This window comes from Variovorax sp. Root318D1 (genome assembly GCF_001424835.1).
Classification (GTDB): domain Bacteria; phylum Pseudomonadota; class Gammaproteobacteria; order Burkholderiales; family Burkholderiaceae_C; genus Variovorax.
Window position 1 is genome coordinate 54,114 of the sequence record NZ_LMCQ01000025.1, and the last position, 100,887, is coordinate 155,000.

Consider the following 100,887-nt stretch of genomic DNA (forward strand, 5'->3'; position numbering starts at 1 on the left):
GCGCTGCAGGTGTTCTCGCAAGCCCGGAAGGAAACCGCGCGGCCCGCGTCCCCGCCGCTCACCGTGCTGTGGCTCACCCCCATGCGCGCGCTCGCGGCTGACACGCTGCGCGCGATCAAGCAGCCGCTCGAAGCTCTGGGAGACGAAGTGCACCCTTGGAGCGCCGGAGCGCGCAGCGGCGACACCTCGTCGGCCGAGCGCGCCGCGCAGAACGAGCGCCTGCCGACTGTGCTCGTCACCACGCCCGAGAGCCTTTCGCTGCTGCTCGCGCGCGCCGATGCAAGCCAGGTGCTGGGGCACGTGAAGATGGTGGTGGTCGACGAGTGGCATGAGCTGCTCGGCAACAAGCGCGGCGTGCAGGTGCAGCTGGCGCTCGCGCGGCTCAGGCGTTGGAACCCGGGACTCGCCGTCTGGGGCATGTCGGCCACGTTGGGCAACCTGCACGAGGCCATGCACGCCTTGCTCGGCGATGAAGAGGGCGTGCTGGTGCAGGGCCAGGTGCCCAAGAAATTGGTCGTCGATTCGCTGCTGCCCGGCCGCGCCGAACGCTTTCCGTGGGGCGGCCACCTGGGCCTTACGATGCTGCCGCAGGTGCTCGACGAGATTGCCGCCAGCAGCACCACGCTGGTGTTCACCAACACGCGTTCGCAGTCGGAGATCTGGTACCAGGCGATGCTCGAGGCGCGTCCCGAATGGGCCGGAATCATTGCGCTGCACCACGGCTCGCTGGACCGCGCGGTGCGCGAGTGGGTCGAGCTGGGCCTGAAGAACGGCGAGCTCAAGGCGGTGGTCTGCACGTCGAGCCTGGACCTGGGCGTGGACTTCCTGCCGGTCGAACGCGTGCTGCAGATCGGCTCGCCCAAGGGCGTGGCGCGGCTGCTGCAGCGCGCGGGGCGCTCGGGCCATGCGCCGGGACGGCCGTCGCGCGTCACGCTGGTGCCTACGCACAGCATCGAGATGGTCGAAGGCGCCGCGGCGCGCGCGGCCATCGCGGCCGGGCACATCGAAGCGCGCCACACGCCGGCGCAGCCGCTCGACGTGCTGGTGCAGCATCTGGTGACGGTGGCGCTGGGTGGCGGCTTCATACCCGACGACCTGTATGCGGAAGTGCGCGGCACCGCTGCCTATGCCAACCTGTCGCAGGAGAGTTGGGAATGGTGCCTGTCCTTCGTCTCGCAGGGCGGACCTTCGCTGGCCGCCTATCCGGACTATCGCCGTGCCGTGCCTGATGCCGAAGGCGTCTGGCGCGTGCCGGATGCGCGGCTCGCGCGGCGCCACCGCATGAATATCGGCACCATCGTGAGCGACGCCAGCATGGCCGTGCAGTACATGGGCGGCACAAAGATCGGCAGCGTCGAAGAAGGCTTTGTGGCGCGCATGAAGCCCGGCGACTGCTTCCTCTTCGGTGGCAGGTTGCTCGAGCTCGTGCGCATCCACGACATGACGGCCTGGGTGCGGCGCGCCACCGGCAAGCGCGCCGCGGTACCGCGATGGAATGGCGGGCGCATGCCGCTGTCGACCACGCTGGCCGATGCGGTGGTGCAGCAGCTCGCACTCGCCGGCGAAGGGCGCTACGAATCGCCCGAGCTGCAGTGCGTGCGGCCCTTGCTCGAAATCCAGCAGCAATGGTCAGCCCTGCCCACGCCGCAGACCCTGCTGGCCGAAACGCTCGTCACGCGCGAAGGTTCGCACCTGTTCCTCTATCCCTTTGCTGGGCGCCACGTGCACATGGGGCTCGCGAGCCTCCTGGCCTGGCGCGTGGCGCAGCACGATGCGCGAACCTTCTCTATCGCGGTGAACGACTACGGCTTCGAACTGCTGAGTGCCCTGCCGGTCGACTGGCCTGTGCTGCTGCCGCAGGTGCTGCGCCTGCCCGAAGGCGAGGATGCGCACGCCCAGCTGCTGCACGAAGTGCTGGCCTCGCTCAACGCGGGCGAACTCGCCCAGCGCCGCTTCCGCGAGATTGCGCGCGTCTCCGGCCTGATCTTCCAGGGCTACCCTGGCGAGAAGCGCAGCAGCAGGCAGCTGCAAGCCTCGTCGTCGCTGTTCTGGGAGGTGTTCCGCAAGTACGACCCATCGAACAAGCTGCTGCTGCAGGCCGAGCAGGAGCTGCTCGCGCAAGAGCTTGAAATCGGCCGCCTGCGCGCCAGCCTTGAGCGCATGGCGACTCAGCAGTTGGTGTTGAGGATGCTCGAACGGCCCACGCCGTTTTCGTTTCCGCTCATGGTCGAGCTGTTCCGCGAAAAGCTGTCGAACGAGAACGTGGCCGACCGCATTGCGCGCATGGTCGAGCAGCTCGAAAAAGCCGCGGGCGGCGTGGTCACCGCGGGAGGAGTCGAGCGCGTGAAGAGCACGCTGGCGTTCGGCCAGGAAGGGCCGGGCAAACCGCCGGCCGGGCCGCGCCAGGGGCGCAGGCCACCGTCGCGCCGGTCACGGCCGTTGCCGCCGCTGTGAGCCGCCGGGCTCAGCCCGCGCCGTGCGACTTGACCCAGCGCACGATGTCCGCTGCGCCCATGGCACCGGCCTGCCGCGCGACTTCGCGGCCGCCACGAAACAGCGCCAGCGTCGGAATGCTGCGGATGTTGAAGCGCGCGCCCAGGTTGGGTACGGCTTCGGTGTCGACCTTGGCCAGCCGCACCCGCGGTTCGAGCTGGGCGGCGGCCTGTTCGTAGGCCGGCGCCATCTGGCGGCACGGGCCGCACCAGGGAGCCCAGAAGTCCACCAGCACCGGGATCTCGTTGCGCGCGATGTGGCGGTCGAAGGTCTTTTCGTCTGGCAGCGCGGTCGAATGGCCGGTGAACAGCGGCCGGTGGCAGCTGCCGCAGTCGGGCGCGCTGCCCAGCTGCGCCGCGCGCACGCGGTTGGTGGTGTGGCAGTGCGGGCAGACGATGTGCAGCGGAGGCGTTTCGGTCATACCGAAAAACTGGGGCTTGCGGGGTGAATTGCAAGTCGGCCGCCGTTCCCTCCATCTTTTGCGACACTCGTTGCCCGTGACCGCCTCTGACATTCGTCTTTCCGCGTCGGCGCTCCAGGTCCAGTGGACCGGCGAGCTGCTGCATCTGCTGCCGGAGCGCGCCCTCTGGTGGCCTGCCGGACGCGCGCTCTTCATTGCCGACCTGCACATCGGCAAGGCAGCGACCTACCGCGCGCTGGGCCAGCCGGTGCCGGGCGGCACCACGCAGCAGAACCTGGCCCGGCTCGATGCGCTGATCGAGGAGCACGCGCCGGAGCGCCTCGTGTTTCTCGGCGACTTCCTGCATGCCGTGCAGGCTCGCACGCCCCAGGTGCTTGCGGCGCTGGCCGTCTGGCGCGCCGCGCATGCGGCCACCGCCATGACGCTGGTGCGGGGCAACCACGACAGCCGCGCGGGCGATCCGCCCGCCGCTCTCGGCATCGAGGTCGTCGACGAGCCCTATCTGCTCGGGCCTTTTGCCTGCTGCCACCATCCGCAAACGCATGCCACGCATTTCGTGCTGGCCGGGCACCTGCATCCGGTGTGCCGGCTGCACGGACCGGGGCGCGACAGCGTGCGGCTGCCGTGCTTCGCGAGCTATGCGCACCAGGCCGTGCTGCCGGCTTTTGGCGAGTTCACCGGAGGATGGTTGATGGAGCGGGCGCCGGGGACGCGCTTCTATGCGGTGGGCGGCCAGACCGTGTGGGCGCTGCCCGCATCGGACTGAGGGATTTGCTCCTTCCCCTGTTGGGGGAAGGCTGGGATGGGGGCAGGCAGAGCGTGCCCAATGGCAATGCCGCTTGCCCCCACCCCAACCCTCCCCCGGGAGGGGAGAAAAGAAAGCAAGGTCAAAGAACGACGGGCGCGTCCGGCAGTTCGTTGGTGTCCGGCTGGTTGTCCGTCAGCGGAAAGTGCGTCACCAGCAAGGCCGACATTTCTTCCAGCGCCTGCGTGAGCCCATCCTCGAAGCGGCCTTCGCGGAATGACGCGCCCATGCGTTGTGTCATCGCGGCCCATTCGGCATCGTCCACGTGCGCGTCGATCCCGCGGTCGGCCACGATCTCGATCGCGTGCTCGGCCAGCAGCAAGTAGATGAGCACGCCGTTGTTGTGCTGGGTGTCCCATACGCGGAGCTTGCCGAACAGCGTCACGGCACGCTCGCGCGCTGAGGCGTTCCGCCGCAGGTAGGACAGGGGCAAGCCCGCCTCCACGCAGATGCGGATTTCGCCGCTATGGCGCCGCTCGCTCGCGCCGACGCGCGCCGCCAGGCGCTCCATGGCGGCATCGGGCAGCACGCGCCGCACATCGGCCTCGTCCATCCACTGGTGGCGCCAGATGCGGCCGAGCTTCGAGAAGAGCGATGCCATGCCTACCAATCCCCCGAGGCGCCGCCGCCCCCGAAATCGCCGCCGCCGCCGGAGCTGAAGCCACCGCCTCCGGTGCTGCCGCCACTGCTCCAGCCGCCACCGCCACCGCCGCCACCCCAGCCTCCGAAGCCGCCACCACCACCGCCGCGGCGCCCGGCACCCGCCGTGGCCGCGGCCGAGAACAGCGACACCATGAGGGCGACAAAGCCCGCCAGCACCGCGATGACCACGCTGGTCGTGAGGAAGAAGGCCACCGCGCCGATGCCGCCGCCCATGACCACCGATCCCAGCTTCTTGCCGACGATCGAGCGCACGATGGGCGCCGCGATGAAGACGCCGACGAACAGGAAGATCGCAAGGTTCTCCCAGTCGATTCCGTCACTGGCGTCTTGGTTCTTGCCGCTGGCAGGCGCCGGTAGCGCCTCGCCATCGACCAGCCCGATGAGCCGGGCCACCGCCGCGTTCAGCCCACCCGCAAAGTCGTTGTTGCGGAAGCGCGGCTTCATCTCCTCGTCGATGATGCGGATAGCCGCCAGATCAGGCACCGCGCCTTCGAGCGTCTTGGCCACTTCGATGCGCATCTTGCGGTCGTTCTTGGCCACGATCACCAGGATGCCGTCGCCGACCTCCTTGCGCCCGATCTTCCAGGCATTGCCAACGCGGTTGGCATAGCTCGCAATGTCTTCGGGCTGCGTGGTGGCCACCATCAGCACCACGATCTGCGAACCCTTGCGCTGCTCGAAAGCGGCCAGCTTGGCTTCGAGATCGGCGCGCTCCGATTCGGCCAACGTCTGGGTCTGGTCGATCACCCGCGACGTGAGCGTGGGCACCGGCAGCAGGTCCTGCGCCCAGGCGGTTGTCGCAAGGCCCGCCCACGCCATCGCCGCCAGCAGCACGGCGGCCAGCGCACGGCGGATCAGGGCAAGTGCCATCGGGCGGGGGTCTTACTTCTTGGGTGTACTGAAGTCGACCGTGGGAGGCGTCGAGATCTGCGCTTCGTTCTGCACCGAGAAGTTGGGCTTGGGGTCGTAGCTGAAGATCTTGGCGGTGATGTTGGTCGGGAAGCTGCGCGCCAGCACGTTGTACTTCTGCACGGTCTCGATGTAGCGGTTGCGCGCCACGGTGATGCGGTTCTCGGTCCCCTCGAGCGTCACGCGCAAGTCACGGAAAGCCTGGTTGGCCTTCAGCTCCGGATAGCGCTCCGCCACCACCATGAGCCGCGACAGCGCGGAGGAAAGCTCGCCCTGCGCCTGCTGGAACTTGTTGAAGGCTTCCGGGTTGTTGAGCGTCTCGGGCGTCACCTGGATCGAGGTGGCCTTGGCGCGCGCCTCGATCACCTTGGTGAGGGTGTCCTGCTCGAAGCTGGCTTCGCCCTTCACGGTGGCCACGATGTTCGGCACCAGGTCGGCGCGCCGCTGGTACTGGTTGAGCACCTCGCTCCAGGCCGACTTGCTGGCCTCGTCGAGCGACTGGAAATCGTTGTAGCCGCATCCGCTCAGGGACAGGGCCGCAGCAAGAATCAGGAACCAGCGTTTCACGATCGACATTTGCATTACCTCCGCAGAATTGCCGGAAGGTAGCATAGATGTCTCCATGGCCATCGATCCACTTCAAGCGCTGCAGGCTGCCAACCGCTCGGGCGTATCCGTGGCCGCCGCCAACTCCGCCAACGCCGGCACCCTGCTGATTGCCGGCGCGACCGGCGCCTTGGGGCAGGAGCTGCTGCGCCGGCTCGCGGGCAGTCATCGTTTCGCCCATGTGCGCGTGCTGTCGCGCGAACCCATTCGCGACGGAATGCGCGGCGTCGAAAGCTGCCTGAGCCCGGACCTCCCGATCGCGCAATGGCCGCTCACCTCGGCCGACACCGCGGTGATCGCCTTCGACCCGCCGCGGATGTACCACGACCGCGAGCGCGCGCTCTGGATGCCGCAGCCTTCGGACCTGCCCGAACTCTCGCGTTGGCTGCGCGCCTGCGGCGTGCGGACGCTGGCCATCGTGCAGCCGCACGACCAGGGCAAGCTGCCCGAGGCGCTCAAGCGCGGCCTTGCGAGCCTCGACGAGCAGGCCGTGGTCGCCAACGGCTTCGATCGCGTGATCCTCGTGCGCTCGGCGCGCAAGCCGCTGAACGCGAAGTTCGCCAACCCCGCGGAAAGGCTTGCTGCCTGGATGCTGTCCATCGTGCGCTTCATGGTGCCGAGCAGCGAGCAACCGGTGCGCGCTGCCAAGGTGGCCGAGCTGGTCGACCTGTCGCTGCGCATCGCGCCGCCCGGCGTGCACGTGGCGGCGCCCGAGGTCGTGTGGGAGTCCGCGCAAGGCGACATGCACGCCGTCGCCCGGCGCTGGCTGGGTCTGGCCGGCTGAGCTGTCAGCCGCGCCAGCGGCGCACCAGTTCGGCCGAATCCATCACGAGGCCGAGGTGCAGCGACACCATCGCGAGTGCCGCGCTCTCCAGGTGCGCATCGGTGCCGCGCACCAAGTCCCGCATCACGATCACGCGGTAGTTGTGGTTGTTGGCGTCGAAGGCCGTGTTGAGTACGCAGCAGTCGGTGAAGCCGCCGTTCAGCACCACCGTCTCGATGCGCTGGTTGCGCAGCAGAAAGTCGAGGTCGGTCGGATAGAAGGCTGACAGCCGGCGCTTGGTCTCCACGCGCATGTCCCCGGGCTCGACGCGCGTCACCCACTCGGTCCAGCGCGAGCCTTCGATGGCATGCGCATCGGCGTTCGGAATCGCGCCCACGTGCAGCGGAAAGGTGCGGCGCCAGGCCGACGGAATGCCTTGGACGTCGTCCACGCCGCCAGGCCGCAGCACCGACTTGACGTGCACGATGCGAACGCCCAGCGCGCGCGCCGAATCATGAAAGCTGTCGATGGGCGCCACCACGTCGCGCGCCCGCGGCGCGGGGCACGGGCAGTCGGGGCTGTCGTCCAGATGGCCGCGGTGCATGTCGATGGACACGACCGCGGTGGTGGCCGGGTTCAGGTAATCGGCGAACTGCGCCGCGTCGAGCTCGCGCTCTTCGTCGTAGACCCAGGCCTTCATCGCCGTTCCTCCCGCACATAGGGCTGGCCGAGCGCGCCGGGTTCATCGTCGCCGCCGCGCCGGGCCAGTGCCACCCAGACCATCACGCCCAGCGTCACGGCATACGGCGTCATCATCACGAAGTACTGCGGCAGCTGCACGCCAGCCGCCGCAAGCTGCGGAATCAGCGCCTCGATGCAGCCGAACAACAGGGCGCCCACCAGCGCCTTCCATGGCGACCAGCGCGCGAAGATCACCAGCCCCACGGCGATCCAGCCGCGCCCGCCGGTCATGCCCGCGATCCAGAGCTTGGTGCTGACCACCGAGATGTACGCGCCGGCCAGGCCCACCAGCGCCGCGCCCGCGAGCACCGCCGCCAGCCGCCACAGGGCGACGCGGAGGCCGGCCGCATCGGCCGCCTGCGGGTTCTCGCCCACCGCCCGCAACCGCAGCCCGGTCGAGGTGCGCGAGAAGAACCAGGCCACCGCAACGAAGATCGGCAGCGTGAGCCACACCATGGCGTTCTGTTCGAACAGCCGGCCCACGCCGGGCAGCAGCGACAGCGGCCACAGCGCCATGCCGCCGATGCCTTCGGTGGCGTGGTTGGTCCATTCGGCCAGCGAGCCGACGAGCGCCGTGAGGCCCTGGCAGAAGAACACCAGCGCGAGCCCCGCGATCACCTGGTTCACGCGCAGCCAGATCACCATCACCGCGAACAGCAGCGAGACCGCGCTGGCCGCGAGCATGGCCAGCACCAGCGACACGGCCGGTTGCCCGAGCGCCAGCTGCGCGCCGATGCCGGCCAGCGCGCCGACCAGCATCAGCCCTTCGGCGCCGAGCGAGAGCACGCCCGCGCGCTCGCTGATGATGAGCCCCAGCGCTGCGAGTGCGTACGGCACCGCAAAGTCCGGCGTGCTTGCGAGCCAGTTGAGAACAACGCTTCCGCTCATCGCGCCGCCTCCCCGCCCACGCGGCGCAGCCGGTGGCGAATGAAGAAATCGCTCGACGCTACGCACACCACGACGATGGCCTGGATCAGCTGCACCATCGAGAACGGCACCTGGTAGAACACCTGCAGGCTGCGGCCGGTGACGAACAAGGCCGCCACCAGCAGCGCCACCACGGTGGCCGACAGCGGGTTGTTGCGCGCGAGAAAGGCAATCAGGATGCCCGAGAAGCCGTAGCCCTGGTAGAAGGCCTGCGTGAGCCGCCCTTCCTGGCCCGAGGCCACAGCAAAGCCCGCGAGCCCGGCCATCGCACCCGACAGCAGCACGGCGCCATAGATGGTGCGGCGCACCGGCACGCCGTTGGCATGCGCCACGCGCGGATTGGCATCGACGAAGCGCAGGTACAGCCCGGCGCGGCTCACGCTCACCAGCCACCACGCGAAGAGCGCCACCACGGCCGCCAGCACGATCGCGCTGCTCACGCCGGCGCCCAGTTCGGGCAGCCGCTCGAAGAGGCGGAACTGCGGCGAATAGGGAAAGTTGTCCTTCGGGTCCTTCCAGCTGCCATAGACGAGGTGAAGCAGGAAGTTGGCCGCCATGTAGTTGAGCATCAGCGTGGAGATGATCTCGTTCACGCCGAGCCTGATCTTGAGCCACGCCGGCCCCAGCACCCAGAGCAGTCCGCAGCCGATGGCAGCCGCGAACATCAGCGGCAGGCGCAGCGGTTCGGGCCCGATCTGCCACACCGAAACGGCCGTGGCGCCAACGGCGCCCCAGATCATCTGGCCCTCGAGCCCCAGGTTCCAGAAGCGCGCGCGAAACGCCAGCGAGCCGGCCAGGCCCACGAGGATCATGGGCGCGGCCTGGAACAGCACGGCGCGAAAGTTCTGGCCGTCAAAGAAAGTCTGCATCACGAACTCGTTGGCGAGCTCGTCCGCGGGAACACCGGCAGCCACAAGAATGGCGGCGGAAATCGCCAGCCCGACCAGGAGCGCTGCCGCAAGGATCAGCGCCTGCCGCCGCCATCCCATGTGCTGGCGAATCTCGAGCGCATAGCGCCGGCGCGCCAGCGGCTGGCGCCGCGCGCGCTGCGCCGCGTCCGAATCGGTTTGCGCTGGCTGCGCGATGGCGGCGAGTGACGCGTCAGCCATGGTCCACCATCGCCTGTCCAATGGCCTGCCGGTCGGCGGGCTGCGCGAACTCGCCGGCAATGCGGCCGCGCGCCATCACGCCCACGCGGTCGGCGAGTTGCAGCACCTCGTCGAGGTCTTCGCTGATCAGCAGCACCGCGGCACCGCCGTCACGCGCGGCGCGCAGGCGCGCATGCACCTCGGCGCTCGCGCGCACGTCGAGCCCGCGGCTCGGGCTGTGCGCCAGCACCAGCGAGGGCGACTTGCCGAACTCGCGCGCGAGCACCAGTTTTTGCGCATTGCCGCCGGAGAGCAGCGCGGCCTTCTGCGCCACCGAGCGCACCCCCAGCACGTCGAAGGCGCGCACCGCTTCCTGCGTGTCTTCCTGGATGCGGCCGCGCCGCAGATGCCATGCCGGACCGTAGCGCCCCGTGTGCACGCGGCCGATGGCGTAGTTCTCGGCCACCGACAGGCTGCCCGCGAGCGCCAGCCCGTAGCGGTCGGCCGGAATCGCGGCAATGCCCACGTTGCGGCGCTCCGGCGCGTCCATGGCCTTGAGATCGCCATGGCCTTCGAGATGGATCTCGCCCTCGAGCGCGCTGCCGGCATCGGGCAGGCCCATGATGGCGCCGGCCAATTCACCCTGGCCGTTGCCGCCGACGCCGGCCAGCCCGTAGATTTCGCCTGCATGCAATTGGAGGTCGACACCGTCGAGCACGCGGCGGCCCTGCGCCGACGCGGCCGAGCGCAGGCCGCGCACCGTGAGCCGCACCGGACCGCGCGGCGACTTCGCCGCCTGAAAGCCCTGCGTCGCGATGGATTCGCCGACAGTGAGCTTCACGAGCTCGGCCACCGGCGTGGCGCCCGGCTCCAGCGTGGCCACCGTGCGGCCGCCGCGCATCACCGTCACGCGTTCGGCGTACGTCTTCACGTCGGCCATCTTGTGCGTGACCAGCACCACGGCAGAGCCGCCGCGCGCGAGGCTCCGCACCGTCTGCAGCAGGCGCGCGGCTTCCTGGTCGGTGAGCACCGCGGTGGGCTCGTCGAGAATCAGGATGCGCGCACCCGCGAGCAGCACCTTGAGAATCTCGACGCGCTGCTGCTCGGCGATGGAGAGCGCGTCGATGCGCCGGGCGGGATCGATCTCGAAGCCCAGCTCCGAGGCCTTGTTGCGAATGTCGCGCGAGATCTCGCGCAGCCGTTCGCCGTGGCTTTGAAACTCCGCAGGCGCCGGCGCGGTGAGCAAGATGTTCTCTGCCACCGTGAAAGGCCGCACCAGCTTGAAATGCTGGTGGACCATGCCGATGCGGTGCCTGGCCGCATCGGCCGGTCCGGCAAAGCGCACCACGTTGTCGTCGACCAGCATCTGGCCGGCCTCGGGTGCGTAGAGCCCCGCCGCGATGTTCATCAGCGAAGACTTGCCCGCGCCGTTTTCGCCGAGCAGCGCATGCACTTCGCCCCAGCGCGCTTCGAAGTGCGCGTCGGTCAGCGCCGCAAAGCCGTCGAAGGACTTGCGGATGCCGGTGAGCTCGAGCGCGTTGGGCATTGGCGTCGCCTTCTTACTTCTGCGTGACCACGCCCTTGACGAACCAGTCCATCTTCCAGAGGTCGGCGTCCGACAGCACCGCGCCCTTGGCCACGCGCTCCTTGCCGTCGCGGTCGGCGAGCGGGCCGGCATAGACCTGCTTGCCCTTCATGATGGCGTCGCGCTCGGCGGTGATCTGCGCGGCCTTGTCCTTGGGCACCGCCGGGCCGAAGCCCGCAATGTCGGTGCCGCCGTCCTTCATCTCGATGAAGGCGCCGTAAGGCGCGGGCTTCCAGTTGCCGGCCATGATCTTCTTGAGCTCGGGCGTCAGGAAGCGGTCCCACACCCACACCGACGAGCACAGCGTTGCCTTGGGCGCGAACTGGCGCAGGTCGCGGTGGTGGCCAGTGCCGTACACGCCGCGTTCCTGCGCCACGATCTGCGGCGTGGGCGAATCGACGTGCTGGCCGATCACGTCGGCGCCCTGGTCGATCAGCGCGGCGGCGGCGGCGCGTTCTTTCACCGGGTCGTTCCAGGCGCCGGTGTAGATGACGTTGACGGTGGCGTTGGGGTTCATCTTCTGCGCACCGAGCGCGAAGGCATTGATGGTCCAGTTCACCACGCCGAAAGGGTTGGCTGCAACGAAGCCGAGCTTGCCGGTCTTGGAGGCCGCGCCCGCGGCCATGCCGCAGAGATACTGGCTCTCGTAGGTGCGGCCATAGAAGGATTCGAGGTTGCTGCCGTTGGTGGTGCCCGAGCCGTTCAGGAACGCTACGCCCGGGTACTTGGCGGCCAGATCCTTGAAGCTGTCCGAATAGCCGAAGGCGGTGCCGATCACGATGTTGGCGCCGCGCTGAATGAACTTCTCGGCCGCCGGCTTGATAGCCGATGCGTCTTCGGGCACGTTCTCGACAAACTGGATCTTCTGGCCGATTTCCTTCTCGATCTTCACGCGGGCTTCGTCGAAGGCTTGCGTCCAACCGCCGTCGTTCTTCGGGCCGAAGTAGAGCATCGCGATCTTCGGCTTGTCCTTGAGCGTGAAGCCGTCGGCCGCCGTTGCGGGCAGCGCGAACGTCGCGCCGCCAGCTGCGAGCGACAGTGCAAGGCCGGAGGTGAAGCCGTGAGTGGGAATGCGCAGCATGGAGCGACCTTTCGTGGAGATCAAGTCAAGGAAAAGAGCGAGAAGGGATCGAGGCCATGCGTCACATCATGAAGTTGATGCGGAACACGTTGCCCTCGGGATCGAGCAGCACCGACTGGTACCAGTTGTAGTAGGTGACGTAGGGCGGCTTCACCAGCGTGGCGCCGGCCTCGAGCGCAACGGGCACCATGCGGTCCACGTCGTCCTTGCTGTCGACATCGATGTTCAGCAAAAACTTCGCGCCGCGCGTGTCGGAAAATTCGGCCAGGTGCAGCAGCTCGTAGGCATCGAGCGCATTGAAGCCCAGGCTCGATTTGCCGGTGTCCAGCCCGCGGAAGATCGGCGATCGGATCGCCTCGATTTCCGGGAAGCCGAACACGCGCTGATAGAAGCCGCTGAGCGCGACCACGTCTTTCGCAAAGACGTTGACGTAAGACAGATGCGCCATGCTCAGGCCACGGCCTTGGTGCCGCCGAAGGTGGTCTGCTTCACGAACTTCGACGTGAGGTGGTCGCCCGATGAAATGGGCGCGTACTTCGGCTCTTCGCCCGGCGCGAGGCAGCTCGGCAGGCACTCGACCATCGCGTCGTAGTTGGGCTGGTGAAAGAACACCAGCGACTGGCGGCGGTTGGTGCTTGCCACCTCGAAAGGCGGGTTGACCACGCGGTGCAGCGTGGACACCCACTGGTCGTTGGTCCACTGCATCATCAGGTCGGCAATGTTGACGACCAGGCCACCTTCCACCTGCGGCACGTCGACCCACTGCCCCGCCTTGTTGAACACCTGCAGGCCCTTGTCGTCGGGCAGCACGATGGTGAGGCTGCCGTAGTCGCTGTGCGCGCCAGCGCGCAGTTGGCCCGGCAGCGGCGCTTCACGCTGCGGCGGATAGCTCAGCACGCGGAACATGCTGATGTGCTTGTCGATCTTGTCGTCGAAGAACGGCTCGTCGAGCGAAAGGCCGAGCGCGAAGATGCGCATCAGCGAGCGCGAGAGATCGCTCATGGCTTCGAAGTAGCTCTCGTACGCTTCGCGGAATCCGTCGATGGGCGGCCAGCTGTTGGGCTCGAAGTGCGGGCCGGCGGCGGGGCCGCGGTGGTAGTCGTCGTTGGGCACGTTCGAAGGGCCGATCGAGAACGATTCCTTCAAGTCGCCGGGCGCGGCTTCTTCGAGGCTGTAGGAAAGGCCTTCCTCGCCAACCGCGCTGTAGCCGCGCACGGCATCCTGGCGTGGACGATCGACCTTGCGTTTCTCGGTCAGCGGCATGTCGAAGAACTGCCGCGAGAGCTGCGACACACGCGCGATCAGTTCGGCCGGAATGCCGTGGTTCATGATGACGAGAAAGCCGATGCTGCGGCAAGCCTCGTCGACCTGCTTTGCGATCTCGGCCTTGCCTTCGGCTGTGCCGCCGAAGTAGGGCGCGAGATCGATGATGGGTACGGACAGGAGCGTCATGTGTCGGTCGTCCTTCGTGCTTGGCATGCCTTTCGCCATGCAACGTCTGTGCCAGTTGGACCAAATGGACAAAACGCATTTGCCGCGTCAGCATGGTGCGCGCCGCGCGTGCCGGAAGGTCCGTGTCGCGCGACGCGATGCACCGCGGCCTTACAGTGGTGCGCGTTGAAAGAAGAGTCCGTAATCGAGAAGCGAGGGAAGATGCCGAAGACCAAGGCGCTGGCCGCAGCCAGCAGCACAAAAAGCCCGGCGCGCAAGCGCGCGAAACCGGCAGTGCGCAGCGCGTCCGCGGTGAGCCGCAGGCTGCGCCAGATCGAGGACAAGCGCAGCGCCATCCTCGGCGCTGCGTTGGGCTTGTTCTCGCGCTTCGGATTGCACGGCACGTCGATCGACCAGGTGGCAGCGCGCGCCGACGTGTCCAAGAGCAACCTGCTCTATTACTTCGCGAACAAGGAGGAGCTGTACGTCAGCGTGCTGCGCGACCTGCTCGAACTGTGGCTCGAGCCGCTGCGCGGATTCAGCGCCGAGCAAGACCCGCGCGAAGCCATCGGCAGCTACATCCGCCGCAAGCTCGTGATCTCGCGCGACCGGCCGGATGCGTCGCGCCTGTTCTGCCTCGAAATGATCCAGGGCGCGCCGCTCCTGCGCGACGAGCTCGATCGGGAATTGCGCACGCTGGTGGAGCGCAAGTCGGAGGTCATCCGTTCATGGATCGAGGCCGGCAAGCTCGCGCCGGTCGATCCGCACCATTTGATCTTCGCGCTCTGGGCCGTCACGCAGCACTACGCGGATTTCGGCGTGCAGGTGCAGGCGCTGACTGGGCATACGCTGGAGGATGCGGCGTTCTTCGAGCAGACGGTGGAGAACGTGCAGCGGATCGTGCTGCAGGGGATTGCGCCGCGATAGGGAGCTATCAAGCCGAGACCATGGGTATTGCTCCCTCTGGCTCTGGGTGAGGGCTGGGGTGAGGGCCAGCGGCGTTGGAAGATGTGGTGCGCTTGCTGAGGCCGCTGCCCTCACCCTGACCCTCTCCCAGAGGGAGAGGGGAGAAGACGAAGGAGAGGGTAGACAAGACCAGCTCAGTGCGGCGGCGTTGCTATCTCGTGATAGCGCCGATCGAAATAAATCAAACTCTGCGCCGCCCCGCCAATCGCAATCGCCAGCGCTTCGCAGAACAGCACGTCGTGCGTGCCCGCGCTGGTGGCGTGCACCACGCGGCAGTCGAACGAGGCTGCGGCGTCGTCTAGCACCGGCGAGCCGGTGGCCTTGCGACTCCACCGTGCAGCGGCAAAGCGCTCGTCCATCGGCGTCTTGCCGCCGAACAGGCCAGAGAGCGCCTGGTGCCCCGCAGCCAGCACGTTCACGCAGAGCACCCCGTTGGCCGTGAACGCGGGGTACACCGAGGCGGAACGGTTCAGGCAAACCAGCAGCATCGGCGGTTCGTCGGTCACGCTGCACACGGCCGAAGCCGTGAAGCCAGCGCGGCCGGCCGGACCGTCGGTGGTGATGATGTTGACGGCGGCACCCAGCCGCGCCATCGCATTGCGGTAGTCGGCCTTGGGCAGCGCGTGCGGCGCGCCGGCCGGCGCGACGTTGTTGGAAGCCATTGCGTTCAGCAGCATGAGCAGAAACTCCCGTGGGCGTCAGGCGAGGAGGCAGGCTTCGTCGAAGGCCAGCCGCGGCAGGCGGCCGAACACCTTGGCCGCATCGCCGTGCCCGAGGTTGATCAGGAAGTTGGTGGTCCAGTCGGTGCCCTCGAAGAACGCGGCGTCGACCTTGGCCTTGTCGAAGCCTGACATCGGCCCCGCATCGAGCCCCGCGGCGCGCGCGGCGAGCAGCAGGTAGCCTGCCTGCAGGCTGGCATTGCGAAAGGCGGTTTCGTGCGCGGCCTCGGGGCTGCCTGTGAACCAGCTGCGCGCATCGGCATGCGGAAACAGCGTGGGAAGCTTGTCGTAGAACTTGCGGTCCCACGCGGCAATCACGGTGACGGGCGCCGTCATGGTCTTGTCGAGGTTGCCCTTGGAAAGCGCGGGCGCAAGGCGCTGCTTGCCTTCGGGCGTGCGAACGAACACGAAGCGCGCGGGCGAGCAGTTGGCCGATGTCGGCCCCATGCATGCGAGCGCGTAGATCCGACGGATCTGCGCGTCGGTGACGGGTTCGGCGGTCCAGCCGTTGTGGCTGCGCGCTTCGGTAAAAAGAAGCGCCAGTGCGGCGTTGTCGAGAGCAGTTGCGTTGGTCATGCGAGTACGCCGGGTGCACTGACCCGGGAAAGAAAATCGAGCAGGCTGCGGTTGAAGGCGTCGGCCTCGGTCACGCTGTGTGCGTGGCCGCCGTGCGGCATGAAGTGGAGCGTCACGTCATGCAGGCCATCGGCCAGGTGCTGGGAGCAGGTCCACGGCACCAGCGCGTCGTCCATGGCGGCGGCCACCAGCGTGGGCGCGGAGATGTCGCCAATGCGCGCGTCGATGTCGAACGCGCGCAGCGCGGCAATGCGCGCGCGCATGTTGGCAACGCCCGGAAAGTGCGCAAAGGCATGGTCGACCTCATCGGCCACGCGCTCTGCATGCTCCGCGCACCAGGCCGCAGGGTAAAGAAAGATGGGTTGCGCTTCGACGTAGGCACGCGGGCCGCAGGCATCGAGCAGCGCAAGCCGCGCATCGAAGCAGCGCGCCGAATGCGGGTTGGGCTTGGACCATGCATTGACGAGCACCAGGCTTGCCACGCGCGAGGGCTTGTCGAGTGCAAGCTGCAAGCCGACGAGCCCGCCCAGCGCATGGCCCACCAAGTGGCAGCGCGGCGTCGACGTGGCGTCGAGAATCTGCACCACGTCGCGCGCCATGTCGGCAATGGCGTAGCCCGCGTCCAGTGCGGCGGGGCTGCGGCCCGTTCCGCGCTGGTCGTACGCAATCACGCGATGGCCCGCTGCGACGAGCGCGCCGATCTGCGGTTGCCAGAAGGCGGCCGAACCGCCGAGCCCCGACGACAGCAGCACCGCCTCGCCATCGGCCGGCCCATGCACTTCGTAGTGCAGCGACGGCATGCTCAGGCCTTGTTGCCGACGTGGGCGATCGACGCAATCTCGACCAGCGCATCGGGCTTCACCAGGCCGCACTGGATGCAATAGCGCGCGGGCTTGGTGCCCGGAAAGAACTCGGCGTACACCGTGTTGATCTTCGCGTAGTCGGCCCAGTCCTTGATCATGATCATGTTGAAGGTCACGTCGTCCATGGTGCCGCCGGCCGTCCTGATCACGTTCTGGATCGTCTCGAGCACGTGGCGCGTCTGCGCGGAGGCGTCGCCGACGTGCACCACGTTGTTGTCCTTGTCGAAGGGCAGCGTGCCCGACACGTAGACGATGCCGTCGGCCATGGTGCCGGGCACGAACGGGGCGATCGGCGTGGTGGTTCCGGCCGGGATGATGGCTTGCTTGGGCATGGGATGGGCTCCTTTGAAAAAATCAGGCAATGGCCGCTTCGGCCGGGGCAGGTTGAGCAACGGCTGCCGGCGCGAAGGTGCCGCAGAACTGGTCCACCGTCGACACCCAACCGAAGAAGGTCTCGACGTTGTAGACCGACGCTTTTTGTATGGCCGCACCGCCAAGCTCGTGCGTCGCGTCTTCGAGCATCACGGCGAAGTATTCGAGGTGGAACGCATCGCGCAGCGTCGACTCGACGCACACGTTGGTCGCAATGCCGGTGAACACCAGGTGGCGAATGCCGCGCGAGCGCAGGGTGCTGTCGAGCGTGCTGTTGAAGAAGCCGCTGTAGCGTGTCTTGGGCACCACGATGTCGCCGGGTTGCGGCTTCACCTGGTCAATGAGTTCGTAGTCCCAGCCGCCCTTGGCGAGAAATTTGCCCGCGAGCTCAGGCTTGGCGCGCATGGTCTTGAGCGCGTTCGACTTGTGCCAGTTGGGCGAGCCCGGCCCGCCAGCTTCGACGTAGGCGGCGTCCCATCCGTTCTGCAGAAACACGACCAGCAGGCCGGCCGCGCGCGCCGCCGCGATGGTGCGCGCGATGTTGGCAATGGTGCCTTGCGCACCTGAAATGTCGAAGCCCGCCGAGTCGACGTAGCCGCCGATCGACGCATAGGCGTTCTGCATGTCGACCACGATCAGAGCCGAGTCGGTGGCATGCAGCGCCAGCGGTTCCGGCCGGGCGGGCAGCACCATCGGCGCGGGTGCGCCGGGCAGGCGCGGGGCGCCGACGGGCGTGGTCGAGGTGAGCGTGGTGTTGCGTGCGGGCGTGGCCATGCGCTTCGTTCCCTTCAGGCCGCGAGGCGCTCGGATTCGACCTGCGAAGCCACGGGGCTCTGCACGTGCGCGCGGCTCTTCATCAGCGGCTGGATGCGCTCGCCAAAGGCTTGCACGCCCTGCACAAAGTCGTCGAAAGTGAGCAGCACGCCTTCGGTGCCCGGCACCTCGGCCATCTCGTCCAGCAGGCCCGCCACGGTGGCGTAGGAGCCCACCAGCGTGCCCATGTTGATGTTGACGGCCGAGGTCGGGTCGGTCATCTGGCGCACATTGGTGTCGGCGCCCGACTTGGTGTCGGCCGCGCCCTGCTGGCCCAGCCACGCAATGGCCTCGTGGTCGGCGCCGGCCTTGTAGTGCTCCCACTTGGCGCGCGCGGCGTCGTCGGTTTCGTCGGCAATCACCATCACCAGCACATAGGTGGTGACGTGGCGGCCGGTCTTGCGCGTGGCCTCGATGAGCTTCTCGGCCGCGGGCGCAAAGGCCTTTGGCGTGTTCACGCCCTTGCCGAAGCAGAAGTTGTAGTCGGCGTACTTCGCCGAGAAGTCCATGCCCGCATCGCTCTGGCCCGCGCAGATCACCTTCATGTCGGCCTTCGGTTGCGGGCTCAGGCGGCAGTCGTCCATCTGGAAGTGCGCGCCCTTGAAGTCCGACTGGCCGGTACCCCACAGTTCGCGCAGCACCTGGATGTATTCCGAAAGGTACTGGTAGCGCGTGCCGAAGAACTGGTCGCCGGGCCACATGCCCATTTGCGAATACTCGGGCCGCTGCCAGCCGGTGACGAGGTTCAGGCCAAAGCGGCCGTTGGAAATCGAATCGATGGTCGACGCCATGCGCGCGACGATGGCCGGCGGCATCACCAGCGAGGCGGCGGTGGCAAAGAGCTTGATCTTGCTGGTCACGGCCGCGAGCCCGGCCATGAGCGTGAACGACTCGAGGTTGTGGTCCCAGAACTCCGTCTTGCCGCCAAAGCCGCGCAGCTTGATCATCGACAGCACGAAGTCCACGCCGTAGCGCTCGGCCGTCAGCGTGATCTCCTTGTTGAGTTCGAAACTCGGCTTGTACTGCGGCGCGTTTTCCGAGAGCAGCCAGCCGTTGTTGCCGATGGGAATGAAGATGCCGACGTTCATGCAAAAGCTCCTGTTGCGAGGTGCTGAAGCCCTATGCATAGCCCGTGCCAAAGAAAAAAGTCGTTTCTAATCAACGACTTGAATGTTTAAGAATGTATTTGTTTGACCATTTGGTCCAAAGTGGAGCAAGTGAATCGCGCCGGGGCGCGGCAGCGCGGTGCGCAGCGGACCAAAGCGGTGCGGCCTCTCATCGGTGGATCGCGCGGCAGAATCACGTCATGCCCAAGACCCCACTCCGCGCCGCCGCGGCCATCGGCGGCACTGCCGACGACATCGAAGCGGCCTTTTACGAAGCGCTGCAGCGCGGCGACATCGACGCACTGATGGCCTGCTGGGCCGATGAGGACGAGGTGTTCTGCGTCCACCCGGGCGGCCCGCGGCTGGTTGGGGCCACGGCCATCCGAGCGGCTTTCGAGCAGATGTTCGGCAACGGCGCCATCCATGCGACGCCGGCGCGCGTGCGCAAGATCGAGTCGCTTGCGAGCGCGGTGCACAACGTGCTCGAACGCATCGAGGTGCTCACCGCCGAAGGGCCCAAGCACGCCTTCGTGCTGGCCACCAACGTCTATCACAAGACCGTGGAAGGCTGGCGCCTGGTGGCCCACCATGCGAGCCCCGGCAGCGCGCGAGAGCCCAGCGACTCGAACGATCCACCCCAGACCCTGCATTGATCGCGATGCCAGCCGACCCGCCCTCTTCGCCTTCCATGAATTCGGCCATGGGCTATATGGCGCCCCGGTGGCTGCCCGGCGGCAACCTGCAGACCATCTGGCCGGCGCTGTATGCGCGGCGTTTCGACGGGCCGGCCCCCTCGTACCGCCGCGAGCGCTGGACCGCGCCCGATGGCGACTTCATCGACGTCGATTTCGTCGATGCCGCCTTGCCCGGCCCGCAACCGCTGCTGGTGCTGTTCCACGGTCTGGAGGGCTCTTCCCGCAGCCACTATGCGGAGGCTTTCGCGGCCTTTGCGGCGGAGCGCGGCATGGCCTTTGCGGTGCCGCATTTCAGGGGCTGCAGCGGCGAGCTGAACTTGGCGCCGCGGGCCTACCACTCGGGCGACTATGAAGAGATCGGCTGGATCCTGCGGCGCATGCACGGCCAGCATGTGCTGCGCGGCGGCGGCCCGGTGCTGGCGGCGGGCGTCTCGCTCGGCGGCAACGCGCTGCTGCGCTGGGCCTGCGAGGCCGGCGACACGGCGCGCGCCTCGGTCAACGCGGTGGCTTCGGTGTCGGCGCCGCTCGACCTCGCGGCCGGCGGCGAGGCCATTGGCCGCGGCTTCAACCGGCTGGTGTACACGCGCATGTTCCTTGCGACCATGAAGCCCAAGGCGCTGGCCAAGCTGGCGCAGTTTCCAGGGCTGTTCGACCGCGAGCGGCTGCTTGCGGCAAGGGATCTCTATGCCTTCGACGACGTGTTCACCGCGCCGCTGCACGGCTTTCGGAACACCGACGACTATTGGGCGCGGGGCTCGTCCAAGCCGCACTTGAGTGCGATCCGCGTGCCCACGCTGGTGGTGAATGCGCTCAACGACCCGTTCATTCCGGCCAGCAGCCTGCCCGGCCCCGGCGAGGTCGGCTCGCACGTCACGCTGTGGCAGCCCGCGCACGGCGGCCACGTGGGTTTTCCGCTCGGGCTGCCCCCCGGGCACGTGCGCGACATGCCGGCGCGCGTGGGCGGCTGGCTCAACCAGTTCGCACCGCCCATTTCGCCGCGCGCGCGCGCAAAATAGCTGCATGGACGACATCGTTAAACAGGCGCTTGCCAAGTGGCCCAACGTGCCGCACTGCTACGGCTGGCTCGGCCTCGATTCGCGCGGCAACTGGTACATGCGCGACGACCGCACGCAGTCCCAGGGCCCGTTCACCACCGCCAAGGGTTCCATGCTGCGGCACGAGAAGCTGATCGACTTCATCCAGCGCAATTACGACCGCGACGCAGAGGGCCAGTGGTTCTTCCAGAATGGCCCTCAGCGCGTCTATGTTGAACTGGAGGCCGCGCCTTTCGTCTGGCGCATTGCCGACGACAAGGACTTTGCCGTCACCGCCCACACCGGGCAGCCGGTCGACGCCATCTCGGCCTGCCTGCTCGATGAGCTGGGTCGCCTCTACCTCGCAACGCCCCTCGGGCTCGGGCTGGTCCATACGCAGGATGTGGGGCTTGCCGCCGAAGCCGTGGAGCAGGGCCGGTGGACGCCGGAGGCAGTGCACGCGGGCGATTTGCCGCAGCGCTTCGGCCATGTGCTGAGCCCGGCCGCGCGCCGGCTTGCAGCAATGGCAAAGTAGCCGCCGCCGCGCTTTGCGGCGCCCATGAAAAAAGCCGGCTCGAAGCCGGCTTTCTTTTGGGATGGAAGTGCTTACTTGCTTGCGCTGGCAGCCGGTGCGGCTGCCGAGGCCGCGCCGCCGGCCGGAGCTGCTGCTGCCGCGGGACGTTCGGGCATCGGGAACTTGGCGCCGCCGGCGTTGGCCATGTAGACCACGGCACGGCCGATTTCGAGGTCTTCGAAGTCGCCGCCGGCCTGGGCCGGCATGGCGCCCTTGCCATGCAGTGCATGGTCGAGCAGCGTCTCGTAGCCCTGGCCGATGCGTGGGCCCCAGGCCGCGGCGTCGTTCAGGTGGGGTGCGCCGGGAATGCCGGGCGCCGCGTGGCAGGCCGCGCATTGCGCCTTGAAAACGGCATCGCCGGCTGCGAGCGGCCGGTTGGCATCGCGGATTTCGATGGTGCCGACCTTCTTGAGCCGTTCGGCCACTTCGCGGTCGCGCGCATCCTTTGACACACCGTAGAGCGCCATGTTGTCGCCCTCGGCGGTGCCCGCGGGCTTGTTGTCCGAAACCACGTAGGCCACAAGGCCCACGATGATCAGGATGGGTACAACGAAGGAGAAAAATACCGCGAGCAGCAGTTGCTTCGGGTTCTTGATCGGGCCGGAGTGGGCGTCTTCTGTGGCCTGGTAATGCGGGTCTGCGCTCATTGGCGTCCTCAATAACGGGGGCTCGTCGGGGGGCTTTTTCGAATCAACCGGCGATTATAGAGAGGCCCTCCGTCCAAAGGACGGAAGGCCTACCCGGAGCCGTCGCGCGAAAGCCTCAGCCCTTGCTGTCTTTGGTGGCCCAGCCGCCGCCCAGCGTCTTGTAGAGCGTGACCTGGTTTTGCAGCTGCAACAGCCGCGTAGTCACGGCCGATTGCTGCGCCGTATAGAGCGAACGCTGCGCATCGAGCAGGTCGAGCGCGCTCGCAATGCCGTTGCGATAACGCATGTCGGAGAGCCGGAAGCGCACCGACTCCGCCTCGGCCTGCGCGCGCTGCGCACGCACCTGCTCGCCCAGCGTGGCGCGGCCGGCCAGGGCGTCGGCCACTTCGCGGAACGCGGTCTGGATCGACTTCTCGTATTGCGCCACGGCAATCTCGCGCCCGGCCTTGGCCGAGTCGAGCGTGGCCCGGTTGCGGCCCGCGTCGAAGATCGGCAGCGTGACCGACGGCGCGAAAGACCAGGCCTTGGAGCCGCTGTCGAACAGGCCGGAGAACTCGCTGCTCGCGGTGCCCAGCGTCGTGGTCAGCGAGACGCGCGGGAAGAAGTTGGCCCGCGCCGCGCCGATGTTGGCGTTGGCCGCAATCAGCTCCTGCTCGGCCGCGCGGATGTCGGGCCGCTCGGTCAGCAGGTCGGAGGGCAGGCCGGCCGGCACGTCGGGCATCGGCTGCACGCTGTCCAGGCCCTTGGCCCCGCCGGCTGTGGCGCTGGCCGGAACCGGCGCGCCCAGCAGCAGGGCGAGCGCGTTCTCGTCCTGCATGCGCGTGCGCTGCTGCTGCGCATAAGAAGCGCGCGCGGTTTCGGCGAGCGAATTGGCGGCCTGGAAATCGAGCTCGGACGAAACCCCGTTGTCGAAGCGCATCTTGGTCAGCCGCACCGATTCTTCGCGCGTGACCAGCGTCTGGCGTGTGAGTTCGAGCAGCTCGTCGTCGGCAATCAGCGTGAGCCAGCCGGTGGCAACGGCCGCAATCAGGCTCACCTGCGCGGCCTTGCGCGATTCCTCGGTGGCCAGGTATTGCCCCAGCGCCTGGTCCTTCAGCGCGCGGACGCGGCCGAAGAAGTCGATCTCCCAGGCCGTGATGCCCAGGTTGACGCTGTACTGCGACGACACGCTGCCCACGCTGCTGTCGAAGGCCTGGTAGGGGTTGGGGCTCGAGCGCGATCCGCTGCCCGTGAGGCCGACCGCCGGGAACAGCGACGAGCGCTGGACCTGAAATTGCGCGCGCGCTTGCTCGATGTTGAGCACCGAGACGCGCAGGTCGCGGTTGTTCTCGAGCGCGGTGCGGATCAGCCCATTCAGGCGCGCGTCGGTAAAGAAGTCTTCCCACGGCACGGCCGCCGCGGCCGGGCCGGCCGGCTGCGCCGGATCGCCCGGAAAGGTGGTCGGCACCGGCGCAGCGGGGCGCTCGTAGGTCGGAATCAGCGAGCAGCCGGCCAGCAGCATGGCTGCTGCCAGGGCTGTGGGGATCAGTTTCTTGGTCATGTTGCTTTTTCTTCCGTGATGCCGGCTGCCTCTGCATGCCGCTTGTCGGCTTCATGTTGGCGCGCACTGCCCTTGAACAGGCTGCGCACCACCACGAAGAACACCGGCACGAAGATCACCGCCAGCGCCGTGCCCGTCACCATGCCGCCCAGCACACCCGTGCCGATGGCGCGCTGGCTGGCCGAGCCGGCGCCCGAGGCGATCACCAGCGGCACCACGCCCAGGCCGAAGGCCAGCGAGGTCATGATGATCGGCCGGAACCGCAGGTGGGCCGCGGCCAGCGCCGATTCGACGATGCCCTTGCCCTGCGCCTGCAGGTCCTTCGCAAACTCGATGATCAGAATCGCGTTCTTCGCCGAGAGGCCGATGATGGTGATCAGCCCCACCTGGAAGTACACGTCGTTGGAGTAGGCGCGCAGCATCGTCGCCAGCAGCACCCCCAGCACGCCCAGCGGCACCACCAGAATCACCGACAGCGGGATCGACCAGCTCTCGTACAGCGCGGCCAGGCACAAGAACACCGCCAGAATCGCAAAGCCGTACAGCACGATGGCCTGCGAACCCGCCAGCTTTTCTTCGCGCGACTGGCCGGTCCATTCAAAGCCGAAGCCCTGCGGCAGCTGGGCGGCGAGCTTTTCCATCTCGGCCATGGCCGCGCCCGTGCTGAAGCCCGCGGCGGCGTCGCCGCTGATGCGAATGGCCGGATAGCCGTTGTAGCGCACCGTCTGCGTCGCGCCCTTGACCCACTTGGTGGTGGCAAAGGCCGACAGCGGCACCGGCTGGCCCTGCGTGTTGCTCGCGTTCAGGCGCAGCAGGTCGTCGGGCTGCATGCGCGCCGGCGCATCGGCTTGCACCACCACGCGCTGCAGTCGGCCGCGGTTCGGAAAGTCGTTGATGTAGCTCGAGCCCAGGCCGGTCGACAGCGTCGCGTTGATCGCGTCGAAGGTCACGCCCAGCGCGTTCGCCTTGTCGCGGTCGATGTCGATCTGCAGCTGCGGCGCATCTTCCAGGCCGTCGGGGCGCACCTGCGACAGGATCTTGCTTTGCCCCGCCATGCCCAGCAGCTGGTTGCGCGCATTGATGAGCGCCTCGTGGCCCGCGCCCGAGCGATCCTGCAGCCGGAAGCTGAAGCCGCTGGCATTGCCCAGTTCAGGAATGGGCGGCGGGCTCAGCGGGTAGATGAAGGCGTCGCGGATGCCCGAGAGCGCACCGAAGGCGCGGCCCGCCAGCGCCTGGGCCGACTGCGCCGGGTCCTTGCGTTCATCCCAGTCCTTCAGCGTCACGAAGGCGAGGCCCGCGTTCTGGCCCTGGCCCGAGAAGCTGAAGCCCATCACGCCCACCATGCTCTGCACTTCGGGCTGCTTCAAGATGAAGTTTTCAACCTGCTGCATGACCGCCAGCGAGCGCTCTTGCGTGGCGCCGGGGGGCAGCTGCACGTTCACGATGATGTTGCCCTGGTCTTCCGCGGGAAGGAACGAGCTTGGCAGCCGCATGTAGGTGAACACCACCGCGCCGATGATCGCGGCGTAGATGATCAGGTAGCGCGCGGCGCGGCGCAGGATGCGTGCAACCAGGCTTTCATAGCCCTTGGCCGTGCGCGTGAAACCCCGGTTGAACCAGCCGAAGAAGCCGGTCTTCTCGTGGTGGTGGCCGGCTTCCACCGGCTTGAGCAGCGTGGCGCACAGGGCAGGCGTGAGCGACAGCGCCATGAAGGCCGAGAAGGCGATCGAGGTCACCATCACCGCCGAGAACTGGCGGTAGATGTTGCCGGTGGAGCCCGCGAAGAACGCCAGGGGCACAAACACCGAGATCAGCACCACGGTCACGCCGATGATGGCGCCCGAGATCTGCTTCATGGCCTTGCGCGTGGCTTCGAGAGGCGAGAGCCCCTCTTCGCTCATGATGCGCTCGACGTTCTCGACCACCACAATGGCGTCGTCCACCACGATACCGATCACCAGCACCATGCCGAACATGGTCAGCACGTTGATCGAGAAGCCCAGCGCAAGCAGCGAGGCGAACGTTCCCAGCAGCGCAATGGGCACCACGATGGTTGGAATGATCGTGTAGCGCCAGTTCTGCAAGAACAGGAACATCACCACGAACACCAGTGCGACCGCTTCCAGCAGCGTCTTGACCACTTCGGTGATGGAGATCTGCACGAAGCGCGAGCTGTCGTACGGAATGGTCCACTTCACGCCCGGCGGGAAGAAGCGCTCGAGCTCGGTCATCTTGGCGCGGATCGCCTTGGCCGATTGAAGCGCGTTGCCGTTGGGCGTGGGCTGCACGCCAATGCCGACCGCGGGCACACCATTCAGGCGCGCCGAGGTGGCATACGACTGCCCGCCAAGCTCGACCCGCGCCACGTCTTTCAGCCGCACGGCCGAGCCGTCGGTGTTGGCCCGCAGAATGATGTTCTTGAACTGCTCCACGTTGGCGAGCTGGCCGTTTACCACCACGGTGGCCGCAATGGCCTGGCCGGGGATGTTGGGCAGGTCGCCGATGGAGCCCGAGGACACCTGGGCGTTCTGCGCGCGGATGGCGTTGTTCACGTCGGTGGCCGACAGGTTGAAGCCCTGCAGCTTGGCCGGATCGACCCAGACGCGCATGGCGTTCTCGGTGCCGAACAGCTGGGCCTGGCCCACGCCCACCACGCGCTGCAGCTCGGGCACGATATTGCGCGCGGCATAGTCGCCGAGCGCCACCGGGGTGAAGTCCGGGTTGTCCGAGGACAGCATCGCAAACAGCAGGAAGTTGTTGCGCGCCTTGTCCACGCGCACACCCTGCTGCGTCACCGCGGCCGGAAGGCGCGGCGTGGCGCGGGAGAGCCGGTTCTGCACGTCCACCTGCGCCAGGTCGGGGTTGGTGCCGGCCTGGAAGCTGATGGTGATGGTGCCCGTGCCATCGGCCTGGGCCACCGATTCCATGTAGATGAGGCCCGGCGAGCCGTTCATCTCGCGCTCGACGACGGACAGCACGCTGTCCTCCAGCGTCTGGGCCGAGGCGCCAGGATAGGCGACGTTGATCACGATGGCCGGCGGTGCCACCGGCGGGTACTGCGAGATCGGCAGCTGGGTGATGGCGACGCCGCCCATCACCAGGATGAACAGCGCGATCACCCAGGCGAAGATCGGTCGGTCGATAAAGAATTTGGCCATGCGGGCGCGCTCCTGATTACTTCTTCTCGGCCGTGGCAGACGCCGGACCGCTGGCTGCCGCGGCCGGGGCGGAGGCCGCCTGCGCTGCTGGTTGTGCTGCCGTCTGTCCTGCCGGTTGTGCCGCGCCATTCGGCGTCGGCTTCTTCCACGGCACCGCCTTCACGGGCGTGCCGGGCGGCATCATCTGCAGCTTCTGGAAGCCGTCGACCATCACCTGCTCGCCAGCCTTCAAGCCGTCGAGCACCACCCACTGGTTGTCCTTGGCGGCGCTGATCTTTACGTTTCGCTGGCTGATCTTGCCGTCGGCACCCACCACCGACACCGTGTCGCCCTGCTGGGTGCGCGTGACGGCTTGCTGGGGAACGGTGATCGCGTTGCTGGCCTGCGCCTGCTCCAGCCGCACGCGCACATACAGGCCGGGCAGCAGCTCGCCCTTGGGGTTGGGCACCTCGGCGCGCAGCGTGACCTGTCCGGTGGTCGAATCCACCGTCAGGTCGGAGAACAGCAGCTTGCCAGGCAGCGCGTATTCGGTGCCGTCTTCCAGCACCACAGTGACGCTGGCGGCTTCTTCGCCGTTGGCCCGTTTGTATTGGCCCGCGGCCAGCGCGCGGCGCAGCTTCAGCACATCGGACGCCGACTGCGTAAAGTTCACGTACATCGGGCTGATCTGCTGCACCACAGCCAGTTCGGTCGCGTCGCCCTGGCCCACCAGCGCGCCTTCGGTCACCAGCGCGCGGCCGATGCGGCCCGAAATGGGCGAAGTCACGTTGGCGTAGCCGAGGTTGATCTTGGCGGTCTGCACCGCGGCGCGGCCCGCGGCCACGTCGGCCTCGGCCGTCTTTTGCGAGGCCACGGCCGTCGCGTATTCCTGCTTGCTCACGGCATTGGCCTCGACCAGCGGCTTGTAGCGGTCGGCCAGCGCCTTGGCCTGCACGGCGTTGGCTTCGGCCCGGGCCAGCGTGGCCTGCGCGTTTTGTGCGGACGCCACCAGCGGCGCCGGATCGATGCGGAACAGCAGCTGGCCGGCCTTCACGTCGCTGCCTTCGCGGAACTCGCGTTTGAGCAGGATGCCCGAGGCACGGGCGCGAACCTGGGCCACGCGGGAGGCCTCCAGGCGGCCCGGCAGCTCGGTCACCAAGCCCACGTCGGTTGGCGTGGCAACCACTACGCCCACTTCAGGAGCGGGCCGGGCGCCGCCACCACCACCTGCGCCGCCAGGACCGGCGGGCGCATCGCCCTTGGAACAGGCCGCGAGCGCCAACACCACGACAGCGGCCACGATCGCGAGGCGCGGCGAGAACGAAGACTGACGCGAAACATGCAGGAGAGGCATGCGAATCCTTTGAAGCAAAGACGGGAGACGGCGTGTTCGCGAAGCGAACAGAAAACCAGCAAAAGCAGCCGGGCCATCGGGGAAGCCCGCTAGTTTACATACATTCATGGATGTATAGTGACAACCCCAATGGCCCCACGATACCGAAAGGGCTTGGCTTTACAAAACGGGAGACTTGGTGGCACGTCGTACGAAGGAAGAGGCACTGGCCACGCGGCATCGCTTGCTCGATGCCGCGGAGCTGCTGTTTCAGGCGCAAGGCGTCTCGCAGACCTCGCTGCAGCAGATTGCGCAGCAGGCCGGGGCCACGCGCGGCGCCATCTATTGGCACTTCAAGGACAAGGCCGACCTCTTCAACGCGATGATGGAGCGGGTCATCCTGCCGTTGGAGGCCGGCCCCAGGGCCGCCGCCGCGGCCGGCCTCAACGACGACCCGCTGGGCCAGATCGAAGAGGGCATGGTGCACGCCCTGACCCTCATGGCCACCGACCCCCAGGTGCGCCGCGTGTTCGACGTGGCCACCCACAAGGTCGAATACACCCACGACATGGCCTCGGTGCAGCAGCGCCACCTGGACGCGCGCAACGCCTGCGTGGCCGATTTCGAAAAAGCCCTGCGCACGGCAGCGCGCCGAGACCACATCAAGCTGCCGGTGCCCGGCCACGTGGCGGCGCAAGGCCTGCACGCGCTGATCAGCGGGCTGATCCAGAACTGGCTGCTCGACCCCGAGGCCTTCGACCTGGTGCCCACCGGCCGGCGCACCTTCCGCGTTTACCTGGCCGGCCTGGGCTTTGTGCGGAACTCGAAAGCCGGCATCGGGAACGAAGCTGATGAAGAAGTCGCCGCCTGATGGGCGATAATGCGTGGCTCCGGTTCTGCCGGAGCCCAGATTCCTCGCTGTATTTCAACGGATAGAATTCGGCCCTCCGAAGGCTGAGATCCAGGTTCGATTCCTGGCGGCGGGACCAAATGCGAAGCCGGACACTTTCACAGTGTCCGGCTTTTTTTCGTCTAGGAGGTGCGCGCGCAGCTTGGCGTTGGGGGCCGGCACACCATGATTTGCGCAGCAGGGGCCGCGTAACTTCGCGAAGCGAAATTACGCGGACACCAAACGGATCAGGTGCAGCCGTGGCCTTGGCACCAGCGCTGCCAGCCGCTGCATGAACTCCAGCGGCAAAATAACCAAATGCGTGGTGCCGTCGCGCCATGGGGTCGTCGGCTTGAGTACGACTTGTCCAGCGGCGGTGGTCTGCACACGCTCGATGGCCAGTGTCGACCCGCCGACCCACAATCGATGCACTCAGGACGCTGTACCGCATAGGCCAACGGCCACAATCTATAGCAACCCCTCCACCCGCATTGCCTTCAGTCCATAGCCAACGCACGTTCCTCCCCCATGCCTTCATCCAAGTCCATCTACGATCTGCCATCCGGAGCCCCGAGCCACGTCGTCAAAGAAGAGCACATCGAATACGGCTTCATTGGCAAGCTTCAAAGCCTGAAGTACGAATATCGTGACGACATCCGCGATCGCGCCGGACTGGAAAAGAACTTCCGCGAGAAGTTCGAGGCCCTCAACCGTGTCAAGCTAACCGAAGCCGAGTTCGCCAGGCTGCTGGATGAAATCGTCACCCCGGATGTCTTCACCGCTGCCAAGACCCTGCGCAGCATCAATGCCTTCACCCGCGACGACGGCACGCCGCTGAACTACACGCTGGTGAACATCAAGGACTGGTGCAAAAACCACTTCGAGGTCATCCACCAGCTCCGCATCAACACCGACAACAGCCACCACCGCTACGACGCCATCCTCCTCATCAACGGTGTGCCCTGTGTGCAGATCGAGCTGAAAACCCTGGGCGTGAATCCACGCCGGGCCATGGAGCAGATCGTCGAATACAAGCACGACCCGGGCAACGGCTACACCAGGACGCTGCTCTGCTTCATGCAGCTCTTCATCGTCAGCAACCGTGACCGCACCTACTACTTCGCCAACAACAACGCCCGCCACTTCGCCTTCAATGCCGACGAGCGCTTTCTGCCCATCTATGAGTTTGCAGGCGAGGACAACCGCAAGATCACCCAACTGGACGAGTTTGCCGAGCACTTCCTGAAAAAGTGCGACCTCGGCCGCACCATCAGCCGCTACATGGTGCTGCTCGCGGGAGAGCAGAAGCTCATGATCATGCGGCCGTACCAGGTCTATGCCGTGCAGCACATCGTCAAGTGCATCGACGAAGACAACGGCAACGGCTTCATCTGGCACACCACTGGCAGTGGCAAGACGCTCACCTCCTTCAAGACCTCTACCCTGTTGAAGGAAAACGACCACATTCACAAGTGTGTGTTCGTCGTGGACCGCAAAGACCTCGACCGCCAGACGCGGGAGGAGTTCAATAAATTCCAGGAAGGCTGCGTCGAAGAAAACACCAACACCGCCGCCCTTGTGCACCGCCTGCTTTCTGAGGATTACTCCGACAAGGTCATCGTCACCACCATTCAGAAGCTGGGCCTGGCGCTGGACGAAAACAGCAAGCGCAACAAGCAGCGCAGCAAGAACGGCCAGGCCACTTACAAGGAACAGCTCGAAGCGCTGAAGGACAAACGCATCGTCTTCATCTTCGACGAGTGCCACCGTTCGCAGTTTGGCGAGAACCACAAAGCCATCAAAGCGTTCTTCCCCAAGGCGCAGCTCTTCGGCTTCACCGGCACGCCGATATTTGGTGGACCCAAGGGCAACGCCAGTCGCGTAAAAATCGACGGCGAGGTGGCCTCGTATCAGACCACCGAAGAGCTCTTCCACCAGCAGCTCCACGCCTACACCATCACCCACGCCATCGAGGACGGGAACGTCCTGCGGTTCCACGTCGATTACTTCAAGCCCGAGGGCAAGAAGCCGCCAAAGCCCGGCGAGGCCATCGCCAAAAAGGCAGTCATCGAGGCCATTCTTTCCAAACACGATGCCGCCACCGGCGGACGTCGCTTCAACGCCATCCTTGCCACCGCGTCCATCAACGACGCCATCGAATACCACGCCCTGTTCAAGACCATGCAGGCAGACAAACAGGCTGCCAATCCCGACTTCAAACCGCTGAACATCGCCTGCATCTTCTCCCCGCCTGCCGAGGGCGACCCGGATGTGAAGCAAATCCAGGAAGACCTGCCGCAGGAGCAGGCCGACAACGAAGAAGACCCCGAGGGCAAGAAGGCCGCGCTCAAGGCCGTCCTTGGCGACTACAACGCCCGCTACGGCACCAATCACCGCTTGAGCGAGTTCGACCTCTACTACCAGGATGTGCAAAAGCGCATCAAAGACCAGCAGTGGCCGAATGCGGACTATCCGGCCGCGCAGAAGATCGACATCACCATCGTGGTGGACATGCTGCTCACCGGATTCGATTCCAAGTTCCTGAACACGCTCTACGTGGACAAGAACCTCAAGCACCACGGCCTCATCCAGGCCTTCTCCCGTACCAACCGCGTGCTCAACGGAACCAAGCCTTACGGCAACATCCTCGACTTCCGCCAGCAGCAGGATTCGGTCGATGCCGCCATCACCCTTTTCTCCGGCGAGAAGACCGGCGAGCAGGCGCGGGAAATCTGGTTGGTGGACAAGGCCCCTGTGGTCATCCAGAAGCTGGAGACCGCCGTGCAGAAGCTGGACGACTTCATGAAGTCCCAGGGCCTGGCCTGCACGCCTTCCGATGTGGCCAACTTGAAAGGCGACGAGGCCCGCGCCGCCTTCATCACCCACTTCAAGGAAGTCCAGCGGCTCAAGACCCAGCTCGACCAATACACCGACCTCAGCGCAGACAACAAAACCACCATCGAGCAGGTGCTGCCCAATGAAAGCCTGCGGGGCTTTAAAGGCCAGTATTTGGAAACCGCCAAGCAACTCAGAGACCAGCTGGGCAAGACTGGCGGCAAGGACGACACCACAGAGGACCCGGTGGACCAGCTCGACTTTGAGTTCGTGCTCTTTGCCTCCGCCGTTATTGATTACGACTACATCATGGGTCTCATCGCCAAGTTCTCGGCCAAGGGGCCGGGCAAGTCGAAGATGACTCGCGAAGAACTCATCGGCCTCATCAGGGCCGATGCCAAGTTCATGAACGAGCGCGACGACATCGCCGAATACATCGCCACGCTCAAGGCCGGCGAAGGCCTCTCTGAGGCCGCCATCCGCGACGGCTACACCCGCTTCAAGGCGGAGAAGAACGCCAAGGAACTCGCCGCCATCGCCGCCAAGCACGGCCTTGCCGCCGCCGCACTGCAAGCCTTCGTGGACGGCATCATTGACCGCATGATCTTCGATGGCGAGCAGCTCAGCGACCTCATGGCACCGCTCGATCTCGGCTGGAAAGCCCGCACCCAGGCCGAACTCGGCCTGATGGATGACCTCCACCCCCTCCTTACTAAACGCGCCGGTGGCCGCGACATTTCAGGACTAAGCGCGTATGAGCAGTAACGCGAAAACCACCGCCAGGAAGGAAGAGGCAACGACCGCGCTAGTGCCGAAGCTGAGATTTCCGGAGTTTCGGGGGGCGGCGTTGCGAAGCGTGCGGCTCGGCGACGTTACGGAAGAAGGTCGGCGCCGCAATGGAAAGAAGCATTCAGTCGCTTCGGTGATGGGAGTGACCAAGGCCGACGGTATCGTTCCGATGGAACCGCGACTCATCGCGGCAGACATCGAGCGCTACAAACTCGTTGAGAACGATTGGTTCGCCTACAACCCAATGCGGCTCAACATTGGCTCTATCGCTCGGTGGAAGGGGGAAAACGAAATACTCGTCAGTCCCGACTATGTCGTCTTCAGGTGCATCACAGACGATGACTGGGGCATAGCTCCCGGGTATCTCGACCATTTCCGTCAGACCAAAGCTTGGGAGGATTTCGTCACCGACGGTGGGGATGGTGGTGTTCGCGTTCGGATCTATTACAAGGATATCGCGCGCCTTCAACTAGAGCTTCCGTCTTTGCCCGAACAACAGAAAATCGCTGAGTGCCTGAGTTCGGTGGACGAAATGATGGCCGCACAAGCGCGGAAAGTGGACGCGCTCAAGACCCATAAAAAAGGGTTGATGCAGCAGCTTTTCCCCTGCGAAGGCGAAACCCAACCCCGCCTCCGCTTCCCCGAATTCCTAAACACCCGGGAATGGGTTGAAGCACCGCTGGGCACTCTCCTAATGGGCAGTCCTGATTACGGTGTGAATGCCGCAGCAGTGCCCTTTTCTGGGCACCTTCCGAAATATCTTCGAATCACAGATATTTCAGAGGACGGTCGCTATCTGACTGAGAAGCAGGTGTCGGTCGATCTTGATGCCACGGATGGAAACTACTTGGACGAAGGCGACATCGTTTTTGCTCGAACAGGGGCCAGCGTTGGCAAATCCTACCAATATCGAATGGAGGATGGCAGGCTGGTGTTCGCAGGGTTCCTGATCCGAGTTAAGCCGCACCCAAAGAAATTGGTTTCAACCTACCTCGCTAATTTTCTGACGACCGGACACTTCTGGAAGTGGGTTGCCGTCACTTCCGCACGCAGCGGGCAGCCAGGCATCAACAGCACAGAATACAGTTCACTCGCTGTTCCGTTACCTCCCACGCTCACCGAACAACAACGTATCGCCTTGTGCCTGAGCAGCCTCGACGCCCTGATCACCGCCGAAATCCAAAAGCTCGAAGCTCTTAAGACCCGCAAGAAAGGCCTGATGCAGCAGCTTTTCCCATCCCTGGCGGAGGTGGAAGCATGACCAGCAAGCCCAAGATTCATCGCTTGGCGAATCTGCGGAAGCTGGTCACACGGCTGCGAGATGATTTGAACAATCCTACAAAGCCGACGCAGATCATCCATCTTTACGCCTACAACCGTACGGGCAAGACGAGGCTTTCGATGGAGTTCAAGGACGTAGGAAAGCGCAAGACTAAGAAGAATCCGCAGGGCATCGCCGACACGCTCTATTTCAACGCCTACACCGAAGACCTCTTCACCTGGGAGAACGATCTCGACGGTGATGCTGTCCGGTTACTGCAGCTCAATCACCGCTCCGCTTTCTTCGATGGCCTTAAAGACCTCGCGCTAGACGAAACGATTGCGGGCTATCTCGACCGTTACGCGGACTTCGATTTCGACATCAATTACGACACGTGGCAGGTCTCTTTCCGAAAAGGTGATGACGAGAACATCAAGATCTCTCGTGGCGAGCAGAACATCTTCATCTGGTGCCTCTTCATGGCCATCTGCGAGCGGATGCTCGACGGACACGTCTCCTATCAGTCGAAGAAGTACCTTTACATCGACGATCCCATCTCCTCGCTGGACGACAACAACGCCATTGCCGTGGCCTGCGACCTCGCCGAGCTCCTGCGCCGGGCTGCGAGCCGCAAAGACCCGAACGGCGCTCCCGCGCCCATCAAGGTGGTTTTCTCGTCCCATCACGCCCTTTTCTTCAACGTGATGTGCAACGAAATCGGCAGGGCGAAAGAGGGGGAGCCGAAAGTGACTCACAAGCGCTATTTCCTGCACCGCCCGGATGGAGACGGCACATATACCCTGCGAGCCACTGAGGACACGCCGTTCTTCCATCACGTCGCGTCACTCGCCGAACTCCAACTGGCCGCGGAGCCCAGGACCGGCAAGCTCTACACCTTCCATTTCAACGCTCTGCGCAGCATCATGGAAAAAACCGCGTCGTTCTTTGGGCACGCGGACATTTCCTTTTGCCTCAAGGCGTTGAGCAACGAGGAAGACAAAGCGCTCTACAACCGCGCCCTGAACCTTCTCAGTCATGGCAAATACGCCATCCACGAACCGACAGAAATGGGCGAGGACAACCAAGATCTGTTCCGGCGCGTTCTGAAAGACTTCACCACCAAGTTCCAATTCGACCTGCCTGACATTTTTGAGGCGACACCGACACCGACACCGGCCGCAGCACCAGCAACCGCCGCCGCACCTGCCACGACCCCATGAACGAATCCAATCAGAAACAGCTCAATCAGACACTCTGGAGCATCGCCGACCAACTGCGCGGGGCGATGGATGCGGACGACTTCCGCGACTACATGCTGTCCTTCCTCTTCCTGCGATACCTCTCCGACAACTACGAGACGGCGGCGAAGAAGGAACTGGGGCGGGACTACCCCGATGTGGGTGGCGACACGCGCAAGGTGCCGCTGGCGCTCTGGTATGCGAACAACGTGGACGACATTCCGGCGTTCGAGAAACAGATGCGCCGCAAGGTGCACTACGTCATCAAACCGGAGCACCTTTGGAACAGCATCGCCAACCTGGCCCGCACGCAGAACGGGGACCTGCTGAACACGCTGCAGGATGGCTTCAAGTACATCGAGACAGAATCCTTCGAGAGCACCTTTCAGGGCCTGTTTTCCGAGATTGACCTGACGTCGCCGAAGCTCGGGAAAGGTTACTCGGAGCGAAACAACAAGCTCTGCGCCATCATCCAGGAAATAGCCAAAGGGCTTGCAAAGTTCTCCACCAACATCGATGCGCTGGGTGATGCTTATGAATACCTGATCGGCCAGTTCGCCGCCGGATCTGGCAAGAAGGCAGGCGAGTTCTACACCCCGCAGCAGATTTCTGACATCCTCTCCGCCATCGTCACACTCGACAGCCAGGAGCCGAAAACGGGCACCAAGAAGCGGCTGGAAAGCGTGCTGGACTTTGCCTGCGGCTCCGGCTCGCTGCTGCTCAATGTGCGCAAAAAGGTGGCCCAGGCAGACGGCACCATCGGCAAAATCTTCGGCCAGGAAAAGAACATCACGACCTACAACCTCGCGCGCATGAACATGCTGCTGCACGGGGTGAAGGACACGGAGTTCGAGATTTTCCACGGCGACACCCTGCTCAACGAGTGGGACATGATGCGGGAGCAGAACCCGGCCAAAAAGCCGAGCTTTGACGCCATCGTCGCCAACCCGCCCTTCAGCTACCGCTGGGAACCGACCGACGCGCTGGCCGACGACGTGCGTTTCAAGAGCCACGGCCTCGCGCCCAAGTCCGCTGCCGACTTCGCCTTCCTGTTGCACGGCTTTCACTACCTCAAGGACGAGGGCGTGATGGCCATCATCCTGCCGCACGGCGTACTGTTTCGGGGCGGGGCGGAGGAACGCATCCGCACCAAGCTGCTGAAGGACGGGCATATCGACACGGTGATCGGCCTGCCCGCCAATCTGTTCTATTCCACCGGCATTCCTGTCTGCATCCTGGTGTTGAAGAAGTGCAAGAAGCCGGATGACGTGCTGTTTATTAACGCAAGCGGGTCGGAGCACTTCGAGAAAGGCAAACGCCAGAACCAGCTCAAGCCCGAGCACATCGCCAAGATCATCCAGACCTACCAGTTTCGCGAGGAAGAGGCGCGCTATTCACGTAAGGTTGAGATGGCCGAGATCGAGAAGAACGATTTCAACCTGAACATCTCGCGCTATATCAACACGGCAGTGGGCGAGGCCGAGATTGTTCTGGATGACACGCACCAAGAGCTGATGGGGATTGAAAAGACTATTGCGGCCGCGAAGGATAAGCACAACGCTTTTCTGAGAGAACTGGGTTTGAAGCCGTTGCCATAGTCACTCACACTGACCGGTCCGCGCAAGCCTCGGCCTCAGCCTGCGCGAAGAAGGTTGCGGCATGCCACCTACTCCAAGCGGACGAGCTCAAGCAAGCTCGATCCCTGTGCCGACAAGCTCGCGACCTGGCTTGCGATCGAGGCCACCAAATCCGCTGCTCCAGCGGCCCAGCTTCTCTTGTCTGGCGTCGGTGGCGTCGCCTCCAATTGGAAGACGATCCCCGCCGACATATCGATCAGGTCCTTGAACAGGGACGAATGCAACAGACGAATAAACTCCTGACCTCGGAACAGATCGCACCTGCGGCGTCGATAGCAGCCGCCTGGTAGGGCAGGTCAGATTCATAGTGCAGTTTCATTGCTAAAACGAGTTGTGCCGCGGACGACCGCCGGCATCTGTCTATCTCAGATGCGTGCAACAACGAGATGCCGGGCAGCATCACGGCTGGCCCACAAGCTGTTGATAAAGGTCGCGAACCTTAACGAGACCGGGCGCCAATGTCTTGCTGCCTGACAACAAAACCAAGCTCTGGCGTGCGCGCGTGATGCCCACGTAAAGACGGTTTACGTTTGACGAATTCGCCAAATCATAGTGATCCAATCCAGCCAACAGCACGACATCAAACTCGAGCCCCTTGGCGTTGGCGACATTGGCGAAATGCCGGATGTGCCGTCGCGCCAAGTTGACCTTCTCGGACAACTCAGCGTCGATCATGTTTTCGCGCAAGCTCTGCTCGAGACGCTTATAGACCTTGGCGGCTGATTCGGCATCGGGAAAGAGAACGGCGACGGTCTGATGACGTCTTGCCTTAGTTAACGCATCGACGATGCGGGCATCCATGTCCGCATCGGTTTCGCAGACAGAAAACCTTGGGCGCACCAGATCCGCTCCTTGCTTCCGCGCCTTTTCCGTCAAGACCGGCGAAGGCAGATCATCACCCTGCAGTACGGAGCGAAAGCTCGCACTGAACAGAGCCAGCCCTGGCATATCCGCTTGGCGCAGGTTCTCGGTCAGCCGCACATGCGGTAGGGCTTGAGCTGGAAAGCAGGCACGAAGGTCGATGCTGCTGCCGTGGTGCAACTTCTGCGCGATATCGCCGACCACGGTAATCGCCCGGTATTTCGGATTGGCTTGCTCAACCATTAGGTAAACCTGCTGCTCGGTGAAGTCCTGCACTTCATCAACGAACACAGCTTGATAGAACGCGGGCTCCTGCAGTTGCCGCAGACCGCCTTGCTTGAGATTTCGCCCGATCAGGTGGCTGAGACATAGGAGCAAGTCGACGTCTTCATCTGCGAGCTTGAACGTGCCAAGCTGCGCTTGCAGGCGTGAAGCGAGTCCAGCGTTAGGAAATTGTTCAGTCGATGTCTGCAAGGCGGCAAAGTAAAGATCCGCGATGCTGGTCAACTGCTGCAGCATGCGGCGTCGAACCAGACGAGTGAACACGGCATCCGCCGTGCCCTTGCGGGGCTGGCCCGGCACTACCTGTTCGGCATCTGCCTCAGCTTCATCCCCAATGGCGTCCTCGTCGCGCTTTGCATCTTCGACCGGAAGCATCGGCAACTTGACGCGACCCAAGCCTGGTTCGCGAGGCAACCGGCGAAGCTCTCCATTGATGGGAACGTAGAGTAGCTCAGTCGCCTCCGGCAAGAGGCGTACGAACAAATGGTTGACGTCCGACGGCACGGCGTAGACGTTCTTGCCCGACGGCTCGCGAACAATGACCTTGTTGGCCGCCATCAACTCACTAGTGTCATCCGACCAGGACAGCGGCTCGCCTGTCGTGGTGAGAAGCTCAAGATTTTTGTCCAACGGGCCGTCCTTGTCGACGAAGACAAGTCGCTGGCCTGATCTGAGATAAAGCGGCGCTTTCATCTCGACCAACGTACGAGCCAATGCGTTTTCGTCGTTGCCGAACAGGGAGCGCCCCTCCACCCGAGTCCAGATGACTCTCGGAGACATCACGCGCTTGCGAACTTCTTCCAGCTTGTTCTGCAAGCGAACCGCAAGACGATCCAGAACGAAGGCGCCTTCGCGAGGTGATTGCGTCAATTCGTTGGCAACTTCGTCCATCTCATGCCGCAGCTGCTCCAGCGCAACGTCGGCGACCCGACGCACCTTGGATCGTTCGTCAGCTTCAAACTGCTCAGCGATGTATGTGCTGGTTGGCAACGTGTCAATGAGGCGAGAAGCAATCTGTTGCGCGACCGCCCGATCTGCTGCATGCAGCCACTTCATAGTCGTAGCTTCCTGCGCCTCACGCGCTTGCACCAAGCCAGACCAGCGCCGGCCAGGCACCGAACTGCTGGTCGAGCGGCGGTGCTCGCGCAGTCGTGTTTGAAGCTCCTTGTATTCCTTTACGGGCAGGTCTGGAAGATCGATCCGGCGACAGGTTTCCTGGAGGTACTGGATCAACTCGCCAGTACGTACGAAGCCAATGGAGCCCTCTTGAGAAAACTGCCCGGCAAAGTCAGCAGACCAGTGGTCCTGGTCCTGCCCCACGATGTCGCGAAAGCTCTGTTCGTCGCTCACGTTCACCGCATTGAAGGTGGTCAGCATCTTGGTGCGACCCAATGCAGCCGATGTCTTGCCGGACCCAGCGATGCCCTCTACGAACATTGCTCCAATTGGTGAGCGCGCGATGATTTGGTTTTGCTCGATTGTCTGGTGTGTGAAGAATCGCTCACTGAGCCCGTAGTACTCATCTGCCTTGACCGGTGGCTCATCAGCGCTCCAGTCTTCGTCGGCATCGATTTCCGGCTCGATGCCCAACTCATCCGGCTCATCGACGACCGTGAGTTGAGCGATCTGGATCTCAGCGGGTGGCAGCTCAATCGATGCTTGCGGCGCAGCCTCCGCCATTGGTTCAACGGGTTCGACGAACGACGCTGCCGGAGCCGGCGCTTTCGGCCCACGCTTCTTGTCCAGGAAGTTGCGTAGGTCTGCGACGAAGCCTTTGCCGTGCTCCCCGTCAACGCCCATGCGCAAGAAGTTGCGCACATTGGGTTCAAACTCTGGCCCTCCATAGCGATCAAATGACCGCACTTCGATGATGCGATAGTCGCCCCACAGTTTGCTTCGTCCCTCGTAGCCGGGCTGCACAAACGCTGCAAGGCGGCCCACTGGCGAATGAGGCGTGCAATAGCCAGAGGCCTCACTCGGATAGACAGCTTCGGTTGGACTTAGCCGAAACTCCAGCCGTCCTTTCCGTTCGGTGTCGATGACCACCGTCTTGGCATACGCGCTCTTGCGAAGCAGCTTGTAAAGCGGCACGTGTGAGTGGGCGACGTAGCCATAGGCGTCCGCAAATCCGCCCAGCACATCGAGGTTTTTGTCCTCGAAGATCATCCGTTCGGCGTAGTCGATCACGCCTCTCAGGACAGAGATTTCGCCCGCACTGTAGACGCGCTTGTCATCTTCGGTCAGATCCATGATTCCTCTTGTTCGGCTGCTATCAGGAGGGTCAGCAAGTCGGGGCACGCACGCGTAGACAGTTCCTATACCAGTGATTTCAACACGTCTATGTTGATGGCCGTGCCGTTGCCAGTCTCAGTTAGCAGGTCGGGAAACAGCGCTCTGAGCTGAGCAATGTTTTCACCGACAAGGTCTGCACTTTGCGCCTCCGGCGATCGAGCTTCGATTTCTGGATAGTCATTCTTTGTCTTCTCTGAGGTCCGGGAGAAAGCAGCTTGCGTCAAGCGACTTCCACATCGCCCATCTGTCGGTCAAAAGCCTGGCGAATCAGGCCAACAACATAAGGGAGTTCGTCGATGGACGAGAGACCAACTTCAACATCGCCGTTGCCCCAACGGCCAACGTTCGAGATGTCTCTGCAAAGGCCCTTCGGGTCCTCGATCTCATCGATACCGAGATTCAGCACCAGCAAGAGTCGCTTGGCTTGTGGCACTACATCGACAACGTTCGTTTCTGCCTTGTAGGCAACGTACTGCTTCAAGAACTGTTCGTTGACGCAGGGGTCCAGCGCTAACAATTCCTTGCGCAGCGCGTCAAAGAGATCGCGCACCCGGCCACCTGCGAGCTGCGGGTGATCGGAAATCGTGTACTTCTGTACCAATTTGCCCGCTGCGGGGCGGTAGGCATCAAGTACGTCAGCATCCAACCGCGGCGCACTCCAGACCACCGTCGCTTCCGCGGACAAGCGGTCTGCGCGAGCCTGAATCGCGCTCTCGGTCCAAGCGGGCACAGTACCTAAGCAGTAGATCTGCTCAACATACTGTCCGTTGTCCGCATCCGCGGATTTGATTGCGAAGCTCAGCGTGTTTAAACGAAGTGGGCTTCCAGAAAATCCGACTGCGGCGCCGTCTTTGTCCTTTGCCTCCGATCGTTTGTACGCGAACGGCCGGTCACTGTATACACTGTTGTAGCCGGTCAGCGTGAGGTTTCCCAAGGTGTGCAGCCACGTTTGCTGGATGCGATGCCATTCCGGCCCTAACTCGGCTTGCCACTCATTGGACAGCGCCTCGTTTTGCGGCAGGACATGCTCGATGGTGTAGTCCTCCAGGACAACGCGCTCTTTCCGGCCATGGTTTTCCAATCTCCGTAGCCAGTAGCTGCGGCTGCGGAAGTTGTAGAGATCACGCGTCTTGATGTCGCGTTGAAACTCTTCATCGCTGGGGAAGCGACGGTACGAAGGCAGAAGGAGAAGCGCGGCCTGCACGCTCTCCAGATAGCGATCTTTCTTGAGCATTCGGCTCATGCCCGCAAACGTCTTGTTCAGCGAGTTTGTTGGGATGGCGCAAATGGCGCGGCGGAAGACATAGCTCTCAACCAAACGAACGATCCCAAGCACCTCCTCTGCGATGAGGCGCGCTTGGCTGTAGTCGTGATAGACGTCCAGCAAGAACGGGTAGGCCACGTCGACTTTCAACTCACGCAAGTCATGGAAAGCTTGCTTGAGCGCAGCATCCTTTTCGGTGCCGAGTGCCATCGCGCAATAGTAGGTGGCGTACGCGTGAATGTCAGACACCAACTCGCGCGTGCCACCCTTCAGGCCGCGCGCAAAGCCCTTGAAAGCAACGTAGACCTCGCGAACGTTCGGAATTTCACCCGTTTTTGCCGTCAGGTAGTGACGCATGAAGGCATCGAAGTGCACCACGTACGCCGCCTGACCGAAGGCTTTCTCCATCGGTCGCCAGTAGGTCTTGTACAGCTCAGTCTGCAGCTTCGGTTCCAACCCCATCAGGATGTAGTTGCGGATCAGGTCGGCCTGGCTGAGCTCCAGACCGGTGGAGTTCATGCTCTCAAAAATCAGCTGCGGATTGTCTTGGGCACGATCAAGCGACACATCCACGATCACCAGCTTGGCCAAGCCCTGGCAGATGGCCTCAAGCTCAGTTTGATGAAGCGCAATCAGCTCTTGGAACAGCGCATAGTTTTCCAAGATCCTGCCGCTTGCTTCTGAGGGCATCGGAGCGTTCAGTAGGATCGCCAACAGCGTATCCTTGTCACTCTCCGACAAGATCAGCTTGAAGTGTCGCTCGCCCTCCTCGTCCGGGTTGAGCAAGTAGTAGTTGCGAAGCTTCTTGGCCGAGAACGCTTCCAGCAACTCCCCCAGCGCCTGCGATTCGAAATGCTTCGCCAAAGCCGCGACGAGAAGCGTGCTGGTGGTTAACCGCTGCTGGCCGTCGATCACCAGCAGGGCCTCCTGGCTGGTGACGGACGACAGGCCACGTTCGACATAGACGATCGAGCCGATGAAATGGGCGCTCACCTTTTCATCTCTTCCTGCACGCATCAAGTCTGCCCAAAGCTGCCGGCATTGCTCCGCGGTCCAGGAGTAGTTGCGCTGGTAGATCGGGATGACGAACTGCGGCGATTTGCGCAAGAATTTAAGTAAATTGGCTTCGGTTGCTTTCACTTCATTGCCTTAGAGACTGGCTACGGCTCGTCGACGGGACGCTAACAGAGCCTTGATTTCTAGATTGAGGGCCACTTGGTGAGCCATCTGTTTTTCTCTACTCACGGCAGAACGCAGCCCGGCGATCTGCGCATCCAATCCACGACAAACTTGCAATGGCACACGACGCTCAGCAGCTCGCTGGGGCTTTGCGCTGCGGTATGGCCCCCCTTGGGCGCGCGGTATCTGCGCTTTTGCCTCCAGCCACGCGGCGAACTCGCGGGCAAGCCAAGGAGCTTGCAGCTTGTTTCGCGCCGCGAGGTCTGCCTTCGCGCCAAGAAGCCCGATTCGTTCATGACCGCCGATTGCTGCGGCCTCGCCTGGTGGGGCCGGCGTAAGCAGCCTCGCCTTCGAAACGAGCGGCAACTCGGCAAGAACCTCCGCAAACGCAAATAGTGAAAGTGAAGCTACATCGAGCTGGTGATCCGTTTTCAGCCAGGGGCGTATCAGGTCGACAACACGATCTGCGGCAGCATTACCAATGAACTTCACTAGGCATCCTCAGGTTCGGGTTTTAGCCGGGTTCAAGCGATTATCGGGGGCTCGCGGCGTGGTGTTACGAAGTGCGTCTCATTTTCCGACGAAGCGGATTCGAGCGAGGCAAAAACCTCGACTTATCGGATGCTGCCACGGGTCCGGAGCGAACAGGCAGTCGATGCGGCGAGCTGACCTCTCGTCGCGATCGCGGAAGAGCAGACGACTTCAGCGCGGATGGCATGGCTCGGCAGCGCCCAATGGTTGATACGGGCGCTAAATGTGGCCGATGAGCTCGATCCAGATATGCGACGGCTGTCGGAACGTTGAAGACTTTTTCGGCAGCGTTCGCAAACGGCGACGCCCTCTGAAGCCAGATGGACTGTCTTCGCCGGCGTGCTCGTGCCGCGCAGCGTCGCCACGCCGCCCTCGGCGCTTGCGAAACAAGACTCTCCAGCCAGCGCGGTGCTCCGCGTTGCCGCTCCCCCGTCGATCACCCGTCGTCGTACTGGATTTGGTCCCTGCTTTCGTGCTTGGTTCGGTTCCTGATTGCCTCCGTGTCACCGGGCCTTCGAGTCGATAAGAACATGCGGCCTCGCTGATCACCCGGCGACGATCACGTGCCATGGGCATCTCTCAGCTTCAGGCGGGGCCCGTAGGCGACGGCTATTGCAGGGAAGCCTGCGCTGCCACCTGCTTCCGAAAGTACTGCTCGTAGAAGTTGGTCGCTGGCGGCGACGCGAATGCGTCGGTTCGGTTGTGACGCGAATGAGCTGACGCCCTATCGAATCGAGACCTGCGCAGTAGCTCGTCGACGATCTTGCTCAGCCTGCTCTTCTTGTCAGCTTTTTCAGCTTCGAGTAGCGCTGATCCACGCGCGACGCGAGTTCTCCAGGGCCAAGCTGCAATGCACCCGCCAGTTTCCAAAACACTGACCGTTGGCTGCTTGCGAGCCGCCTCAATCAGAGTAACGAATGGCCGATCGATCTCGGCCTCGCCGGCCACGTCTTCGTAAGGCCGAGCTCCAGCCTGCGCTCCTTCAGAAACAAGGCCAAGAGCTTCGAGAAGACGCGGTGTCGCTTCAAGCTCTACACGGCGGCGATCGGTAGCTTGACCGCAAGTTGACGACTCACGCCGCGCGTGCTCGCGGATCGACCGCACCAGCGTGCGCCCCGCGCCACCGAAAGCAAGCCTCGCGAATTTCGTCGGCGAGCGCTGACAGCGCTTCGGAAGCGGTGCCGCTTTTGGCGTGCTGGATCACAAACCGCGCCGGCGGCAGCGCCGGCAAAAAGCTTCCTGTCGGAATGGAGCGCAGGCCCGGCGGCATGCCCGAAGGCGTCAGCACAGTGATGGCCAGGCCGGCAGCGGCAGCCGACACCAATGCGCCAGAACTTTGCGCGGTCAGCACGATCTGCCAAGTCGCCGCGCCATGGCCGGCCAGTGACGCGAGCGCGGCTTCGCGGAACGGGCAGGGCTCCGAAAGAAAGGCCAGCGGCGCGGGCGCGTCAGGGTCGAGCAGCGCGCGCTCGGAAAAGGCCCAGACCAGCGGTTCCATCCAGAGCGTTTCGGTGTCGCTTCCGGCATCGCAGACCGTTCCGACCATCAGGTCGAGCGAGCGCTGCCGCACCTGTTTGGCCAGCACGGTGCTGATGCCGCCGGTGATCTCCACATGCACGTCGGGCCGGCGCTGGCGAAAGCCTGCGAGCGCGGCAAAGAGCCATTCGCTTGGGAACCCCTCCGAGCATCCGAGGCGCAGAGTCGTCGGCGCATGGCGTGGTGCCGCGAGCCGGGAGACCGCCTGCTGCTGCAGGTTGAGGATGCTCCTCGCATAGCTCAGCAGCACGCTGCCCTGGGCGGTGAGCTGCAGCGAGCGGGTGGTGCGCTCGAAGACGCGGCAGCCCAGTTGTTCTTCGAGTCTTTTGATCTGTGCGCTGACGGCCGATTGCGTCAGGTGCATGGCTTCGGCCGCGCGGGTCACGCTGCCGTGGTCGGCGACGAAGACAAAGGCGCGCAGTTGCTGGGAATCGAGCATGGCTTTGTTCAGTGCGGTTTGTTCTGAATTGCCGCAAATTATGTTGCTTGTGCGTGTGCTGCTTGATGCCTAGCCTCGGCTGACCTGAACCACTCACGTCCTGCAAGCCATGAAAGAACTCCTCTACATCGAGACCTCTCCCAGGCAAACGCGTTCCGCCAGCATCGAAGTGGCCGGCGCCTTCATCGACGAGGTGAAGCGCGTGCACCCGGCGTGCCGTGTCACCACGCTCAACCCCTGGACGATGGCGCTTCCGGAGCTGTCGCAGGACATGCTCGACGCCAAGTACGCCGGCATCAAGGGCGTGCCGCTCACCGATGCCCAGCAAACAGCCTGGGACGAGGTCCGGCGCATCGCTGCGCCTTTTCATGCGGCAGACCACATCGTGCTGGCGATGCCGCTGTGGAACTTTGGTATTCCCTACAAGCTGAAGCACCTGATCGACCTGGTGTCGCACAAGGACGTGCTGTTCCGCTTCGACGCCTCGGGCCTGTCGGGCATGCTGCAGACGCGCATGGCGACGGTGGTGTGCGCGAGAGGGCTGGACTATCCGCTGGGAAAGGACGGCTCCGCGCACGCGCTCGACTTTCAGTTGCCCTACATCGAGACCTGGCTGCGCTTCATCGGCGTGCGCGAGGTGCGCTCGGTCGTGGTCGAAAAAACCTTGATGGGACCCGAGGTCGATGCCGTCGCGCGAACCGATGCAAAACGCCGCGCGGTGGAGCTGGCCGAGGGGCTATGAGGGGCTAAAAGCGGTCGGTTGCAGGGGCGTGCGGAGCCTGACACCATGGCCGCATGACCACCACTTATCAACTCCACTACTGGCCCACGATCCAGGGCCGAGGGGAATTCGTGCGGCTCGCGCTCGAGGCGGCCGGCGCAAACTATGTCGACGTGGCGCGGCTGCCCGAATCGAAGGGCGGGGGCGAGTCCGCATTGGGCGACCGGCTCGACGACCCTGAGATCGTGCGGCCGTCCTTCGCGCCGCCGTTCCTGATCGATGGCGACATCGTCGTCGGGCAGACCGCGGCCATCCTGCTGTACCTCGGGCCGCGCCTCGGCCTTGCGGGCGTCGGCGAATCCGACGGCCTCTGGACGCACCAGCTGCAGCTCACCATTGCCGACGTGGTGGCGGAGGCGCACGACACGCACCATCCGATCTCCACCGGCGCCTACTACGAAGACCAGCGCGACGCGGCCGTGCAGCGCGCGCGGGCCTTTCGCGAAGAGCGGATTCCCAAGTTCCTGAACTGGTTCGAGCGGGTGCTGCAGCGCAATCCGGCAGGGTCGTCGCACCTCGTGGGCGATGTGCTCACCTATGCCGACCTGTCGCTGTTCCAGCTGGTGGAAGGCTTGCGCTACGCGTTCCCCAAGGCCGCGGGCAGGGCGCTCGCCGACACGCCCTTGGTCGAGAAGCTGCACGACAACGTCAGGCGCCGCGAGCGCGTGCACGACTACCTGCAAAGCCCGCGCCGCATCGCGTTCAATGAAGACGGGATCTTCAGGCGCTATGCGGAGCTGGACGCCTGAAGTTACTCGTCGTCGGCCGAACCGGCCTCGCTGCGAATGCGCAGCGCCGTTTCGTACAGCGCATTGCGGGGCGCGCCGCTGATCTCGGCCGCGAGCCGCACGGCCGTTTTCACGGGCAGCTCGGCCAGCAGCAGGCGCAGCACGCGTTCGCCTTCGGCGCCGTCGTCGGTGGAGGCGGCCACCGGGTGCAGCACCAGCGCGAATTCGCCGCGCGTGCGGTCTCGGCCTGCCGCAAACCAAGCGGGCAACTCTGCAGTGGAAACGGTCGCAATCTCCTCGAACTGCTTGGTGAGCTCGCGGCCGACGGTGATGCGCCGCTCGCCCAGCACGGCCAGCGCGCGCGCCACGGCTTCGATGCGGTGCGGCGCCTCCAGCAGCACGACCGCGCGCCGCTCCTGCGCGAGCGCCTGCACAGCCGCGTCGCGCTCGCCGGCCTTGGTCGGCAGGAATCCCGCGAACACGAAGGCGCTGCTCTCGTCGCCGGCCACCACGAGCCCGGCCGCGCCGATCAGCGTGGTGACGCTGCTCGCGCCCGGCAGCGGCAGCACGCGCTGGCCAGCCGCTCGCACGGCCGCCACCAGCCGCGCGCCGGGGTCGCTCACGCCCGGGGTGCCGGCGTCGCTCACGTAGGCGATGCGCTCACCTTGGGCGAGCCGCGCAACCACGGTTTGCGCCGCCTCGGCCTCGTTGTGCTGGTGCACGGCCAGCAACTGGCCGCCGGGCCGGTCGATACCGTAGGCGCGCAGCAGGCTTTGCGTGTGGCGCGTGTCCTCGCAGGCAATGGCGTCCACGATCTGCAGCACGTGCAGCGCGCGCAGCGTGATGTCGGCCAGGTTGCCGATGGGCGTGGCCACCACGTACAGCGTGCCCTGCGGATAATGCTGTGCACCCGAGGCGTCGCGCGCGGCCGCAAGGACGGCGCCGAAAGAAGCGGGTGCTAATGAAGCCAATGGGTTTCTCCGAAGAAACTACAAAAAAAGAAAGCCGGCAGGGAGCAAGCATGAAGACCATCACAACGACGACCAAGCGTCGCGGCGATGCGGCGGAAGACGCCGCGCTCGACCACCTGCACGATGCCGGCCTGATGCTGGTTGCGCGCAATTATCGAACGCCCGGCCGCGGCGGCGGCGAGATCGACCTGATCATGCGCGATCCGCAGGACGCCACGCTGGTGTTCGTCGAGGTGCGGCAGCGCAGCACCGGCGCGCACGGCGGCGCCGGCGGCAGCATCACGGGGGTCAAGCAGCGGCGCATCATCTTTGCGGCGCGCCACTACCTGAACAACCTGCGCACGCTGCCGCCGTGCCGCTTCGACGTGGTGCTGGTCGAGGAGCGCATCACGTGGCTGAAGGCCGCATTCGATGCCGGCGGGAACTGAGCGCCCGGCATAAGCTCCACACCACACACGTCTTGTTTCATTGCCCCCCGGTATCATCCCGCCCCATGCTCGAGCAACGGATTCAGCAACACTTCATCGATAGCGCCGACCTCAAGTACCAGGCCGGCCCAGTCCTCAGCAAACCCATTTCGCAAGCCATGCAGGCCCTTTTGGCTTGCGTGACCAGCGGCGGCAAGGTGCTGGCCTGCGGTGCGGGCGTGTCGGGCCTGCTCGCGGCCCAGTTCGCCGCTCACTTCGTCGGCCGCTTCGAGCGTGAGCGCCCTGAGCTGGCCGCCATTGCGCTGCCCGGCGACAGCACCGATCCCACGGCCGACAGCGCCAACGCCATCGACGCCGACCGCTTTGCCCGCCAGGTGCGCGCACTCGGCCAGGCCGGCGACGTGCTGCTGGTGCTCAGCGCCAGCGGGCAGTCGGCCGCCGTGCTGGCCGCGGTATTGGCCGCGCACGAGCGCGACATGACCGTGGTCGCGCTGCTGGGCAACGCCAGTGCCGGCCAGGCGGCATCGCCCGGCGTGGGCAGCACCGGAACCGGTGGCGCCATTGGCCGCGCGCTGCGCGAAACGGATGTACAGATCGGCGTGTCGCACGAACGTGCGGCGCGTATCCACGAAGTCCACCTGCTCGCACTGCATTGCCTGTGCGACGGTGTGGATGCCCAGTTACTCGGAGAACAGGAAGCTTCCACATGACGACGACACCGTTCAAACGCCTCGCCATCGCAATCGCCTCGGGGGCCGTGCTGGTTGCCGGGCTCTCGGCCTGCGTGCCGCTGGTGGTCGGAGGGGCCGCCGCGGTGGGCATGGGCATGGTGGCGACCGATCGCCGCAGCTCGGGAGCCCAGCTCGACGACCAGGGCATCGAACTGCGTGCGGCCGCGCGCGTGCGCGAGATTGCCAACGACCACATGTACGTGAGCGTCACCAGCTACAACCGCCAGGTGCTGCTGACGGGCGCAGTGGGCAGCGAGGCCGACCGCCGCCGCGTCGAAGACGTGATCCAGCGCGTGGACAACGTGCGCTCGGTGGTCAACGAGCTCACCGTCGGCCCGTCCAGCACCTTCCAGGAACGCTCGAACGACCTGTTCGTCAGCGGCAAGGTCAAGGCTTCGCTGCTCGATGCCAAGGACATCTTCGCCAATTCGTTCAAGGTGGTGACCGAACGCGGCGTGGTCTACCTGATGGGCATCGCCACGCGGCGCGAAACCGAGCGCGCGACCGACATCGCACGCGGCGTATCGGGCGTGCAGAAGGTGGTGCGCGTGGTCGAGGTCGTGAGTGAATCCGAACTGGCCAATCAGGCGCAGCGCGGCGGCACCGGGGCGCCTGCACCAGTGGCTGGGCCTGGACCTGGACCTGGGCCCGCGCCGTCTTCGTCTTCATCGCGCGTGCCGCTGCCGCCGATGGAGCCGCTGCCGCCGGCCCAGCCGGGCGGTGCAATGACCACGCCGGTGCGCTGACCGCTGACCGCCAAACAAAGAAAAAGCCCGCTTGCGCGGGCTTTTTTTACTTGAGCCGGGTGATCAGGCTCGACGTGTCCCAGCGCTTGCCGCCGGCCTGCTGCACGTCGGCATAGAACTGGTCGACCAGCGCCGTGACGGGCAGGCGCGCGCCGTTGCGCTTGGCCTCGTCGAGCACCAGGCCCAGGTCCTTGCGCATCCAGTCGACGGCAAAGCCGTAGTCGAACTTGCCTTCGATCATGGTCTTGCCGCGGTTGTCCATCTGCCAGCTCTGTGCGGCACCCTTGCCGATCACTTCGAGCACCAGCTTCATGTCCAGTCCGGCGCGCTGGCCGAACGCAATGGCTTCCGAGAGGCCCTGCACCAGCCCGGCAATCGCGATCTGGTTCACCATTTTTGCAAGCTGGCCGGCACCGCTCGCGCCCAGCAGCGTGACGGCGCGCGCAAAGGCGGCCATCACCGGCTTGACCCGTTCAAAGCTCACCTTGTCGCCGCCGCACATAACGGTGAGTGCGCCGTTCTGCGCGCCCGCCTGCCCACCGGACACCGGCGCATCGATGAACTGGAAACCGGCCGACTGCGCCGCATTCGACAGCTCGCGCGCCACGTCGGCCGAAGCGGTGGTGTGGTCGACAAAGACGCTGCCTTGCTTCATGCCCGCGAAGGCGCCGTTGGGGCCCAGCACCACGGCGCGCAGGTCGTCGTCATTGCCAACGCAGCTGAACACGATGTCGGCCCCGGCTGCCGCTTCGCGCGGGGTTGCGGCGTGGCGGCCGGGCGCGCCGAATTCGGCGACCCAGGCCTCGGCCTTGGCCGGCGTGCGGTTGTAGACCGTGACCGTGTGGCCGGCCTTGGCCAGATGTCCGGCCATTGGTCCGCCCATGACGCCAAGGCCCAGGAAGGCCACCGTCTGGGAGGGGGTTGATTCGTAGGTTCGGGAGTTGATGCTGCTCATGGGCGAGAGCTTAAGCCCAACGCATCGCCCGCGTCACGCGCTAGACAATCGCAAAATGCTCGGTGCCCGCCGCCAGGTCGGTGCTGCGCGCGCGCTGGCTGTTGAGCTTGATCTGCAGGCGCAAATCGTTGGCCGAATCGGCGTTGCGAATGGCGTCGTCGAAGGTGATCGAATGGCTTTCGAACAGGTCGAACAGCGCCTGGTCGAAGGTCTGCATGCCCAGGTTGCGGCTCTTGCGCATGATCTCCTTGATCTCGCCCACCTCGCCCTTGAAGATCAGGTCGGAAATGAGCGGCGTGTTCAGCAGCACTTCGACTGCGGCCACGCGGCCCAGGCCGTCCTCGGTGGGCACCAGGCGCTGTGAAATCAGCGAGCGCAGGTTCAGCGACAGGTCCATCAGCAGCTGTGCGCGGCGCTCTTCAGGGAAGAAGTTGATGATCCGGTCCAGCGCCTGGTTGGCGCTGTTGGCGTGCAGCGTGGCCATGCACAGGTGGCCGGTTTCGGCAAAAGCCACCGCGTGTTCCATGGTTTCGCGGTCGCGGATTTCGCCCATCAAAATCACATCGGGCGCCTGGCGCAGCGTATTCTTGAGCGCGGCTTCCCAGCTGTCGGTGTCTATGCCCACTTCGCGCTGCGTCACCACGCAGTTCTTGTGCGGATGCACAAATTCGACCGGGTCTTCCACCGTCACGATGTGGCCGTAGGAGTTTTCGTTGCGCCAATCGACCATTGCCGCCAGCGTGGTCGACTTGCCCGAGCCCGTGGCGCCCACCAGGATGGTGAGGCCGCGCTTGGTCATCGACACGTCCTTCAGCACCTGCGGCATGCCCAGGCCGTCAATGGTCGGCAGCTTGGCCGGAATGGTCCGCAGCACCATGCCGACCTTGCCCTGCTGCACAAAGGCGTTCACGCGGAAGCGGCCGATGCCGGTCGGCGAGATCGCGAAGTTGCATTCCTTGGTGCGCTCGAACTCCGCCGTCTGGCGGTCGTTCATGACCGAGCGCGTGAGCGCCAGCGTGTGCTGCGCGCCCAGCGCCTGCTGCGACACCTTGGTGACTTTGCCGTCGACCTTGATCGCGGGCGGAAAGTCCGCGGTAATGAACAAGTCGCTGCCGTTGCGGCTCACCATGAGCTTGAGCAGGTCGTTGATGAACTGGCTGGCTTGATCGCGTTCCATGATGTCGGTACTCCGAAGGGCTGTGGATCAGCCTGGGAAATTCTCGGGGATCTTGGCCTTGCCGCGCGCTTCCGCCGCCGAAATGGCACTGCGCCGCACGAGCTCGGTCAAATTCTGGTCCAGCGTCTGCATGCCCGCGCCCTGTCCGGTCTGAATGGCCGAATACATCTGCGCCACCTTGGCCTCGCGGATCAGGTTGCGAATGGCCGGCGTGCCCAGCATGATCTCGTGCGCCGCCACGCGGCCCTGGCCGTCCTTGGTCTTGCACAGCGTCTGCGAGATCACGGCCTGCAGCGATTCGGACAGCATGGCGCGGATCATTTCCTTTTCCTCGCCCGGGAACACGTCGATGATCCGGTCGATGGTCTTGGCGGCCGACGAGGTGTGCAGCGTGCCGAACACCAAGTGGCCCGTTTCAGCCGCGGTCATCGCAAGGCGAATGGTTTCCAGGTCGCGCAGCTCGCCCACCAAAATGGCGTCCGGGTCTTCGCGCAGCGCAGAGCGCAGGGCGTTGGAGAACGAGAGCGTCATCGGCCCGACCTCGCGCTGGTTGATCAGGCACTTCTTTGATTCGTGCACAAACTCGATCGGGTCTTCCACCGTGAGAATGTGGCCGTACTCGTTTTCGTTCAGGTAGTTGACCATCGCGGCCAGCGTGGTCGACTTGCCCGAGCCGGTGGGCCCGGTCACCAGCACCAGCCCGCGCGGCTTCATCGCCAGTTCCGCGAAAATCTTGGGCGCGTTCAGCTGCTCCAGCGTCAGGATCTTCGAAGGAATGGTCCGGAACACCGCAGCCGCGCCGCGCGCCTGGTTGAAGGCGTTCACGCGAAAGCGCGCCAGGCCGTCGATCTCGAACGAGAAGTCGACCTCCAGAAACTCTTCATAGTGCTTGCGGTGCGTGTCGCTCATGATGTCGTACACCATGGCGTGCACCGCCTTGTGGTCGAGCGCATCGACGTTGATGCGCCGCACGTCGCCGTGGACGCGGATCATCGGGGGCAGCCCGGCCGACAAGTGCAGGTCGGAGGCTTTGTTCTTGACGCTGAATGCCAGCAGTTGGGTGATGTCCACGGGGCTCCTCGATCGAGTTCGGTGACGTTTTGATACGATTTTGGGACGATTATGACGATGATTGGCGACGACCTCCAGCAAGTAAAGAGCCGGATCGCAAAGGCTTGCGCTGCCGAGGGGCGCAACCCGGCCGAAGTCCGGCTGCTGGCGGTGTCCAAGACCTTCGGTCCTGAGGCCGTTCGCGAGGCCTTCGAGGCAGGGCAGCGGGCCTTCGGCGAGAACTATGTGCAAGAGGGGCTGGACAAGATCGCCGCGCTTTCGGATCTGCGCGCGGAACTCGAATGGCACTGCATCGGCCCTCTGCAAAGCAACAAGACGCGGCCCGTGGCCGAGCATTTCGACTGGGTGCACGGGATCGACCGGATCAAGATTGCCGAGCGCCTTTCGGCGCAGCGGCCGGCGCATTTGCCGCCGCTTCAGGTGTGCCTGCAAGTGAACGTGGACGGCGGCGCGAACAAGTCCGGCGTGACTCCCGAGGAGGCGCTGCCCCTAGCGCGCGCTGTGGCGGCTTTGCCACATTTGAAGCTGCGCGGGCTCATGGCCATTCCCGAACCGGAGTCGGATTTCGCTGCGCAGCGTGAACTCTGCCTGCGTGCCCGTGCTGTTTACGACGCCATTCGCGCTGCGGGCATCGAGCTCGACACGCTTTCGCTCGGCATGAGCGCCGACCTCGAGGCGGCCGTGAGCGCAGGGAGCACGATGGTGCGCATTGGCACCGCGATCTTCGGCGGACGTGCCCGCAAGCCTGCCTGACTAGATGCCCAGCTAAATGCCAAGTGGAAGCCGCGCGCTGCTCTTCACTTCTTCCATGACGGCGTAGGTGCGTGTTTCGCGCACGCCGGGCAGTTGCCACAGCACCGTGCCCGCGAATTCGCGGTAGGCCGCCATGTCGGCCATGCGGGTCTTGAGCAGGTAGTCGAAACCGCCCGCGACCATGTGGCATTCCATGATCTCGTCGCGCACCTGCACGGCGGCCTTGAACTGATCGAACACATTGGCAGTGGTGCGGTCCAACAGTATTTCGACGAACACGGTGAGGCCGCGCCCGAGCTTGTGCGGGTCGAGCCGTGCCTCGTAGCCCAGGATGAAACCATCGCGCGTGAGCCGCTGCACCCGGGCCAGCACTGCGGTGGGCGAGAGCGCAACCGCCTCGGCCAACTTGAGGTTGGTGATGCGGCCATCCTGCTGAAGAATCTTCAGGAGCCGGAGATCGATACGGTCCAGGTCCAGGTCGTGCATTGGTGAATTATCCGGCTGAGGCCATATTTTTTGGCAAAAGATTCGGTCTATATCCAAAGACCATAGGGGATAGAACCAAGGAACTGCCATGCGCCTACCCATCCCTTACCGGCCCGAAGCCGACGTCGTCTCGCACCGCCTCGCCTCCCTCGAAGGGGCCCTCGACTGGAGCGCCGCGGCCGCCGCCGCCCGACCCTGGGTGGAGGCGGTTCGCAAGCATCCGCCCCCGTTCTGGGCCATGGAAAGCCTGCTGCGCGAATACCCCATCTCCAGCGCCGAAGGTCTGGCATTGATGCGGCTCGCCGAAGCGCTGCTTCGCGTGCCAGACGCCGCCACGGCCATTGCCCTCACGGCCGACCAGCTGGGCCGTGCCGATTTCGACGGTGCGGCCGATTCCACGCTGTCGCGGCTTTCTTCCGCGGCCATCGCGATGTCGAAGAAGTTCCTGCCCGAGGGCGACCATCCGCCGGGCCTCATGGCCAAGCTCGGCGCGCGCACGGTGGTGGCCGCCACGCTGCGCGCGGTGCAACTGCTGGGGCGCCAGTTCGTGCTGGGCCAGACCATTGCCGAAGCCATGGACGAGGCTCGCTCGGCGCACCGCAAGCAGGGCGCCTTGCGCTTCAGCTACGACATGCTCGGCGAAGGCGCGCGCACCGACGCCGATGCGCTGCGCTATCTCGAGAGCTATACGCATGCCATCAACGCCATCGCAACCGGTGCTGATGCGGCGCGCCCGCCCGAGCACAACGACGGCATCTCCATCAAGCTCAGCGCGCTGCATCCGCGCTATGAAGACGCGCAGCGCGAACGCGTGATGCGCGAACTGGTGCCGCGCGTGTGGCAGCTGTGCGAGCTGGCGGCCGCGGCCAACCTCAACCTCACCATCGACGCCGAAGAGGTGGACAGGCTCGAACTCTCGCTCGACGTGTTCGACGCGCTGGCCGCGCGCGTGGCGGCCGAGCAGCCGCAGTGGCGCGGCTTTGGCCTCGCGCTGCAGGCCTACCAGACGCGCGCGCTCGAGCTGATCGAGCATGTCACCGCGGTGGCGCGCAAACATCGGCTGCGCCTGATGTGCCGACTAGTGAAGGGTGCTTACTGGGATGCCGAGATCAAGCGCGCGCAGGAGCTTGGGCTGCCGCACTATCCGGTCTTCACGCATAAGCATCACAGCGACATCAGCTACCTGGCCTGCGCGCGTGCGCTGCTATCCGCGCCCGACGCGATCTATCCGCAATTTGCCACGCACAACGCGGGCACCATCGCGGCCATCCTGCAGATGGCCGAAGCGGCCCGGGCGCCGTTCGAGCTGCAGCGCCTGCATGGCATGGGCGAGGGCATCTACCGCGAAGTGATGAAGAGCACGGCCGCGCCGGTGCGCGTGTATGCGCCCGTGGGTCAGCACAAGGACCTGCTCGCCTACCTCGTGCGGCGCCTGCTGGAGAACGGCGCGAATTCGTCGTTCGTGAACCAGCTGGGAGACGAAACGGTGGACATCGACGAGCTGCTCATGTCGCCGCTCTGGCTCGAGCCCACCAACCCTGCCTTGCCGTTGCCGCCGACGCTTTACGGCCCGGTGCCGGCGCGGCGCAATAGCGAAGGCCTGGACCTTGCCGTCGAGTCGATGCGCGCGCCGCTCCTCGCGTCCCTGTCGACCACCACGGTGCCGAGGGTTGAAGAGTTCGATGCCGGCAACGCGCCACGAGCCGTCGCCGCCAGTGCCGCCAGCTTCCGCAGCTGGCGCAAGACGCCGGTTGAAAAGCGCGCCGCCATGCTGCGCCAAGCCGCCGATGCGCTCCAGCGCGAGCTGCCGCGCTTCTGTGCGTTGCTGGTGAAGGAGGCCTTCAAGACCTGGGGCGATGCGGTTGCCGAAGTGCGCGAGGCCGTCGACTTTCTGCGCTACTACGCCGACGAGGCCGAACGCATCATGCAGCCCGTGGCGCTGCCCGGCCCGACGGGTGAGAGCAATGAACTGCGGCTCACCGCGCGGGGGCCGTGGGTCTGCATCAGCCCATGGAATTTTCCGCTTGCGATCTTCATGGGCCAGGTGGCGGCCGCGCTGGCCACGGGCAACACCGTGCTGGCCAAGCCGGCCGAGCAGACGCCAGCCGTCGCACTCGAAGCCGTGAAGCTGCTGCACGCCGCTGGCGTGCCGGCCGACGCGGTGCAATTGCTGCACGGGCCAGGCGAAACAGTCGGTGCCGCGCTGGTGTCGGCGCCCGGCGTGGCGGGCGTGGTGTTCACCGGCTCGACGCAGGTGGCGCGGATCATCCACCGCGCTCTGGCGGCCAAGGACGGCCCCATCGTGCCGCTGATCGCGGAGACCGGCGGCATCAATGCGATGCTGGTCGATTCGAGCGCGCTGCCCGAACAGGTGGTCGATGCGGTGGTGCAAAGCGCGTTCCGCTCGGCCGGCCAGCGCTGCTCGGCGCTGCGCCTTCTGGTGCTGCACGACAGCATTGCCGATGCGGTGATCGAGATGATCCGCGGCGCGGCGGGGGAACTGGCAGCGGGTGATCCTTCGCTGCTCTCGACCGACGTAGGGCCGGTGATCGACCGCGAAGCCGCCGACAACATCCGGCGCGACCTGAAGCGGCTGGACTCGGAAGCGAAGCGCCTGCTCGCGCCCGCGCCTTCTTCGGCCGAGGGCAACCTGATTCCGCCGCAGGCCTACGAAGTGCGCTCCATCGACCGCGTGACCAGCGAGATATTCGGCCCGGTGCTGCAGATCGCGCGCTGGGGCCATGGCGAGCTGAGCGACCCCGCGGACGTGATCGAACGCATCAATGCGCTGGGCTATGGCCTCACGCTCGGCATCCAGACCCGCATCGATTCGCGCGCCCAGGCGCTCGCCACCCGCGCGCACGTGGGCAACATCTACATCAACCGCAACATCATCGGCGCAGTGGTCGGCGTGCAGCCCTTCGGCGGCGAGGGCCTGAGCGGCACCGGGCCCAAGGCCGGCGGGCCGCACTATCTGTATCGCTTCTGTGGCGAGCAGACGGTCACGGTCAACACAACGGCAGCCGGCGGCAATGCGGCGCTGCTGAGCGCGGTGGCGTAGGCCTCTTCGTCGGATTGGGCGGGCTGGCCGGCCAAGCCTCTCTTGCATAACCCGCCAGCGCGGCGCGCATAAGCCATGGCGCTACGGGCGGGAGAGGTCTATCGTTGCGGCCATCCATTCAAACCAAGGGACCTCCCATGAGTGAAAAGCTCTCCTTCGTCAATCCGACCGCCAACAGCCCCTGGGGCACGTACCTCTCGCAGGTCGACCGCGTGGTGCCCTACCTCGGCCCGCTGGCCCGCTGGGTCGAAACGCTCAAGCGCCCCAAGCGCGCGCTGATCGTCGACGTGCCGATTGAGATGGACGACGGAACCATCGCCCACTTCGAGGGCTACCGCGTGCAGCACAACATGAGCCGCGGCCCGGGCAAGGGTGGCGTGCGCTTCCACCCCGACGTCACGCTCGAAGAAGTGATGGCGCTGTCGGCTTGGATGACCATCAAGACCGCCGCGGTCAACCTGCCCTACGGCGGTGCCAAGGGCGGCATCCGCGTCGATCCCAAGAAGCTGTCGCTGCAAGAGCTGGAAAAGGTCACGCGCCGCTACACCAGCGAGATCGGCATCATCATCGGCCCGCACACCGACATTCCCGCACCCGACGTGAACACCAACGCGCAGATCATGGCGTGGATGATGGACACCTACTCGATGAACGTCGGCGGCACCGCCACCGGCGTGGTCACCGGCAAGCCGCTGCACCTGGGCGGCTCGCTCGGCCGCGTAAAGGCCACCGGCCGCGGCGTGTTCGTCACGGGCCGCGAAGCAGCGCGACGCCTGGGCATGGATCTGCGCGGCGCGCGCATCGCGGTGCAGGGCTTCGGCAACGTGGGCTCGGTTGCGGCCGAACTCTTTGCCGAGGCGGGCGCCAAGATCGTCGCGGTGCAGGACCACACCGGCACCATCGTCAACGCGAACGGCCTCGACCTGACGAAGCTGGTGCCCATCTCGCGCACCGAAGGCGTGGTCGGCTTCAAGGCCGGCGGCGACGTCGTGCCGAACGAAGACTTCTGGGAAGTGGCTTGCGACATCCTGATTCCGGCCGCGCTCGAAGGCCAGATCACGGCCGAGCGCGCGCAGAAAACGACCGCCAAGCTGGTGCTCGAAGGCGCCAACGGCCCCACGGTGCCGGTGGCCGACGACATCCTGGCCGAGCGCGGCGTGCTGGTGGTGCCCGACGTGATCTGCAACGCCGGCGGCGTGACGGTGAGCTACTTCGAATGGGTGCAGGACTTCTCGTCCTTCTTCTGGGACGAGGACGAGATCAACGTGCGCCTGGACCGCATCATGATGAATGCGCTCAACCAGATCTGGGACACGGCCGACAAGCACAAGATTTCGCTGCGCACCGCCACCTACGCGGTGGCTTGCGAGCGCATTCTCATGGCTCGCCAGGAACGCGGCTTGTATCCCTGATTCTCGAAGCGAAGGAGGGTTGTACGCTCGGGGGATGAGCACCATCCCCGCGCAAGAACTTCCCTCCATTCCCGCCGACAGCCTGTCCCGCCTGCAGGCCCTGATGGCCGGCGGGCAGCGCAAGCTGCTGGGGCTGGTCGGAGCGCCGGGCGCGGGCAAGTCCACGCTCGCTCAGGCGCTGCTCCAGGCGGTGGGCGCGGGCCGCGCGCAGGTCGTGCCCATGGATGGTTTTCACCTGGCCAATGTCGAGCTGCAACGGCTCGGCCGCGCCGGCCGCAAAGGCGCCCCTGACACCTTCGACAGCGCCGGCTACGTGGCGCTGCTGCAGCGGCTGCGCGAGCAGCGGACGGACGACCCGATCGTCTACGCCCCCGAGTTCCGCCGCGAGATCGAGGAGCCGATCGCTGGCGCCATCGCGGTGCTGCCAGAGACGCAGCTGGTGATCACCGAGGGCAACTATCTCCTGCATGACGACGGCCCCTGGGCCGGCGCGGCGGCCATGCTCGACGAAGTCTGGTACGTCGACATCGACGACGCGGTGCGCGAGGAGCGTTTGCAAAAGCGCCACCAGCAGTTCGGCCGCAGCGCCGAGGCCGCGCGTGACTGGGTGGCCCGCACCGATGCGCCCAATGCGCGGTTGATTGCCGCGACGCGCGTGCGTGCGCACCACGTGCTGCACTGGTCCTGAAAAATTCTTGCGCCGCGTTGGGAACGCCGGCGCCCGGCGATGCTCGAAACCTCGCCGGCGGAGACGCCGGTTAGGATTCGCCGCGCCATGATCATGCCCCTTCGCTTCTCTTCTGCCTTTTCCGTCGTTCGCGCTCCGGTTCTGGTCCTCGGCCTTTTATCGGCCCTCCTGCTCGCCGCCTGCGGCAGCAGCCCGCGCCGCGTGTCGTACGAGACCGAGGAGTTCGACTCCACCACCACGCACACGCGCACCTACGCCGCCACCGAGGCTCAGACCTGCGAGGCCGCGCGCCGCGCCCTGCTGAGCCAGGGCTACATGATCAGCGCGGCCAATCCCGATCTGGTGACGGGGCGCAAGAGCTTCCAGCCGGCCTTCGAGGTGCACGTGGAGGTCGAGTTTCGCGTGGTGTGCGCGCGCGAAGGCGGCAAGGGCGGCAAACGCAGCACCGTGGCCTTTGCGACCGCGCTGCAAGATCGCTACGGCATCAAGAAGGTCAACAGCTCGGCCAGCGTCGGCGTCGGCGCCTTCGGCTCGCTTTCTCTGCCCTTTGCCGGCAGCGACGACGCGATGGTCAAGGTGGCCAGCGAAACGCTCACCGACGAACTGTTTTACGACCGCTTCTATGCGCTGCTCGACCGCTTTCTCGAAGGCCAGGGCGGCGAAGAGCCCGATGTGCCCAGCATCGCGCCCGAAGCCCCGCGGCCATCGGCGCCGCTGGCACCCCCGGCGCCGGCCACGCCTTTTCCGGTGAAGCCGGTTCCGATCCCGGGTTGAGACCGGCCTGACGCGCTCAGCGCACCAGCGTCGATTTTCCGAACAGGCTCTCGATCAGCTCCACCGCCACCTCGGCGGTCTGGTTGCGCACGTCGAGCGCAGGGTTGAGTTCCACCACGTCGACCGAGCCGAGCCGGCCGGTGTCGGCGATCATTTCCATGCACAGCTGCATCTCGCGGTAGGTCGGGCCGCCGCGCACACCGGTGCCCACGCCCGGCGCGATGTTCGGGTCGAGGCAGTCCAGGTCGAAGCTCACGTGCAGGTGGGTGTCTTCGCCCACGTCCTGCAGCGCCTCGGTCATGGTGGTGCGCATGCCGTGCTCGTCGATGTGGCGCATGTCGAACACGTGCAGGCCGAGGGTGCGAATGGCTTCCTTCTCTTCCGCATCGACGCTGCGGATGCCGATGAAGCGGATGGCGTCGTGCTCGAGCGCCGCACGCTCGCCGCTCCAGCCGGTGAGCACCGCGGGCCCATGGCCGAGCAGGCAAGACACGGGCATGCCGTGCAGGTTGCCGCTCGGGCTGGTGGTTTCGGTGTTGACGTCGGAGTGCGCATCGAGCCACACCACGCGCAGCTTCTTGCCGCGCTTGCGCGCATGCCAGGCCACGGCGCTGATCGATCCGATGGCAAGGCAATGGTCGCCGCCCAACATGAGCGGCACGTGGCCGGTGCCCAGCGCGGTGTCCACCGCCGCATAGACGGAGCGGTTCCACGCGATCACCTCGTCGAGATGGCGCAGGCCGTTCGTGGGCGCCGTCCACGGAGTGGCCGGTCCGGCGAGATTGCCGCGGTCGAGCACGGTGAAGCCCTGCCGCGCGAGCGCCTCCGGAAGCCCCGCCACGCGGAGCGCATCAGGGCCCATGCCGGCACCGCGCACGCTGGCGCCGATGTCGGTGGGCGCGCCGATCAGTTCGAGGGTGGTGCCGTTGCCGTTGCCGTTGCTCATGTCGATGTGCGTCCGATGTGCTTCCACAGATAGGCGTAGCCCAGGGCGTCCATGAAGGCCGATTCCTTGTTGTCCGACGCCGCGCTGTGGCCGCCTTCCATGTTCTCGTAAAAGCTGGCGTCGTAGCCCATGGCGGCCAGTTTCGCGTACATCTTGCGCGCATGCACCGGGCCCACGCGGTCGTCTCGCGTCGACGTGGTGAAGAGCGCCGGCGGGTAGGGCTGCTCCGGCCTGGCGTTCTCGTACGGAGAGAACGCCTGGATCCACGCCCATTCCTCCGGATCTTCCGGGTCGCCGTATTCGGCGATCCACGATGCGCCGGCCGAGAGCTGGGTATAGCGCTTCATGTCGAGCAGTGCCACCTCGCTCACGATGGCGCCATAGAGCCTGGGATAGAGCGTGAGCATGTTGCCCATCAGCAGGCCGCCGTTGCTGCCGCCCATGGCGCCGAGGTGCTCCGGCGAGGTGATGTTGCGCGCGATGAGGTGCTCGGAAACAGCGGCAAAGTCTTCGCAGGTGCGCAGCCGGTTCTCCTGCAGCGCGGCCTGGTGCCAGCGCGGACCGTACTCGCCGCCGCCGCGGATGTTGGCCACCACGTAAACGCCGCCCTGGTCGAGCCATGCACGGCCGATGCTGCCGCTGTAGCTCGGCTGCAGCGAGATCTCGAAGCCGCCGTAGGCGTACTGAAGCGTCGGGTTGCGGCCATCAGCCTGCAGATTCTTCGGCGCGATCTCGAAATAGGGCACGCGCGTTCCGTCCTTCGAGGTGGCGAAATGCTGGCTCACGCGATGGCGCGAGGCATCGAAGAAAGCGGGGCTGTCCTTCAGCGGCTCGGGCTCGCCCCGGCCGATGGTGCCGACGTAGAGCGTGGTCGGCTGCAGGAAGCCGCTCACGGTCAGAAAATAGTCGTCGTTTTCGTCTTCGTCGATGCCGCCGGCCGCAATGGTCGAGAGCTCGGGGGCGCCGCCCAGGCTTTCGCGCTTCCACTCACCGGCTTGCGGGGTGAGCACTTCGAGCTTGTTCACCACGTCGTGCATCACGTTGAGGATCAGGTGGTTGCGGGTCCACGAATGGTCGTCCAGCGCGGTGGTGTCGTCGGGCTCGAACAGCACCGTGATCTCGCGTTTGCCGGCCATATAGTCGTCGAACCTCGTCGCCAGCAGCGAGCCCGGCTTGTAGGTGGTGCCGCCCACCGTCCAGGGGCTGCGCGGCTCGACCAGCATCCACTCGCGCGTGATGTCGGCGTTGGCATCGTCGGGCACGTCGATCTTCGCGAGACGGCCGTCGCTGCCGCGCAGCCAGGTCTCGCTGTCGTAGAAGTCCATCTGGCGCGAGACGAAGTCGCGCTCGAAGCCCGGCGTGTTGTCGCGCCAGGCGCTCACCGTCATGTCGTCCATGCCGCCTTCGTACACCGTCGCCGCGCTCTCCAGCGGTGTGCCGCGCTTCCATTCCTTCACGATGCGCGGATAGCTGGAGCTGGTCATCGAACCGGGGCCGAAATCGGTGGCCACGTAGAGGTGGTCGATGTCCTTCCAGGCCACGCTGTTCTTGGCCTCGGGCAGCGTGAAGCCGCCGGAGACGAACTGCTTGAGCTCGAGGTCGAACTCGCGCACCACGTCGGCGTCGGCACCGCCGCGCGAGAGCGAAACCAGGCAGCGCTTGTAGTCGGGCTGCAGGCCCTCTGCGCCGTGCCAGACCCAGTTTTCCTTGTCGGCCTCGGCCAGCGCATCGAGATCGATCACCGTTTCCCAGTCGGGCTGCGGCTTGCGGTATTCCGCCAGCGTGGTGCGGCGCCACAGGCCCTTGGGGTTCTTCTTGTCGCGCCAGAAGTTGTAGAAGAGCGGGCCGATCTTGCGCACCATCGGAATGCGCGCATCGGAGTCGAGCACTTCGAGAATGCGTTGCTCCATGCGCTCGAAGGCGGGCGATTGCGCATAGCGCTGCACGGTCTTGGCGTTGTTCTGACGGGCCCAGTCGAGCTGTTCGGCGCCGTCGATGTCTTCGAGCCACAGGAACTCGTCGGTCTGCGTGGAAGCGATGGATGTCATGGGCCCAGTGTACGAATCCGGCGTGAAGGAGGCATGCCGCGGCGAGCTATTGAATTAATAGCGCGCCACAAGCGGCTCTCGGGACAAACCCGCGTTCAATGCTTTAGCCCCGATTCGCAGGGCTGTGCACGGGTATCCTGCCGGACGGCGCCTGCGCACACAAGGAGACATGACACATGAAACACCTGAGCGGTCTTGATGCCACCTTCCTGCACCTTGAGACCCCCGAGATGCCGATGCACGTGGGCTCGCTCAACGTGCTCGACCTGCCCAAGGGCTACAAGGGCGACTTCTACGAGGACGCCAAGCAGTTCATGGCCAGCCGCATCCACCTGGCCGACGTGTTCACGCGCAAGCTCGCGCTGATGCCCTTCGACCTGACCAACCCGGTGTGGGTGGAGGACGACGACATCGACCTCGACTACCACGTGCGCCACATCACGCTGCCCAAGCCCGGCACCAACCGGCAGCTGCAGCAGTACGTGGCGCGGCTGCATTCCACGCTGATCGACCGCAGCCGCCCGATGTGGGAGTTCTTCATCATCGATGGCCTGAAGAGCGGGCAGGTGGCGCTCTACACCAAGGTGCACCATGCGGGCATCGACGGACAAGCCGGCGTGGCGCTCGGCAAGGCCATCTTCGATCTCGAGGCCACGGGCCGCGTGGTGAAGCCGCCGCGCGCACGCCCGCGCAGCAGCGGCTACCAGCTGGGCATGGCCGAGCTCGCGACCGCGGCGCTGCGCAACACGGCGCAGCAGTACGTCAAGCTCTTCAAGATGGCGCCGGCCATTGCGCGTGCGCTAGGCGGGCTCGCCAAGCCCGACGAGAAGGCGGCCGAAAAGAACGCAGCCACAGCGCCCAAGAAGTTCAACCTCTTCGCGCCGCGCACCTCGCTCAACGTGTCGATCACCAACCAGCGTACCTTTGCGGGCCGCACCATTTCGCTGGCCGAGACCAAGCACATCGCCAAGCACTTCGGCGTGTCGCTCAACGACGTGGTGATGGCCACGGTGGCCGGCGCGCTGCGCCACTACCTGGCCGACAACAACGAGCTGCCCGCCAAGCCGCTGGTGGCCGGCGTGCCCGTGAGCCTTCGCGAAGCGGGCGACGAGACTTCCAACAACCAGGCCAGCATGATCCTCGTGAGCCTGGCCACGGACATCACCGACCCGGTGCAGCGGCTCAAGGCCATCAACGCCTCGTCGACCAGCTCGAAGTCGACCATGAACCGCTTCAAGGCGGTGATCCTGGACGACTTTCCCACCTTTGCAGCGCCCTGGCTGGTGTCGGGCATCGCCTCGATGGTGGGCCGCTCGGGGCTCGTGAACCTGCTGCCGCCGGGGGCCAACGTGGCCATTTCCAATGTGGCCGGCGCGCCGTTCCCGATGTACTTTGCGGGCGCACTCGTCACCAGCTACTACCCGGTGTCGATCGCAGGCCACGGCATGGCGCTCAACGTCACGGTGCAGAGCTACAACGGACGCATGGACTACGGCCTCATTGCCTGTCGCCGCGCCGTGCCCGACATCACCGAGATCGGCGACTACCTGCTGGCCGAGCACCAGCTGCTGATGAGTCTCACGCAGACCCATCCCGCAGCAGCGCCGAAGGCGGTGGCTCCCGAGCCGGCACCCGTCGCGAAGGCGGCGGCCAAGCCCGCCACCAAGCCCGCAGCGGAGCCTGCCGTGAAAAAGGCCGCAGCCAAGAAGGCGCCCGCAGCAAAAGCCCCCGCGGCCAAGGTGCCGGCAGCCAAGACAGCCGCCAGAAAAGCGCCTGTTAAGGCGGCGGCCAGCAAGGCGCCGCCGCGCAAGCCCGCCGCGCCGGCCAAGCGCGCCAGGGCGGCTGCTGCGGCATGATCGGCAGGCCACGGCAGAAAATTGGGGCAGTTGGACTAGTTTTCCGACGGTTCTAGCTTTTCAGGCCTAGGCGCTCTGGAAGAAGATCACTCCATCGCGAATCCAGCGACCGATCAATCAACTTCCAGGAAATCCACATGACCACGCAAGCTTCTTTCTCTTCCGCAGCCATCCACGTCGTTGGCCAGTACAACGACGCAGGCAAGACCCTGGTGGGTGCCTATCGCGCCGGCGTGCATCGCCTGCTCGGCGGCGCTTCTTCGCGTTACAGCGAATTCCTGGGCAGCCGCCAGATTCCGCTGGTGAGCGAACAGATCAAGGCCAACCTGATCGGCGCGCAAGAAAAGATCAACGGCTTCCTGGCCAACCGCCTGGACATCGACACCGGCCGCATCGTTTCGGTGATGGACCGCGTGGCCGCGGGCACGACCAGCGGCATCGAAGCCGTGGCCGGCCGTGTGGCGGGTGTCGAATCGCCCATCGTCACCTCGGTGGTCAAGACCCTGAACGCGCTGAACCAGCCGATCGCCAACGTGTCGGTGCAGATCGCCGACAGGGTTGCAGCCGGCGCCAAGCAGATCGAAGTGCGCGTGAGCGGCACCGAAGAAGCCAAGACCGTGCGTACGGTGAAGGCCAAGGCCGCCGTCGCCAAGAAGCCGGTTCGCCGCACCACCGCCCGCAAGGCAGCCTGATCCTGGAGCAATAACGCATGGCGACCCGCCCCGACGCTACCGCAAGCCTGAAAAAGAAGAAGGCGGCGGCGCCTGCGAAGAAAGCTCCCACGGCCAGGAAGGCCCCCTCAGCCAAAAAGACGGTTGCGGCGGCGAAGAAAAAAACTGCTGCTGTCACACCCAATGCACCGCCGAGCCCCAAGGCCGTCGGTGAAGGCCTGCTGCGCGCAGGCCTCAAGGTACTCGGCAACGTGCGCGACGACGTTGCCAAGCGCCAGGCTAACGTGATCGAGGGGCTGCTGGGCATCGGCCAGGGCAAGCCCGACGCGGCCGCTGCGGCCAAGGCGGCCGTTCCGCGCGGCTTTCCGAGCCTCGACAGCTTTGGCCTCCGCAAATTCGAAGACGTCTTCGACCAGCGCGTTGCCACGGCCCTTCAGCGGCTAGGCATGCCCAGCGCCGAAGAGGTGCAAGCCTTGCGCGAAGAAGTGGCCCGGCTGCACGAACGCCTTGCGCAACTCGAGCCCAAGAACGCCGGCCCGCGCGGCAGCGGCAAGCGCTGAGCCTCGGCCCAGCGAAGCACCGACGCACGCAGCAGCCGGTTGTGGCCAGTTCCAACACCACGCGCGATCGCATCCTGCAGGCCAGCCTTGCGCTGTTCAACGCGGAAGGCCTCGCGGCGGTGTCCACGCACAAGATCGCGGCCGAGCTCGGCATGAGCCCGGGCAACCTGCACTATCACTTCAAGGCCAAGCAACTGATCGTCGAGTGGCTGTTCCGCCGCTTCGAGCAGCGGCTCGAGGTGCTCGACGGGTCTTCCGGTGCAATCACCGCCATCGACGACCTCTGGCTGGCGCTGCACCTGCGCTTCGAAGCCATCGACCAGTACCGGTTCATCTATCGCGACATGGCCTTCCTGGCCAGCGAATACCCCGCACTCGGCCAGCGCGCGCAGGCGCTCACCGCGCAGAACCTACTGGCGGCGCAAGCGCTCTGCGAAGGACTGGTGGCCTCGGGCGTCATCGAGACCAGCGCCGAGCAGGCGCGCATCCTCGCGCTGCAGATGGTCTTCACCACCACCTGCTGGCTCTCGTTCGAACGCCTGGTGCCGGGGCGCGACGCGCTGGCGCAGGCCGACCCCGGATTGGCGGCTTTTTACACGCTCACCTTGATTTCCCCGTATGTTTCGAGCGAATCGAGGGCTTACCTTGATTACCTGCGAGGCAAATACCTCGGATAAACATCGCAGTTGTCCGACGAGCCAGTGAAACTTTGGTTCGCCATGCTCGCTCCATAGAACAAAGACCGCAAAGGAAAGCTGCCCTCATGACCACCGCAACCCGAGAACCCATCGCGCCGCCATCGGGCCTCTTGCTGCTGGCCGAAGCGCGCGCCCTCTGGGAAACGGGCGCGGGCATCGCCATGTGGCCGCTGCTGCAACTCACGCCGCGCGGCGACGGGCATCCGGTGCTCGTGCTGCCCGGCCTCGTGGCGGGCGACGGCTCCACGCTGGTGCTGCGCCGCTACCTGTGCAGCCGCGGCTACGACGCGCGCGGCTGGGGCCTGGGCCGCAACTTCGGCCCGCGCCAGGGTGTGGAAGACGGCATGGTTGCGCTCCTCAAGTCGCTGCACGAGCAAAGTGGGCAAAAGGTCAGCGTGATCGGCTGGAGCCTGGGCGGCGTCTATGCGCGCCTCCTGGCGTCGGCACAGCCGGACCTGGTGCGCAACGTCATCACCCTCGGCAGCCCGTTCTCCGGCAGCCCGCGCGCCACCAACGCCTGGCGCGTGTACGAGGGCGTGAGCGGGCAGAGCTCGCACGACCCGCGCCGCATGAAGTTCGTGCAGCCGACGCCGCCGGTGCCCACGACCTCGATCTTCAGCCGCACCGACGGCGTTGTCGCGTGGCGCTGCAGCATCGAGAAGTCTGGCCCGCAGGCAGAAAACATCGAGGTGGTGGCGAGCCATATGGGGCTTGGGGCGCATCCCGCGGTGCTCTATGCATTGGCCGATCGCCTTGCGCAGCCGGAGGGCGAGTGGAAGCCGTTCAACCGCGGCTTGCTGGGGCCGCTGGTCTATCCCGATCCGGACCGCAAGGTCTAAGTTCGCTGTGGCGGGGCTATGCCCCCGCCCAGACGTCGAGCACGTAGCGCTGGTCGGCAATCATCTTGTCCATCCACGCCTGGCTGTCTTGGCCATGCTCCCTCGCCAGGTCGGCAAGGGTGCGCCGCACATCGGGCTCCATGCGCGAACCGTCGCCGCACACGTAGATCACCGCGCCCGCTTCGAGCAGCTTCCACACGGCCGCGCCCTGTTCGCGAATCAAGTCCTGCACATAGACCTTGCGCTCGCCCGCGCGCGAGAACGCGGTGTGCAGCGTCATGAGCCCGCGGTGCGACCAGGCCTCGAGCTCCTCGGCATAGATGAAATCCTGCTCAGGGTGCCGGCAGCCGAAGAAAAGCATCGCGTCGCCCAGCGCTTCGCCGCGCTCGACTTGTGCCGCGCGCTCCTGGATGAAGCCGCGGAACGGCGCCAGCCCGGTGCCGGGCCCGACCATGACGAGCGGGCGCTGCGGGTCTTCAGGCAGGCGGAACCCCTCGGCCGTGGTTTCGCGAATCACGCCGTGCACCGTGTCGCCCGCTTCCGCGCGCGCAAGGTAGTTGGAGCACACGCCTTCGAAGGTGCCGTTGCCCGAAAGCGCGGGTGCGCTCACCACGCCCACCGTGACGCTGCAGCGCCCCGGCGTCATCGTCGGTGAGGACGAGATCGAGTAGTAGCGCGGGGAAAGCGGCGACAGCATTTCGAGGAACACCGCGAAAGGCACCTGGCAGGCGCGGTGCTCTTCGAGCAGGTCGAGCAGCGACCTGCGCTTGTGCAGCACCTCGGCCTTGTAGGTGGCCTGAGAGGCATCGTCGCTGCCTGACAGCGCAGCGAGCTTGGGCTTGGTGAACGGGCACTCGGTGTGGGCCGCCAGCGTGGCGATCTGTTTGCGCGTGGCCACGTCCTGCAGTTCGACGTAATCGCCGAGCAGGCGATCGACCGCGATGACCTGATCGACCGGCAAGGCCGTCTTGCGTCCTGGAGCGGCCTGCAGCCGCACATGCGCGGAGCGGTCGAACCCGAAGCGCGCCATCGCGCGCTCCACCTGGGCGGGGCTGTTGCGCGGCACCACGCTCAGGTGGTCGCCGGGTATGTAGTTCACGCCCTCGGGCAGCATCAGCTCGACGTGGCGCGTGGATCGGCCGCTCTCGGTGTCGCTGCCGGGGTTCTGCAACTCGCGGTTCTCGATCACGCGCAATGCCACCGCGCCCAGCGCATCGACGAGCGCGTTCTTCTGCGGCGGGGGCAGCTCCTCGAGCGTGTAGAGCGGCTCAGCCTCGGCCGGCGTGTCGGCGCCGGATTGAATGCCGAAGGCTTTCACCAGCTGCGGCCAGAGCGCATCGCTCCAGTCCTGGAATGCGCCGTCCATGTCTTCGCGCGCATCGCCTTCGCCGCGCGGATGCACGCGCGTGGCGCCGAGCGCTTCGAGCCGCTCGTCGATGCGGCGCGGCACCGCCTGGTAGGTGGCGGCCCAGTCGGTGTTGCCGCAGCCGAAGACACTGAAGCGCACGCCGTTGAGCGAATCGTCGGCCTTGTCGAGCCAGCGATGGAACTCGGCGGCGTTGTCGGGCGCCACGCCGTTGTACGAGGCGCAGACGACGGCCACGGCGCCGCTGGCGGGCAGCCGCTCGGCGTAGTCGTCGAGCGAAGCCACCTGGGTCGAGAAGCCGCGCAGTTCGCCGGCTTCGGCCAGCTGGCGCGCCAGGTCTTCGGCCGTGCCGAGGTTGGAGCCCTGCAGCACCAGCAGCGAGGTGCCGTGCCGTTGAGCCTGCGGCTTGCGCGCGACGGGTTGGATTGGCGTTGCAGGGGTGGTGGCCGCATCGCCGTTGCTGCGCGGTCGCGTGGCCGGGTCACGCAGCAGCGCCTTGATCTTGAAGTTCTCCGGCTTGATCGTCAGCGCTTCCTTGATCTTGAGCTTGTAGCCCGTGTGATCGACCAGCGTGAAGCGCTGCAGGATCATGCCCAGCGTGAGCACCGCTTCCTGCGTCGCAAACTGGCGCCCGATGCAGGCGCGCTGCCCGTTGCCGAAGGGCTTGAAGGCGTTCACCGGACGCTCGCGCTCGGCTTCGCGGCTGAAGTTTTCCGGGTCGAACTGGTCGGCGTTCTCACCCCAGATGCCTTTGTCACGATGCAGCGCCAGCGCATGCATGATGATCATGTTGTTCTTCTTGATCGTGTACTGCCCGCCGATGGTCGTGTCTTCCTTCGCGCGCATCGAGATCGCGGGCGCGGTCGGGTACAGGCGCAGGGCCTCCTTCAGCACCTGCATCACGTACTGCAGGCGGTTGACCTGCGCATACGTCGGTTTCTGTGAAGTGTCGGGCCCGAACACGCTGTCGACCTCGGCCTGCGCCTTGGCCAGCGCCTCGGGGTTCTTCAGCAAAAAGTAGATCGCGAACGAAAGCAGGCCGCTCGTGGTCTCGTGCCCCGCAATGAGAAACTCGATGCACTCGTCGCGGATCATCTTGTCGGTGAGCTTCTCGCCGCTCTTCTTGTCGACGCCCGCGATCATGTAGCTCAGCAGGTCGGGCTTGGTCGCGATGTCGGCACCGCTCGCGCGGCGCTCCTCGATGATGTCTTCCACCATCTTGTGCATGAAGCGGATGTCTTTTCGCTGCTGGGCGAGCTCCTTCTTGAGCATCAGCTCTTCGAGCGGCAGGCCACGGCGGTTCTGCACGGTTTCGAGCGTGCGCACCATCGCATCGACGAAGGGATGAAAGCCCTCGCGATAGAACGAATTGAAGCGGTAGCCGAATCCGCACAGGCCGATGGTGTCGAGCGTGAGCGCCGTCATGTCGCGCACCACGTCCACCTCTTCGTCGAAGTTCAGGCGCTCCCACTTGGTGACCAGCTGGTCCGCGATGTCCAGCATCATCGGGTGGTAGGCCTGCATCGCGCGCTGGCTGAAGTTGGCCAGGAGGATGTTGTGCGGCTTGGACCAGGTTTCCTCGTGCGTATCGGAGGTGAAGAGCCCGTGCGATGCGGCCCGCAACCGGCGCAGCGCGCCGCGCGTGCTCTTGTCGAAGCGCGCCTCTTCGCAGAGCTCGTCGACCAGCGCGGGCGACGACACCACGATCACCGGCATGCCCGGCATGTCGAGCCAGTAGATGCCGCCGAGTTCCTGCGCGATCCTCCACATGTCGAGCACGGGAGAGTCCGATCCGATCGACAGCAGGTTGCCGACGAACGGCTTCTTTGCAGGATGCGGGATCGGATGGAGCGAGTTCTTGCCTGCCATGGGTTCTTGTGCCTTTGGTATGGACCCGCTTCGGAGATCCGGGGTGTGACACCCGGAGTATCTCGACCGCACGGGTGCGCGGCAGGACGGGGTTTCCCTTAGGAGGCCCCATGCATGGCGCTTCAGCCGCCGGGGCGGACCATCTTGCAGTCGGTGCCCTGGGCCAGCTCGTTCCCGGTATAGACCGCGTCGGTGCGGAAGCCATAGTTGGTGCCTTCCCAACCCGACTTGACACTCTTGCCATCGACCGGCGCGATCGTGTTGACCACCTGCGGCAACAGCAGCTGGTGGTCCTCGGCGCGCATGCGGATGGGCCCCACTACCGAATCGAAGGTCATGTCTTCGAGTGCGGTGGCCACCTTCACCGTGTCGGTGCTGCCGGCCTTGTTGATGGCGGCGGCCAGCAGGCGCGGCGTGAAGTCGATGCGCGGCGACAGGAAATCCTTGCCCGTCTTGGCCTTGTAGGTCTTGGCGAGCGCATCGACCCGCGGCGTGTCGGCCTGGCCCGGATGCCATTCGGCAACCCAGGTCAGCTGCCCCAGCTTGGCCTGCGACACCGCCAGCACCGTGCCGGGCACCGAGCCCGCGCTGTGGTTGAAGTAGCGCAGGTTGTAGCCCGCATCGCCCGCGGCCTTGAGAAGCAGGGTCATGTCCTGCCCCCAGTTGCCGGTAATGACCGAGTCGGCCCCGCTTTGCTTGATGTTCGCGATGTAGGGCGAGAAGTCTTTCACGCGGCCGATGGGGTGCAGTGTTTCGCCGACGAACTGCACGTCGGGCCGCGCGAGGCCCACGAGCTGGCGCCCGTAGCTCGCCCATTGCTTGCCGTGGGCATAGTCCTGGTTCAGCAGGTAGACCTTCTTCACGTCGGGCGTCTTCTTGATGTAGTTGGCCAGCGCCTTCATCTTCATCGCAGTATTGGCCTCGGTCTGGAAGTGCCAGAAGCTGCAGGTCTTGCCCGTCATCTCGGGGTCGATCGAGGAGTGGTTCAGTACGATCAGCTCCTTGCCCGGATTGCGCTGGTTCCAGCGCGCCACCGACTGCACGAGCGCGGTGACCACCGACGAGCCTGAGCCGCCCGTGACGATGGCCTTGGCGCCCTGGTCGATGGCCGCCTGCAGCGCGCTCTGGCTTTCCTGCGCCGAGAGCTTGCTGTCGAACTGCAGCAGCTGCAGCTTGGTGCCGCCGAGCACGCCGCCCTTGGCGTTGATCTCCTCGATGGCGTATTGCACGTGCATGAGCATCAGTTCGCCCACGTTCGCGAAAGGGCCTGACAACGGGTCGATATAGGCGATCTTGTAGGTTGACTGCTGGGCCTGTGCTGCGCCGGAAAGGGCCAGCAGCGAGGCGAGGGCGATGGGCGCCAATGGCGCGCGACTGAACTTGAGCATGTCCGTCTGTCTCCGGTGTCGTTGGTAAAACTTCCGCGGAGGGCGCGCGATGCGCCTTTCGCTTCAACGCGATTCTTTGGCGCTGCGCAAGCCGATCACGCGGCTCGCCAGCTTGGTGAGCTCGGCCACCACTTCCTCGGGCGAGAGGCGGCCGTCCGGCCGGTACCAGCTGTAGAGAAAACCCGGCAGGCTGCAGGCGGCCAGCGCGGTGATCTTGGTCTCGGTGAAATCCAGGTCGCCGTCGCGCCGGGCTTCTTCGAGCAGCGGGCAGAGCAGGTCGTAGAAGTGATGCGCGAGCTTCTTCTGCGCGGCGACGTATTCGGGCCGGTACACCTGCGGCTCGCGGTACGCAAAGAAGGCGCAGGGGTGATGCGCGATGGTGGCGCGTATCAGCCGCTCGATGCCTTCGAGCACCTTCTCGCTCGCGCGGCGCGGATCGCTCGCCGCGAAGTCGAGCGACGTAAAGCAGTCGACCGTGGGGCGCCAGGAGAGCGTTTCGAAGATCTCCTGCTTGTCGCGAAAGTAGTAGTACACGAAGGGCTTGGTCACGCCCAGCGCGCGAACGATCTGCGCCATGGTCGTGTTGGCATAGCCCTGCGCCGCAAAGAGCTGAGCGGCGGCCTGCAGGATGCGCTCGCGCTGCAGGTCGGTGCCCTGCGTGGCCGCGCGCTGGCGGCCCGTGCCCTGGGGCTGGTGCGCCTGCGCAGTGCCCTTGCCAGAGGGTTTTTGCCGTGTCGCCGAAGTTATACCCATGGGTAGGATTGTTGGTGCACCATGCGCTCGTTGGCAAGCGTCCGCCCCGCACGGGCGGCTATCGATAACCCTGAGAAAGTGACGCCATGGAGACATTGCCCGATCGCCCGCAACAGCCCCTGCACGAGTACCTGCGCGCCCATGCGCGAGAGCGCGCCGACGCCGCCGCTTGCATCTGGTACGGCCATGCCATGACGTGGTCACAGCTCGACCGCGCGAGCGACGCCTTCGCGGCCCGGCTGCAGGCCATCGGCGTGAAGAAGGGCGAGCCGGTGGTGCTGTTTCTCAACAACTGCCCGCAGTACCTGGTCGCGCATTACGGCATCCAGAAGATCGGCGCCATCGTTTGTCCGTGCAGTCCGCTCAACAAGGAGCACGAGCTGGCCTACCAAGTCAACGACCTCGGTGCGCGAGCGATCGTTGCCGCCGCGCCGCTATTGCCGGTGGTGCGAAAGGTGCAGCCGGAGAGTGCGCTCGCGCACGTGTTCGTGGTGCACTACGCCGACCTGCTGCCCGAGCAGCCCACGCTCGACTTGCCCGCCGAACTGGCGGCCGAGCGCGATGCCGCGCGCAGCGTGCCTGCGGACTACGAAGACTTCCTGGACGTGATGCAAAGCGGCGCCGTGCCGCAACCCGTGGCCATTGATCTCGATGACGTGGCGCTCATGACCTACACCTCGGGCACCACGGGGCTTCCGAAGGGCGCCATGCTGAGCTATGGCAACGCACTCTTCAAGACGCGCGCGGCGTCCGACTGCAACAGCGTGGCAAGCAGCGACGTGCTGCTGTCGATTCCACCGCTCTATCACATCGCTGGCATGCTGATGGGTGTGAACGTGCCAGTGCTCAGCGGCGCGGCGTCGGTGCTGCTGCATCGCTTCGATCCGCGCGCCGTGCTGCAGGCCATTGCGCAGTACAAGGTGAACTGGTGGTACAGCATCGCGCCGATGAACGTGGCCTGCATGCAGGTGCCCGACATCGCGACCTTCGATCTCTCGAGCCTTCGGCGCAATCCGGTCACGAGCTTCGGCATCACTTTCACCGAATCGCTGGCCGCGCAATGGCGCTCGCATGCGCCCAACTGCACGTCGTTCGAAGCCGCGTACGGGCTCAGCGAAACCCACACCTGCGACACCTACACGCCGCACCATTCGCCGCGCTGGGGCACGCAGGGCATTGCGGTGCCGGGCGTGACCATCCGCATCGTCGACACCGAGACGCAAGCCGACCTGCCCACCGGCGAGGTTGGCGAGATCGTGCTGACCAGCCCCGGCTGCTTCAAGGGCTACTGGAACAAGCCCGAGGCCACGGCCGCCACGCTGCGGAATGGCTGGGTGCACACCGGGGACATCGGCAAGCTCGACGCGGACGGCTACCTCACCTTCATGGGCCGCATCAAGGAGATGATCAAGGTCTCGGGCTATAGCGTGTTTCCGGAGCAGGTCGAGACCATTCTCATGAAGCATCCCGCCGTGGCGCAGGCGGCCGTCATCGCGCAGCCCGATCCCGAGAAGGGCGAGGTGGTCAAGGCCTTCATCGTGCGCAAGCCCGGCGCCACGCTCGACGCCGACGCGCTCATCGCCTGGTCGCGCGACAACATGGCGAGCTACAAGGCACCGCGCGCCGTGAGCTTTATCGATGCGTTGCCGACCACTGGTGCCGGCAAGGTGCTGCGCCGGCTGCTGAAAGACAAGACCTGAAAGGCCTCTCTTGTTCTCCAAGATCCTGATTGCCAACCGCGGCGAGATTGCCGTGCGGCTGGTGCGCGCGCTGCGAGACCTGGGCGTTGCGAGCGTGGCGGTGCATGCGCGCGACGACGCGTCCGCGCTGCATGCGCAGCTTGCCGATACGGCGGTGGCACTCGAGGCAACGGGCCCGTCGGCCTATCTCGACATTGCGGCCTTGATCGGCATTGCGAGCGTGCAAGGCTGCGACGCGGTACATCCCGGCTACGGCTTCCTGAGCGAGCGCGCCGACTTCGCAGAGGCTTGCGCCGAAGCCGGCCTGGTCTTCATCGGCCCGACGGCCGAGCAGTTGGCGCTGTTCGGCGACAAGGCACGCGCACGTGCGCTCGCGACGGAGTGCGACGTGCCGGTGATGCCTGGCAGCGCGGGCGCGGTGACGCTTGCAGAGGCGCAGGCGTTTTTTGCCGAACAGAATGCGCAGGGCGCGGGCGTAATGATCAAGGCGATCGGCGGCGGTGGCGGGCGCGGCATGCGCGCGGTGCTCCATGCGGGCGAGTTGCCCGAAGCCCACGCGCGCTGCATGTCTGAAGCCAAGGCTGCCTTCGGTGTCGAGGGCGTGTATGTCGAGCGCCTGATGCGCAATGCACGCCATATCGAAGTGCAGGTTCTGGGCGATGGGCAGGCCGTGGCCAGCCTCGGCGAGCGCGAATGCACCTTGCAGCGGCGCTTCCAGAAGCTGGTGGAAATTGCGCCGAGTCCTTCGCTGCCCGATGCATTGCGTGCGCAGGTCACGCAGGCGGCGCTCCGCATGGCCAAGGCCGTGGGCTATCGCGGCCTGGGTACTTTCGAATTCCTGGTCGATGCCGAGTCGCCCACGCTTCCCTTCGTCTTCATCGAAGCCAACCCGCGGCTACAGGTCGAGCACACGGTGACCGAAGCCGTGACCGGGCTCGACCTGGTGCAGTTGCAGATCGCGGTGGCCGCCGGCAAGACCCTGGGCGCGCTCGGCGTCGACGTGGACCGCACCGCACCGCAGCGCGGCTTCGCGGTGCAATGGCGCATCAATGCCGAGACGCTCGATGCAGAGGGCAATGCGCGGCCTTCGGGTGGCGCACTGGCGCGCTTCGATCTGCCGGCGGGGCCGGGCGTGCGCGTCGACACGCATGGCTATGCGGGGCTTGCGCCTTCGCCGCACTACGACACGTTGCTTGCCAAGCTCATCGTGCATTCGCCCTCGACCAACTTCGCCGATGCGCTGCGCCGCTCGCTGCGCGCGCTGGACGAATGCCACATCGACGGCATCGCCACCAATCTTGCGCTGCTGCGTGCCATCGCGATGCGGCCCGAGTTCGCGAGCCAGTCGGTGCACACGCGCTTCGTGGAGGCGCATCTGGGCGATCTGGTGGCCTCGGCGGCCGCGTTAGAAAACAAGCGGACAAAAAAGATAGCGCCGGTTTTCGATGCAAGCGCACAGGCCCTGAGCGCTTTGGAAGAAACCGACGGCCTGACGGTCAAGTCGCCGATGCCAGCAAAGCTGGTGCAGTTCGAAGTGTCCGTGGGCGACGTGCTACCGGCCGGTGCGCAGCTTGGCGTGCTCGAGGCCATGAAGATGGAGCACCTGCTGCACGCACCCACGGCAGGGAGGGTGGTGGCACTGCTGGCCGAACCGGGCGATTACCTCGTCGAGGGCCAGTCGCTGGTGCGGCTTGAGCCGGTCGACGCGCAGGCGGTCGAAGCCGAGGCACTCGCCGAGCACGACCTCGATACTGTCCGCCCCGACCTGCAGAAGGTGATCGACCGCCATGCGTTCACGCTCGATGCCAACCGCGGCGCGGCCGTCGCCAAGCGGCACGCGCAGGGCGGCCGGACCGCGCGCGAGAACATCGCCGACCTGTGCGACACCGCATCGGACCCCGGCAACTTCATCGAATACGGCGCACTCGCCATTGCAGCTCAAACGCGGCGCCGCACGCTCGAAGACCTGATCGCCAACACGCCGGCCGACGGCATGGTCACGGGCGTCGGCAGCATCAATGCGAAGCAGTTCGGCCCCGAGGTATCGCGCTGCGCCGTGCTGGCCTACGACTACACGGTGCTCGCCGGTACGCAAGGCATGCGCAACCACCACAAGACCGACCGGCTGCTGGCGGCGGCGCACCAGCTCAAGCTGCCGGTGGTGCTGTTTGCCGAAGGCGGCGGCGGTCGGCCGGGCGACACCGACATGCCCATCGTCGCAGGCCTCAACAACCACACCTTCAGTCAGTTCGCGGCGCTGTCGGGCAAGGTGCCGGTGGTGGGCATCGTGCATGGCCGCTGCTTCGCGGGCAACGCAGCGCTGCTGGGTTGCGCCGACGTGATCATCGCCACCAAGGGCAGCAACATCGGCATGAGCGGCCCCGCGATGATCGAGGGCGGAGGGCTCGGCACTTTTGCGCCGGAGCAGATCGGCCCGAGCAGCGTGCAGTCGCGCAATGGCGTGATCGACATCCTGGTCGAAGACGAAGCTGCGGCGGTGGCTGCCGCAAAACAATACCTCTCGTACTTCCAGGGACCGACCACCGGCTGGCATGGCGCCGATCCGCGCATGCTGCGCCACGTGGTGCCCGAGAACCGGCTTCGCGTGTACGACGTGCGCGCCGCGATGCGCGGCGTGGCCGACACGGGCTCTCTACTCGAACTGCGCGCCGGCTTCGGCGCGGGCATCGTCACCGCGCTCGCGCGCATCGAGGGCAAGCCGGTCGGGCTGATGGCCAACAACCCGCATCACCTCGGCGGCGCCATCGACGTCGATGCCGCGGACAAGTCCGCGCGCTTCATGCAGCTGTGCAACGCACACGGGTTGCCGATCGTCTCGCTGTGCGACACGCCCGGATTCATGGTGGGGCCGGAGATCGAGGCACAGGCCCAGGTTCGCCACGTGTGCCGCATGTTCATGGTGGCTTCCCATCTGCGCGTGCCCTTTTTCGCCGTGGTGCTGCGCAAGGGCTATGGCCTGGGGGCGCAGGCCATGACGGCCGGCGGCTTCGATGCGCCGGTGTTCACGGTGGCCTGGCCCACGGGCGAATTCGGTGCCATGGGGCTCGAAGGTGCGGTGCGCCTGGGCTACCGCAAGGAGCTTGCTGCGGTGACCGAAGGCGCCGAGCGCGATGCGTTGTTCAAGAAGCTCGTGGCGCAGCAGTACGCCAATGGCGAGGCGATCCACATGGCGCAGACGCTGGAGATCGATGCGGTGATCGATCCCGCGGAAACCCGCACTTGGCTGGTGCGTGGCCTTGCGTCTGCGACGCGCTCCGCACAGGCCGCCCTGCCTTATGTAGACACTTGGTAACGATGCACTAGACCTCGTCACATGCGAGGGCAAGGGGGCTCCGTACACTGAGTCGCTTTGCGCATGAAACTGGGTTCGCATTGGCTTTCTGTTCTTCGCCAGGGTGTGCTGCGGCATGGAGTGGCCGCGGTCGGTTTCTTGCTGCTGGCCGCCGCGGTGGCCGTGCAGGCCGTTCAGCCCACCGCGCGGCCGCGCCAGCCTGCCGAGGCGCAATGGGTCGCTGGATGGGTTGCCGCTCCAGTGGACTTCCGCGAGCTGAGTGCCAACCCGCTCTTCACGGCTGCGGCCCCTCGGCCCGGCGGTGACACGTTCCGCGGACAAACGGTGCGTCAGCAGTTCGAGTCCGCGCTCGGTGGCGACCGTGTTCGCATCCGTTTCTCCAACCGGTTCGGCAAGGCGCCCTTGCGCATTGCCGCGGCGAGCGTGGCGCGCAGCACCGGCGGCGGCGCGATTTCGCCGTCGACGGTGCGGGTCCTGCGCTTCGGCGGGCGCGCGAACGCGGTCATCGCACCGGGTGCCGAAATCTGGAGCGACGGCGTCGACCTGAAGGTCGAGCCCGGGCAGGCGGTGGCGGCGAGTGCCTTCTTCGACCGCCCCGCGCCTTTCGCGACCGTTCACTTGCAGGCGGCCGATGCGAGCTGGGTGGTCGGCGGCAACGCCATCTCTGCTGCCACGCTCCCCAATGCCGAGCCGTTGCCGCTCAATCACGTGGTGACGGGGCTCGACGTGATGACCTCGCAGCCGACGCGGGCAGTGGTCGCATTCGGCGACTCGATCACCGCGGGCGGCGGCGAGGCGGGCGATGGCTCGTACCCCGACCTGCTTGCCACGCGGCTGCGCAGCAGTCCCACGGCGGCGCAGCCGGTGTCGGTGCTCAACGCGGGCATCGGCGGCAATCGGCTGCTGGTCGACGGGATCGGCCCCAACGGCCTTTCGCGCTTTGCACGCGATGCCCTCGGGCAGTCGGGCGTGACGCACGTGATCGTGCTGCTCGGCACCAACGACATCGGCCGCAGCGTGTTCGTGGGGTTGCCGGGGCGGCCGACGCCGGAACACGAGGTGGCGACCGCTGCGCGCATCACCGACGGCCTGCAGCAGTTGATCAAGCAGGCCCGCGCCAAGGGCGTGAAAGTGCTGATCGGCACCGTGCCGCCGTTCAAGAACACGCCCTACTGGGCAGAAAGTTCCGAGGCCATGCGCGGCGAAGTGAACCGCTGGATCCGCAGCCGCCAGGACCTGGACGGGGTGATTGATTTCGATGCCATCCTGCGCAACCCCGCGGATCCGATGACGCTGAATCCTCTGTACGACAACGGCGACCACCTGCACCCCAACAAGGCGGGCTATGCCGCCATGGCCGCGGCCATCGATCTTCGCGAACTGCAAGAGTGAGTACCAACGAAGGTGTTCATTCCTGCGAAACACCTCTACACAAAGTCCCGTCAAGTGCTTACAGGAGCTTCACATGGCCCCGGCAGCATGAAGGCTCCAACCACTCATGAGGGGACACCCATGAAAAAACTCGCAATCACCCTTTCCATTGGCGCGGCCTCGCTGCTCTCGGTGGGAGGAGGCGCGCTGCTGGTGCCGACTTCCGCCCAGGCGCAGCCTGGGGTCTACGTCGAAGTGCCGCCGCCGCCGCCGCGCTCCGAGCGCATGCCGCCTCCGCGCCGTGGCTACGTGTGGGCTCCGGGGCACTACGAATGGCGTGGTGGACGCCACGTGTGGGTCAGGGGCATGTGGGTGCGGGCCCGCCCGGGCTATGCCTACCGTCCGCCGGAATGGCGCGAACGCGATGGCCGCTGGGAATACCGCCGCGGCGAATGGGACCGTGACGGCGACGGTGTGCCGAACCGCCGCGACCGCCGTCCGGACAACCCTAACCGCAACTGACGCCCCAGGGCGCCGCGCCTAGCGAAATACGACGGTGCGGTGCCCGTTCAGCAGCACCCGGTGCTCGCTGTGCCACTTCACGGCGCGTGCGAGCACCTGGCTCTCGGTGTCGCGGCCGCGGGCCGTGAGGTCTTCGACCGTGTCGGTGTGATCGGCGCGCGCCACGTCCTGCTCGATGATCGGGCCCTCGTCGAGGTCGGCCGTCACGTAGTGGGCGGTGGCGCCGATGAGCTTCACGCCGCGGTCGTGCGCCTGGTAGTAGGGCTTGGCGCCCTTGAAGCTCGGCAGGAACGAGTGATGGATGTTGATGGCCCGGCCGGCCAGGCTCTTGCACAGATCGTTGCTCAGGATCTGCATGTAGCGCGCGAGCACCACGAGTTCGGCGCCCTCGGCCTCGATGATTTCCAGCTGTTTTGCTTCGCCCTGCGCCTTGGTGGCGGCCGTCACGGGAATGTGATGGAAGGGCACGTTGTAGCTGGCGGCCAGTTGGTAGAAGTCGCGGTGGTTCGAGATGATGGCGCGCACGTCGATGGCGAGCAGGCCGCTCTTCCAGCGGAACAGCAGGTCGTTGAGGCAGTGGCCTTCCTTGCTGACCAGGATCACGGTCTTCATCGGCTCGGCCGCTGCGTGCAGTTGCAGGCTCATGCCGAAGCCGGCGCCAAAGGTGGCGAGCTGTTCGCGCAGCGCCGCCTCGGGGTGGTCGCTGCAGGCAAAGCGCACGCGCATGAAGAACAGGCCCGTGTCGTGGTCGTTGTACTGGGCGGCTTCCTCGATGTTGCCGCCGCGTTCGAGCAGGAAACCTGAAACGGCATGCACGATGCCCGTCCGGTCGGGGCAGGAGAGGGTCAGGATGTAAGCGGGCGTAGTGGTCGTCATGAGGGGCACGATTGTCGCAGGGGTGCCAGAATGCCGCTTTTCAGTGCGCGTTAAGCAGGAGCAATCGATGGCTTATCAGGACTTCAACATGGGCAACCAGTGGTTGCCCTTCACTCCAAACCGCCACTTCCAGAAAGACCCTCGCGTTTTCGTGGCGGCCGACGGCATGGAGTTCACCACGCACGACGGCAAGAAGGTGATCGACGGCATCTCGTCGCTGTGGTGCGTGGGCGCGGGCCACAACAGGAAGCCGATCAACGAAGCCATCAAGAAGCAGCTCGACACGCTCGACTACGCCACGGCCTTCCAGGTCAGCAACGACAAGGCGTTCAAGGCGGCGGAGATGATCGCGTCGATGGCGCCGGGCGACCTCAACAAAGTGCTGTTCTGCAACTCCGGCAGCGAGGCGGCCGACACCTCGATGAAGGTGGCGCTGGCCTACCACCGCGCGCGCGGGGAGGGGCACCGCAACGTGTTCATCGGCCGCGAGAAGGGCTACCACGGTGTGGGCTTCGGCGGCATGTCGGTGGGCGGCATTCCGGGCAACCGCAAGGTGTTTGGTTCGGCCTTCTTGCCGCGCGTGGACCACATGCGCTTCATCCATGATCCGGTGAACCACGCCTACATCCACAACGAGGAGCCGGTGTGGGCCGAAGACCCGCTGGTCGAACTCGAAACGCGCATCCTGCCGCTGCACGACCCGAGCAACATCGCAGCGATCATCGTCGAGCCGGTGGCCGGTTCGGCCGGCTGGTACCTGCCGCCCAAGGGCTACCTGCAGAAGCTGCGCGCCATCTGCGACAAGCACGGCATCCTCCTGATCTTCGACGAGGTCATTACCGGCTTCGGCCGCATGGGCACCAACTTCGCGTCGGACTACTACGGCGTGGTGCCCGACATGCTGAACTTTGCCAAGTGCGTGACCAACGGCGTGATTCCGCTCGGCGGCGTGATCTGCCGCGACAAGCTGTACGACGCGATGATGAAAACCGACGCGCCCGAGCACGTGGTCGAGTTCTTCCACGGCTACACCTATTCGGGCCATCCGGTGGCCTGCGCCGCGGCCATTGCCACGCTCGACCTGTTCAAGCAGGAGAACCTGTTCGCCCGCGCCGGCGACATGGGCAAGGTGCTGGGCGATGCATTCCACAGCACCTTCAAAGGCCTGCCGAACGTGGTCGGGATCCGCAGCCTCGGCCTTGCCGCGGCGGTGGAGCTCGCACCCATTGCCGGCACGCCGGGCAAGCGCGCCTACGACATTTTCCTGGACTGCTTCCACAAGGGCGCGCTGGTGCGGCCCGCGGGCGACGTGCTGGTGATTGCGCCGCCGTACATCGTGGAGAAGCAGCACATCGACACGCTGGTCAACACGCTGGCGGATTCGATCAAAAAGTTTGCCTGAGCCGCATCGCGCAGGCTACTTGATGCGGATTCCCGCGCAGTAATCCTTGGGCGGCAGCGGGGGCGTGCGCCAGACAGCGTCGTACGCACCCTTGTTGGCTTCGTCCTCGTCCGGCGATTCGCCGGCCTGCAGCCGCACGGCCTTGACCGACACATCGGTCGGCAGGTGCTGCGGCACGCCCAGCACCTTGGTGGCGTGGCCCGCGCCGCTGATCAGCAGAACCGTCTTGCCCGGCTGGCGGGCCTTGACGATGGCCTGCGCCATGGCGCGGTCGCGACCCACCTGGATGCGCGTCATCGGCACGATCTGGGCCTCGGGCAGGAGCTTGCAATGGCCTTCCCGTACGGCGTCCTGCTGGGCGGTGTAAGCCTCGCCGTTCAACTGCACGTCGAGCGAGACGTCCGTCATTGCATTTTTCATCCGTGCGCGCGGCAGGTTGGCGCCGATGACCGGCACGCCGGCGCGCACCGCGGCCATCACTACCGGGCCGTAGCTCCGCCAGGGCCAGGCCTTGTCGTTCCAGCCGAGCGCGGCCTGTGCCTGCGCATCGGTGGCCGTGGTGTCGAGGCGGGCGGTGCTGTTGCCTTCCTCGGCCATTTCGAGCAGAAGCGCGGCCAGCTTGCCTTGGCCCGCCAGCGCTTCGACGGTTTCCCGCTCGATCGCGTGGTGCTCCGGGGCGTCGTGCTGCTCGCCCAGGATCAGCACGTCCGCGGGTAGCAGCGCCGCGGCACGGCGCGCCACAGGCGCATTGGGACCGTCGAAGAAGGCGGTGCACCCTGCCAGCGCAATGGCTGCGGCAACGACCGCGAGCAAGGGCAATCGGGTGGCCCGCGCGGGGGAGAGTTGGCATCGCATCGCGCCATACTATGCGTTGGCGCCCGCACGCCGTGCCGTCCATTTCCGCTTTTTACTGTGGTGTCTTTCCGTTTTCCGGTTCGCGTGCTGGCCACGCTGTTGCTTGCACTCGCCGCGGCGGCGCTCTGCCTCGCCTTGCGCACGCCCCTTCCGTGGATGATCGGGCCGCTGCTCGCGGTGTCGCTGGCATCGATCGCGGGTGCGCCCACCGCCAGCTATACGCCGCTGCGCAATGCCGGCCAATGGGCCATCGGCACCGCACTGGGGCTTTACTTCACGCCGCAGGTGGTTGCGCTGGTGGCCGGCGTCTGGTGGGCGATTGCACTTGCCATTGTCTGGGCCTTGCTGCTGGGCTGGGGCTTCGGGCGCTGGCTGCACGGGCTGCACGCCAGGCACATGCCGCACGTGCCGGCGAAATCCATGAGGGCGACGACTTACTTCGCCGGTGCAATCGGCGGTGCGTCGGAGATGACGCTGCTGTCCGAATCGGCCGGCGCACGCACCGATCTGGTGGCCGCGGCGCACAGCCTGCGCCTGGTGGTGGTGACCATCGCGATTCCGTTCGCCATGCAGTGGAGCGGGCTGCACGGGCTCGAAATCAACCCGCCCATGGTGCGCGAGGTGAATCCCGCCGGGCTCCTGCTGCTGGCGCTGGCCACGGGCATCGGCGGTCTCGCGATGCGTGCGCTGGGCCGCACCAACCCCTGGTTCATGGGGCCGCTGGTGGTGGCGATGGGGTTCACCATTGCAGGCCAGTCGCTTTCGGCTGTGCCCACCTGGATGTCGAACGCCGCGCAGCTCGTGATTGCCGTGAGCCTGGGGGTGCGCTTCAGCCGCGAGTTCCTGCACACGGCGCCGCGCTGGCTGGGGTCGGTGGCGCTGGGCACCGCCGCCATGCTGGTGCTGTGCGCAGGTGCTGCCTGGCTGCTGGCTTGGGCCACGGGCCTCCATCCCGCCACGATGATCCTGGCCGCCTCGCCGGGAGGCATTGCGGAAATGTCGATCACCGCCAAGGTGCTGCAGTTGGGGGTGCCCGTGGTGACGGCGTTCCAGGTGTGCCGGCTGGTGGCGGTGCTGCTCCTGGTCGGGCCGATGTACCGGTGGATCTACGGGCGGAAATAACCGGCTCGGCCTGAAAAGGACACAAAAAAAGCGCCCATTTGGGCGCTTTTTTGCAGGTTGCGGGGCGGACTTCAGTGCACCAGCACCGGCGTGTGGGCCAGCTCGGCATAACCCTCGAGCGTGTCCTCGACCTCTTCCTGGGTCGGCGTGTTGAGCTGCCAGGCGGTAATTTGTTGCTGGAACAGTTCGGCCCAGGAACCGTCGAGGTAGACCTCCTTGCCGGAGCGCTTGTCGACGATCTCGAAGCCGTGGCGTTCCAGAACCGGCACATTGGGTTGCGCCGGTGTATCACTTTCGTTCGGCTGCACGTGCACGACGACGAAGGACTCCGAGTCATAGAGCATGTTCATTGCGGGGCCTGTGAGGATGTCGATGGCGTTCATAGGGCTTAGATAGCAATCAACGCGCCAGTTTCAAGAAGCGTTGTCGCATCGCTGTCACAACGGTGTTTCTTTACTTGTTTTGTACGCTCAGCTGGCCGGGCCTGCGGGAAGGGTTTCGCGCAACTGCATGTCGGCGAAATCGCCGTTGGGCTGTGTCAGTTTCATCCGTACCGGTAGGTACCCCATGGCCGGCGCGAGCCAGATTTCGACCTTGTCGTCGAACTCACGCCGAGGGCTGCGCGTGAGCTTGCGCACCGCGTAGTCACCGGCCGGCACCGTCATCTGCTCTTCGCCCTCGATGTTGAAAACCCACACGCCCGCGTCGCGCGGCCCGACCGTCTGGACGGAAATGCGGCTGCCGGCCGGGTAGCGGGCCGGATCGCCGGCCAGCATGCCGCCCAGCTGCATCACCACGCTGAGCCGGTCTTGCGCGCCCGGCAGCAGCGGCACGCTCGGCGCGTTGTTACTGAACATCACCTGTCCCTGGTCGCGCAGGAAATGCGAGGCCACCTCGCCCCTGCGGCTCTCGGAGAAGCGCGCCGGTTCGATGCCGGTGGCCCCGATCTGGCCGGTGCTGTGCTGGCTGCGAATGGTCTTGAACAGGAATTTGAGCGACAGCCGGGCGTCGTAGCTGCTGCCGTCCTGAAGCCAGACCAGGTCGCCGAAAACGCCCTGCATCGGCGAGGCGCCCTGCTGGCCCGTGACGGCGAAGGCCAGCCTCACGGAGCCAGGAATGCGCAAGGCTTCGGGTCCGACCACGTTGCCTGCGGCGGCGGAGGCCGCGCCCGCAGGCTCGCCGGAGACGCCGTTCTCCATGCCGGTGTTGGCCGTGCTGCCTGCGCCGCTAAGTGCGGCGCCTGCCGGGGCGCTGGCCGCAGACTCGGGTGTGGCTGCTCCTGAATCAATAGCATTCTGCGCCGTGAGATCTGGCGCTGGAGACGCAGGCTGTTCCGAAACCTGGGGCGCAGGCTCGGGCTCGGGAGTTTCTGTCGGTCGGGGCTTCGACGGCTCCCGCGGCCGCCGCGGCTTTGGGGGCGGCGGCGGCTTGGCTGCGGCGGACGGCGCCGTGGTCGCGGGTGCCGCCGGTTGTTGTTCTGCAGCTGGCGGCGCGATCACGATGGTGCGCGTGATGAACTTGTTCGCGAGCGGCGAAGGGTCCGGTCCCATGGCGGCCGGCGCCAGCCCCAGCAGCAGCACGTGGACCAGCGCCACCGCCAACGTCAATGCGGCCAGCACCCGCCAGGAAGGGCGACCGGAAGGAACGGTGGATGGCGGCAAGGGGGCGACGAGCGTCGACATGGGGTGGTGGAGTGGGCTCCAGCGCCGAGGTTCACCAAGAGCACCTCGGTACACTGCCGCCCGTTCAACCAGTTTAGTGGGCGCGGCGCCAGCTCTCGTGTTCGCGCCGTGTCCTTCATCACGCATTTGCCATCATGAAACTCGCCACCCTGAAGGACGGCTCGCGCGACGGCCAGCTCGTCGTCGTCTCGCGCGACCTTACGCTCGCCCACTACGCCACCGGCATTGCGAGCCGGCTGCAGCAGGTGCTGGACGACTGGGGCTTCATGAGCCCGCAGCTGCAGGACCTGTACGACGCCGTCAATACGGGCCGGGCGCGCCATTCCTTCCCGTTCGATCCCTCGGTGTGCATGGCGCCCTTGCCGCGCGCCTACCAGTGGGCGGATGGCTCGGCCTACCTGAACCACGTGGAGCTGGTGCGCAAGGCGCGCAACGCCGAGGTTCCTGAAAGCTTCTATCAGGACCCGCTGATGTACCAGGGCGGCAGCGACGACTTCCTCGGTCCGACCGACGATGTGGTCGTGCCCAGTGAAGCCATGGGCATCGACTTCGAGGCCGAGATCGCGGTGATCACTGGCGACGTGAAGATGGGCGCCACGCCTGACCAAGCCCTCGACGGCATCCGCCTGGTAATGCTGGCCAACGACGTGAGCCTGCGCAACCTGATTCCGGCCGAGCTGGCCAAGGGCTTCGGCTTCTTCCAGAGCAAGCCGGCCACCGCCTTCAGCCCCGTGGCCGTGACGCTCGACGAGATCGGCGAAGCCTGGCAGGACGGCCGCGTGCACCTTACGCTGCAAAGCAGCTGGAACGGCCGCAAGGTCGGCATGTGCGACGCCGGGCCCGAGATGACTTTTCACTTCGGCCAGCTCATTGCCCACATCGCCAAGACGCGCAACGTGCGCGCCGGCAGCATCGTCGGCAGCGGCACCGTGAGCAACAAGGGCGTCGAAAGGAATGGCCAGATGGACTGGCCCAAGGGTTACTCGTGCATTGCCGAAAAGCGCTGCATCGAAACCATCCAGGGCGGCGAGCCCGTGACCGAGTTCATGAAGTTCGGCGACACGATCCGCATCGAGATGAAGGGCCTGGACGGCCGTTCGCTGTTCGGTGCGATCGACCAGGAGATCGTGTCGACGAGCGGGCGGCCGAAGGTGGCGCCGGTGTCGCTGGTGAACCCCCAGTCCGAGGACGACGGCGAAGACTGACGCCGCCGTGCGCGGCGGGCATCGCGCCCGGTCTCGCCTTCGCCGTAGCTATCATCCTCCCGCTGCCGTGACGCGGAAACATCCGCGAGCGGCAGTGCGTTCGGCGGCTGCATCCGCGGTCGCCATTCAAACCAAGAAAAACGGGAGTTTCCAATGCGTTATTTGCCTATTGCCGCCGCCGTCGTTGCGGTCTCCGCCCTCGTCGGCTGCGACACCATGAAGAACGCCGACACCGGCGCCCTCACCCAGGCTGGCGGTTCGGCCTTCAAGGCCATGTCGCTGAGCGATGGCGAGATCGCCACGATGTCCGACCAGTCGTGCGCCGCCATGGACCAGAAGAACCAGATCGCGCCGGCCAGCAGCCGCTACGCCACGCGCCTGAACCAGGTCATCAAGCAGATGCCCACCACCGTGAACGGCAAGACCGCCAACTACAAGGTCTACATGACCAAGGATGTGAATGCCTGGGCGATGGCCAACGGCTGCATCCGCGTGTACAGCGGCCTCATGGACCTGATGAACGACGACGAACTGCGCGGCGTCATCGGCCACGAGATCGGCCACGTGGCGCTGGGCCATTCGAAGTCGCGCATGCAGACGGCCTATGCAGCCTCGGCCGTTCGCGGTCTGGCCGGCGCCGCCGGCGGCGTGGTGGCCCAGCTCTCGCAGTCGCAAGCCGGCGACTTGGGCGAGAAGTTCGTCAACGCGCAGTTCTCGCAAGCGAACGAAAGCGCGGCCGACAACTATTCCTTCGACCTGCTGACCGAACGCAAGCTCGAGCGCAAGGGGCTGGTCAGCGCGTTCGACAAGCTGGCCAAGCTCAGTGGAGGCGCCACCGGCAACTCGCTCATGAGCTCGCATCCGCCATCGGCCGAGCGTTCCGCGCGCATGCAGAAGCGCCTGGACGCCGCCAAATAAGAAGGTAAGAAGGAGAAGCGCTACGGCGCTTCCTGTGTCACGCGTAGCAGCAGTTCCTTCTGCGTGCGTATCCCGAGCCGGCGGAACGCCCGGTACTGGTGGGTGCGCACCGTGGTCAGCTCGATGCCCACGTCGCGCGCCACCTGTTTGGCGGTCTTGCCGGCCAGCAGGTGGCCGATGACCTCGCGTTCGCGCAGGCTCAGGGTCAAGAGGCGCGAGGCGAGGGCGGGCGCCACCGCTTCGCGCGTGGCCATCGCGCTGCGGCCATGGGCCAGGGTGGCATCGGCGAGCAGGGTGGCATGGCTTTCGATCGCCTCAAAGTCGGCAGCATCGAACTCGGGCTGAGCAAGGCTGCGGTAGAAGCTCACGGCCACCCGCTGGCCGGCCGGTGTCAACAGCAGCACCGACGCACGTTCCCTGATGCCCACGTCGCCATAGCAGGCCGCGCGGTAGGCAGGGTCGGCCACTTCGTCGGCGCGCTGATGGCCTAGCCAGAGTTGCGGGCGCTTGGGCAGCTTGCGCGCTGCGAGCCAGGTCATGTTGGGATCGAGCAGGTCGAAGCGCTGCGCCACGTAGCGCTCGGCCGTTCGTTCGGCCGTGGTGCCGTAGCTGCTGGCGGCCGACACCGCCTCGATGCGGCCGGTGGCATCGACCGCGAACACGGTGCAGAAGGTCACGGGCATCGTGCGGTGCATGGCCGCGAGGCAGCTGGCCGCCAGATGCGGCGTGGCGACACCTGCCAGCACGTCGCCGACGATGGCCGCGGACAACGCGCTGTCCCCGGCGGGTTGAATGCGCCAGCGCCTCATGTGAGCAGATGAGCCAAGGGTAATTACTTCGTACGAAGTTATGACAATGGCCGGCGGCGCACATCGGGACAATCCCGCTGCATGACGAACCCCACCATTGCGGTCGCCGCGCCGGCGCCCGGCACGCGCGCGGCCGATGCCGCGACGGGCCCTGTGCCGCCAATTGCCAGCGCCTCCGAGTTGCCGCCCTCCGTCGGCGCCTTTCACTACACGCGCTACAAGCCGTGGACGCCACCGCTGGAACACGACGGCATGGAGCCCGGCCGCCACCCCGTGGTGATTGCGGGCGGCGGACCCGTCGGGATGGCGCTCGCGCTGGGGCTTGCGAACCAGGGCGTGCGCTGCGTGATTCTCGAAGCCGACGACACGGTGTGCGTGGGCAGCCGCGCGGCCTGCATCTCGCGCCGGAGCCTCGAGATCATGGAACGGCTCGGCGTGCTGCCGGCCTTCATGGCCAAGGGGCTGTCTTGGACCGGCGGGCGCAGCTTCTACAAGACGTCCGAGGTTTTTCGCTTCGAGATGCCGCACGACGAGCGCCAGAAGCTGCCGCCGATGATCAACCTGGAGCAGTACTACATCGAGCAGTACCTGCTGGAAGAGATCTTTCGCCGCAATGAAAAGACGCCGGGGCTCATCGACATCCGCTGGGGCACCGAGCTCACCGGCATCGTGCAGGATGAAGACGGCGTGACGCTGGAAGTGCGCAACCCCGAGGGCGCCTATCGGCTGCAGGGCCAGTGGCTCGCGGCCTGCGACGGCGGCCAGAGCTTCGTGCGCAAGGCGATGGGGCTCGCGCTCGAGGGCACTGGCTACGAAGGCCGCTACGTGATCATCGACATCGAACTGCACAGCAAGCACCCGACCGAGCGTCGCGCGTGGTTCGATCCGCCGTGGAACCCCGGCTCGACCGTGCTGATGCACCGCCAGCCCGACGACATCTGGCGCATCGACTACCAGTTGCGCGCGGGCCAGAGCACCGAAGAAGCGCTGCAGCCGGCGGCGGTGGCCGAGTTCGTGCAGCGCCATCTCGACGCCATCGGTGAAGGCCACCTGCCTTGGAAAACGGTGTGGACCTCGGTCTACCGTGCGGGCGCAATGACGCTCGCAAGCTATCGGCATGGCCGCGTCCTCTTTGCCGGCAACGCGGCGCACGCCATGCCGATCTTCGGCGTGCGCGGCCTTAATTCGGGCTTCGACGATGCGGACAACCTGGCGTGGAAGCTGGCCTTCGTGGCGCGCGGCCTGTCGGACGCGGCGCTTCTCGATTCGTACTCGCAAGAGCGCATTGCAGCCTTTCACGTGAATGCCGAGAACGCGATGCGCAGCACCGAGTTCATGTCGCCGCCTTCGCGCGGCTTCGACCTGCTGCGCGAGGCCGCGCTCTCGTTGTCGGAATCGCATCGCGGCATTGCGCAGCTGATCAACCCCCGCCAGACGCAGGCCGTGCGCTACGAGGATTCGGCCCTGTCCAGCGAAGGCGATGCGCTTCCGGCGGGCCCGCTGCCCGGCGAGGTGATGGCAGAGCAGCAGCTCGAGCACGGCCACCTGAGCGAATGGATCGGCCCGGACTTCACGTTGCTGGTGTTGCAGCCGGGAGCTGATACGGTCCCGCTGCCGGATGCCGAGGTGTCGCAAGCCAGCGGCGGCGCCCTGCCGTTCGCGGTTCGCACAATTGCAAGACCGGGCGTCGAGGTTGCGGATGCGCATGCCGGAATCGCCGTGTTCGAAGCGCTTGGCGCAAGCGATGGAGCCGTCTACCTGCTGCGCCCCGACGGCCACGTCGCCGCGCGCTGGCACCGCATGCCGCCTGGCGCGCTGTCGAACGCGCTGGCGCGCGCCGCCGTTGCAACCAAGGAGATTGCCGCATGACGATATCGCTCCACCCCGACGCACGAGACCGTCTCTACGCCGAGTGCGCACGCGCCATCAGCGAAGCCGGCGCCGAGCGCGAATCGCTGTTCCTCGCGCGGCTGGCATTGCTGCTGTTCGAGCAGGTCGGCGACGAGGCGCTCTGCCGCCGCGCACTGGCCGACGCGCTGCATGCGCTACCTGTACCCTCGCTGTCCGCAGCCCAATCACCACTACAAACCGGAGACTGATCCCCATGGACCGCCGCACACTTCTCGCCACGCTCGCTTCGGGCGCCGCCGTGGCCGCCACCCCGTTCGCACGCGCGCAGGACTATCCTTCGCAGATCATCAAGTGGGTGGTGCCCTATCCCGCGGGCGGCGGCACCGACGTGATTGCGCGCACGCTGGCCGAGGCCATGCGCCAGACGCTGGGCCAGCAGATCGTCGTCGACAACCGCCCGGGTGCCTCCACCAACATCGGCGCCGAGCTGGTCGCCAAGAGCAAGCCCGACGGCTATACCGTGATGTCGGCGGACAACGCCGTGCTGGCTTTCAACGAGCACCTGTTCACCAAGCTGCCGTTCAACCCCGAGAAAGACTTCACCTACATCGGCGCCATCGGCAAGTTTCCGCTCGCTCTGGTGGTCCACCCGGATTTCCCGGCCAAGAACTTCAAGGAGTTCCTGGCCTACGTGAAGGCCAATCCCGGCAAGGTCAACTATGCCTCGCCGGGCAACGGCTCGCCGCATCACCTGGCCATGGAAATGTTCAAGGTGCGCACCGGCACCTTCATCACGCATATTCCCTACCGAGGCGCGGCGCCTGCGATGGCCGACGTCATGGGCGGCCAGGTGCCATGCATGTTCCTGGACCTGGCCTCGGGCCTCTCGATCATGCAGGCCAACAAGGTCCGCGTGCTGGCCATCGGTTCGGGCGCCCGCAGCAAGCTGCTTCCCGGCGTGCCGACGCTGGCGGAAGTAGGGGTGCCCAACAGCGAGGTGTTCGCGTTCCAGGGCGTGCTCGGCCCGGCCGGTCTGCCGCCCGCGGTGGTGGCCAAGCTCAATGGCGACCTGAACCGCGCGTTCGGCACGCCGGCGGTGCAGAAGCGCTTCGACGATTTTGGAATGGAAGCGATGCCCGGCACGCCGGCGCAGTTCGCGGCACTGTCGCGCGCCGAGTCGCAGCGCTGGGGTCCGATCATCAAGCAGGCCGGCGTCAAGCTGGACTGAAGCGCGCGAGGCTGGGGAGCAGCGAGCTATTTCTTCTCGTCGAAGACCTGGTCGTCCCGCTCTAGCACGCCGTTCTCGTCCCAGCTGCGCTCGCGGCCCACGCGGCCCTTGGCATCGAAGATCGACTCGGCAATCAGCGTTCCCTTCTCGTTGAAACGCTGATGCTTGCCAATGGGCACTTGCCGGCTGCGGCCCACGACCAGGAACCGGCCGTAGGCGGCGCGCTGGCCGCTGTCGTAGAACTCGGTGATCTCGACCGTGCGCGAATCGCCGGAAGCGCGATAGACAGCCTTGCTGCGAAGTTGGCCATTGATGTGGTAGCTGTCGTCGCTGACGGGCTCGCCCGCGGGGTTCCAGCGCTGGTCGCGGATGAGCGCGCCTTTTTCGGAGAACTCCTGTTCGCGCTGCCGCACCGCGCCGCGCTCGATCAACCGCCAGACGGTCTCGCGGCGCTTCACGCCTTCGGATGAAAACTGGCGTTCGGTGCGCTGGGTGCCGACGATCTCATCCTGCACCGAGGGCTTGCCGTTGTCATAGAAATTCTGCGACCGAACCCGCTTGCCCGCCAGGTACGAGAGCCGCGAGCGCAGGATGCCTCGCTCGTCGAAAAGCTCGACTTGCGAAGGCCCGCCAGTGAACCCGCACAGCGCTGCGTCGTCTGCCGCCGGCGCGAGCATCGGCTTTTCCCCGCAGCGCAGCGCCGCCATCTTGCCGCGCTCGGTGAATTCGACAAAGGCACGGTCGGTTCCAACGTCGGGATAGAAGGTCACGCGGCGCAACTGGCCGCTGGGATAGAAACTGCGCACCAGCCCGCGCTCGCGGCCGTCGTCGTAGATCGCCTCGCGCACGACCTTCCCGTTGGGCGCGAACTCACGTGCAAGGCCGTGGATGTTGCCCTTGGCATTGAGGGTGTGCTCCTTGGCCAGATTGCCTTTTTCGTAGAAGCGCGCCAACCCCATGAAGGCCCCGTTCTGCACTTGCTGCTCGCGCTGGAGTTCGCCGGTTTCGCGTTCCTTGCAGCGCAGGAGCCCTGTCTTGCCCGCAATGCTGCTGGCGTCCGAAAGATTGATGCTGCGGCCATTGAACTCGCAGTCGAGCGCGGCGTGAGCGGCACCGGCCGCAAAAAAACAGAGCGCGGCGGTCGCAATGCGAGGCGCGACGCCGCGAGCTCGCGCAGAAGCTGCGAGCCGGCTGGGGGCGGCCCGGCGCAGGTGGTTCATTTGTCGTAGAGAGCGGCCAGGGAGCGAAAGCCCTTGACCTCGATGGGGTTGCCGAACGGGTCGCAGAAAAACATGGTCCATTGCTCTCCCGGCTGGCCTTCGAAGCGCACCTGGGGAGCAAGAACGAAGTCCGTGTTCGCAGCCTTCAGTCGCTGAGCGAGTGCGTCCCAGTCAGGGAGCGCGAGCACGATGCCGAAATGCGGCATGGGCACCATCGCATCGCCGACCCGGCCGGTGCGCGTGGTGGCGAACGGTTCGCCCAGATGCAGCGAGATCTGGTGGCCGAAGAAGTCGAAATCGACCCAGGTGTCGGTACTGCGGCCTTCGGCGCAGCCGAGGACGTTGCCATAGAAGCGGCGAGCCACTTCGAGATCGCGAACGTGAAAGGCAAGATGGAAGATGCTCTGCATGGTTCCGGATTATGGGCAGCGGTGCTGTGAGAATGCCGGACTTTCTTTCATCGTGGAGCAAGCCTTGCGGATACTCCGGGCCCTGATTGCGCCGTGGCGCAATATCGATTTGAAGGCGCCGTTGCGCCCCGCGTTTTTTTCACGCCTGCCGCGCCTTGCGCTGGCTGGCGTCTGTTCTGTTCTTGCCCTGGCGGCGCATGCCGCCTGCCCGCCGTCGGCCATTGCCAGCCTTGGAAAACCAGGTGCTGCAGTGGGCCAATGGAACGCCGCCGACCGCGGCCTGCTGTGGCGCGCCGACAGGGACGGCCGGACCGCCTGGCTCTATGGAACCATTCATCTCGGCCGCGCCGAATGGGTGCGGCCCGGACCCACCGTCCAGAAGGCGCTGGAGCAGAGCGATGCGCTGGCACTCGAACTCGACACGCGCGACCAGGTCGCGATGCGCGCCCTGACCCAGCCGGCGGATCCGGCCGTGGTGGCGCGGCTGCTGAGCGGCGAGCGCGCGCAGCGCCTCGCCCGCCAGAGAGAGGCGGCCTGCGTGGCGCCCGAGACCACGGCGGGGCTGCAACCCATCCTGCAGGTGATGGCGCTGACTGGCCTGGTGGCCCGCGTCGATGGCCTGTATCCGGAGTTCGGTGCGGACGAGGCGCTGGCCGTGTCCGCGCGCAACAACGGCAAGCCCGTCTTCGCGCTGGAAAGCCCTGCCGCGCAACTGAAGATGCTGACCGGCGATTCGGAAGCCGAAGAGGCGGAGCAGATCGATGCCGCCCTCGCTGAACTGGAGTCAGGCGAACTGCGCACGCAAATGAAAGAGCTGGCCGACGTCTGGGCCCGCGGCGATGTGGACAAGCTGGGCCGCTATCCGGAGTGGTGCAACTGCGTCAACACGCCGGCCGAGCGCCGGCTGATGAAACGCCTGCTCGACGACCGCAACCCCGGGCTGGCGGACGGCATCGAACGCATGCACGCAGGCGGCAAGCGAGTTTTCGCCGCCGTGGGCGCGTTGCACATGGTTGGGCCGCAGGGCTTGCCCGCGTTGCTGGCGGCACGGGGATTCACCGTCTCGGCGGTGCCCTTGTCCGCGCAGCCGCCGGTTGCGGTGCCGACGGCGCCTGCGCCCAAGGCGGCGGCGCGGGGCGGGCGGAATGTCAAGGGAGCCGCCAAGGGTTCCACCGCGAAGAGCGGCGCCAGGAGCGCCGGCAATGCCAAGCCGGCACAGCGCAGCACTTCAGCCGCCAAGAGCAAACAGCGCCGATAATCTCCTTCGCGATGCACCTGCTGCGAAACCACCCCCGCTTCCTCGGCCTCGTCGGCCGATGGGCGCTGCTGTGGTTCATGCTCTCGCTTGGCGTAGCGGTGGCGTCGCCCATCGTGCATCCGCAAGCGGTAGAGCTGGTGTGCTCGAGCGCCGGTTCGATCAAGGCGGTGGTGCAGACCGATGACGGCGTTCAGGAAATGGGCGCCTCGCACACGGACTGTCCGCTGTGCCTGCTGACTGGCGCACCGCCTCCGTCGCCGGCCGCCGTGGCCTTCGATCTGCCCTTGCCGCTGGGGCGTGTGCTCCAGTCCATTCCGGCCGCGCACATTGCCGCGGCAACCGCCGCGCCGCTGCCGGCGCGCGGACCCCCGACCTTCTCCTGAAACTGCCAAACCCGTAGCCGCACGCGCCCCGATCCGAGGGGCGGCATGCGGCCTTTCCGGCTTGAAGTTCGTGGAGCAGGTTCCCAGTGAAAAAGCATTCCCGCGCCTTGGCGATCGCCATGGCATTTCCCCTCGGCGCCCCCGTGTGGGCGCAAAACGCGCCCGACCCGTCGGAGGACGGACGCAGCGGTGCGCGTACCTTGAGCACCGTCACCATCAGCGGCGGCCGCCCGACCTCGCTGCCGACGCAGATTCCGACCACCATCGAGGGCGTGACGCACGAGCAGATCGTCGAAACGGTCAACGCGACCGACAGCGAGGACGCGCTCAAGTACCTGCCCAGCCTGGTGGTGCGCAAGCGCTACATCGGCGATTTCAACCACGCCGTGCTTGCCACGCGCGCCTCGGGCACGGGCAACAGTGCTCGCTCGATGGTGTACGCGGACGGCATCATGCTGTCGAACCCGCTGGGCAACGGCGCCACCTACGCGCCGCGCTGGGGCATGGTGTCGCCCGAAGAAATCGAACGGGTCGACGTGCTCTACGGGCCGTTCTCGGCCGCTTACCCGGGCAACTCGGTCGGCGCCGTGGTCGACTATGTGACGCGCATGCCCACCAAGCTGGAAGCGCACGTCAAGCTCAGCGGCTTTGCCTCGAACTTCGACCTGTACAACAGCCACTCGTCGCCCGCGGGCCAGCAGCTCGACCTGTCGCTGGGCAGCCGCAGCGGCGACTGGTCGTGGTGGATCAGTGCCTCGCGCACCCACAGCAAGGGCCAGGCGCTGGTGTTCGGCAACCGGCTGGTGAGCGCCGGCACCGTGGGCAACGCGGGCACGCCGGTCACCGGCGCGGTGCTGGGGCTGAACCCGTCGAACCAACCCTGGTGGCTGGTGGGCGGCGCCACCATTTACGACACCACGCAGGAGCAGGCCAAGCTGAAGGCGGCCTACGACTTTTCGCCCACCGTTCGCGCCACCTACACGCTGGGTGCCTGGAACAACACCACGCATGGCACCGTCGACACCTACCTGCGCGATGGCCTCGGCCGGCCCCAGTACTCGGGGCGGGTGAATATCGCCGGGCGCACCTACAACCTGGATTCGCCGAGCGCCGCGCTGGCGCCGACGGAAACGGCGCTCACGCACTACATGCATGGCCTTTCGGTCAAGAGTCACACCGGCGGCGTGTTCGACTGGGAGGTGGCTGCGAGCCTGTTCGACTATTCGAGGGACACCTCGCGCACGCCGACCACGCCCTTGCCGGGCGCTTTCAACGGCGGCCCCGGGCGCACCACTGACATGGGCGGCTCAGGCTGGCACACCTTCAAGGCGGCAGGCACGTGGCGGCCCACCGGCTCGGCCGAGGGCGTGGGCGCGCATGTGGTCGACTTCGGTTTCCAGCAGGACACGGCGCGCCTGCGCACCAGCGTCGGCAACACGCTCGACTGGATCGACGGAGCGGCCGTGACGCCGTTCTCCGCCTTCAACGGCAACACGCGGCTCCAGTCGCTCTACGTGCAGGACACGTGGCTTTTTGCCAAGAACTGGAAGACCACGCTGGGCCTGCGCCACGAGCGATGGGACGCTTATGGCGGGCAGCTCGGCAACGCGACCAGGCTGCTGGACTTTGCGCCGCGCAAGAACAGCTACGACTCGCCCAAGGCCGCCATCGCCTGGCAGGCTACGCCCGATTGGTTGTTCAAGGCCTCGACCGGCCGCGCGGTGCGCATGCCGACCGTGAGCGAGCTCTACCAGGGCTCGATCGACGGCAACCGCATCGTCAATACCAACCCGAATTTGCGGCCGGAGCGTTCGTGGACCACGGAGCTCAGCGCCGAGCGCGACCTGAAAACATGGGGGCTCGACGGTGTCCTGCGCACCACGCTCTTCTTCGAGAACACCAAGGACGCGCTCTACAGCCAGGCGCTTACGAACCTGGTGAGCACGGTGCAGAACGTCGATGCCATCCGCACGCGGGGGCTCGAGGTGGCGCTGAACGCGGTCGATGTAGGCGTCAAGGGGCTGGACTTGAGCGGCAGCCTCACGCTGACCCGGTCGAAGATCGCCGCCAACAATGGTTTTGCGGCCAGCGTGGGTCACGAACAGCCGCGCATTCCCAAGGTGCGGGCCACGCTGCTCGCCACCTATCGGCCCGACGCCAGATGGAGCTACACGGTCGGCGCGCGCTACAGCGGCAAGCAATACGGCACGCTGGACAACAGCGACACGAACGGCGCTGCGTACACGGGCTTTTCGAAGTTCTTCGTGGTCGACGCGCGCATACGCTATCGCATCGACCGGCAATGGAGCGCCGCCGTGGGCATCGACAACTTGAACAACAACAAGTACTGGGCCTTCCATCCCTACACGCAACGCACCTACGTGGCCGAACTCAAGTTCGACCTCTGACCTTCTCTCTTTTTTCACCGCTTTCTTCAAGGAGTTCCAGATGAACCACCCGCGAATCACCCTCAAGACCGTTGCCGCATGCGCCATGCTGGCGAGCACCGTAACCGCGGTCGCCCACGTCACCCTGCCGCGCGGTGGCGCCACCGTCGGCAGCGACTACGACGCGGCCTTCCGCGTGGGCCATGCCTGCGAAGGCGCCAAGGCCACCACCGGCCTGGCCGTTCGCCTGCCCAAGGGTTTCATCCTCAGCGACGCGCAGGCGCGCAAGGGCTGGAAGCTCGACGTGCAAAAGAATGCCGGCGACGGCGAAGTGCGCTGGACCGCGGAAAGCCCGCAAGCGGCGCTGCCTGCCAACGAACGCGCCGAATTCGTGTTGCGCGGCAAGGTGCCCGGCACGCCGGGGCCGCTGTGGTTCAAGGTGCTGCAGACCTGCGACGTGGGCCGGATCGACTGGGCCGAGGTGCCGGCGTCGGGCAGCTCGACCGCGGGACTCAAGACGCCTGCCGCCAGGCTCGACGTGGTGGCGCAAGGCGTGGCTACGGTCGACGTGCGTGATGCGTGGGTGCGCCAGACGGTACCGGGCCAGAGCGGCACCGGCGCCTTCATGAAGCTCACCGCGCCCACTGGCACCAGGCTGGTCGGCGTCTCGACACCAGCCGCCGGCGTGGTCGAAGTGCACGAGATGAAGATGGAAGGCGACACCATGAAGATGCGCGAGCTGGCGGGCGGGCTCGAGTTGCCCGCGGGCCAGACCGTCGAGCTCAAGCCGGGCGGCAACCACGTGATGATGATGGACCTGAAGCAGGCGCTGGCCAAGGGGTCGACCGTGCCGCTGACACTCCGTTTTGAAGACGCCAAGGGCCAGAAGACATCTCTCGAACTGAAGCTGCCGGTGGGCGCGCCGGAGGGCGCCGAAGCGGCTGCGCCGGCTGGGCATCAGCACAAGCACTGACGGGCATCGCGCAGAGCGGAACCGGGACCGAGCCTTACAACAGTTGGTCCGGCGCAAGCGGGCCAAACAGCTTGAGCATCAACCGCAGGGTCAGGCTGGCGTCCGGTTCCGTGGTCGTGTCCTTCAAGCCGCTGCCTTCGGGCGCCCGCCAGACCAGCGAGCCGTCGTTCAGCTCGACACGCCACGAGCCTTCGCGCATGCCGCGCTCGATCTGTTCGGACGCCGAACGGGAGAGCTCGGCGCTTCGCACCAGCAGGGCGACTTCGGTGTTCTGCAGTTGCGAACGCAGGTCGAGGTTCATCGACCCGACCACCAGCAGCCGGCCGTCCATGACGAGCACCTTCGAGTGCAGCATGGAGCGCGATGCGCCGACGCTGCCGTCGCCCGATGAGCCGAAGGCGTTGCTGACACTGGCTTGCTCGCTGCGCAGTTCGTAAAGCTCGACGCCGATCTTGAGCAGATCCTGGCGATGGCGCGAATAGCCGACATGCGCCACTGGCGCGTCGTTCGACGCCAGCGAGTTGGTCAGCACACGGATGCGAACCCCGCGGCCCCGGGCCGCCGCAAAGGCTTGCTTCATGTCCGGGCCGGGCACGAAATAGGGCGAGATGATGAGCAGGTCGCTGTTCGCCTGTCCGATCAGTTGCAACAGGCCTTCCACCACCGTGTCGCTGCCGGCGGCAATGTCGGAACTGGCCTCGAGCGATGCGGCCCGGCGCGACGGGTTGGCCCTGTCGTTGGGCTGGCTCACCACCAGGCCCGGTGCTTTCTCCTGGTTCGGCCCCTTGTCGGCGGGAATCTTGCCGGGCTGGTCGGCCAGCATCACCGCGGGCGCCCAGACGAAGCGGGCGGTGCGCAGATCCAGGGGTTTTTCGTCCCAGGCGCGAGCCACCTGCGCCGCGGTTGGGGCGGCGCCGGGCTTCGGTTCGCCTTCCGCGGGCTTCGGCGTCTGGGGTGTCGGTGGTGGCGGCGCGTTCAAGGATCGGGCCGATTCATCGGCCAGTTCCCGGTCGGCCCGTTCCGCACGTTCGCGCATCGCCTGCAGCTCTTCGCGCTTGACCAGCGACTGCACGGGGTAGGCGCGCTCGTTGTTCCAGTAGCTGTCGAAGCTGCGCGACAGATCCTGCACGATCGGGCCGGCCGCCAGGATGTCCAGATCGATGAAGTTGCCCTTCAGCGCATTGCCGAAATAGGCGTCCCCGAGGTTGCGGCCGCCGGTCACGCCCAGCACGTTGTCGGCGAGAAAGAGCTTGTTGTGCATCCGCTGCTGGATCCGCGAGGCATCGCCGATCGAGTTGAAGATTCGTGCGAACGAAGAGCCGCGCGCGCCGGCGAGCGGGTTGAACAGTCGCATCTCGATGTTGGGCACGAAGGCCAGGCCGAGCACAAGCGCATCGCGGCCGGTGCTGTGAAGATCGTCGAGAAGGATCCGGACGCGCACGCCGCGCCCGGCCGCGGCTCGGACTCCACGCAGCAACCGGCTGGTGCTGGCGTCGGCATGGATGGCGTAGTACTGCAGGTCGAGCGTTTTTTGGGCACCCTCGATCAGCGCCAGCCGGCTGCCATAGGCGGCGGGAGGCCCGCCGAGCAGCAGAAAGCCGGATTCGAACTGCGCCCCGTCGGCTTTGCGCCGCTGCTGGACCAACGCCCCCAGGGCGGTGGCATTGGGCGACGGAATTGCGACCGATACCGGGCGGTCGACCTGTTCGGGCAATTGCGCGCAAGCGCCCTGCAGAACAATGGCCAGCAGCGCGACCGACCGTCCAAAGAGCGCGTAGATGGAAGACATGCGGCGTTCTGGGAGCTTTGAAGCCGCATATATAGCCCAGTTGGCGGCGTCTGTGCGTGGGACGGCGGGACGGCTCGATGCAAAACTAAGGCATTAACGTGCGGCGGACAATTCCTCCTGGCGTTCCAGGGCGGCTAGTAGCTCGTCGTCAATCTGCGCGTGGCGCTGGCTCAGTTCGGCCGCGCGCGAGGCGTCGGTGGCGTAGATCGCCCCGCCATCGAGTTCGAGCATCTCCGTGATGCGCTTCTGCTCGGCTTCGAGCGCTTCGATCTGCGCCGGGAGCGCCTCGAGTTTGCGCTGTTCCTTGTAGCTGAGCTTCTTGCGTGCGGCGGCGGGGCGGGCGGCGACGGATTCGGCGGCCGCAGGTGACGGAGCCGGCGCCGGCGGCGGGCTGGCGGCTTGGCGCTGCTCCGCGATCTCTCGCGCGCGCTTGGACTGAATCAGCCAGTCCTGCACGCTGCCTTCGTATTCGCGCCAATGGCCGTCGCCCTCGAATGCGATGGTGCTGGTCACCACGTTGTCGAGGAAAGTGCGGTCGTGGCTGACGAGGAAAACGGTGCCGTCGTAGTCCTGCAACAGACCTTCCAGCAGTTCCAGCGTGTCGATGTCCAGGTCGTTGGTTGGTTCGTCCAGCACCAGCACATTGGCCGGGCGGGCGAACAGGCGGGCCAGCAGCAGCCGGTTGCGCTCGCCGCCGCTGAGCGACCGCACCGGAGAATTGGCACGCGCAGGGGAAAAGAGAAAGTCGGAGAGATAGCTCTTCACGTGCTTGCGCTGGCTGCCGATCTCGATCCATTCGCTGCCGGGGCTGATGAAGTCTTCCAGCGTGGCGTCCAGGTCGAGCTTGTCGCGCATCTGATCGAAATACGCCACCTGCAGGTTGGTGCCGCGGCGGATCTTGCCGGTGTCGGGTTCGAGCTCGCCCAGGATGAGTTT

Annotated in this window: 88 protein-coding genes and 1 tRNA gene (2 of these 89 running past the window's edge); 43 read left to right on the top strand and 46 right to left on the bottom strand. The window is 65.8% G+C overall.

The annotated features are described in order from the left end of the window. Positions 1-2,454, top strand: partial view of a ligase-associated DNA damage response DEXH box helicase gene (locus ASC78_RS25400; protein ID WP_055808023.1) — the 3' portion only. 300 nt of this gene lie to the left of the window's left edge; the window shows 2,454 of its 2,754 coding nt (coding positions 301-2,754); its start codon lies off the left edge, out of view; it ends in the stop codon at positions 2,452-2,454. Positions 2,455-2,464: 10 nt separating this feature from the next. On the opposite strand, the gene trxC is transcribed toward ASC78_RS25400, so the two are convergent. Continuing rightward, a complete protein-coding gene (trxC, locus tag ASC78_RS25405; RefSeq protein ID WP_055808025.1) occupies positions 2,465-2,914 on the bottom strand; it encodes a thioredoxin TrxC in 450 nt (149 codons plus the stop codon). A 76-nt stretch (positions 2,915-2,990) separates the two neighbouring features. On the opposite strand from trxC, the gene pdeM reads away from it, so the two are divergent. Then, complete coding sequence (gene pdeM, locus ASC78_RS25410; RefSeq protein ID WP_082517658.1) at positions 2,991-3,680, top strand: ligase-associated DNA damage response endonuclease PdeM; 690 nt, start codon at positions 2,991-2,993, stop codon at positions 3,678-3,680. A gap of 121 nt (positions 3,681-3,801) precedes the next feature. Here the strand turns inward: pdeM and ASC78_RS25415 are convergent, their stop codons facing one another. Genes ASC78_RS25415 through ASC78_RS25425 form a run of 3 tightly spaced genes read right to left on the bottom strand, consistent with a single transcriptional unit; the run spans position 3,802 to position 5,867 of the window. Then, positions 3,802-4,320, bottom strand: coding sequence for a TPM domain-containing protein (locus tag ASC78_RS25415; RefSeq protein WP_055808027.1), 519 nt, complete (start codon positions 4,318-4,320; stop codon positions 3,802-3,804). Between the two features lie 2 nt (positions 4,321-4,322). Next, positions 4,323-5,252 (bottom strand): TPM domain-containing protein, encoded by a 930-nt coding sequence (locus ASC78_RS25420; protein WP_055808029.1) that lies wholly within the window; start codon positions 5,250-5,252, stop codon positions 4,323-4,325. Between the two features lie 12 nt (positions 5,253-5,264). Continuing rightward, on the bottom strand, positions 5,265-5,867 hold the full coding sequence (locus ASC78_RS25425; protein ID WP_157634523.1) for a LemA family protein: 603 nt from the start codon (positions 5,865-5,867) through the stop codon (positions 5,265-5,267). A 46-nt stretch (positions 5,868-5,913) separates the two neighbouring features. Between ASC78_RS25425 and ASC78_RS25430 the strand changes: the two genes are divergently transcribed. Further along, the gene (locus tag ASC78_RS25430; protein WP_055808031.1) at positions 5,914-6,681 is read left to right on the top strand and encodes a hypothetical protein; all 768 of its coding nucleotides are present in this window, start codon (positions 5,914-5,916) and stop codon (positions 6,679-6,681) included. Positions 6,682-6,685: 4 nt separating this feature from the next. On the opposite strand, the gene ASC78_RS25435 is transcribed toward ASC78_RS25430, so the two are convergent. The 7 genes from ASC78_RS25435 to ASC78_RS25465 form a co-directional block, all read right to left on the bottom strand. Continuing rightward, complete coding sequence (locus tag ASC78_RS25435) at positions 6,686-7,360, bottom strand: cysteine hydrolase family protein (protein WP_055808033.1); 675 nt, start codon at positions 7,358-7,360, stop codon at positions 6,686-6,688. Next, positions 7,357-8,289, bottom strand: coding sequence for an ABC transporter permease (locus ASC78_RS25440; protein ID WP_055808035.1), 933 nt, complete (start codon positions 8,287-8,289; stop codon positions 7,357-7,359). Before ASC78_RS25440 ends, ASC78_RS25435 begins: the two co-directional genes overlap by 4 nt. Further along, positions 8,286-9,437 (bottom strand): ABC transporter permease, encoded by a 1,152-nt coding sequence (locus ASC78_RS25445; RefSeq protein ID WP_055808036.1) that lies wholly within the window; start codon positions 9,435-9,437, stop codon positions 8,286-8,288. Before ASC78_RS25445 ends, ASC78_RS25440 begins: the two co-directional genes overlap by 4 nt. After that, on the bottom strand, positions 9,430-10,962 hold the full coding sequence (locus ASC78_RS25450; protein WP_055808038.1) for an ABC transporter ATP-binding protein: 1,533 nt from the start codon (positions 10,960-10,962) through the stop codon (positions 9,430-9,432). The genes ASC78_RS25445 and ASC78_RS25450 overlap by 8 nt, the downstream gene beginning before the upstream one ends. A gap of 13 nt (positions 10,963-10,975) precedes the next feature. Beyond that, the gene (locus tag ASC78_RS25455) at positions 10,976-12,082 is read right to left on the bottom strand and encodes a BMP family ABC transporter substrate-binding protein (protein WP_055808041.1); all 1,107 of its coding nucleotides are present in this window, start codon (positions 12,080-12,082) and stop codon (positions 10,976-10,978) included. Positions 12,083-12,143: 61 nt separating this feature from the next. Beyond that, on the bottom strand, positions 12,144-12,530 hold the full coding sequence (locus ASC78_RS25460; protein WP_055808043.1) for a VOC family protein: 387 nt from the start codon (positions 12,528-12,530) through the stop codon (positions 12,144-12,146). A 2-nt stretch (positions 12,531-12,532) separates the two neighbouring features. Further along, entirely contained in the window at positions 12,533-13,534 is a 1,002-nt protein-coding gene (locus tag ASC78_RS25465; RefSeq protein ID WP_055808450.1) for an isopenicillin N synthase family dioxygenase, read from the bottom strand. Positions 13,535-13,735: 201 nt separating this feature from the next. Here ASC78_RS25465 and rutR point away from each other — a divergent pair, with 201 nt between their 5' ends. After that, positions 13,736-14,440 (top strand): HTH-type transcriptional regulator RutR, encoded by a 705-nt coding sequence (gene rutR / locus ASC78_RS25470; RefSeq protein WP_055808045.1) that lies wholly within the window; start codon positions 13,736-13,738, stop codon positions 14,438-14,440. A 173-nt stretch (positions 14,441-14,613) separates the two neighbouring features. Here rutR and rutF read toward each other — a convergent pair whose 3' ends face one another. From rutF to rutA, 6 genes are read right to left on the bottom strand one after another with little or no spacing between them, the layout of a single operon-like run. Continuing rightward, on the bottom strand, positions 14,614-15,156 hold the full coding sequence (gene rutF, locus ASC78_RS25475) for an NADH-dependent FMN reductase RutF (protein ID WP_055808047.1): 543 nt from the start codon (positions 15,154-15,156) through the stop codon (positions 14,614-14,616). A gap of 21 nt (positions 15,157-15,177) precedes the next feature. Further along, entirely contained in the window at positions 15,178-15,774 is a 597-nt protein-coding gene (locus ASC78_RS25480) for a malonic semialdehyde reductase (RefSeq protein ID WP_055808048.1), read from the bottom strand. Continuing rightward, positions 15,771-16,574, bottom strand: a complete 804-nt coding sequence (gene rutD, locus ASC78_RS25485; RefSeq protein WP_082517659.1) for a pyrimidine utilization protein D — start codon at positions 16,572-16,574, stop codon at positions 15,771-15,773. Before rutD ends, ASC78_RS25480 begins: the two co-directional genes overlap by 4 nt. A gap of 2 nt (positions 16,575-16,576) precedes the next feature. Further along, positions 16,577-16,969, bottom strand: coding sequence for a pyrimidine utilization protein C (gene rutC / locus ASC78_RS25490; RefSeq protein ID WP_055808050.1), 393 nt, complete (start codon positions 16,967-16,969; stop codon positions 16,577-16,579). Between the two features lie 22 nt (positions 16,970-16,991). Then, on the bottom strand, positions 16,992-17,783 hold the full coding sequence (gene rutB / locus ASC78_RS25495) for a pyrimidine utilization protein B (protein WP_268810406.1): 792 nt from the start codon (positions 17,781-17,783) through the stop codon (positions 16,992-16,994). A 14-nt stretch (positions 17,784-17,797) separates the two neighbouring features. Next, a complete protein-coding gene (gene rutA, locus ASC78_RS25500) occupies positions 17,798-18,910 on the bottom strand; it encodes a pyrimidine utilization protein A (protein ID WP_055808053.1) in 1,113 nt (370 codons plus the stop codon). Positions 18,911-19,128: 218 nt separating this feature from the next. On the opposite strand from rutA, the gene ASC78_RS25505 reads away from it, so the two are divergent. The 3 genes from ASC78_RS25505 to ASC78_RS25515 are packed head-to-tail and all read left to right on the top strand — an operon-like array spanning position 19,129 to position 21,192. Then, entirely contained in the window at positions 19,129-19,581 is a 453-nt protein-coding gene (locus tag ASC78_RS25505; RefSeq protein ID WP_055808054.1) for a YybH family protein, read from the top strand. Between the two features lie 47 nt (positions 19,582-19,628). Then, positions 19,629-20,639 carry a YheT family hydrolase gene (locus tag ASC78_RS25510; RefSeq protein ID WP_055808456.1) on the top strand — a complete coding sequence of 337 codons (1,011 nt, stop codon included), beginning with the start codon at positions 19,629-19,631 and terminating at the stop codon, positions 20,637-20,639. Positions 20,640-20,643: 4 nt separating this feature from the next. Next, on the top strand, positions 20,644-21,192 hold the full coding sequence (locus tag ASC78_RS25515) for a DUF2946 family protein (protein ID WP_055808056.1): 549 nt from the start codon (positions 20,644-20,646) through the stop codon (positions 21,190-21,192). Positions 21,193-21,263: 71 nt separating this feature from the next. Here the strand turns inward: ASC78_RS25515 and ASC78_RS25520 are convergent, their stop codons facing one another. From ASC78_RS25520 to ASC78_RS25535, 4 genes are all read right to left on the bottom strand, one after another. After that, positions 21,264-21,878, bottom strand: coding sequence for a c-type cytochrome (locus tag ASC78_RS25520; protein WP_055808058.1), 615 nt, complete (start codon positions 21,876-21,878; stop codon positions 21,264-21,266). 115 nt (positions 21,879-21,993) lie between these two features. Next, a complete protein-coding gene (locus ASC78_RS25525; protein WP_055808060.1) occupies positions 21,994-23,418 on the bottom strand; it encodes an efflux transporter outer membrane subunit in 1,425 nt (474 codons plus the stop codon). Continuing rightward, on the bottom strand, positions 23,415-26,576 hold the full coding sequence (locus ASC78_RS25530; RefSeq protein WP_055808062.1) for an efflux RND transporter permease subunit: 3,162 nt from the start codon (positions 26,574-26,576) through the stop codon (positions 23,415-23,417). Before ASC78_RS25530 ends, ASC78_RS25525 begins: the two co-directional genes overlap by 4 nt. 16 nt (positions 26,577-26,592) lie before the next feature. Then, positions 26,593-27,909 (bottom strand): efflux RND transporter periplasmic adaptor subunit, encoded by a 1,317-nt coding sequence (locus tag ASC78_RS25535; RefSeq protein WP_055808064.1) that lies wholly within the window; start codon positions 27,907-27,909, stop codon positions 26,593-26,595. Between the two features lie 175 nt (positions 27,910-28,084). On the opposite strand from ASC78_RS25535, the gene ASC78_RS25540 reads away from it, so the two are divergent. Both ASC78_RS25540 and ASC78_RS25545 read left to right on the top strand, forming a co-directional pair. Continuing rightward, positions 28,085-28,759 carry a TetR family transcriptional regulator gene (locus tag ASC78_RS25540; protein WP_055808065.1) on the top strand — a complete coding sequence of 225 codons (675 nt, stop codon included), beginning with the start codon at positions 28,085-28,087 and terminating at the stop codon, positions 28,757-28,759. 43 nt (positions 28,760-28,802) lie between these two features. Then, positions 28,803-28,877, top strand: a tRNA-Arg gene (locus tag ASC78_RS25545). Between the two features lie 128 nt (positions 28,878-29,005). On the opposite strand, the gene ASC78_RS25550 is transcribed toward ASC78_RS25545, so the two are convergent. Then, positions 29,006-29,209 carry a transposase gene (locus ASC78_RS25550; protein ID WP_082517660.1) on the bottom strand — a complete coding sequence of 68 codons (204 nt, stop codon included), beginning with the start codon at positions 29,207-29,209 and terminating at the stop codon, positions 29,006-29,008. Positions 29,210-29,305: 96 nt separating this feature from the next. On the opposite strand from ASC78_RS25550, the gene ASC78_RS25555 reads away from it, so the two are divergent. Genes ASC78_RS25555 through ASC78_RS25570 form a run of 4 tightly spaced genes read left to right on the top strand, consistent with a single transcriptional unit; the run spans position 29,306 to position 36,498 of the window. After that, positions 29,306-32,377: a type I restriction endonuclease subunit R gene (locus ASC78_RS25555; protein WP_055808068.1), complete on the top strand. Its 3,072-nt coding sequence runs from the start codon at positions 29,306-29,308 to the stop codon at positions 32,375-32,377. Continuing rightward, on the top strand, positions 32,367-33,662 hold the full coding sequence (locus ASC78_RS25560; RefSeq protein WP_055808070.1) for a restriction endonuclease subunit S: 1,296 nt from the start codon (positions 32,367-32,369) through the stop codon (positions 33,660-33,662). Before ASC78_RS25555 ends, ASC78_RS25560 begins: the two co-directional genes overlap by 11 nt. Next, positions 33,659-34,882: an AAA family ATPase gene (locus ASC78_RS25565; protein WP_055808072.1), complete on the top strand. Its 1,224-nt coding sequence runs from the start codon at positions 33,659-33,661 to the stop codon at positions 34,880-34,882. The genes ASC78_RS25560 and ASC78_RS25565 overlap by 4 nt, the downstream gene beginning before the upstream one ends. Next, entirely contained in the window at positions 34,879-36,498 is a 1,620-nt protein-coding gene (locus tag ASC78_RS25570) for a type I restriction-modification system subunit M (protein ID WP_055808075.1), read from the top strand. The genes ASC78_RS25565 and ASC78_RS25570 overlap by 4 nt, the downstream gene beginning before the upstream one ends. A gap of 438 nt (positions 36,499-36,936) precedes the next feature. Here ASC78_RS25570 and ASC78_RS25580 read toward each other — a convergent pair whose 3' ends face one another. The 5 genes from ASC78_RS25580 to ASC78_RS25595 all read right to left on the bottom strand — a co-directional run bounded on the left by ASC78_RS25580 (position 36,937) and on the right by ASC78_RS25595 (position 44,921). Further along, positions 36,937-39,930: an ATP-binding domain-containing protein gene (locus ASC78_RS25580; protein ID WP_055808079.1), complete on the bottom strand. Its 2,994-nt coding sequence runs from the start codon at positions 39,928-39,930 to the stop codon at positions 36,937-36,939. A gap of 65 nt (positions 39,931-39,995) precedes the next feature. Continuing rightward, entirely contained in the window at positions 39,996-40,196 is a 201-nt protein-coding gene (locus ASC78_RS27250; RefSeq protein ID WP_200934367.1) for a hypothetical protein, read from the bottom strand. Next, entirely contained in the window at positions 40,193-42,376 is a 2,184-nt protein-coding gene (locus ASC78_RS25585; RefSeq protein ID WP_055808080.1) for a GmrSD restriction endonuclease domain-containing protein, read from the bottom strand. The genes ASC78_RS27250 and ASC78_RS25585 overlap by 4 nt, the downstream gene beginning before the upstream one ends. 9 nt (positions 42,377-42,385) lie before the next feature. Further along, the gene (locus tag ASC78_RS27255; RefSeq protein ID WP_082517661.1) at positions 42,386-42,907 is read right to left on the bottom strand and encodes a DUF4391 domain-containing protein; all 522 of its coding nucleotides are present in this window, start codon (positions 42,905-42,907) and stop codon (positions 42,386-42,388) included. Positions 42,908-44,018: 1,111 nt separating this feature from the next. Then, the gene (locus tag ASC78_RS25595; protein ID WP_055808084.1) at positions 44,019-44,921 is read right to left on the bottom strand and encodes a LysR family transcriptional regulator; all 903 of its coding nucleotides are present in this window, start codon (positions 44,919-44,921) and stop codon (positions 44,019-44,021) included. A 109-nt stretch (positions 44,922-45,030) separates the two neighbouring features. Here ASC78_RS25595 and ASC78_RS25600 point away from each other — a divergent pair, with 109 nt between their 5' ends. Both ASC78_RS25600 and ASC78_RS25605 read left to right on the top strand, forming a co-directional pair. Then, the gene (locus tag ASC78_RS25600) at positions 45,031-45,663 is read left to right on the top strand and encodes an FMN-dependent NADH-azoreductase (RefSeq protein ID WP_055808086.1); all 633 of its coding nucleotides are present in this window, start codon (positions 45,031-45,033) and stop codon (positions 45,661-45,663) included. Positions 45,664-45,716: 53 nt separating this feature from the next. Further along, complete coding sequence (locus ASC78_RS25605; protein WP_055808088.1) at positions 45,717-46,451, top strand: glutathione S-transferase; 735 nt, start codon at positions 45,717-45,719, stop codon at positions 46,449-46,451. Between the two features lie 2 nt (positions 46,452-46,453). Here ASC78_RS25605 and rsmI read toward each other — a convergent pair whose 3' ends face one another. Continuing rightward, the gene (gene rsmI / locus ASC78_RS25610; protein WP_055808090.1) at positions 46,454-47,401 is read right to left on the bottom strand and encodes a 16S rRNA (cytidine(1402)-2'-O)-methyltransferase; all 948 of its coding nucleotides are present in this window, start codon (positions 47,399-47,401) and stop codon (positions 46,454-46,456) included. Between rsmI and ASC78_RS25615 the strand changes: the two genes are divergently transcribed. From ASC78_RS25615 to ASC78_RS25625, 3 genes are all read left to right on the top strand, one after another. After that, positions 47,401-47,829, top strand: a complete 429-nt coding sequence (locus tag ASC78_RS25615; protein WP_443082744.1) for a YraN family protein — start codon at positions 47,401-47,403, stop codon at positions 47,827-47,829. The genes rsmI and ASC78_RS25615 overlap by 1 nt on opposite strands. A gap of 65 nt (positions 47,830-47,894) precedes the next feature. Further along, a complete protein-coding gene (locus tag ASC78_RS25620; RefSeq protein WP_055808093.1) occupies positions 47,895-48,539 on the top strand; it encodes an SIS domain-containing protein in 645 nt (214 codons plus the stop codon). Continuing rightward, positions 48,536-49,306, top strand: coding sequence for a BON domain-containing protein (locus ASC78_RS25625; RefSeq protein WP_055808095.1), 771 nt, complete (start codon positions 48,536-48,538; stop codon positions 49,304-49,306). Before ASC78_RS25620 ends, ASC78_RS25625 begins: the two co-directional genes overlap by 4 nt. A gap of 46 nt (positions 49,307-49,352) precedes the next feature. On the opposite strand, the gene ASC78_RS25630 is transcribed toward ASC78_RS25625, so the two are convergent. Genes ASC78_RS25630 through ASC78_RS25640 form a run of 3 tightly spaced genes read right to left on the bottom strand, consistent with a single transcriptional unit; the run spans position 49,353 to position 52,509 of the window. Next, complete coding sequence (locus ASC78_RS25630) at positions 49,353-50,261, bottom strand: NAD(P)-dependent oxidoreductase (RefSeq protein WP_055808096.1); 909 nt, start codon at positions 50,259-50,261, stop codon at positions 49,353-49,355. 40 nt (positions 50,262-50,301) lie between these two features. Then, positions 50,302-51,438, bottom strand: a complete 1,137-nt coding sequence (locus ASC78_RS25635; protein WP_055808098.1) for a PilT/PilU family type 4a pilus ATPase — start codon at positions 51,436-51,438, stop codon at positions 50,302-50,304. Between the two features lie 27 nt (positions 51,439-51,465). Further along, positions 51,466-52,509: a type IV pilus twitching motility protein PilT gene (locus tag ASC78_RS25640; protein WP_055808100.1), complete on the bottom strand. Its 1,044-nt coding sequence runs from the start codon at positions 52,507-52,509 to the stop codon at positions 51,466-51,468. Positions 52,510-52,560: 51 nt separating this feature from the next. Here ASC78_RS25640 and ASC78_RS25645 point away from each other — a divergent pair, with 51 nt between their 5' ends. After that, positions 52,561-53,262: a YggS family pyridoxal phosphate-dependent enzyme gene (locus ASC78_RS25645; protein ID WP_055808101.1), complete on the top strand. Its 702-nt coding sequence runs from the start codon at positions 52,561-52,563 to the stop codon at positions 53,260-53,262. A gap of 12 nt (positions 53,263-53,274) precedes the next feature. Here ASC78_RS25645 and ASC78_RS25650 read toward each other — a convergent pair whose 3' ends face one another. Further along, complete coding sequence (locus ASC78_RS25650) at positions 53,275-53,748, bottom strand: Lrp/AsnC ligand binding domain-containing protein (protein WP_055808103.1); 474 nt, start codon at positions 53,746-53,748, stop codon at positions 53,275-53,277. Between the two features lie 88 nt (positions 53,749-53,836). On the opposite strand from ASC78_RS25650, the gene ASC78_RS25655 reads away from it, so the two are divergent. The 4 genes from ASC78_RS25655 to ASC78_RS25670 all read left to right on the top strand — a co-directional run bounded on the left by ASC78_RS25655 (position 53,837) and on the right by ASC78_RS25670 (position 59,683). Beyond that, the gene (locus ASC78_RS25655; RefSeq protein WP_055808105.1) at positions 53,837-56,809 is read left to right on the top strand and encodes an L-glutamate gamma-semialdehyde dehydrogenase; all 2,973 of its coding nucleotides are present in this window, start codon (positions 53,837-53,839) and stop codon (positions 56,807-56,809) included. A 137-nt stretch (positions 56,810-56,946) separates the two neighbouring features. Beyond that, the gene (locus ASC78_RS25660) at positions 56,947-58,221 is read left to right on the top strand and encodes a Glu/Leu/Phe/Val family dehydrogenase (RefSeq protein WP_055808107.1); all 1,275 of its coding nucleotides are present in this window, start codon (positions 56,947-56,949) and stop codon (positions 58,219-58,221) included. A 34-nt stretch (positions 58,222-58,255) separates the two neighbouring features. Continuing rightward, positions 58,256-58,909: a nucleoside/nucleotide kinase family protein gene (locus tag ASC78_RS25665; protein WP_055808109.1), complete on the top strand. Its 654-nt coding sequence runs from the start codon at positions 58,256-58,258 to the stop codon at positions 58,907-58,909. A 93-nt stretch (positions 58,910-59,002) separates the two neighbouring features. Beyond that, positions 59,003-59,683, top strand: a complete 681-nt coding sequence (locus tag ASC78_RS25670) for a DUF2242 domain-containing protein (protein WP_055808458.1) — start codon at positions 59,003-59,005, stop codon at positions 59,681-59,683. Positions 59,684-59,699: 16 nt separating this feature from the next. On the opposite strand, the gene rocF is transcribed toward ASC78_RS25670, so the two are convergent. Together rocF and ASC78_RS25680 are read right to left on the bottom strand one after the other, a co-directional pair. Continuing rightward, complete coding sequence (gene rocF / locus ASC78_RS25675) at positions 59,700-60,629, bottom strand: arginase (protein ID WP_055808111.1); 930 nt, start codon at positions 60,627-60,629, stop codon at positions 59,700-59,702. Continuing rightward, positions 60,626-62,677 carry a prolyl oligopeptidase family serine peptidase gene (locus ASC78_RS25680; RefSeq protein WP_055808113.1) on the bottom strand — a complete coding sequence of 684 codons (2,052 nt, stop codon included), beginning with the start codon at positions 62,675-62,677 and terminating at the stop codon, positions 60,626-60,628. The genes rocF and ASC78_RS25680 overlap by 4 nt, the downstream gene beginning before the upstream one ends. A gap of 176 nt (positions 62,678-62,853) precedes the next feature. Between ASC78_RS25680 and ASC78_RS25685 the strand changes: the two genes are divergently transcribed. The 5 genes from ASC78_RS25685 (at position 62,854) to ASC78_RS25705 (ending at position 67,301) form a co-directional block, all read left to right on the top strand. Beyond that, on the top strand, positions 62,854-64,533 hold the full coding sequence (locus tag ASC78_RS25685; RefSeq protein WP_055808116.1) for a WS/DGAT/MGAT family O-acyltransferase: 1,680 nt from the start codon (positions 62,854-62,856) through the stop codon (positions 64,531-64,533). 137 nt (positions 64,534-64,670) lie between these two features. Continuing rightward, positions 64,671-65,225: a hypothetical protein gene (locus tag ASC78_RS25690; RefSeq protein ID WP_055808118.1), complete on the top strand. Its 555-nt coding sequence runs from the start codon at positions 64,671-64,673 to the stop codon at positions 65,223-65,225. Positions 65,226-65,242: 17 nt separating this feature from the next. Continuing rightward, positions 65,243-65,764: a phasin family protein gene (locus ASC78_RS25695; RefSeq protein ID WP_055808120.1), complete on the top strand. Its 522-nt coding sequence runs from the start codon at positions 65,243-65,245 to the stop codon at positions 65,762-65,764. 41 nt (positions 65,765-65,805) lie between these two features. Continuing rightward, entirely contained in the window at positions 65,806-66,441 is a 636-nt protein-coding gene (locus ASC78_RS25700; RefSeq protein WP_055808122.1) for a TetR/AcrR family transcriptional regulator, read from the top strand. Positions 66,442-66,527: 86 nt separating this feature from the next. Continuing rightward, complete coding sequence (locus ASC78_RS25705) at positions 66,528-67,301, top strand: esterase/lipase family protein (protein WP_055808124.1); 774 nt, start codon at positions 66,528-66,530, stop codon at positions 67,299-67,301. A gap of 16 nt (positions 67,302-67,317) precedes the next feature. Here the strand turns inward: ASC78_RS25705 and ASC78_RS25710 are convergent, their stop codons facing one another. The 3 genes from ASC78_RS25710 to ASC78_RS25720 form a co-directional block, all read right to left on the bottom strand. Next, positions 67,318-70,536, bottom strand: a complete 3,219-nt coding sequence (locus ASC78_RS25710; RefSeq protein ID WP_055808125.1) for a bifunctional cytochrome P450/NADPH--P450 reductase — start codon at positions 70,534-70,536, stop codon at positions 67,318-67,320. A gap of 122 nt (positions 70,537-70,658) precedes the next feature. Next, positions 70,659-71,924, bottom strand: a complete 1,266-nt coding sequence (locus ASC78_RS25715) for a branched-chain amino acid ABC transporter substrate-binding protein (RefSeq protein WP_055808128.1) — start codon at positions 71,922-71,924, stop codon at positions 70,659-70,661. Positions 71,925-71,987: 63 nt separating this feature from the next. Next, complete coding sequence (locus ASC78_RS25720; protein ID WP_055808130.1) at positions 71,988-72,677, bottom strand: TetR/AcrR family transcriptional regulator; 690 nt, start codon at positions 72,675-72,677, stop codon at positions 71,988-71,990. Between the two features lie 86 nt (positions 72,678-72,763). On the opposite strand from ASC78_RS25720, the gene ASC78_RS25725 reads away from it, so the two are divergent. From ASC78_RS25725 to ASC78_RS25740, 4 genes are all read left to right on the top strand, one after another. Further along, a complete protein-coding gene (locus ASC78_RS25725) occupies positions 72,764-74,377 on the top strand; it encodes an AMP-binding protein (RefSeq protein WP_055808132.1) in 1,614 nt (537 codons plus the stop codon). Positions 74,378-74,387: 10 nt separating this feature from the next. Continuing rightward, on the top strand, positions 74,388-77,690 hold the full coding sequence (locus ASC78_RS25730) for a carboxyl transferase domain-containing protein (protein ID WP_055808134.1): 3,303 nt from the start codon (positions 74,388-74,390) through the stop codon (positions 77,688-77,690). Positions 77,691-77,753: 63 nt separating this feature from the next. Next, a complete protein-coding gene (locus tag ASC78_RS25735; protein ID WP_235505213.1) occupies positions 77,754-79,082 on the top strand; it encodes a GDSL-type esterase/lipase family protein in 1,329 nt (442 codons plus the stop codon). Positions 79,083-79,202: 120 nt separating this feature from the next. Further along, positions 79,203-79,583, top strand: a complete 381-nt coding sequence (locus ASC78_RS25740; RefSeq protein WP_055808138.1) for a YXWGXW repeat-containing protein — start codon at positions 79,203-79,205, stop codon at positions 79,581-79,583. 18 nt (positions 79,584-79,601) lie between these two features. On the opposite strand, the gene purU is transcribed toward ASC78_RS25740, so the two are convergent. Continuing rightward, positions 79,602-80,459: a formyltetrahydrofolate deformylase gene (purU, locus tag ASC78_RS25745; RefSeq protein WP_055808140.1), complete on the bottom strand. Its 858-nt coding sequence runs from the start codon at positions 80,457-80,459 to the stop codon at positions 79,602-79,604. Positions 80,460-80,526: 67 nt separating this feature from the next. Here purU and ASC78_RS25750 point away from each other — a divergent pair, with 67 nt between their 5' ends. Then, positions 80,527-81,861 carry an aminotransferase class III-fold pyridoxal phosphate-dependent enzyme gene (locus ASC78_RS25750; protein WP_055808142.1) on the top strand — a complete coding sequence of 445 codons (1,335 nt, stop codon included), beginning with the start codon at positions 80,527-80,529 and terminating at the stop codon, positions 81,859-81,861. Between the two features lie 15 nt (positions 81,862-81,876). Here ASC78_RS25750 and ASC78_RS25755 read toward each other — a convergent pair whose 3' ends face one another. Then, positions 81,877-82,716 (bottom strand): ChaN family lipoprotein, encoded by an 840-nt coding sequence (locus tag ASC78_RS25755; RefSeq protein WP_055808144.1) that lies wholly within the window; start codon positions 82,714-82,716, stop codon positions 81,877-81,879. A gap of 60 nt (positions 82,717-82,776) precedes the next feature. On the opposite strand from ASC78_RS25755, the gene ASC78_RS25760 reads away from it, so the two are divergent. Continuing rightward, entirely contained in the window at positions 82,777-83,838 is a 1,062-nt protein-coding gene (locus ASC78_RS25760) for an AbrB family transcriptional regulator (RefSeq protein ID WP_055808459.1), read from the top strand. A 71-nt stretch (positions 83,839-83,909) separates the two neighbouring features. Here ASC78_RS25760 and ASC78_RS25765 read toward each other — a convergent pair whose 3' ends face one another. Next, the gene (locus ASC78_RS25765; RefSeq protein WP_082517662.1) at positions 83,910-84,221 is read right to left on the bottom strand and encodes a BTH_I0359 family protein; all 312 of its coding nucleotides are present in this window, start codon (positions 84,219-84,221) and stop codon (positions 83,910-83,912) included. Between the two features lie 87 nt (positions 84,222-84,308). Then, positions 84,309-85,520 (bottom strand): DUF3108 domain-containing protein, encoded by a 1,212-nt coding sequence (locus ASC78_RS25770; protein ID WP_055808146.1) that lies wholly within the window; start codon positions 85,518-85,520, stop codon positions 84,309-84,311. Between the two features lie 134 nt (positions 85,521-85,654). Between ASC78_RS25770 and ASC78_RS25775 the strand changes: the two genes are divergently transcribed. Continuing rightward, positions 85,655-86,725 (top strand): fumarylacetoacetate hydrolase family protein, encoded by a 1,071-nt coding sequence (locus ASC78_RS25775; protein WP_055808148.1) that lies wholly within the window; start codon positions 85,655-85,657, stop codon positions 86,723-86,725. A 153-nt stretch (positions 86,726-86,878) separates the two neighbouring features. Next, the gene (locus ASC78_RS25780) at positions 86,879-87,643 is read left to right on the top strand and encodes a M48 family metallopeptidase (RefSeq protein WP_055808150.1); all 765 of its coding nucleotides are present in this window, start codon (positions 86,879-86,881) and stop codon (positions 87,641-87,643) included. A gap of 20 nt (positions 87,644-87,663) precedes the next feature. On the opposite strand, the gene ASC78_RS25785 is transcribed toward ASC78_RS25780, so the two are convergent. Beyond that, positions 87,664-88,452 (bottom strand): LuxR C-terminal-related transcriptional regulator, encoded by a 789-nt coding sequence (locus tag ASC78_RS25785; protein ID WP_055808152.1) that lies wholly within the window; start codon positions 88,450-88,452, stop codon positions 87,664-87,666. An 81-nt stretch (positions 88,453-88,533) separates the two neighbouring features. On the opposite strand from ASC78_RS25785, the gene ASC78_RS25790 reads away from it, so the two are divergent. The 3 genes from ASC78_RS25790 to ASC78_RS25800 are packed head-to-tail and all read left to right on the top strand — an operon-like array spanning position 88,534 to position 91,531. Next, positions 88,534-90,321: an FAD-dependent monooxygenase gene (locus tag ASC78_RS25790; RefSeq protein WP_055808154.1), complete on the top strand. Its 1,788-nt coding sequence runs from the start codon at positions 88,534-88,536 to the stop codon at positions 90,319-90,321. Further along, positions 90,318-90,551: a DUF2783 domain-containing protein gene (locus ASC78_RS25795; RefSeq protein WP_055808155.1), complete on the top strand. Its 234-nt coding sequence runs from the start codon at positions 90,318-90,320 to the stop codon at positions 90,549-90,551. Before ASC78_RS25790 ends, ASC78_RS25795 begins: the two co-directional genes overlap by 4 nt. A 5-nt stretch (positions 90,552-90,556) precedes the next feature. Beyond that, the gene (locus ASC78_RS25800; RefSeq protein ID WP_055808157.1) at positions 90,557-91,531 is read left to right on the top strand and encodes a Bug family tripartite tricarboxylate transporter substrate binding protein; all 975 of its coding nucleotides are present in this window, start codon (positions 90,557-90,559) and stop codon (positions 91,529-91,531) included. Positions 91,532-91,557: 26 nt separating this feature from the next. Here the strand turns inward: ASC78_RS25800 and ASC78_RS25805 are convergent, their stop codons facing one another. Both ASC78_RS25805 and ASC78_RS25810 read right to left on the bottom strand, forming a co-directional pair. Next, positions 91,558-92,751, bottom strand: a complete 1,194-nt coding sequence (locus ASC78_RS25805) for a toxin-antitoxin system YwqK family antitoxin (protein WP_055808159.1) — start codon at positions 92,749-92,751, stop codon at positions 91,558-91,560. Then, a complete protein-coding gene (locus ASC78_RS25810; RefSeq protein WP_055808161.1) occupies positions 92,748-93,161 on the bottom strand; it encodes a VOC family protein in 414 nt (137 codons plus the stop codon). The genes ASC78_RS25805 and ASC78_RS25810 overlap by 4 nt, the downstream gene beginning before the upstream one ends. 64 nt (positions 93,162-93,225) lie before the next feature. Between ASC78_RS25810 and ASC78_RS25815 the strand changes: the two genes are divergently transcribed. From ASC78_RS25815 to ASC78_RS25830, 4 genes are all read left to right on the top strand, one after another. After that, positions 93,226-94,419: a TraB/GumN family protein gene (locus ASC78_RS25815; protein WP_055808461.1), complete on the top strand. Its 1,194-nt coding sequence runs from the start codon at positions 93,226-93,228 to the stop codon at positions 94,417-94,419. 11 nt (positions 94,420-94,430) lie between these two features. Further along, entirely contained in the window at positions 94,431-94,802 is a 372-nt protein-coding gene (locus ASC78_RS25820; protein ID WP_055808163.1) for a DUF2946 family protein, read from the top strand. 119 nt (positions 94,803-94,921) lie between these two features. Beyond that, the gene (locus ASC78_RS25825) at positions 94,922-97,210 is read left to right on the top strand and encodes a TonB-dependent receptor (RefSeq protein ID WP_055808462.1); all 2,289 of its coding nucleotides are present in this window, start codon (positions 94,922-94,924) and stop codon (positions 97,208-97,210) included. 40 nt (positions 97,211-97,250) lie between these two features. Beyond that, positions 97,251-98,162: a copper chaperone PCu(A)C gene (locus tag ASC78_RS25830; protein ID WP_055808165.1), complete on the top strand. Its 912-nt coding sequence runs from the start codon at positions 97,251-97,253 to the stop codon at positions 98,160-98,162. A 34-nt stretch (positions 98,163-98,196) separates the two neighbouring features. Here the strand turns inward: ASC78_RS25830 and ASC78_RS25835 are convergent, their stop codons facing one another. Next, complete coding sequence (locus ASC78_RS25835) at positions 98,197-99,951, bottom strand: phospholipase D family protein (protein ID WP_055808167.1); 1,755 nt, start codon at positions 99,949-99,951, stop codon at positions 98,197-98,199. A gap of 93 nt (positions 99,952-100,044) precedes the next feature. Next, positions 100,045-100,887, bottom strand: the 3' portion of a protein-coding gene (locus ASC78_RS25840) for an ATP-binding cassette domain-containing protein (RefSeq protein WP_055808169.1). It continues 1,056 nt past the right edge of the window; only the last 843 of its 1,899 coding nucleotides appear in the window; its start codon lies off the right edge, out of view; the stop codon is at positions 100,045-100,047.

What these genes read in the sequence shown, in the direction of transcription:
- trxC (WP_055808025.1), bottom strand. Translation starts at nt 2,914, where the DNA reads ATGACCGAAACGCCTCCGCTGCACATCGTCTGCCCGCACTGCCACACC.
- ASC78_RS25415 (WP_055808027.1), bottom strand. Translation starts at nt 4,320, where the DNA reads ATGGCATCGCTCTTCTCGAAGCTCGGCCGCATCTGGCGCCACCAGTGG.
- ASC78_RS25420 (WP_055808029.1), bottom strand. Translation starts at nt 5,252, where the DNA reads ATGGCACTTGCCCTGATCCGCCGTGCGCTGGCCGCCGTGCTGCTGGCG.
- ASC78_RS25425 (WP_157634523.1), bottom strand. Translation starts at nt 5,867, where the DNA reads ATGTCGATCGTGAAACGCTGGTTCCTGATTCTTGCTGCGGCCCTGTCC.
- ASC78_RS25430 (WP_055808031.1), top strand. Translation starts at nt 5,914, where the DNA reads ATGGCCATCGATCCACTTCAAGCGCTGCAGGCTGCCAACCGCTCGGGC.
- ASC78_RS25435 (WP_055808033.1), bottom strand. Translation starts at nt 7,360, where the DNA reads ATGAAGGCCTGGGTCTACGACGAAGAGCGCGAGCTCGACGCGGCGCAG.
- ASC78_RS25440 (WP_055808035.1), bottom strand. Translation starts at nt 8,289, where the DNA reads ATGAGCGGAAGCGTTGTTCTCAACTGGCTCGCAAGCACGCCGGACTTT.
- ASC78_RS25445 (WP_055808036.1), bottom strand. Translation starts at nt 9,437, where the DNA reads ATGGCTGACGCGTCACTCGCCGCCATCGCGCAGCCAGCGCAAACCGAT.
- ASC78_RS25450 (WP_055808038.1), bottom strand. Translation starts at nt 10,962, where the DNA reads ATGCCCAACGCGCTCGAGCTCACCGGCATCCGCAAGTCCTTCGACGGC.
- ASC78_RS25455 (WP_055808041.1), bottom strand. Translation starts at nt 12,082, where the DNA reads ATGCTGCGCATTCCCACTCACGGCTTCACCTCCGGCCTTGCACTGTCG.
- ASC78_RS25460 (WP_055808043.1), bottom strand. Translation starts at nt 12,530, where the DNA reads ATGGCGCATCTGTCTTACGTCAACGTCTTTGCGAAAGACGTGGTCGCG.
- ASC78_RS25465 (WP_055808450.1), bottom strand. Translation starts at nt 13,534, where the DNA reads ATGACGCTCCTGTCCGTACCCATCATCGATCTCGCGCCCTACTTCGGC.
- rutR (WP_055808045.1), top strand. Translation starts at nt 13,736, where the DNA reads ATGCCGAAGACCAAGGCGCTGGCCGCAGCCAGCAGCACAAAAAGCCCG.
- rutF (WP_055808047.1), bottom strand. Translation starts at nt 15,156, where the DNA reads ATGCTGCTGAACGCAATGGCTTCCAACAACGTCGCGCCGGCCGGCGCG.
- ASC78_RS25480 (WP_055808048.1), bottom strand. Translation starts at nt 15,774, where the DNA reads ATGACCAACGCAACTGCTCTCGACAACGCCGCACTGGCGCTTCTTTTT.
- rutD (WP_082517659.1), bottom strand. Translation starts at nt 16,574, where the DNA reads ATGCCGTCGCTGCACTACGAAGTGCATGGGCCGGCCGATGGCGAGGCG.
- rutC (WP_055808050.1), bottom strand. Translation starts at nt 16,969, where the DNA reads ATGCCCAAGCAAGCCATCATCCCGGCCGGAACCACCACGCCGATCGCC.
- rutB (WP_268810406.1), bottom strand. Translation starts at nt 17,783, where the DNA reads ATGGCCACGCCCGCACGCAACACCACGCTCACCTCGACCACGCCCGTC.
- rutA (WP_055808053.1), bottom strand. Translation starts at nt 18,910, where the DNA reads ATGAACGTCGGCATCTTCATTCCCATCGGCAACAACGGCTGGCTGCTC.
- ASC78_RS25505 (WP_055808054.1), top strand. Translation starts at nt 19,129, where the DNA reads ATGCCCAAGACCCCACTCCGCGCCGCCGCGGCCATCGGCGGCACTGCC.
- ASC78_RS25510 (WP_055808456.1), top strand. Translation starts at nt 19,629, where the DNA reads ATGGGCTATATGGCGCCCCGGTGGCTGCCCGGCGGCAACCTGCAGACC.
- ASC78_RS25515 (WP_055808056.1), top strand. Translation starts at nt 20,644, where the DNA reads ATGGACGACATCGTTAAACAGGCGCTTGCCAAGTGGCCCAACGTGCCG.
- ASC78_RS25520 (WP_055808058.1), bottom strand. Translation starts at nt 21,878, where the DNA reads ATGAGCGCAGACCCGCATTACCAGGCCACAGAAGACGCCCACTCCGGC.
- ASC78_RS25525 (WP_055808060.1), bottom strand. Translation starts at nt 23,418, where the DNA reads ATGACCAAGAAACTGATCCCCACAGCCCTGGCAGCAGCCATGCTGCTG.
- ASC78_RS25530 (WP_055808062.1), bottom strand. Translation starts at nt 26,576, where the DNA reads ATGGCCAAATTCTTTATCGACCGACCGATCTTCGCCTGGGTGATCGCG.
- ASC78_RS25535 (WP_055808064.1), bottom strand. Translation starts at nt 27,909, where the DNA reads ATGCCTCTCCTGCATGTTTCGCGTCAGTCTTCGTTCTCGCCGCGCCTC.
- ASC78_RS25555 (WP_055808068.1), top strand. Translation starts at nt 29,306, where the DNA reads ATGCCTTCATCCAAGTCCATCTACGATCTGCCATCCGGAGCCCCGAGC.
- ASC78_RS25560 (WP_055808070.1), top strand. Translation starts at nt 32,367, where the DNA reads ATGAGCAGTAACGCGAAAACCACCGCCAGGAAGGAAGAGGCAACGACC.
- ASC78_RS25565 (WP_055808072.1), top strand. Translation starts at nt 33,659, where the DNA reads ATGACCAGCAAGCCCAAGATTCATCGCTTGGCGAATCTGCGGAAGCTG.
- ASC78_RS25570 (WP_055808075.1), top strand. Translation starts at nt 34,879, where the DNA reads ATGAACGAATCCAATCAGAAACAGCTCAATCAGACACTCTGGAGCATC.
- ASC78_RS25580 (WP_055808079.1), bottom strand. Translation starts at nt 39,930, where the DNA reads ATGGATCTGACCGAAGATGACAAGCGCGTCTACAGTGCGGGCGAAATC.
- ASC78_RS25595 (WP_055808084.1), bottom strand. Translation starts at nt 44,921, where the DNA reads ATGCTCGATTCCCAGCAACTGCGCGCCTTTGTCTTCGTCGCCGACCAC.
- ASC78_RS25600 (WP_055808086.1), top strand. Translation starts at nt 45,031, where the DNA reads ATGAAAGAACTCCTCTACATCGAGACCTCTCCCAGGCAAACGCGTTCC.
- ASC78_RS25605 (WP_055808088.1), top strand. Translation starts at nt 45,717, where the DNA reads ATGACCACCACTTATCAACTCCACTACTGGCCCACGATCCAGGGCCGA.
- ASC78_RS25615 (WP_443082744.1), top strand. Translation starts at nt 47,401, where the DNA reads ATGGGTTTCTCCGAAGAAACTACAAAAAAAGAAAGCCGGCAGGGAGCA.
- ASC78_RS25620 (WP_055808093.1), top strand. Translation starts at nt 47,895, where the DNA reads ATGCTCGAGCAACGGATTCAGCAACACTTCATCGATAGCGCCGACCTC.
- ASC78_RS25625 (WP_055808095.1), top strand. Translation starts at nt 48,536, where the DNA reads ATGACGACGACACCGTTCAAACGCCTCGCCATCGCAATCGCCTCGGGG.
- ASC78_RS25630 (WP_055808096.1), bottom strand. Translation starts at nt 50,261, where the DNA reads ATGAGCAGCATCAACTCCCGAACCTACGAATCAACCCCCTCCCAGACG.
- ASC78_RS25635 (WP_055808098.1), bottom strand. Translation starts at nt 51,438, where the DNA reads ATGGAACGCGATCAAGCCAGCCAGTTCATCAACGACCTGCTCAAGCTC.
- ASC78_RS25645 (WP_055808101.1), top strand. Translation starts at nt 52,561, where the DNA reads ATGACGATGATTGGCGACGACCTCCAGCAAGTAAAGAGCCGGATCGCA.
- ASC78_RS25650 (WP_055808103.1), bottom strand. Translation starts at nt 53,748, where the DNA reads ATGCACGACCTGGACCTGGACCGTATCGATCTCCGGCTCCTGAAGATT.
- ASC78_RS25655 (WP_055808105.1), top strand. Translation starts at nt 53,837, where the DNA reads ATGCGCCTACCCATCCCTTACCGGCCCGAAGCCGACGTCGTCTCGCAC.
- ASC78_RS25660 (WP_055808107.1), top strand. Translation starts at nt 56,947, where the DNA reads ATGAGTGAAAAGCTCTCCTTCGTCAATCCGACCGCCAACAGCCCCTGG.
- ASC78_RS25665 (WP_055808109.1), top strand. Translation starts at nt 58,256, where the DNA reads ATGAGCACCATCCCCGCGCAAGAACTTCCCTCCATTCCCGCCGACAGC.
- ASC78_RS25670 (WP_055808458.1), top strand. Translation starts at nt 59,003, where the DNA reads ATGCCCCTTCGCTTCTCTTCTGCCTTTTCCGTCGTTCGCGCTCCGGTT.
- rocF (WP_055808111.1), bottom strand. Translation starts at nt 60,629, where the DNA reads ATGAGCAACGGCAACGGCAACGGCACCACCCTCGAACTGATCGGCGCG.
- ASC78_RS25680 (WP_055808113.1), bottom strand. Translation starts at nt 62,677, where the DNA reads ATGACATCCATCGCTTCCACGCAGACCGACGAGTTCCTGTGGCTCGAA.
- ASC78_RS25685 (WP_055808116.1), top strand. Translation starts at nt 62,854, where the DNA reads ATGAAACACCTGAGCGGTCTTGATGCCACCTTCCTGCACCTTGAGACC.
- ASC78_RS25690 (WP_055808118.1), top strand. Translation starts at nt 64,671, where the DNA reads ATGACCACGCAAGCTTCTTTCTCTTCCGCAGCCATCCACGTCGTTGGC.
- ASC78_RS25695 (WP_055808120.1), top strand. Translation starts at nt 65,243, where the DNA reads ATGGCGACCCGCCCCGACGCTACCGCAAGCCTGAAAAAGAAGAAGGCG.
- ASC78_RS25705 (WP_055808124.1), top strand. Translation starts at nt 66,528, where the DNA reads ATGACCACCGCAACCCGAGAACCCATCGCGCCGCCATCGGGCCTCTTG.
- ASC78_RS25710 (WP_055808125.1), bottom strand. Translation starts at nt 70,536, where the DNA reads ATGGCAGGCAAGAACTCGCTCCATCCGATCCCGCATCCTGCAAAGAAG.
- ASC78_RS25715 (WP_055808128.1), bottom strand. Translation starts at nt 71,924, where the DNA reads ATGCTCAAGTTCAGTCGCGCGCCATTGGCGCCCATCGCCCTCGCCTCG.
- ASC78_RS25720 (WP_055808130.1), bottom strand. Translation starts at nt 72,677, where the DNA reads ATGGGTATAACTTCGGCGACACGGCAAAAACCCTCTGGCAAGGGCACT.
- ASC78_RS25725 (WP_055808132.1), top strand. Translation starts at nt 72,764, where the DNA reads ATGGAGACATTGCCCGATCGCCCGCAACAGCCCCTGCACGAGTACCTG.
- ASC78_RS25735 (WP_235505213.1), top strand. Translation starts at nt 77,754, where the DNA reads ATGAAACTGGGTTCGCATTGGCTTTCTGTTCTTCGCCAGGGTGTGCTG.
- ASC78_RS25740 (WP_055808138.1), top strand. Translation starts at nt 79,203, where the DNA reads ATGAAAAAACTCGCAATCACCCTTTCCATTGGCGCGGCCTCGCTGCTC.
- purU (WP_055808140.1), bottom strand. Translation starts at nt 80,459, where the DNA reads ATGACGACCACTACGCCCGCTTACATCCTGACCCTCTCCTGCCCCGAC.
- ASC78_RS25750 (WP_055808142.1), top strand. Translation starts at nt 80,527, where the DNA reads ATGGCTTATCAGGACTTCAACATGGGCAACCAGTGGTTGCCCTTCACT.
- ASC78_RS25755 (WP_055808144.1), bottom strand. Translation starts at nt 82,716, where the DNA reads ATGCGATGCCAACTCTCCCCCGCGCGGGCCACCCGATTGCCCTTGCTC.
- ASC78_RS25765 (WP_082517662.1), bottom strand. Translation starts at nt 84,221, where the DNA reads ATGAACGCCATCGACATCCTCACAGGCCCCGCAATGAACATGCTCTAT.
- ASC78_RS25770 (WP_055808146.1), bottom strand. Translation starts at nt 85,520, where the DNA reads ATGTCGACGCTCGTCGCCCCCTTGCCGCCATCCACCGTTCCTTCCGGT.
- ASC78_RS25775 (WP_055808148.1), top strand. Translation starts at nt 85,655, where the DNA reads ATGAAACTCGCCACCCTGAAGGACGGCTCGCGCGACGGCCAGCTCGTC.
- ASC78_RS25780 (WP_055808150.1), top strand. Translation starts at nt 86,879, where the DNA reads ATGCGTTATTTGCCTATTGCCGCCGCCGTCGTTGCGGTCTCCGCCCTC.
- ASC78_RS25785 (WP_055808152.1), bottom strand. Translation starts at nt 88,452, where the DNA reads ATGAGGCGCTGGCGCATTCAACCCGCCGGGGACAGCGCGTTGTCCGCG.
- ASC78_RS25790 (WP_055808154.1), top strand. Translation starts at nt 88,534, where the DNA reads ATGACGAACCCCACCATTGCGGTCGCCGCGCCGGCGCCCGGCACGCGC.
- ASC78_RS25795 (WP_055808155.1), top strand. Translation starts at nt 90,318, where the DNA reads ATGACGATATCGCTCCACCCCGACGCACGAGACCGTCTCTACGCCGAG.
- ASC78_RS25800 (WP_055808157.1), top strand. Translation starts at nt 90,557, where the DNA reads ATGGACCGCCGCACACTTCTCGCCACGCTCGCTTCGGGCGCCGCCGTG.
- ASC78_RS25805 (WP_055808159.1), bottom strand. Translation starts at nt 92,751, where the DNA reads ATGAACCACCTGCGCCGGGCCGCCCCCAGCCGGCTCGCAGCTTCTGCG.
- ASC78_RS25810 (WP_055808161.1), bottom strand. Translation starts at nt 93,161, where the DNA reads ATGCAGAGCATCTTCCATCTTGCCTTTCACGTTCGCGATCTCGAAGTG.
- ASC78_RS25820 (WP_055808163.1), top strand. Translation starts at nt 94,431, where the DNA reads ATGCACCTGCTGCGAAACCACCCCCGCTTCCTCGGCCTCGTCGGCCGA.
- ASC78_RS25825 (WP_055808462.1), top strand. Translation starts at nt 94,922, where the DNA reads ATGGCATTTCCCCTCGGCGCCCCCGTGTGGGCGCAAAACGCGCCCGAC.
- ASC78_RS25830 (WP_055808165.1), top strand. Translation starts at nt 97,251, where the DNA reads ATGAACCACCCGCGAATCACCCTCAAGACCGTTGCCGCATGCGCCATG.
- ASC78_RS25835 (WP_055808167.1), bottom strand. Translation starts at nt 99,951, where the DNA reads ATGTCTTCCATCTACGCGCTCTTTGGACGGTCGGTCGCGCTGCTGGCC.